Genomic DNA, 115,343 nt, shown 5'->3' with positions numbered 1-115,343 from the left:
CTGTGTCTGAGCATAGGCTTTGTCACGTTCACGTAGACTGATATTGTTACTAAGCTGCTGTTTTAATAAGGCTTGCTCATGAGTCACTAAGATTCGACATTGCTCATGAGCCGACTTAAGTCGCCTAACGATAGCAACATAATCAGGGTGCGACTGTTCAACCTCTAGCAGCACCTTTTTCACCAACAGATTAAGCTTCACGATCTCAGCAAATTTTTTGCGATTTGCTGCGTCCTCTAACTTACTAACAAGACGTTCTACCTGTTTAGGATTGGGCTTCATCAAGCCACTCCATTGCGCCTTCCCATCCCTCTTTCAGATCGGTCACGACACCAATCAAATTAACGATAAGTTCGGTATTCATCTCTTTCGACGCCTCAAATACAGTCGCAATGGCGTGCTCATACAAGGCGTGTATGTTTTGGATAAGCTCTTCCCCAGTCGATAAATCCAGAGATGCATCGAGCCCAACTAAGATATCAATCGATTTTTGCGTTGCGTTAGATTTGAGCTCCAAGTCTTTGGTTTCAATTGAAAATTTGACACTTTCTAACTCTTGGATCAGTCGCTCGTGTAACATACAAATCAATTCAAAGCTCGACGACACTGAAGCATTAGCCGTCACTTGAACATTGGCATAGTTGGCTTGCTGCTGTTTCCCTAAAAGCATGTGTTGCTCCTTAGATCGTGAAAAGTCCAGATACCGAATCCAATTGACTACTGAGTGAGTTCAGTTGAGTAAACTGAGACAGGTAGCGGTTGTAGTAAGTCTCATAGCGAGTGTCGAGCGCCGCTAAGGCGTCATTAATGCGGCTCTTTTCATTATCGAGCGTATCTATTCGTCGACTCAGGGAGCCGTTAGAGAAGTCGATATAGGTTTCAAGTTTGCTTTCAAAAGCTTCAAAGACTCCACCGCTTCCAGTGAATAGTGTTTCAAAATCGACCGTCGTTGCCGCACTTTCAAATTTGCTGGAGTCGAGGCTAAGCTTGCCATCGCGGTCGATTTCGAGCCCTAACTCAAACAAACGAGTACCGTTGTAGTCATCACGTATAACGCTAGCCAGTTGGTTTTTGATGCTGCGCACTGCGCTATCCGAAGCCAATACGCCCCTTGTCTCATCTTCATTACCAGAAGCGGTTAGGTTAGTGATCTCAGTAACAGCGCTGTTATAGGCATCAACAAATTCTTGTAAGGAAGCGACCGTGGCGGAAAGATCATCGCCAATTTCAATCTTTGTTGCTGAATCTCCGCTGTTGTTCGATTTAGTCACCGTAAGGTCAACGCCATCAATGAGTGATTCAAAGGTATTACTTGAATTAGTAAGTTGAGTGCCAAACTCGCCACCGAGTGCGATCACCGCATCTTGGGCTGTTTGCATTGGTGCGGCGCTAGCTGCTGCCACCACCGTATCCCAACCGCTGGCGGCATCTGCAGACAAAGTAAAAGCAGCGTCAGCGCCTTCATTTTCAGAACCAAACAGCACTTTCATCGACCCTTGCGACTTAACGAGAGTGGCTTGAATAGAACCGTCAAATTGATCATTGAAGTAACTTACAAACTCGCTGTACGTAACATCACCACTTACGTCAGTGTCTGCATCCATAATGTTGATGTCTGTAGTAACGCCGCCTTGAGTGGCAGAAAACACGCCTCCCGACGCCATAACATCATTTGAATCGACCGAGTTGGCATCAAAAACTACTTGATGATTGGAAGCCATCTGTTGCACAAAAACATCTAAGTTGATGTCATTCACATCAGAGTCGACGGAGAGAGAGAAATAGTCATCACTCGATGTCGAGGTTGACGTTTGATTTAGGCTGGACCCAGATTGAGTAAACTCGTAAATTTTATCTTCAAGCGACTGAAGGGCCGTTTTAACTTTACCAATCGCAGAGGTCTTTGAGGTAATCGTTGACAACTTTTGGGTATAGCGCAACTCAAAAGGCTGCACATCTAGACTGGCAAAATTGCTAGCTAACTGAACCGCATCAACGTTCATAACCCTTCCCCTTAACTCGCATAGGAGGTACAGCTCTACCCTCCTGCTATTCGGCTATATGTATAGCCGCTACTGAGTAAATAATTGCTACTCAAACTAGCCCAATAGGCTCATCGCTAATTGAGGCACCATCTTCGATGCACTCAGCATAGAAGCACCCGATTGCATGAGCATTTGCTGCTTGCTCATCATTCCAGACTCAGAGGCAAAATCGGTATCCATGATTCGACCTTTAGAAGACTCTAAGTTTTCCGTCATATTGCCAAGGTTGGTAATAGTGTGTTCAAGACGGTTAATATTCGCACCGAACTCTGCTCGCGCAGTACCCAACAGCTCAATAAGACCACCTGTACCAGATAGAGCATCAATATTAGATGCTGCACTTAAAGCACCGCCACCAGCAGCTAGTGCGTGACCTGTCACCGCACCGACTTCAGTTGATGCATCAACCGATAAGGTTTCCGTTGATGAGGTACCTATCTGAAACACAACCGCACCGGCACCAAAGCTACCTGTAGTGAGCAAATTGGTACCACCAAAATTTGTATTCGACGCTATGTTAGCTAACTCATCACTGAGCGCATTAAACTCAACATCAATCGCAGTTTGGTCTGCTGTAGAATTAGTCCCATTTGCATACTGAACGGCTAGGTCGTTCATTCGATAAGCAATATTGGTCATCTCGTCAAAGGCCCCCTCTGCAGTTTGCATCATAGAAATCGCATCCTGAGAATTACGCATTGCTACATTCATCCCGCGTGATTGAGCTTCCAAGCGGTTAGCAATTTGTAGGCCTGCCGCATCATCGGCAGCTGAGTTAATTCGAAAGCCGGTAGACAGTTTTTCCATGGATTTGGTTAATGCACTGTTGGTCGACTGCAATGTATTTTGAGTCACTAAGCTTGCGTAATTTGTATGTACTGATATAGCCATCTGATGTTCCCCATCTGTGTTTGCTGTTCACTAACTGTTAACGACAGAGGAAAAATTTCATTTCATATTTTTCGGAAAAAAGATCACTAAATTTAAAAATAGCAAGACTCAAAAATGAGAAGTGCGTAAAAGTATCCTAGTATATTAATCAACAATATTCATAATAATGGTTGTTATGAGACACGTATTAAATGCAATAGCTGCTCGGCTAACAATTCCAATTGTGTTACTCATGATCTTGGCGATGGTGATTCTGCCGCTGCCACCAATTTTATTGGATACGTTTTTTACCTTTAATATCATGCTTGCCATCGTCGTCTTGCTGGTCAGCAGTACCGTTTCACGAGTGCTTGATTTCTCTATATTTCCCTCGCTATTACTTGTCGCTACCCTGCTTCGATTAACCCTCAATGTAGCCTCTACCCGTATCGTTCTACTCGAAGGTCACAATGGCGGAGACGCCGCTGGTAAGGTGATTCAGTCTTTTGGTGAAGTGGTTATCGGCGGGAGCTATGTTGTCGGTATCGTGGTGTTCGTGATCTTGATGATCATTAACTTTGTGGTCATCACCAAAGGGGGCGAAAGGATCTCCGAAGTATCAGCGCGCTTTACTCTGGACGCCCTACCAGGGAAACAGATGGCCATTGATGCAGACTTAAATGCAGGCGCTATCGATCAGAAAGAAGCCAAAACTCGACGTTTAGAAGTAGGAGAAGAAGCGGAGTTCTACGGCGCAATGGACGGTGCCAGTAAGTTCGTTCGTGGTGATGCGATTGCTGGGCTATTAATCCTGTTCATCAACTTAATCGGTGGGGTTCTAATAGGAATATTTGAGCACAACCTAACCGCAGAAGCAGCTTTCCAAACCTATGCCCTACTGACCATTGGTGATGGTCTAGTTGCACAAATTCCATCGCTGTTACTGGCCACATCCGCCGCTATCATCGTGACACGAATTAGTGATAACGATAACGACATGGCACAAACGGTAAAAAGGCAGTTACTTGCGTCACCGAACAACTTATACATGGCTGCGGGAGTCATGTTTGTTATTGGTAGCGTACCAAACATGCCGCACTTAGCCTTTTATACCTTTACCGTATTGTTGGCGTTTGTCGGTTGGAGACAATCTAAATTTCAGCATGTTACGCCCGATACAAGCCCCGATTTAGATACGCTTCCTCAGCCTCATCAAGAAAATACGATTGATTGGAGCATTATTCCCAACGTGGATGTGATTGCCCTGTCGTTAGGCTTCAAGTTGGTTCCTTTAGCAAGCTCTCAAAAGGGCGGTAACCTGATTAAGAGTATTCGTGGCAGCCGAAAAACACTCAGTGAACAAATAGGCTTTGTGATGCCAGAGGTGGTGATAACCGACAACCTCTCACTCAAGCCTTCCGAATACGCCATTAGCATTGATGGCGATGAGATTGAGCGTGGCGAGGTTTATGCCGATAAAGCGATGGCAGTAGGCAACCATATTGAGCATCCAGATCTCGATGGCATTGTTGGCATCGACCCAGCCTATCAGCTTCCAGCGCTATGGATTAAAAAAGGGGATAAAACCAAGGCGATCAATCATGGCTTTCAAGTTATTGAGGTGCATGATGTCATCGCCACTCACGTCAGTAAAGTGTGCAGCGAACACCTAGACAACATATTCAATTATGATGACGTGAAAGCCCTCAACCAACGACTTGCTATGCAGCATCCTGAGCTTGCAGAGAACCTAGCAAGCGTTATTAGTCCGAACCTACAAATGCAGGTCATACGTCAATTGCTGGCTCAACAAGTGCCTATCATCAACGTGAGAACCATAGCCAACACCTTTATTGAAAGTGTCGACACCATAAAAGACCCAATCTTGCTGTCTTCTAATATCCGGGTCGCGTTAAAACGAACCATCGTCAATTTGATCTCGCCAAACAGCAAGACCATCCATGCTTTCATTATCGGGGCAACCTTAGAAGGAGAGTTAAAGGGGGCGATCTCTTTGAGTCAGCAAAGCGACCCCAATATTCCTCTGGACTCGATTCCCGTTGAGCCGACGATCTTGCAGAAATTCCAAAATCGCATGCCGACCATAGTACAAACCATGCAGAGCCAAAACCTACCACCGGTCATCGTAGTGCCTCCCACCACACGCCCTATGATAGCCAAGTTAGCCAAGGCCTTTGCCAAAGAGCTGATTGTGCTGAGTTACAATGAGATCCCAAATGAGTATGGATTAAATGTGTTAGGGGATGTGGAGTAAATAATAATTCGCTCATTGAATCTGATTTTAGAACACACGAACTCTGTTTTTTTCAATGACTACGCCGCGTAGTAACTTTCCAGACTGTCGATTCTTAACAGAGACTGTGTCACCTATCAGCCCACTTTCCAACGCCATTCCTAACGTTTCTAAACGTATACGATTCGATTGAAAAACCACATCCACAGAGTGCCCCTTTTCAACGTCATAATCCAAATACATCGAGGAAGTGGTCAACAAGCCTCCCTTGTTCACTGAGCGCTTAATTTTGCTGCCAACGATTTCGCTGGCCTTGAAGAACACCTTTTGGTCTTTGTAGAGTTTGATCGGTTCAATCGTAATATCGTCATGCGTTAGCCGTTGGCCTTTCTTAAGTGCTTTATTAGCTGTCGCAGTCCAGACGGTTATTGTCGACGTTGAGGTCGCAGAAAGGGTCCATCTCTCAGGCGCACAGCGCACATTCCACTTTTGTTTGCCAAGCTTGATCTTGCTTCTATGGGTCACTTCAACAGACTCAGTACACGGCGGTAACTGATGAATAGCCCGAGAAAAACGCAGCTGAACATCGAGTTGGTACTGTTGGGGATAGCGGTAGCGAATGGTTTGCTCAATGAGCGAATGGATTTGAGTGGAGAGTTGCTGTTCAAGTGCAATGCTATCTGATTCTGCATTCACCTTGGTCACACAACCATAGACGAGCAGCAATGTACCAGCTAGCTTTAATAACCTAACCATACACCGCCTCAGCCTAAACATTGACTCTTAATTGATGCTTACCAAGCGCCTCTTCCATTGCTTGATGCTGCATCACCATGACACTGCCTTGGCGCGCCAACTTGGTTTTACACTGGCTTATCGACTGCTCAATTTCCGCATCCAACGTTTGAACGCGTTGCAGTGCCTTTCCTTTAAGCCGAGCCTGCATGTTTTTTGCGTACTGTCGCTCTTTACAACCGAGCCGTTTGGCCAGAGCAAATCGCTTGGCGTCAGCGTCAGCTAGCCGTTGAGTCAGTGATGTGACCGCTTGATTGAGGGATTCCAGCTTCTGATACTCACGACTCAATATCGCAGCACGAATATCATCTAAACGTGCAGATAACTCGCCCGACAAAGCCAGCACATGCTGACCATAGGTAATATAACCAATCAGGTCACTTCTACGTTCCATGATCCAGTCTCGTAATGACTTTCGCTAACTCATCCATATCAAACACTAACTCTCCCGCGGAAATTTGCGCTTTTATCTGCTCGACTTTAGCCGTATCGATATCGTCTACACCGTCAAAAAGACTCTTGGTATTATCGAGTAACTCCACTTCATGCTGAGAGAGGTTAATCGGCTTCACCTTCGCTTTTTGATCGGGCTCGGTTTTTTTGTTTTGAACCACATCTACCTGAGTATGAGGCACAACGTGTTTCACATTGTCGACCTTAATTTGACTCATCTCTGCCTACCCATTTTGCTGCACTACTAATTAACTATAACGGCAGTATTTCGTCTCTGTTTCACCTTTTTCTTAATAGTTTGATTACATTGTCTCTGGTTGGCCCACTAAAGCCGCGATGAATTGACCTAAGCGACAGCTCTGGGTTACTCACTAACTGATGCTTAAAGCTGCCTAATTTTTGCAACTCGGGGTGTGAACAAAACGCGATAAGCTGATCAGCTTTTTGCCTTTTCATCTTCAACATTTTCGATAATGCCAAATACAGTTTATTAACCCGTTCAAGCAAGGCGTCGATTTGTTGATTTGAGCCCGGCTCATTGACCAACAAGCGACTGATGTCGTCCAACACGGGATAGCGAGCTTGAGCCGGCACCGCAATCGGAGGCCCTTCAGCATACCGACCACCTTGGCCTGAAACGAAAACCTGCCCATCCCACAAACGCCATTGTTGGTCCCGAATACCGATCACAAACTCTTGTTGTTTATTAATTCTGAGCTGCAAGTGCGCATAAGCAAACATCATCTTGAATTGTTCTAGCAATACCTCTCTGTCTTCTGAACGTTCAAACGCCAACGGTATCAAACGGTTATTGATGTACAGAGAAACAACCTCATCACGAAACCGTTCTCGCTGTAAGTCGAGTCCCGGAATCGTAAATTCGATAAAAGGGTTGTCGCCTTGAATCGGTGCAAAACTTGAGTCCACGACGTAGTCACCAAACAATCTTTTCTGACTCCAAAACACCAATTTTTTCTTAATGACATCGATGTGGTTGGCTTGCTCAGGGCTGTATTGATTCAATTCTGCTAACTGGCGCAGCTTAATCAATTCGCTCGCCACAGTTCGTAGCACTTCCCCCGCCATCATAAGCCTGCTGTACATTTTGTGAGAATCGGCAACCTCAGCAATCAGCTTAGGTCTTTCTTGCAAGTTCATTTGCACCATTTGCTGCCTAACGAGTGCATTGTTCGGCTTATTACTGGTTAGCTTTTCCGGCTTTTTAATTTTTCCCGTCGTTGTCGGATTCACCTGATTTTTGCGCTGCGTAATACCCGTGAGTCTCATACCACATCTCCGATTAGGTCAACCTTGGCTCGTTAGCAAAGTTCAGCTTGATGATCTCTTCCGATTGCATTTGTTTGACGATATCAATGATATCTTTACGTGCTTGCTCAACCTGACTGACCGGCACAGCACCAATGCGTACCAGGTTTTCTTTGAGCTCTGTCGATACCCGTTGTGGCATAGAGTTGATGATGTAAAGGCGACAATCTTTATTGGTACCTTTGAGTGCATATGCCCATTGCTCCAGGCTGACTCTTTCGTTAATCAGGTTGATGGTTTCTAGGTCTTGATTAAATAGGGTGAAGAAATCAAACATCGCCTCTTCCACCAGCTCTGCGGCTTCAGCGTCTTGATCATGAAGGAATTGGAATAAATTGCTTTTGTCACCGGAATAACGGTTGATAAGGTTCGCGACCACTTTCGAACCTTGCAGGCTGGCAGACCCGCCGCTGTGATAATTGACTTTGCAGCGATCGATAAGGTCTTTTAGTGTTTCCATCAGACCAGAGGTTAACACTTGTGTCTTAGAGATTTGCAGGATTAACGCATGGCACTCTTGTTCCTCATATTCCTCCATAACACGACCGCTGTATTCCAAAGGGAGGTGGGCAATCAATAGCGCTTGCAGGTTAATGTGCTCTTTCTTGAGATCATTGACCAAAAGCTCCGGAGGAATCCATGCCAGCTTTTCAGCATGTGAGCGGATCTCATCACCATAAATCTCCGACACAAGATCTCTCGCCAAATTGCCGTTTAACGTCTTTTCCAGCACATTGGTGATGTATTGTCGTGTCCCGCCGAGAATCCCGGAGTGCTTACGAAAATCATCAAAAAAGCCCGACAAAGAGACCAGCGCATCTTTGGCTTTGATGTCCTTCATTTTACTCATGGCATGCGTGATCTGTTTGATCTCTTCATGGGTGAAGCCTTTGAGTACTTCAGAACCGATGTCCTCTCCCATCGTCAACACCAACATCGCTACGCCGTCCACTGATTGATAGGTTTGTTTGCCATCCATGCACCTTCTCCCTACTGACTTTTATTTGGTTCGTTATGCTTGTATCCAAGTGCGTAAAATCTCAGCCACCCTATTCGGGTCTTCTTTTGCGATTAATTTGAGATGTTTAATTTGAACTTCGAGTGGGCTATCCGCAGATGGCAAATTGTCATCAAGCGCCTTAATACCGGTTGCATCAATACCTAACGATTCCAGTTTGGATTGTAAGGCTGCATCAGCGGCACGCTCTTCTTTGGTAATGACGTCATCGTATTCCATGCTTTCCGCTTCCAGCTCTTCTTGCTCCGCTGACTTAGTAAGGTATTGTGCTAGAGGTCGCAGCACCACCATGATCATCAAGCCACTGAGCATCACTCCAAGTAGATATTTAAGAGGCTGCATAATATGCGTGTTCTCAAACCAAGCAATCGGGGCTTGCTCTGGAATACTGGCAATCACAAAAGGGAAGTGAGTGATGTGAATGCTGTCGCCGCGCTCGGTATTGAACCCTATTGCCGAACGAACCACATTCTCAACATTAGTAAGCTCTTCAGGTGTCCAAGTTTGATTGGGGTTCGCTAAGTCGTTCACCACAATAGAGACCGAGAGGTTCTGCAATACACCTTGCTGATGCTGAGTATGGCGAACCTTGCCACTCACCGCATAATCACGCGATGTTTCACTTCGATTGACCTTGGCGTTGGGTTCGGGTTGAGGCTCTCCATCGGTCACTGGTGGTGTGTTGCTCAATGCCCCCGGAATCCCGAGCGCCATCGACGACTCGTTCATGTCACTCAATAAGGTCTCTTTTCGGACCACAGGATCAGCGTAGATTTCTTCTGTTTCTTCAACCTTAGAAAAATTAATATCACTGGCAATTTGAACTCGAAAGTTGGCTGCACCGAGAATTGGGGTCAGCATGTCAGTCGCTTGAGCGACCAAGTTTTTTTCAAGGTTACGCTTGTAATCGGATTGCTTGCCAGTCGTCACGGTAATGTCCCCAACCGTCGCATCATTTGATAACAAACGACCATGTTGATCGACCACTCGCACATGTTCCGATTTAAGTCCAATAACCGCACCAGATACTAAGTTAATGATGGACTCAACCTGAGTCGGCTTAAGATCCATTCCATTGATAATATGCACAATCACCGAGGCTCTCGGCTGCTCAGCGTCATCACGCATAAACAAACTTTCCTTCGGTATGGCCAAATGAACACGAGCCAAGCTCACTGCACTCATGGTGGTGATACTGCGTGCTAACTCGCCCTCTAGAGCATGGCGATAGCGAGCATTCTCCATAAACTGACTCTCGCCGAGGCTCTTTGAGCTATCTAGCGAATCAAAGCCACTCGGCAATTGTTCTTTTAAGCCTTTAGACGCCAATATCATGCGGATTTTGGCGACGTCACCTTCGGGAACCAGTATTTGTCCATCGTCCTGACTCAACTGGTAACGTATTGATTCCTCATCCAACATTTGCAGTACTTGGCTAGAGTCGAAGTTCGCTGATTTGCTATAGAGAGGTCTAAACCGTTCTGATGACGTCCACAACATAATCACGATGATCGCCGCAGTAATCGTCGCAAAAATAGTGATGATAATGACGTTGCGTTGTGAACTCTGCCAAAACCTCGTGAGCCAACTAGAGGCCTCAGTGAGCTTCTCTTTGGCTACTCCCATATTATTGGTCAACGCGGGTTGAGTTTCTGCTTCTGCTGCCATCGCTAATCCCTAGCCTAAATTGGCATTTTTATGATGTCTTGAAAGTTGGACACCATCTTGTTGCGCACTTGCATCAATGCATTAAATGAGAGCTGAGCTTTCTGTGATGCGACCGTCGCTCCCAATAAATCATCGCTTTTACCTAACTCAACGGCGGTGATTTTTTCCGAAGCATGAGATTGGTATCTATCTACGGTATCGAGCACACTTTTCAAGGTGTTGCTGAACGCCAGTGAATTATCGGATACCGGGTTAACCGTGTGATTGTCATGCGTGATGCCTCTCACCATCGCTCCCGTGACAGCCTGGTTAGAGAACGGATTACTGGCAACCTCTTGCTGCTGCTCTATCTTCCCTAACATTGCTTGTTGCATTTGGACTGCAGTCATCTTTTCCATTGTTTACCCTCGCGGTTGCATCACTTGCGCACTAACCGAATCTCTACGCGACGATTCTTATCCCGGCCTTGCTGAGTCGTGTTGTCATACTTAGGATAACGATCACCGTGGCCACGTATCTCAATCATTTTCTTTGACACGCCATTGCCCATAAACCACTGCGCAACGTCGGATCCTCTCTGCTTTGAAAGTTGTAAATTAGCGACGGAATCACCGGAATTATCGGTGTAACCATCAATCAAGATTCTAATGATTCTCGAGTCTCGTTTGACCAAGGTGCTGATGTCATTAATGGTGCGTTTCTGCCCTTCGGTGAGTGACACCGCCCCTTGCTGAAAGCGCAATTCGACTCGACGCGCATGCTGGAAGTTGACCGGCGGCAAGCCATAACGGCACTCATTAAATTGATCTAAAGCTGGCTTAAAGTTGGTGGTTGGGAAATAGACATCAAAATCCATCGCATTAACGTTAAACCAAGCGCCACTTGCCATATCATCCAACATCAAGGTTGCGCCATCGTCTGTCACCAAAGCGGCCCCTTGCTTGTTTACTCTTTCGATGGTGGTTGTGGTGTAAGACTGGGACGTTCCCCAAACAGGCTCTGTAGTATTGAATGACGTTGATGTCGGAAGTGAACGCACACCACGCTTTTCCACTCTGACCTCCATCGGGCTTGCCGCCAACAAAATGAATTGCACAGAAAAGCCGGTGTGGGGATCGAAAGAGTTCAATTCACACTGATCGACAGACTCTGTGAATCGCCACTCGACACTATCGAACGGAACAATGTAGCGCTGCGCCAAAACCAGAGTCGACAGCATCACTCCCCAGCCTATTAGCAATGCGCTCAGCATCTTGCCAAGGGCACGGCGAAAGACAGAGAAAGTGCCCAAGCTAACGGTTGCCCAAAAGTATTTATTCATAGCAAATCAAACAGTGAAATTCCGGCAACACGCGCAAAGGTTTTTTGCGTAGCTTCTAGCGCGATCATACCTTGGTTAAGTTCAACGGATGCCTCTGCATAATCGAGTTCCTCTAGCTCAGAACGAACGGTTTCTGCAAAGAACACCATATCGATACTGGTCTCTTTCAACCTGTCTAAGGCGTTGTATTGACTCCCAATATCAGTTAATGAAACCAACAAGCTTTGATGAAGCGCTTGGTTGGTATTGAGCGCGTTATCTAAAGCAGCAGTAAATCCCCCAGTTGGAAGCTCCAGTTCTGCTATCGCATTGTCTAAATCAGTAAAAATTGCACTACTACCTATGGTATCGGTGATGGTTAAGTTACTTGGCACGTATTGATTATCACCGACTTTAGTTTCACGATAATCTGAGTTGGGATTTAAGGCATAAGGCGGTGTTGTAGCGATCGCTGGCGTGCTGATATCCGTTCCTGAAAAGAGATAACTGCCGTCATTGGCTTGGTTCAATGTGTTCAACATTTCCGTTTTGAGGGACTTAAGTTCTAGCACTATCCCCGCTCTACTCTGTGAATCAAGCGTACCGTTTTTCCCTTGTAGGAGCAGTTCGTTCACTTGTTGAGAGAGCTCCTCAAGCGTGTTGACGTTAGTTTCGTAGCGCGTCAGCTGTGACTGCACGTTTTCGATATTGCGTTGGTACTGCTGATTGTCAGAGACGGTTTTTTTGAGCCCTTCAAGGCGCACAGCGGCAATCGGGTCATCGGATAAATGATTGATCTTCAGCCCGGTCGACATTTGCTCAAAAACTTTGTTCAAGCGGATATTGTTGTCCATTAATGAACGCTGCATCACCGCGTTAAATTGGGAGTCCGTTACACGCATCACTTTTCTCCTAGAATGCTCTTAGCAAGGTCTGAAACATCTGATTCGCCGTACTAATAATTTTCATGTTGGCCTCATAAGCGTTGAGGTACAGCAGCATGTTGGCGGCCTCTTCATCGGAATTAACCGCACTGACACTGTCTCTCGCCACTTGTGCGTCTTCCATGCTGACTTGAGCTGCCGTTGCCTCGCTCTGCGCCTGTCGAGTGAAAATACCGATATCACCGAGTAACCCTGAATAGGCGCTGTAGGGTGTTTCTCCCACCACAGAGCCATTGGTTAGTGGTGTTTGTGACAACATCGATAGGTCTTTCAACACATCGCCGTTTCCGGCAAGGGTCGCACTCGATGAAAAGGCTAAGTCTTGTGCAGTGAGGTTAGGATCAATCGCCAAAGATAAGGCTTCACTGCCTGGGGTGTAGGTAAACAAGTTCTGACCAGCTACACCATTAAGATCAAACCCTGAATTCAATGCCGTATTCACTCCATCAGCCAAGCCTTTGGCAAGATCTGCTAGCAGCGTTTGGATGGGATCGTATTGGTTCGTTTTTAGCGCTTCGAGCGCCCCTAACTCTCCACCTAACGAAGCATCAACAGGCGTCGTCACCGACTGAAAGGTAATGTTCAGTTCTATGCTGTAAGGATCTCCACTGGATAGGTCTCGCTCAAGCGATGCGGCATAACCACCAATTACTAAAGGCTGACCGTTTGGTGTCGAGAGTTCGACGCCGCCATTGGTATAGATCACCTGAACATCGAGAGACTTAGAGAGTTCATTGAGGTGTTTATCCATCGCATCTTGTAAGCCACCAACACTCTTGCCGAGCAGCGCATCTTCTTGCAGTTTTTGGTTTAGGGAAGCGATGCTTTCTAATTGGCTATTCACATGGGTAACCAGTGCGCCATAACGCTCACTTTGCGCGGCTTCTTGCTGACTCAGCTGCGCGGATACGGCGTTAAACTGTTGCGCTAAAGCATCAGCATTTGTCAGTACTTGCTGACGGAAAGCGACGCTTTCAGGTGTCACACTGGCCTCATCAATGGCAGCAAAAAATCCGTTCATTCCCTGTGTAAGACTAAGCCCATCAGCTCCTAACAAGTTCTCCAAATTGGACAAACCATTAAAATAGCTTTGACTATATTGGGCAGATTCCGTCGCTTCTCTTAGTCGATTAATAGACGATTGATCGGCAATCCGCAGGATATCGCTAACCTCAACGCCAGAGCCTAAGTTAATACCATTCACGGCATTGCCAGATAAACTGGCTTCCATCGTCACGATTTGACGGCTATACCCTGGGGTATTCACATTAGCGGTATTTTGCGCCGTTGTATTGAGAGCTACGCGGTTGGCGAGTGCACCACTTAATCCAATGTTGGTCATTCCCATTACTGATTCTCCTTATCAAAAGGGCGGCCGATAACTTGTGATGACAACTGTTTAAAGATCATCTCGGCTAACCCAAACGACGATTGACGACTGATTCGTTGTGCAAGCTGAGCATCTAGCATGCCCTGAAACATATCATCTGATTTCATCGACAACGGGTTATCTTTGTCACTAAGCGCTTGGCTGGCAGAACGCATTCGGGTCAGCATTTGTTGTAAAAACAACGCCTCAAACTGTTGTGAAGCCGCTAATAATCCTGAGGCAGAATTGTCATGCTTCAATTTAGCAAGTGCGTTGTTGTCTAAGTAAAAGTTGGTCTTAGCTTGGCTTGAACCTGCGCTGGCTTTCGCCATGTGCACCGTTTCAGGCGCTCTATTCATCATTAATCTTGCAAATGGCAGCGGATGATCAGCATGTTTAACCGACGCTGCCATTTTTGAGTTGTCCAGTATTGGCGTCGCTTGGTTACTCGATATCGGTTCAAGCGCCACGTGAGTCAAAGCCGTTAGATTCGTCATTAGATCACCACCAAATCACCGTTGATGGCACCTATCTCATCGAGTGCCTGCAAAATTTGCATAAGCGCCTCTGGTGTCGCACCAATGTTGTTAATAGCATCAACGATCTCCTGCAGATTGGTCCCTTTCGGCCAAACCATAGTGGTCCCATCTTCCTCATCAACACTCACTTGAGAGTTCTGAATAATCGCGGTTTCTCCAGCAGTATTGAAAGCACCACCAGGCTGAGAAACAGATTGAGATTCCAATATCGTCACGGTAATCCCGCCTTGGCTGACCGCCGCTTCAGACACCGTCACGTTCTGGCTGATCACCACAGTTCCGGTGCGAGAGTTGAACACGACCTTAGGCAGTCGTCGCCCCTCATCAACCTCAAGCTCTTGAATCATGGCAATAAACATCACTCGGTCTTCGCTATCAATCGGTGCAGAGACTTGGATCTGACCTTTATTGAGCGCTTTGGCTACCTGCCCGCCGAACATCTTATTAATGGCTTTGGAAACATTGAGCGCGGTTTCGTAATTCGGTTGTTTGAGTTGCAAGCGTATCGTTGGCTCTAAATCAGTACCGGTCGATACCTCACGCTCCAAGGTCGCGCCATTGGGAATACGCCCGACGGTCGGTGTGTTCCTTGTAATGCTGGTTCCGTTTTCACCGGTAGCATTGAAGCCACCAACAACCAGACTGCCTTGTGCTATTGCGTAAACTTCGCCATCGATACCTCGTAATGGAGTCAGCAATAAGGTGCCGCCGCGTAAGCTTTTTGCGTCCCCCAATGAAGACACCGTCACCGTCAGGGTTTGACCTGCCCCTTGGTGAGGTTCCACCATGGCTGTGACACTAACGGCGGCGACATTTTTCAATTTAGGGTTGGTGGAATCATCCAGTTGCACCCCAAATTGTTTGATCATGTTAACCACCGACTGTTGTGTGAACTTCACTTGCGATTTATCGCCAGACCCGTCCAAGCCGACAACTAATCCATAGCCAATAAGTTGGTTTTGTCTGTCTCCATACACCTCTGCGACTTCAGCAATCGGCCGCGCTGCATCGACCACCGAAGTAAAACAGAGCAAGCACCAAGGCAACGCCAACGAGGTTAAGTAGAAGCGAATTAGGGAACTCATTAGAATGGCATCCATGGCGAATTGAAGAACTGGGTCAACCAACCTGCAGTATTGGTATCAGCAAACGAGCCGCGGCCAGCATAGGTGATTCTTGCATCAGCGATTCGCTGGGAGGAGAGGGTATTGTCTGCCTGAATATCATCGACCCTGACATTGCCGGTCAGACGAATATATTCGTCCCCTTGGTTTAGCTTGAGCCACTTTTCACCTCTTACCCTAAGCACACCATTGGGCAAGACGTTGTAAACGGTGACAGTAATAGAGCCTGACAAGCTGTTGCCTTGCTTTGAGGCAGCAGCACCATCAAAATCACGGGTGGCATCAACGGAAGCGCTCACGTCATCAAACGTCTTGTTGCCCAATGTGGGTGCGGTGATGTTGGCACTGGAATCTTTGCCATATTGAGTTGAGGCACTCTTATCTGACTCTGTCTTTTCATCCAACAACACCGTTAAAATATCGCCCACACGGTACGCTCTTCGATCTTGAAACAGGGTCATCGAGGTGGTGCCTGTATAAAGGCTGCCTTTGCTGACTCTTGTCACTTGATAGTCCAGCTCTGGCGGTGCATACGCTTCATCATTCGGCGATGGTGGAATAAAATCGTCTTGGCGACCAGCACAGCCGGCAACCATCACCACCAGCAAGGTAACTACGGTGAGGTAATAAATCACACAGATTGCATGCGCCTTACCCAACCCTGGTTTAATTGACTTTTCCATGTCAGAACTCCCTAACGACCATCGCTATTCGCTCGTTAAAGCGAAAGCTATGATTGTTGCGCGATGTACTGCAGCATCTCATCGGCTGCGCTGACCATCTTGGCGCTCATCTCATAAGCGCGTTGGGTGGCGATCATATCGACCATCTCTTCCACCACCTGTACGTTCGACCCTTCAAGTGCTCCTTGTTTTAATTGGCCTGAACCTTCTGTTCCGGCGACGAGTTCGACCGCTTCACCTGAACCTTCAGTTTCAATAAATAAGTTTCCCCCTTGAGCAGAAAGCCCCGCAGGATTCATGAATTTAACGATAGTAATTTGCCCTAGGTCTTCAGGGTTAACTTGGCCCGGTATCGTGGCGCTGACCACACCATCAGCAGTAATGCTGACTAGGGTCGCTTCTGGAGGAATGACAACTTCAGGAATCAAAGGATAGCCTTGCGTGTTGACTAGCTGCCCATCAGAGTTAGTTTGAAATTGCCCATTTCGGGTATAAAGCAGTTCTCCTTCTGAGTTCTCTATCTGGAAAAAACCATCACCCAAAATAGCTAAATCAAACTGTTGATTCGTATTCTGAATATTCCCTTGGGTAAACACTTTCTCGGTGCCGACTACTCGAACACCATTACCAAGCTGAATACCTGTAGGATGTTCATTGAGCTCTGTGGTTTCGGTACCCGCTTGTTTATCGACGCTATAAAAAAGATCTTCGAACACCACGCGGTCACGCTTGAAACCCACCGTATTGATATTGGCAAGGTTGTTCGAAATAGCCGTCATTTTTGCATCTTGTGCGGCCATCCCTGTTTTGGATATCCATAAGGCACTGTGCATAATTCCCTTCCTTAAGCTTTGAGAAGCTTATTGCCTATCTGAGCGATTTCATCTGCAGATGCCATCACTTCAATTTGCATTTCGTATTGTCGAGTCAGCGACATAATGCTGACCAACTCTTCTAAACTGGAGACATTACTCGCTTCTAAATAACCAGAACGAACCTGAACGGTAAAATCTTCAGCCAATGCTTGCCCGCCTTTCGGAACAAAATGACCACTGGCATGCATGGTCATTTGCTCATTCTCAGGCTTAACCAGCTTAAGGGCGCCAACCTCTAGCGACGCCTCACCACCAATTGGGGTAATAGACACCAACCCATTCGAGCTCACCGACACAAACTCAAAGTCGGGTAACACCATTGGACCTTCTGTCGACATCACCCGACGCTCACCAAGATAGAGTTGCCCATTACCATCCAATCGAAAATTACCCGCCCGAGTAAAGAGCTGAGCAGGTTCATCTTCTAGCCCTTCGAGCGTAATAAAACCATCACCATTGATCGCAATATCCAATGGTCGCTCTGTACGTATATCTTCACCCTGAGCAAAGTTATTAATCGATGAGTTGGTTCTGGAAGTAACGGAAGTCAGAAAGCCTGAGCCCTCAAGGCGCATCGGTGTTGAGTGCTCCATTAAGGCTTTAAAACCTACGGTGTCCGCATGTGACAGATTATTTGCGCGAACGTGCTGAGCGAGCATGGTTCGCTCTGCACCTTTCGCTGCACTGAATAGAATAGGATTCATAGCGCTACACCACGTTGAACAAGGCTTGCGTCAATTGATCCGATGTCGATATCGACTTGGTATTGGCTTGATAGTTACGCTGAGCCGTCATTAAGGCCACCAATTCAGACGTCAGATCGACGTTAGAACCTTCGAGCGCACCAGAAGTCAAATCACCGAATACCCCACTGCCCGCGGTGCCAAGAACTGGCGTACCGGAGCTGAAGCTTTGCAACCAAGCTGTATCACTGGTTTTGATCATGTTTTGAGGAGAAGCAAAGTCGGCAAGCACCACCTGACCTTGCAATTGAGATTGGCCGTTGGTGTAGGTCGCAAATATACGGCCATCGTTTTCCATACGAACACTGGCATAGTCACCAGAGGTATAACCATTCGGGCTATTTTTGGAGACAACGAAGTCACTACCAAATTGAGTGACCGCAGCAAGGTCAATATTAACCGTAACACTGTTCGCCCCATTCGCAGGGTCAAAACTGACTGAATAATTTCCCCCAGACGAAATGGTGCCATCGGCATTAAAAGTAAAGTTTGCTGTGTCTGTTGCAGTTGGTGACGCGGCAGGTATCAAGGCATCAGCGCCATCAATCGCTTTACCATCGACCAAAACATGGACATCCCAATCATTGGATGCACCTTTTACAAAGTACTGACTCACCGTATGTGGGTTACCCAGAGAGTCATAAACTGGAGTGGTATAGGAATGGTTGTAGGTGGATGAATCACTGTAATCAAATGCGGTGGCGGGAACTTGCTCTCTGGCATCTAAATTGGCAACAAACTCAATGGCATCGGTTTCCCTAGCCTGCAAGGATGCAGTACTGATCTGCACGGTGCCTACCGACCCCAACAGCAGGTTATTATTGCCATCAACCGAGTAACCTTGCAGAGCCGCACCACTATTTGCCGTGATCACGCCATCGGCATTCATGTTGAAAATACCAGAACGGGTATAGAGGGTTTGCCCTTTACTGTCTTCAAGCACAAAGAAGCCATTACCACTCAATGCCATATCCAGAGATCGCCCTGTACCTGTAACCGTTCCACTTTTTTCAAAGTTTTGCGAAACCCCAACCACTTCAACGCCACCAGCTTCACTGCCGCTATAAACGGAAGCAAACTCGGTTCTCGACTCTTTAAAACCTGTCGTAGAAACATTAGCAATATTATTCGAAATGGTGTTCAGCTCTGAGTTCGAGGCATTAAGCCCGCTCAGTGCAATACTAAAACTCATAATGTCTTCCTCTTCACGCTAAAGAGGCTATCTCCGCAGGTTTACTTAGCTAGCGAAGAACGACAGCCGCCATCTTACTTACTTTAAAAAAACAAACTAAAACCGGCAAAAGCCGAAAAATATAGCGAAAATCTTTTAACCTATTTCAAACTTTACTCATTTGAGAAGGCAGCAACGTCATAAAACGCCACCATGCCAACTCCCTTTACCTGCAAGTGACTGGTACCACCGATTAGAGGTGTCGTCACATGTTCCACTTGGCCATGCTGATAAATCGATGGCTGATAGTCTTGTCCACTGTCCAATTTGATACGCATTTGGTACTCACCCGTCAGCCCCATGGCTTGCGCATCCAATGTGTAATCCACTCGCCCTGCACTGTTCGGACCAAGGTTCATCGACTTAACGTTGCCAAGTGAGTCAACTAACTCCAGTATCACGGTATTCGATGGCGCCTGTAACTCAACGTATCCCGCATGCTGATCAACACCCGATGCAGACAAGCGATCACTTTTTACCGTCACTGTTTTATCAATCAGCGCGGCGGTGCTAAGCACTTGTAAGTTATCGAGCATTGTCGAGTTGTTTTGCGTCAGCTGAACAAGGTTTTCTGTACTTTCAACCTGAGAGAACTGCGCCAACTGTGCGACATATTCCGTGCCGTCAGTTGGGTTGAGTGGATCTTGATTTTCAATCTGAGCCACCATTAAAGTAATGAACTCATTCTTTAATGCACTCGCACTATTCGGATTATCTTGAGGGGTGATCGTTGACGCAGACTCAATATTATTGACCTGCGCCGCACCGGATATCGTCGTCATGGTGTAATTCCTCTGGCGTCATTGGCAGCAGTTACATTAACTACGCCAAAGCCCCATCAGTGATTGTTGCATCGACTTTACGTTGCCGAGCACTTCTACGCTGGCTTCAAAACTACGAGTAGCCGATATCATGTCAGCCATTTCGTTAACGACATTAATGCCAGAGTAATAAACATACCCTTCGTCATTGGAAAGAGGATTGTTGGGCTCATAACGGCCTTCCATCATTGAAGAGACTTCAACAACATCGGCAATGCGAATCGGCACCACACCTTGCTGTTGAGTTTGCTGTGCATTGAAGTGGTTATAGACTGCTGAGAAAATCGGTTTCAGCGGTTTATAGACTTTTGATGGGTCACCAGATACTGAATCGGCATTCGCCAAATTACTGGAGATAGTATTAAGCCTGACGGTCTGTGCACTCATCGCTGAGCCTGCCGTCTCGTAGATACCTAAGAAAGCCATGATGTCCCTACCTAATTCACTTATTGTCCCTTGATGGCAGACTTTATCCCGTTGATCTTAGACTGCAAAAACGCAAGGCTCTGATGATAATCCATCACATTTTTTGCGAACCTAGCTTGCTCATTTTCTAGCTCAACAGTGTTGCCATCTCGTGTTCTTTGCACAGGAATCCGATATTGAGCCGTCGTACCTATGTACCAGTCTTTTGAGTGACCAATACCACTGAGTACCGCCTCGAATCTTAGATCCATCGCTTTGTAATTAGGCGTGTCCACGTTAGCAATATTGGAGCTCAATACTGCCGCTCTGTCCAAACGAAACTGCACCATTTTTGGGTGTACCCCAAGCGCATCGTCTAAGTGAATCATTGCCCTAGCCTCGTCGTTGTTTGGCCTTAATCCTTTAAAGAAGTAGGCCTTTAACTTTTTATATTTTCTCTCACAACCAAAGTTGAAATGAGATTGCTTTAACCTATAGTTAGGATTAATTAGCGTGTCAAATTTGAGAATGACCGCAAAAACCAACAATTGGTACTTGACATGAAGAAGTTATCATTGACTGAATTCGGAAATCCGAGCATAAAAATGCGTAAGTTTCTGTTAAGACACTCAAGCCATTTCTCTACAGAAATTATTGATATTTTTAAATTTAACTTTGCGGGCCGTCACGTAAAAGCCACGTTTTCAGAAGCTCGTCGACCTCCAGCAAATAGCATCAAAACCGTTCTTCATATTGAGGAATTTGGGCATGTTTTTTTCTTTATTGCACCTCAAGCTGCCGATATTCTGCTACACAAGCACCTCAACAACCCGTTACCACTCAAGAAATCAAAGCGTAGCAATAACGACATTGCGTTAACCCAAACCCACCTAAGGCTTTTTCAAAAATTCGCCATGGCGATAACCAACGCGCTGACTGCCGATGCCAATCACTACGCCATTGAGCACACCGACCATCAGCCCTCTGACATTGGTGTCACCATTACGTTTGAGTTCGACGACCAACAGCTCGATCTGACCTTCATGATCGACAACAAATACGTGAAAAAGCTGCGCGACATGATGGAAAGTAACGAAACCTTTGATCGGGAAGAGATACTCGACAACTTACGCTATCAGCCCGTTGAGCTAGGGTGCGTCATGCTTCACCGGCAGTGCACACTCCATGAGCTTTCTCAGCTAAAACCCGGGGATTTTATGCCCATGACCTTGTGCAAAAACCTCACGGTCAAGGTCAACGGACACCCTACTTTTTTTGGCAAACTTCAATCCATAAACTCTGAACTGGGAGTCGAAATCGATGGCTAACGACAAAGAGACACACAACATTGACAGCTCAATGAGCGACTTAAACCTTCATGATGAATTACCAGATCTTGATGACTTAGATTTGGATGATCTTACCGACGACTTGGACTTGGGGGACGACAAAGAGCATATGAGTAACATCTCTCTGCTCAAGAGCATCCCTGTCGACATAACCGTTGAGGTTGCACGTAAGACATTGATATTAGATGAGCTACTAAATTTAAAAGCAGGCAGTGTCGTGATGCTGGAAAAACATGAAGGCGATCCCGTCGATATCAAGATCAATGGCACCGCGTTTGGCACAGGGGAGATAGTATCCAAGAATGGTCAGTATGGCGTTAGATTACTGAGCATCATCAAGAAACCAAGTAAGTAGCTCCTTTGAATAACGCAAAGAGTACGATGCCAAAACGAATATTCTTCACGCTAGCTTTTGCGTTATTCGCGAGTACATCGCACGCAGAAGGGCTGACGATTCTCAGTGAAACAACCACATCTGACGGAACTGAATACAGCATTAAATTGCAGATTCTAATCCTGATGACATTACTGAGCTTCGTTCCAGCTTTCGTGATCATGTGCACCAGCTTCACTCGAATCGTCATTGTCTTGGCCATTTTAAGGCAAGCGCTCGGTCTGCAACAAACGCCGCCAAATCAGGTACTTGTGGGGATTGCACTCATTTTTACTTTGCTGATCATGAGGCCAGTCTGGACCAAGATTTACGATACCGCTTACATTCCATACTCGAACGATGAAGTGTCCTTGATGGAAGCGTTAGCGACAGCAGAAAAGCCGCTGCGTCGATACATGCTGGACCAAACACAACGTAAGGCACTTGAACAAGTCTCCAAAATAGCAGGCGAAACCTCCATAAAGTCCGATCAGGATATTCCCTTCTTAGTATTACTGCCGGCTTACCTACTGAGCGAGCTCAAGGCCGCCTTTCAAATTGGCTTCATGTTGTTCTTGCCCTTTCTTGTCATCGACTTAGTGGTGGCTTCTGTTCTGATGTCGATGGGGATGATGATGTTGTCGCCCTTGATTGTCTCTCTGCCTTTTAAACTGCTGGTATTTGTCATCGTCGATGGCTGGGGCTTACTCATGGGGAGTTTAGCCAACAGTTTTTGGATAAGTGGATGAGTCCGGAAGAAGCTGTCACTCTGGTAAGCCAAGCAATCTGGCTGATCATTCTTATGGTATCGGTTCTTATTGTGCCTAGCCTTGTCGTGGGTTTGGTCGTAGCAATTTTCCAAGCGGTAACTCAAGTCAATGAACAAACCCTTAGCTTCCTTCCTAGGCTATTAGTAACTCTGTTATGCATCATTCTTTCAGGCCACTGGTTATTACAAGAGATCAACGACCTATTCTTGTTTATCTTCAATACAATACCAAGCAAGGTTGGCTAGCCCTGATGCAAATAAACTTTACTGATATCACCCAATGGCTAGGGATACTCTGGTGGCCATTTGTCCGATTTACTGGGCTTTTTCTTATCGCACCATTTTTTGGTGATAACGCGATACCGGTAAGAGTTAAGTTGCTGTTTGCTTTTATTTTTTCTTTGCTTCTCGCCCCCTTAGTGAAGGAGGTTCCTCCATTTAACCCTTTCAGCATCGACACTCTACTGTTCTCTTTTTACCAGCTCATATTTGGGTTTTTAATTGGCTTTGCGGTGATGATATTTTTCACTATTTTTTCAATTGCGGGGCAGGCGATTTCCATGCAAATGGGGTTAGCCATGGCAATAATGAATGACCCTGCCAACGGCGTTAGTATCGCCATCATTGGCAGAATCATGTTCATCACCTCTATGTTGCTTTTCCTCTCTTTAGATGGACACCTAGTGATGCTGCTTGTGTTTAAAGAAAGCTTTGAATATTGGCCTCTCAATTCAGCCTTCCCTTTCAACAGCATTGAATACGTATTAAAAATGGTGTCTTGGATGTTTGCGACCGGCTTGCTGGTTGCGGTGCCTGCTATTGTCGTGATGCTATTGAGCAACATCACGTTTGGTCTAATGAACAAAGCGGCACCGTCTCTTAATGTCTTTGCACTTGGTTTCCCAATGACCATGCTACTTGGCTTATTCGCATTAATGGCCTCCCTAACCGGTATTGGCGATCACTATTTTGATCTGGTATTAGAGTTGAACCAGCATCTGCACTATATGTTGAGGCTGCCTAATGTCTGATCATCAAGATTCCGGAGATAAGAGCGAGCAACCCAGTCAACATAAGCTCGCCAAAGCTAGGCGAGAAGGGCAAGTACCGCGCGCTAAAGAGTTCGTTTCTTCAATAACCCTTGTCAGCGTCGTTGCTTACTACGTATTGAATGTAGACATGATTAAACAGACCTTCATTGAACTGTTTCTTGTGAGCTTTCAGTTTGATAGCCAAACGGTCAGCCAGCCAATGGCTATCGTTGAGTTAGTAGGCACCGCGCTTTTTTCGATGATCACGCTATTTTTCCCGCTACTGATTTATCAAATGATTGCCGCGATCGTCGGCTCAACGCTACTTGGTGGGTGGATATTCAGCCCATCTTTATTGATCCCCAAGTGGGAAAAGATAAGCCCACTCAAAGGACTGAAACGCATATTTTCCTCTCAATCGATCGTCGAACTGTTTAAGAACGTCATTAAGGTCTCTCTGTTCTTTACCCTACTGTATTGGGTAATATCGAGCTACATCTCGGTGATCACCAACCTAGTCAGTGCCCACTTTGATACCGTCGTACTTTCCGTAGCAACCATTACCATTGAGTACTTAGGCTACCTTCTTTTAATCGTCTTACTGTTTGGCTTATTTGATTTCCCTTATCAGCGGCATGAATTTACAAAACAGATGAAAATGACCAAGCAAGAGGTCAAAGATGAGCACAAAGACCAAGAAGGTAGGCCCGAGGTTAAAGCTCGAATCCGTCAGATACAGACTCAAAATGCCAAGAGAAGTGCCAATGAGCGCGTGCCTAAAGCGAGCGTTGTGTTAACCAACCCGACCCGTTACGCCATTGCCCTAATTTATGATTTAAGCCAAGCAGAGGCACCGTTTGTTGTCGCGAAAGGGCAAGATGATGTGGCGCTTTACATTAGAGAACTTGCGACTAAAAACGAGGTTGAAGTCGTCGAGAGCCCTGCACTCGCTAGGGCGATTTACAATACCACTCAAATCGATCAAATGGTTCCAAACCAACTCTTTGTCGCGATAGCGCACATCCTAACTTATGTGAATCAGCTAAAAGCATGGCGCAAAGGCGAAAGAAACAAACCCACCAACTTGCCCCACTTCAACATTCCTAAATCATGGTCCGATCCAAACGATTAGGCCGCTACTCCACTAGTGAAACACATAAAACTGTCGTTTTTATTCAATACCTTCTTAAAGCAGTCGCCTACACTTGCAGCTATTGAAACAACAGGAATTAACGCGATGTTAGACATCAAAAAAATCTCAGTACTTAGCGTCTTGAGTGAACTTAAAACGGCTTACTTTGCTGAGTCAACAGCACCTCTTGATGGCATGTGGCACTTCGGCTTTGTACCTATGTCTGACCATTACGGCTTTTACGAAGGTGGCAAACTTGTCGGTTATAGCGTATTGAATGGTGAAGGCTACTTACTTCAATTCTATCTAGCACCAACCGCCAACACCAATATTGCAGACTTGTTCACCTTAATCGTAGAAAACAACAGCTCTGTGGTTGGTGAGGTGAAAGGCGCATTCGTGAGCACGGCTGAACCACAATATCTGTCACTATGCTTGGACAATACTGAGTCCTTCAAAGTCAACGCACTAATGTTTCGCCAGCGCCCAACAGCCGTCGAAAACAGCATTGAAAACATCGAGATGACTCTCGCGACGGAAGAGCAACTCGATCAACTAGTCGAATTTGCTTCATCAGCAATTGGCGCACCAAAAGAGTGGCTGACCGGTTACTACAGCAACTTAATTGCTCAACAAGAGCTATGGGGCTACTGGGAAAATAACAATGTTCTCGCAACAGGAGAATGTCGGAAATTTGATGAACACCAAACGCAGTTTGCCGACCTAGGCATGATTGTCGCTGAGCAAGAACGCGGTAAAGGCTTAGCAACGCGTGTTCTTTACTTTCTAAAGCAGCACGCTAACCAGCAAGGTTTGGACGTTATTTGCTCGACAGAAAGCAGCAACATTGGCGCACAAAAGGCCATCACACGCGCTGGGTTATCTTCAAAACATCGTATCTTGCAGTTTGATTTTAGTTAATTAAAGGAAACTGATTAGCCTTGATTCGGATTACCAAGCATCAAGACTAAGCTCTAACAATAGATACAGATAAAAACTGTCACCGATAACGATATCCACATATAGTTGGAGGTGACAATCATCTGAAATAGAAGGTCTAATGATCAATTGGTTACAGTCTCCAAAATCTCCTGAAGTTGCTCAGTTTATTGATTGCTACTGGCTGATCGAAAAGACACCCGACGCTCAAACTCATCAATTTCCGATACTCAATCCCGATCCATCGGCTCACCTGATCCTATCGCCAAGCGAGCAGGCATATCACTACACGATTGAGCAACAAATCGATCAAGGCGTTGGCTGCCACTTGCTGTTACCACACCATAAAGCCATCGAATTGGATCACTCAAAGCCCTTTGTTCACTTAGGTATTAAATTCCATGTCGGAGCCTTGTACACGTTAGATATTCCAGACTGTCCGCCCCCCAGCCTAGACAGTGTTAACCCTATCGATCTCGCGAGTTTGTTAGATAATCCTAATGCCGAAGCAATGTCGCTGATCAAGCTCGCTCAAACCGATGCTGAGGCCTGCTGTCAGCAGTTAGATGATTTGCTGCTTCCTTGGTTATCGACAGCTAAAACGGATAGGCACAGCGAACTCACACGTAAGGTGTTGGTTGTGCTTGGTTCGACACCGATTGCAGAGCTTGGCGACAAGCTGTTTTGCTCGCAAAGAACATTGGAAAGAAGCTTCAACAAGGTAACAGGGCTGACATTAAAACAATGCCAATCGATGAACAAACTCGAAGAGATGTTGGAATACTTGTATAAGCGAAATTTGGATGACATCGACTGGATGGACGTCGCCTTTCAATTTGGGTTTAGCGACCAACCGCACCTGATTCGTTACCTAAGGAAAACCATCGGTCTAACACCTAATACTTACGCTAAACAAGGCGGATTAACCATAGATGTTTATGGTGGAGTGAGATCGGACTAACCCACCCTTTCTCTATAACGAACGCTCCGTTTATAACGTACACCTCTGTCTTTTGTGTCCCATTAGTAGCAAGTTTTATTGAGTTTAGATTTGCGACTAAATATACTGGAGACATCATCAGACGGAGGACAAAAATGAATAATAAAAACAAACATATAGTTTTAATTCATGGTCTATATATGCCTGCGTTGATCATGCAATATCTGGATAGAAACTTCAAAAAACGCGGCTTTACAACGCACAAGTTTGCCTACAACTCGCTGCGTTTCCCTTCTGCAGCCAAACGCCTCAATCGCTTCGTGAATGCTCGTTTTAATGAGTACGATGAGGTCTATTTCTTCGGTCACTCACTCGGTGGCTTGCTGATTCGCCACTACTTTAAGTTCTACCAACCCGACTTTGCAGACACCTGCATTATTACCGCAGGCACGCCGCACAATGGGGCAACCATAGCCAAAACACTGTCTAATCATGGGCTTGGATTTATATTTGGTTCGAGCAAAATGATCTTAAGCGATGGCTTGGGTGACTACGATATTGATGTGCCGATTGGCGTGATTACAGGTACCTACGACGCCGGAGTAGGACGTATTGTGCTTGGAAGAAATCCGGGCGATGGCACAGTCACACTCGAAGACGCCAACCTAAGAGGAGCAACGGATACTTACGCCCTCAAACTCAACCACACGGCGCTTGTCTACTCCAAGGAAGTCGTGGCACTGTCGGCTCAGTTCATTGAACACAGAGCTTTTAAGAACGCTTCATAGCTTTTTCCGTTAGCTTTTGCACGTTGACTCCTGTATCGAGCTCTGTTCTCTTATTTGTGATAGATAAAAACAAAAATACCACTCTGCGATAAGAGTGGTATTCAAAAATTCATTGCTAACGTGAGTACTTGTTACAGACGATTCACTCGCGTTGGTAGGAACACCTCACCCAACATGCATCGCACCGAACCACCACCAATATCTTCGATCGTTTTCACGTTAAATGGTAGCAGCTTGCCATGTGTCGAAAGCTGAGCTAACTGGGCTGGAGAAAACGCATCGTAAGCCGATTGAGACATCGCGATCACCTTGTCGCCATTCACTGTCTCCAGTTGCAGAATATTACCGCAGAATCGGTTCATCTGATCAATTGAGATAGAGATAACTTGCTTGTCTTTAGCAAGCGACTTCACCACAAAGCGGCGTTCAAATTCAGGAATCACTTCATCACAGATCACGCAGAAGTTATCGCCAATCGCCATCATCACATTGGTATGGTAAATCGGTTGGCCAGACGGTAATGCCGTTTGGAACGAGACCACGCGAGAATAGCCTATGCGCTTTGCGTAATCTTCCAATACTTCGCGGTCACAACGTTGAGAAAGCGCGGCATAGATAGTCTTGTTGATATGGTCGATAACCATCACGCCCGTACTCTCTAGATAAGAACCTTGCGCAATATAAGACTCTAGAGACTCGCTGTGGTTAACAATACGACCCGACGCTTCTAACGCTTCAATAAGAGCATTTGGCTTAACTTCATTTTGACGGTTTTCACACGCCATAGGGAAAGTAAATAAGCTTCCATCACTGCAGGTACTGAACCAGTTGTTAGGGAAAACAGCATCCGGAGTTTCAACGCCCAATTCAGGGTAATCAAACTCTACAACTTGCACACCTTCTTTACGCAACGAAGCGACCATGGCCTTAAATTCGGCCATCGTTTCTACCTTCACCTCAGCTTCGGTCAGATTCACTCTGTGCTGAAATTCGTTATCACGTGCTGTTTCTTCGTTAAATTTAAACTCTTTTGGCGGCACCATAACAACGCAATTGGCGTTTTGAACATTAGTAATATGAAGTGATTTTTTGTGTAGGTTTAACATTTCAACCGTCCCTATCTTTTATTTACTTCAGAATTGTAAACAACTTGTTACGACAAGATTCACTGAAAAGAATATTGATTTGAATATTTATCCCAAACAATTACTGCAGATCTTAGATTAATCGGTAATTTTTACTGCAAGATAACAGCACATCAGAAAGAACCAACTGTATGCATATTCGTTAAGTCACTTTATGGATAAATATTCTGATTCCATTTTCTCGCCTATTACGAGTTTTGATTACAATTTAATCCATTTAACGTTAGGATTATCACCGTTGCATAACAATCAATTACGTTTGAAATAAGCTTAACTTTTCCTGTCTAATTCAATCTAAAATAAGCGTCATGAAAGACATTCTTTGGACCTTTCCTGCATCGCTTAGACAAAGTTTTAGTGTTTTAAAGCCAAGTGCCTAAATAAGCGCTAGAACAGAATCCATCGAATGACTTAATACTGATAAGAACCCATGGGCGCTTATATAATTTCAAACTAAGACAGTTAAATTTCAAATCAAGACCATAAAAACAAAGCTGCACCAACGATGCAGTCGCTTATAGATGCACTAGTTTATAAAGGGAAATCTATGTACAAGAAATTTGAAGGCTTTACTGAAGCCTTTCCAAAGGGAGAGCCGATACAACCTCCTACTGGCATACTGGCATTCTGCCGCCATTACACTCGAGGTTTCGAAAAACCGTTGATCTTACTCGGGTTGATGAGCATGACCATCGCGATAATCGAAGTCGCGCTGTTCGGTTACATGGGGCAGTTGGTCGACTGGCTATCAACAAGCAACCCAGACACTTTCTTAGCAGACAACGAATCAACATTGATGGGGCTCGGTATTCTGCTGTTGGTTGTGATGCCAATCTTGATCAGTGTTTACTCGCTATTGCTTCACCAAACTTTGCTGGGCAACTACCCAATGTCGATTCGTTGGTTAGCGCACCGCTACCTTTTGAAGCAAAGCCTGTCCTTTTATCAAGATGACTTCGCCGGACGTGTCGCGACCAAAGTGATGCAAACCTCGCTCGCGGTGCGTGAAACCGTGACCAAAATGGTCGATGTGTTTGTCTACGTAACGGTTTATTTCACGGCGATGCTGTTCATGCTTGCTGAATCAGATTGGCGCTTGATGGCTCCGATGCTGATTTGGCTATTCGTTTACATCGGCATTCAACTGCACTTCGTGCCAAAGCTAAAAGACGTGTCTTCCGAACAAGCGGATGCTCGTTCATTGATGACGGGTCGTATTGTTGATAGCTACACCAACATCGCAACGGTAAAACTATTCTCACACAGCAAAAGAGAAACAGAATACGCCGAAGAAGGCATGGAAGGCTTTTTAGATACGGTTCATCGCCAAATGCGCTTGGTTACTGGCTTCAACATCTGCGTTGAATTCGCTAACTATCTATTGGTATTCAGCATTGCGGGTATCTCTATCTACCTATGGTTAGACAACGCGATCACCGTGGGTGCGATTGCGATTGCGGTCAGCTTGGCTCTGCGTATTAACGGCATGTCGAAATGGATCATGTGGGAAATCGGTGGTCTGTTTGAAAACCTAGGTACCGTGATTGATGGCATTAAAACCCTATCTAAACCTATCGCTATCGAAGACAAGAAAGACGCGAAGCCTCTGGACGTTCCACAAGGCGGTATCAACTTCGATAACGTGAGCTTTAACTACGGTGAGAATAAGGGGGTGATCAACAACCTAAACCTCAACATCAAACCGGGTGAAAAAGTGGGCTTGGTTGGCCGTTCGGGTGCAGGTAAGTCGACCCTAGTTAACTTACTGCTGCGTTTCCACGATGTAGAAAGTGGTCGCATCCTGATTGATGACCAAGAGATCTCGAGCGTTACTCAAGATTCTCTGCGTAGCAACATCGGCATGGTGACCCAAGATACCTCACTGCTGCACCGTTCGATCAAAGACAACATTCTTTACGGTCGACCAGAGGCATCAGACGAAGAAGTATACGCCGCAACCAAACAAGCGCACGCGCATGAGTTTATCGAAACGCTAACCGACCCGTTTGGCAACGTTGGTTACGATGCTCAAGTGGGTGAACGTGGCGTTAAGCTTTCGGGTGGTCAGCGTCAACGTGTGGCTATCTCGCGTGTTCTTTTGAAAAATGCTCCCTTACTTGTTCTCGATGAAGCAACTTCTGCACTCGATTCTGAGGTAGAAGCCGCGATTCAAGAGAGCTTGATTGAGCTAATGGAAGGCAAAACGGTTATTGCGATTGCACACCGCCTGTCGACCATTGCAGCGATGGATCGCCTGATCGTGCTTGATGCCGGCAATATCGTAGAAGAAGGCACGCACCAAGAGCTGATTAACCAGAATGGTATTTATGCGCAGCTATGGAATCACCAGACCGGTGGCTTCATTGCCGATGATCTTGAGCAAGCCACGAGCGCTTAATTTTTGTGCTATTTTAAAAGTGCGGCGTGATTCACACCAATTTGTTTATTAGCGGTAAATTACACGTGGCAGAATGTTATGTCGTAATTATATAATGACATTAACACCAAAGACGCCTCGCTTGCGCGTTCTGGAATAAGGCTAGACTTCGGGGGGAGGCTAGCCTTTTTTATGCCTGCTATTTGTTGCTCTTTGCTACCTGTCCAATAAACTTCATCGATCCTTTTGTTTTTTTCTTGGCGTTTTTTTCTTAAAATGCGCGCAATATTCTTTCTAGAGATCAACCATGAACAAAAGTGTCTTAACTAACGTTATTGCGTTAGCACTGCTTGCTGGCGGCTATGCGACAGCAAACCAATACTTGCTTTACGCAGGCCTATTCGCCTTTTCTGGTGCCATCACCAACTGGCTTGCGATTCACATGTTGTTCGAGAAAGTACCCGGCCTATACGGTTCTGGCGTTATTCCAGCGCGCTTTGAAGAGTTCAAGGCAGCCATCAAGCAACTGATGATGGAGCAATTCTTTACAGAAAATAACATCGATCGCTTCCTAAGCAGCGAGATGACAGGAAAGTCGCTCAATCTAGAGCCTGTGATTCAGAAGATCGACTTTAACCCTGCATTCGACTCACTGGTGCATGTTATCGAGAACTCTCAGTTTGGCGGTATGTTGGCAATGTTTGGTGGCACAGAAGCGCTAGAGCCAATGAAAGCGCCGTTTGTTGAGAAGATGCAAGAATCAGTGATTGAAATCAGCAAGAGTGACTCTGTAAAAAATGCCATCAAAGACGAGCTAGAATCGCCTGCGATGATGGATGAAATTAAAGAGAACATTGAGGCGATCATCGATCAGCGCTTGAATGAACTAACACCTAAGCTGGTTAAAGAGATGGTTCAGACCATGATCAAGAAACATCTTGGCTGGCTTGTGGTTTGGGGCGGTGTCTTCGGTGGTGTGATTGGCTTAATCTCTGCGGCCATTACGCTGTAAGCCGAACACGTTTATCGGATTGCTCTTTATCTGACGCTCAACAAAAAATGGAAGCTTATTAGCTTCCATTTTTTATATCCAAATCACCTTGGTAAGGCGAAAGCAGGCCACTATTTTAGAGTTGCCAACAACTCAGGGTTCACACCAAAGCCCTTTTTGTGCTCTTCAATCACCACTTCACTGCGTGTCTGAATCACACCAGGTAGAGTACCCAACTTCGTTGCCATAAACGCTTGATACGCCTTCATGTCTTTCACTCGAACCTTGATCATGGTGTCAAAGTCACCCGACAGTGAGTAGCACTCTTCCACCTCAGGCATCATCTCTACCGCTTGGGCAAATTTGTCGAAGATCGAAAAGCTAGTCTGATCGAGACGAATATGGATAAAGACTTGAACATCGAGTCCCAGCTTTTCTGAACAAAGCTCAGCATGATAGCCCGTGATGTAGCCCTCTTTCTCCAATCGCTTGAGTCTATCAGAGCAAGGTGACGTCGTAAGGTTGACCTGTTTTGCCAGTTCAACCACAGGTAAACGCCCTTTCATATGCAGAATTCTTAGTATCTCTTTATCGATACGATCGAGCTGATGCTGAGACATAACATTCCTTAAACATTCTAAATTCCGCTCAGTATATTCCATACCAAGAGCAATCGAAGAAAACCTCGCTCACACATTTAAAAACTAAATGTACAGATGACATTCACACCAAATATAAATGCATACGGATAGATAACAACCCTTATAAATCAAACTCTGGTTATTAACAAATTATTATAGAAATGACCCGATTAACAAATAAGTTGAGCCGGAAACGAAAGAAAGCATATAGGCCAAAGTGAATAATAGAATTATCAAAGAGAAAGGATGACTCTATTATGAAAACGCAAGAACTCGCATATAAACCTTACGGTATTGGTTCATGGACACACGTAACGGTATCAAAAGATGTTGCTCAGGCACTAGCAAATGAGTACTCAAACTACGGTTGGGATGTGAAGATTGATGGCGACGCCATTGATGCTGAGCTAGCACTCAAAGCCGCATAGAAACGCAAAAACCTCCTAAAACGGAGGTTTTTTGATCTAAGTTAGTGAGCGCTTACTGTAAGTTAAGCTAAACCAACTTGGGGCACAGTACTTCCTGTTTCGCAACGGCAGTTACACGTGCGGCAGAAGTGCTGAGTTTCCATATCGTAATACAGATTTCCACTAAATAGCTTTGATGTCCATTGCATCATACGGCCAGAAGTTGTCTCGGGCTCTGACTCACAACGTTTCATTATAGACTTATGTAGTGTTGTTTTTTTACATCCTTTGCAATAGAGATCAGGCATACCTTTGTCCTATAGGTCTTTAGTGGTTACTGACAATTGACACATCATGTCCAATTCAGTTCAACAATTCACCGAGCTAATCACAAAAGTGAGCGCTAAGTTCAAAAAATCGCCATTTTTCTGTTTCATTTTTTGACGTCCAACGCCATTAATATGATTGATCTTTCATTTATCGAGCCAGATCCTACGCTTTCAATTTACATTGTAAACCCCCTTCAAACCGTCTCCTCAACGCGATCTTCCATCAAATACACCAACAAAAAAACGGCACTCCCATTATGAAAGTGCCGATTTGTAAAATCATTTTAGATTCAATATGACTCCAATTTAGAAGCCAAATTTACCATTTTCATTTTTCCACTCTGAACGCGCTGGAATGGTTTCGATGGTATCCCAGTGCTCAACGATCTTGCCGTTATCAACACGGAACAGATCATAAAAAGCGACGTGGTTATTCATGAACTGGCCTTCACTGATCGACAACACAAAGTTACCTTGGCCCAAAATCTTGTGGTTAGCGGTATAAACCATTGGCATGCCCGCTTCCGCTAACGCCCCCAAAGCTTCGCCCAAACCGCTTAGGCCATCGGCTACACCTGGGTTGTGCTGTAAGTAAGCACTGTCTTCATTATCGATATAGTTATTAATCTTCGCCATATCACCGCTGATCAGGATGTCTTTAACGAAGCCATCGACAAGCTGTTTATTTTGATCCGTTTTCTCTAGGTCTACGACTTTAGTCGCACCATCTAATTGAGTTCGTCCACTTGCGTTTGGCTTGGCAATTTCTTGCAGGTTGTCCCAATGCTCAACTATCTGTCCCTCTTCAAAACGGAACACGTCAAAGCCGGCTTTAGGGCCAAAGAAGTTGTATTCAGTGTGTGTTACTACGAAATCACCGTCTTGAAATGAGCGCTTCACTTGTGCTTTCGCTGAACCTTCTGGAAGCATTTGTAATACTTCACCAAAGCCCGCTAAGCCATCACCTACCGCTAGGTTATGTTGAATGTACTTTTCAGGGTTAATGTAGCTCACCGCTTTTGCGTCGCCCGTTTCAATGCTCGAAATGACCGCTACCGCTTTTTCTTGAATAGACAGCTCTTGTGCTGCAACCGTGCCGGTAATCATAGAGGCTGCGAGTACGCTTGCCGTCAGTAGTGTTGATTTGAGTTTCGTCGCTTTAGATTCAGCTGCTTTGAATGTTGCTGTTGGGAATACGTTGGCTATTGTTTTCATTATTGAGTCCTCTCGTTGGCTTGGAAACTATATTAGTCAACGAAAGAGGCTCACGGCAGAGTGGATTTAGGCAGAAAAATGGTAGATATCGAACCTTAGATGATTCGTGTCGACCTGCTAACTATTCAGAGAGTGAAGGCTTGGAATACTTCTTTTGAAACTCACCCGGCGTCATTTGAGTATGATTCTTAAAGTACTTAACGAAATTACTGGCGTCTTCAAACCCAAAATCCGATGCCATTTTCTGAGACGTAATATTGGTTACCACCAGCTGACGCTTCATTTCTAAAACGGTAAAAGAATCGATGATCTGCTTGGCAGTTAACCCCGTTGCGACTTTGCACACTTGGTTCAACGTCTTGTAGGTGGTGTTAATTTGATTGGCGTACCAGTTTGCATCACGCACGCGCAGGTAGTTGTTTTGAAGAAGCTCAAAGTAGCGGGCAAACTTAATGTTCTGCTGCAAGCTCAAAGCGTCTTGCTTCACTTCTGGTCGCAGGCGATGAAGAATCAGGGCTAGTGCTGAGAACAGATACATCACAATCAAGGGATCGGATTCTGGCTGATCCAGTTCCGTCATAATTTGCTGAATAATACTTTGCGTCCGCTCTTGGTGGGACTCGTCTAGTGACAACAGTGCCGAGTGCGCCTTGTTCAAATGAGTAGGTGTGTAGTTCGGCAACTTCATATTAGCGTGAACGCTGTCTAAGAACGCTTGAGTAAACAAAACCGCAGTGCCTTGTGGCTTGTTACTAAAATCAAAGGCGTGCACCTGCTCTCTTTGAATGAACAACACGCTCCCTTGGTTAAAAGAGTAGTCCTCAAAATCGACCATGTGCGTACCTGAGCCTTGCTCGATAAACAGAATCAGGAAGAAGCTGACACGATGTGGCAATTGAGGATCGTGGTTAATATTGCTCTCGGAATAGAGCCGAGACAAGGGCACCAACTCCAGCTCAGCTTGCGCCGTTTTCTCATGGTTAAAGCCAATATTCGGGATTACTTGAGGCACTATTAACTTCCTATTCATTTACTCAACGGCTCTTAGCAAGAGTAATGTATCGCAATGGGAACGGAAATGCTCTGAGCCTAGAAGTATGACTTAGCCAGCGTCACCAACAAGGTAAACATGCTCAATACACTCAACTTGCCAGGCGCAACAAAAGGTCAAAACGTCAAAGCATTTAGATATAGGCAAAAAAATAGAGCCACCGAAGTGACTCTATTATTTTTAGCTCATGTTCTTTGCTAATTCACATCTGTTTTACAATGTAAATTAGTCTAGTTCAACGAGGTTCTTCTCGAACTCAGCGTGTTGCTTCTTAACTTCGTCTTCAGGCTCGCCCGTAATTAGACTCACGATAACGATAGAAAGAGTCGATAGGATGATTCCCGGTACGATTTCGTACACATCGAACCAACCGCCCGTGAACTGTTTCCAAAGTACAATCGTCACACCACCAACCACGATACCCGCTAGAGCGCCGTTACGGTTCATACGAGACCAGTACAGGCTCAATACGATAGCTGGGCCGAATGCAGCACCAAAACCAGCCCATGCGTAAGACACAAGGCCAAGTACTGAACTGTCTGGCGTCATCGCTAGTACAAGTGCAATCAGAGAGATTAGGATAACCGCGAAACGGCCTACACGAACAATCTCTTCTGACGTAGCGTCTTTCTTCAAAACTTGCTTATACAAATCTTCTGCCATTGCAGATGAAGAAACAAGAAGTTGTGAATCCGCAGTACTCATGATTGCCGCTAGGATTGCCGCCAGTAGAATACCTGCAATTACTGGGTGGAACATCGCGTTCACAAGAAGCATGAAGATCTTCTCGCCATCGTCTAGCTTAGGCGCGCCAGAGTTCGTCACGTAGATAAGACCAACCAGACCAACCAGCATTGCACCAATCATAGACAGTGCAGTCCATACCACGGCGATACGACGCGCGGTTGTTAGGTCTTTATTGCTACGCGTTGCTTTAAAACGAGCAAGGATGTGTGGCTGACCGAAGTAACCTAGACCCCATGCTGCTAGCGAGATGATCGCGATAGCAGAAAGAGGCTCACCTTTCGCATCATTCCATAGCGTGAGTAGCTCTGGGTTGATGTTATGAAGGTCAGTAGATAACTGGCCAAGGCCGCCGTTCATTGCTGCGATTGGTACAATCAATAGCGCAGCAGACATTAGTAGGCCTTGAACCAAGTCAGTCCAAGATACCGCTAGGAAACCACCAAACAGGGTGTACGAAACCACACATACGGTACCGATAATTACCGCCGTTGTATAATCTAGGCCGAATACCGTTTCAAACAATTTACCACCTGCTACCAAGCCTGAGCTTGTGTAGAAAAGGAAGAATAAAAGGATAAAGAAAGCAGAAATTGTTTGGATCAGCTTAGAGTTATCGTTGAAGCGACGAGATAGGAACTCAGGCAGCGTCAGTGATTCAGTTGTAATACTGTAAGTACGTAGGCGTTTAGCACTGATTAACCAGTTTGCCCAAGTACCAACCAGTAGGCCACCAGCAAGCCAGAATGCCTCAAAGCCAGCAGCGTAAGCGTAACCAGGCAGGCCAAGTAGCAACCAACCACTCATGTCTGATGCACCAGCAGAAAGTGCAGCAGGCCATGGGCCTAACGAACGACCACCTAGGAAGTAGTCAGTTGAGTTAGATGTACGTTTGTAAGCAATAACACCGATCGCTAGCATCATAATTAGATACGCAATGAACGTCGTCGTTATTGCAAAACTGTTTTCTATCATTTGATAGTCCTCATTTTGTAGAAAGCCTTCCATGCCTAATTCAATGCAAGGCACTCACCGTAAGGCAAGCAAATGCATTGAGTTAGGTATTCAGGCTCTAAAGCACGATGGGTTAAATCCAAAAATGGAAAAAACCAACAATGGAGAAACCAAAAGTGCTTAGAGCCAATTTTACTGAAGGTTAGTGAGCTTCGCTTCCAAGTTCGAGCAAGGTCGCGTTACCGCCCACGGCTGTTATATTTATAGTTCGCGTACGCTCGGTAATGAAGCGCAGCGATAGGTGTGGATCATTAGCAACATTCATTGTCGCCAGATCCGTTTCAGCCACTAAACCGACGATTGCACCGTCACGCTTAGCAAGCTGTAAATTGATAGCTTGTGCCGTTTGTGAATTACCCACATAACCTGCACTTCGTACATCGCAAGACAGCAGCTGTTGAGCAGCGTCGTACGATGAAACCTGTACTAAGTTAGTTGGTAGATTCGCTTGTTTTGCAGCATCAGCAATTAAGGTGTTGAACTGCACGTCATCACTGCAGAATTGAACGCTGTTTCCTGCCAATAATGCTGCAGTAATCATTGCTGTTGCGGTTTGCAGTGCCGGCAGCTTCTCTTCGCAATCATCAACAATCACCAAAGCCACACCGCGGCCAGCGGCATACAACTCGTTGGTTTCGCCCGTAGGACCCGCCATTAGATGATGCTCAGAAAGCAGCGCAGACGCTTGCTCTAGGTGATAAGTCGCCACTGCAGCCAAAGGCGCAGATTGGCTTTCGATCTCTGATTTAAATGAAAGTACCTGAGCACTCTTATGATCAAAGTCGGTAAGATTCCATTGTTCCCACGCTAACAAAGCATCAGAAAAACCTGTCACTTGATGAACCATGATACTGCTCCTTATGCCTTGTCTTGTGATTGAGAAAAATGAACATCAGTAAAGCGGTATAGGTAGTGAGGACCACCCGCTTTAGGGCCAGTACCCGACAAACCTTGACCGCCGAATGGTTGAACACCAACAACAGCGCCCACTTGGTCACGGTTGATGTAGCAGTTACCCACACGAATGTGTTTCTCGATCCAACGGTAAGTTGTTTCGTTACGGCTGTGGATACCCATAGTTAGGCCAAAACCGGTTTGGTTAATTTGGTCTACTACTTGTGTCAACTCACTCGCTTTGAAGCGAACGATGTGCAGCACAGGGCCAAACTGTTCTTCTTTCAAGCAACTGATGTCATCGATTTCAAACGCACTTGGTGGAACAAAGTCACCATGTTCACAATCCGTACCTAGAGAAAGTTGAGCCACCTTCTTCTGGGTATTGGTCATGTTTTCTAAGTGTGCCATTAGCTTCTGTTTCGCGTTTTGGTCGATAACAGGGCCGACATCGGTTTTATGAAGATGTGGAATGCCAACACTCAGCTCGTCCATTGCACCGTGAATCAATGCAATCACACGGTCTGCGATGTCTTCTTGGATGTAAAGCACACGCAGTGCAGAACAACGTTGACCTGCAGAAGCGAATGCCGAACGAATAACATCACGGACTACCTGTTCAGGCAGTGCAGTACTGTCGACGATCATCGCATTCTGACCACCGGTTTCCGCGATAAACGGAACAGGCTTAGCGTTACGACTCGCCAATGACACGTTGATACGTTGTGCTGTTGGTGTTGAACCCGTAAAGGCAACGCCCGCAATCGCATCATGACTGGTTAGCGCACTGCCGATCTCAGCGCCACGACCCGGTAGTAACTGAATCGTGCCAGCAGGGAAACCCGCTTCATTCATCAGTTCGACTGCGCGAGCTGCAATTAAGCTTGTTTGCTCGGCAGGCTTAGCCACAACCGTGTTACCTGCAACCAAAGCTGCTGTAATTTGGCCAAGGAAGATGGCTAATGGGAAGTTCCAAGGGCTGATACAAACGAACACGCCACGACCTTGTCGAGAAGCGATTCGTGTTTGGCCATCAAAACCTTTTAGTTCGAAACCTTGTAGGTTGTCCGCTTGTTTAGCGTAGTAACGACAGAAGTCGACTGCTTCACGTACTTCATCAACACTATCGTGAATCGTCTTACCCGCTTCTTGATGACAAATGGCCACCAGCTCAGCTAGGTTGTCTTCCATCAAGTCAGCTAACTTATCAAGCGCCGCCGCTTTGGTTTCAACCGAAGTTGCGTTCCAATCAGCGAATGCAGCATCTGCGCCAGTGATCGCTACGGAAACATGATCAAGGTTAGCAAAAGCCACCTGACCCACATGAATACGACGATCATAAGGTGCAGTCACTTGTTCAACGTTCTGATCAGCCTTGATCATGCTTTCGGCAAGAGATTCACCGTTGATCACAGGGCCAGCAGTCCATTGATTGTTTAAGAAGCCTTTTACTTGCTCTTCAAACTGATGCGCTTCGCTTTCGATATCAATGTTCACACCGTATGAGTTCTTACGCTCAGGGAATACCGCTGGAGGCAGAGGAATCTTAGTGTTGTTCAATGTATCGAATGCCAGAAGCATATCGACAGGGTGTTGAGTCAGCTCTGCCACTGGACAACGTGCATCAACTAGACGGTGTACAAACGAGCTGTTTGCGCCGTTTTCTAGCAAGCGACGTACTAGGTATGGCAGTAAGTCTTTATGGCTGCCAACTGGTGCGTAGATACGTACCGACTGTTGGTAAGCTTCCATCGCATGGTTGTAAAGAGAATCACCCATGCCGTGTAAGCGTTGGAATTCAAAGTCTTTATGTTCGGTCATTACTGCAATAGCAGAAACGGTGTGAGCATTGTGGCTCGCAAACTGCGGGAAGATATTGCCACGAACACTTGGGCTCAACAGGTAACGTGCACACGCAAGGTAAGCTAGGTCTGTCGCTTCTTTACGTGTGTAAACTGGGTAATCAGTAAAGCCCGCTTGTTGCGACCATTTGATTTCGCTGTCCCAGTACGCGCCTTTCACCAAGCGAAGCGGGATTAAATCACCCTGCTCTTTCGCTAGGCGGTTTAGCCAAACCAGAACAGGAAGTGCACGTTTTGAGTAAGCTTGAATAACCAGACCAAATTTCCCCCAACCTTTTACTAGGTCAGTGCGGTACAGTTTTTCGAATAATTTAAGAGAAAGCTCTAGGCGATCCGCTTCTTCAGCATCAATCGTAATTGCAACATCAAGCTCTACTGCGCGGCGCAATAGCTGTTCTAACGTATCGCAAAGTTCCGTCAATACGCGGTCTTCGTTCGCCACTTCATAACGTGGGTGAAGCGCAGAAAGCTTGATAGATACCGATGGTGCTGGGCTCGATTTTGAAGAGACATACGTATCTCGACCTACGGCTTCGATCGCCATTAAGTAATCTTTGAAGTATTTGTTTGCATCAGCAGTGGTCAGTGCCGCTTCACCTAGCATGTCGTATGAGTAGGTAAAACCTTTATCACGCATAGACTTACCGTTCTTTTGCGCTTCAGCAATGCTGCGGCCAAGAACGAATTGGTGACCCATGACCTTCATTGCTTGGTGCATCGCTTTACGAATTACCGGCTCAGAAAGCTTGTTCACTAAGCGGTTAACCGCTTGACCTGCACTCTGCTCTTTAGATGAAAGCCCAACTACCTTACCCGTTAGCATTAATCCCCAAGTGGATGCATTCACAAACACTGAATCAGAATTCTTTAGGTGAGATTTCCAATCCGCAACGCTGAGTTTGTCGCGAATCAATGCATCAGCCGTTGCTGAATCAGGAATACGCATCAAGGCTTCCGCCAGACACATCAGCAAGATGCCCTCTTGAGTATCTAAGCTGTATTCAAGCAACAGTGCATCGATCATCTGGATAGAAGTCTTATCCGCACGGATAGCTTCGATCAATGAGGTCGTTTTCTCTGAAATTTGCTGCTTTTCTGACTCAGAAGGGGTAGCTAGCGGCAGAAGTTGCTCTAGCCATTGGGTTTCATCCACCATATATAATGGTGAGATAAGCGACCATAGATCAGTAAGCGACTGCTCATTGAATTCTGGCTTTAACACATCAGTAGCTGTAAACATGCGTTTTCCTTAATCTCACACCCGGAATTAGCCCGGGATCTCTACAATGGCTGCAGTGTATTTAGAGTATATAAGGATTACTTGTCAAAAACTCCGAGTTTTTTGCTAAAAACTCGCTTTATTAACAAAACAAACACAACGTCACATATGAAACTTTAAAATAATATGCCGTTTTGTTTCACTATTTAACAGAAATTTTCTTTTTGTATTGGGATGGAGACATGCCTTGAAGGCGTGAAAAGGTGTGAGTAAAAGAGGATTGACCGGAGAAACCCGCCAGCTCAGCGACCTGGCCAAGGCTAAGATTACCTTGTTCAATTAAACGGCGAGAACGGTCGATACGCTTACCAAGAACATATTGGTGAGGGGTAATGCCCATTTGCTCTTTGAACAGCATATGGAACTGGCTTTCGCCCAAGAATACGCTGCCCGCAAGCTGAGCGACAGAGATCTTATTCGCGAGGTGTTGTTCGATGTAGCGATCCAGTGCTTCAAGATCAAAACGCGAGTCTTTAATTGAGGTTTCAAATGCCGAGATGTGCCTTTGCATCAGAGCGATCACCGTGTCATTACAGGCACGGCTTAACAATAGATCATCCGGGCTCGCCTGCATTTCTTGCACCAACATATGGATAAGCTTTTGAATTTGCGCGTCTAATTGAAAGTAGACGTTCGATGATTCTAACTGGTTAATCTTCTCTAACATCAGAGGGTCATCATCGGTTGGCACTGGCATGTTGAGCACTAGGATATCCGACTGACCGACCACCCCACCGAAAGCATGATCAGAGCTCGCTGTTACCACACAACCTTGACCCGGCCCGATAAGGTTACCTTTACCGCAAACTTCAAATTCCGCCTGACCATTTAAACCAATCACGACCTGCGAATAGTGGTGATCGTGACAATCCATATGCGAAGGCAAAGTAATGATCTCCGCAGGGCGAGGGCCAGTAAGGCCTAGCGGGGACAAGTCTAGGTTTGGAAAGGGTAAAGGTTTTGGCATGACAGCAAAATACTCAGATCGACATAGTAAGAATAATACTCTGAAATCTGCATAAGATGAATTTGTAAATGATCATGAGAGTCATTTCCTCGCCTTAAACAGAAGATCATTACCGCGATCGTCTTGATCATGTCTCCGGAAAGATGATCAAGAGTGTACAAACTACGGGCATTGTAAAACCAATCGTTCCGGCGAGTTTAGGGACTTCACCAGCAATCACACAAGCACGAAAAACCGCGTGGTCAATAAATGCTTCTTCACGCCAACATAATGAATAAATTTTCTTATATAGCTCAAATAATTGGCTCTAAACCTGTAAAAAGTGTATCCGAAGTACCGAAACTTGGCTTTTGAGTAGATTGGATAGCAATAAAACGGTATAAAGACGGGTACTGTGTTAATTGCTAATAACTAGTGACTCACAACTAGGAAGTAGACACTTTATTAACGAGCCAATTTTCAATCTACAAGTTGCAGGGACCTATGACTAACTTTCGAATTTCAGCGCTTTTACTTGCGCTATCCCCACTTTGGGTATCTGCATCGGTATCCGCTGAAGAACTGAATCAAGTCGATCCCGTTTCAGCTATCGATGCAAAGCTAACAGAGAAAAACTCAGATATTGAGCGTATTTCAGCAACCAAAGTATCGGCGACTGAAAACCTAAAACAACTTCAAAACAAGAACAGCAAGTTGTTGCGCGAAGGTGAAGAACTTAAGGCAAAACGTAACAGAGCCAAGTCTGTACTCGACAAACAGTACAGTCGCTTGCTTGAAGATCCAGAAACGGATTTAGTCTCTTTCCAGAAAAGTTACCAAGACGCTTGGGCTGCGGTTAAAGAGAACCAATCATCTCAACTAGATAACGAACAAGCGATCAACGAGAGCGAAATTCACCTTTCTCAAATCAAGCAAAAGCAAGCTCGACTGAATAATGAGCTGGCAAACTTGAGAGAGTCAAAAGTTGAAGCTCGCGTAAAACGTATCGCAACAGAACTGCGTGAAAGTGCGGTTCTTGAAACCAGCTACACCACCACATGTTCATCAACAATGACACTGGGTGAGTGTACTGCACAGGGTAAACACCTGACCAATCAAAAAGCTGTGCAAACGTTCAAGAGTCAATTACTTGAGCAGCTCACAGAAAGCACACTTGCGAAGCAAAACTTACAAGGTGTTCAGCTGAATATCCATGTTCAAGACAGCCAAGCGATCAAGAGCGGCTTCTCTGGTAACAACTCTTACTTCATGCAGATGCAAGCTCAACTTCAAGCAAAACCTGAAGCAGTTGCAGCGTGTAACCTATTGAATGTTTCGACTCGCTACTGTTTAACAGGCAGTGACGCAGCAGTCGTTAAGAAGAGTGACAAACAGTGGGCTAACGTGACGGTACGTTCTGATCAGTACAACGACTCAGTAACCATCAACGGCATTAAGTATGGCAGCACCCCTCTTGAGGTTGCGCTACCAAGTGGTCGTCACCAAGTAACCATTTCAAAACAAGGTTACGAGTCTTATAACCGCACAGTTACCATCAACGGCAGCGACACGATTTGGGTTAAGCTTCTTCCTAGCAAAGAAAGCTAAACACCCTTTCTACATAGAGCTGAGCCAATTCAAAACGCTTAGCTCTATATCAGATAGCCGTGCCTATTTCACAAAGCTGAATGAACACTCGCCATTTTGTTGATAGTTATAAACTGTATGATCGTTACAAACTTGTATGGTCGTTATAACCTTGTTTTATCGTTATAAACAATAGCTGCAGACGAAATGGCGTTCTCGTTTAGAATATTCGATTAACCTAATTACGATTGAAGTAGCCCATCATGCGCCAAGGTCTTCCTACTCTATTATTTGCACTTGCTCCCTGCTTAATGACGCCAGCTGTTTTTGCTGAGGCAACACCACCAGCGATCGCGTCATCTGTCACCGACATTGAAAGCTCACTTTTCGAAAAGCATACCGACTTAACGGCTGTTGAGAAAAAATTGGCCGACAAACAAAACGAAGTCGACAATCAGGCGCAGCAAACGGCACGTCTAGCTGAGTTATCGGCTCAAGCAGAGCAAACACTCGCAAAGGCAAAAGCCAGCCTAGAGCAAGATTACACGCGCATGATTGATGAGCCCGATTTCGATATCTCGCAGGCTCAAAACCGCTTCCAAGACGCTTGGAAAACCGTAAAAGAAGGCAAACTTGCGATTTCAGACTCAGAGCAAAAGCAGCAAGGCTTGGTGATGGAGCTTGAGGCTATTCAAGCTGAGAAAGCCGCGGCAGAAGCTTCAATCGCAAACCTGAACCAAGACAAGCTAAGAGCAAGAGCTGAGCGACTAAGAAACGAGATCACTCAGACGGAAGAGCAAACCGTTAGCTTTACCAACCGTTGCAGCAGCGATATGACACTGGCGCAATGTTCAGACCAAACGGTGACATTGGCACTTCAAAAAGCGGTAAAACAGTTCCAGCATAGCCTAGTGGACAACGCGACTGAATCGAAAACAGTGAAAGAGCACCTTGCGTCTGCTTCGCTGAACATTCACGTTCTGCAACACAAAGTGAAATCCTCTGGCTTCTCTGAAGATAACCGTTACCGAGCGGTGATTGCGGCGAACCTAGAAACTCGCCCAGATAAGAACACTCCTTGTCGCCTACTTGGTATTCAGTCATCAAACTGTTTCGCGCAAAGCGAGCAACAAGCCAACGACCAGCAAAAAGAAGTCGCTTGGGTTAACTTGGTGGTGCGTTCAAATCAATACAACGACAATGTTTCTATCAACGGCGTGAACTATGGCAGCACACCGGTTGAAGTGATGTTACCGACAGGCCAACACATGGTCACGATCGAAAAAGAAGGCTACCTTTCTTTCCACCAAGAATTGAAGATAGCCCGCGATCACAACCTACGAGCCGTATTGCAAGCGAAACAGAATTCATTAAATGTCGGCACCAAGTTTGCCGATCCAATGGGTAACGACATTCAGAGCCCTGAAATGATTGTTGTCGGCTCGGGTCGCTACCTACTGGGTGAAAATAACGCACAACAAGTGACGATCAAACATCCGTTTGCATTAGCAGCAACACCAACCCGTGTTCAAGACTTCAAAGCATTCGTAAAAAGTACAGGCTATCAGACAGACGCTGAGCTGATGAACACCTGCGATACGTTCGTCAATGCAGAGATCACAACCGTTTCAGACAAAGACTGGCAGAACCCAGGCTTTAAGCAAGCTGATAACTCACCAGTAGTTTGTGTTAGCCAAAACGATGCCAAAGCGTATACACGTTGGTTATCTAAAAACACTGGCTTCACTTACCGCTTGCCAACACCACAAGAGTGGGAAGCTGCAGCAAGAGCTGGCCAAGACACCAACTTTTGGTGGGGCAATGAATTCCGTTCAGGCAAAGCTAACACAGGCTGGGCGGGTACACCTTGGTCAAACGTTAGCACATCTCCAGTTAAGTCATTCCTACCAACGCCAACAGGCTTCTACGACATGGTGGGTAATGTATGGGAATGGACAACCGTTCAGAAAGGCCTAGCGAAAGGTGGCGCGTGGAGCTTCTCTCCTGAAGAGGCAAAGGTGTTTAACGAACTGTACGTACCGCCTTCAACGGCAGCGAACTATCTAGGATTCCGAGTAGTACGAGAGCTGTAGGCTCTCAATCACAGGCTCAGAATCCCAAATATTTACTCTAGGTTCTCAATTATCACATTGAGCAGCATTTATAGGGGAATTCCCCCCTTATGCATAAGCACTCCTAGGAGTAGATTCGTCGATAGAGTAGTAAGTCACTCTGGGTATCAAATTGATGCCTCAGTTTAATTTACCTGACCCTCGTAAATTAGACTGAAAATCTTCTACATGTCGACAAGGCATATCTTGTCTTTAGCCAGCCCCTCTTCAGGCTGGCTTTTTTTTGCCTGATTATCACCCTTTATGCCCATCGATTCTCCGTGACTGACACAGTTAAACAGCAGTCCGTTTAACTGTCAGTCACCCCTTATTTTTCGTACTCTAATTGCCATTGCAGCGCTATAAGAAACTGATATCATTGCCATACCTCAGCTTACGAGATAAAACCTTGCCAGATCCACTCAACTCCATACATCGTTCTTTATTCGAACAACTTCCAGGCTGCTGGGGCTGCAAAGATACTGACTCGGTCTTCGTGTACGCCAACCTTGCTTACAACCAATTGATTGGCTTAAAACCCAATGAGACTTGCACTGGCTTGACCGACTTCGACATGCCCAGTCAAACCACGGAGTGCGCACAAGATTTCAGGGCTCAAGACAAACATGTGATGGATACACGCAGTACCCTTAAGATCCTCGATATTCACCCTTATCCAGACGGACGCTGGCACGCCCATATCTTTACCAAAACCCCTTGGCTTGATGATGACGACAAAGTCCAAGGCACCATCTTCTATGGCCAAGAGCTTACCGATACCGCGATCTTAGAGGTTGGTCATTGGGTTTGTCAGGCCACAGGGACAAAAGGCGATCAGGCATCGCTTGCGGGGTCAGAGCCGCGCGTGTCTAAGCTGCAAAAGCGGCTGACTTCGAGAGAATCAGAGGTGCTGTTCTTACTGCTTTTCGGCAAGAAACCACAGTACATCGCGTCGACGTTAAACATTTCAATCAAAACAGTCGAAGGTCATGTCGCCAGATTGAAACAGAAGTTTGATGCACGCAGTAAAAGCCAATTGATTGAGTATGCGTTGGATTCAGGATTAGGCTCAGTGATCCCAGAAACTCTGCTCAAAAAACAGATCTCCGTTGTTCTGCACAGTGACTGATTGACTGTTCAACTGAAAATGCAGACAAAAAATGCCGTTGATTTGATAAGTCTAATCAACGGCATTTTTGGATTTGTTAAGCAGCTAAGCGATCAAGCAGCCTAAGGTGCTAGGCGATCAATATCCCAACTGTTGTCTTGGCGAGAAAACAAAAAACGATCGTGCAAGCGGTGTTCACCACCCTGCCAAAACTCAATGCTATCCACACGAACTCGGAAACCACCCCAGAAAGAAGGCACGGGAATCTCGCCTTTGGCAAACTTCTGTTTAAGCTCTAGATACTTACCTTCTAAAATCCCACGAGCTGAGATGCGGCTACTCTGCTTACTTGCAATCGCGGCCAATTGGCTCTCTTTTGGACGTGACGAGAAGTATTTCATATTTTCCATAGCGGTCAGCTTTTCAGCCGTGCCCGTAATATGAACTTGTCGCTCAAGTGGATGCCAAGGGAAGTGCAAACTGATTTTGCTGTTATGCTCAAGCTGGTGCGCTTTACGGCTACCTAAGTTGGTGTAAAAAACGAACCCGTCTTTATCAACATTCTTCAGCAGAACAATGCGTTGGAATGGCTGACCATTTTCATCAACCGTAGCAACTGTCATGGCAGTAGGGTCCGTCAACTTCGCTTCAATGGCTTGCTCTAGCCATAGATTGAATTGCTCAATCGGGTCTGCGGCCAAGTCTTTACGTCTCAATCCACCCTTAGCGTATTCGCGACGAATATCTGTCAGTTCCATTTGGTTGCTCCTTTTAATTTTTTTGTAATTTTGCGCCGTAATCCTTTGAAACACAAGTCTAAGCCATGGTTTTGTCTCACAGAAGGTGCTCTGTGTTAACAAGATCTCGGTACTCTCTCCATCATATTGATAATCTTTATACAAACCGATGACAAGCAGAGATCCGAGTGACCAAAATACTGCCTAACCTAATGACGCCCTTTGTTTTATTCTCATTGTTATTGGGAGCAGCAGGGCTGACTGCAACCCACTTTATGGCAGTGCAATTCCAAGAAAAAATCGTCACTCAGCAACTCGATGAAGCGGCGAATAAAGCCAATCTACAAATCGATTCTGAACTGGATAAATTCAAACAAATCCCAGATTTGCTCAGCCATGACCCGCGCTTGCTCTCTTATTTTGACTCATCACAACGCGCAGACAAGATTTCCGCTGCGCAGCTCAATCAATTGCTGTTTGAATGGTCGAATCAAAGCCAAGCCGACACCATCTATATTCACGACCCGAGCGGTACTGTGGTCGCTTCCAGTAATTACCAAAAGCCTCGTACCTTTGTCGGTGAGAACTTCTCGTTTCGTCCCTACTTTGCTTCTGCCATTCAAGGTAACAACACACAATATGTTGCGCTAGGCGCTCGCTCGAACGTACGAGGTTATTTTCTATCTTCACCTCTGTATATCGACAAGGAAATTGTAGGCGTTATCACGGTAAAAGTGAGTTTAGAGAACCTCGAAAACATTCTGACCAGCGACGACTTTGAGATCGTAGTACTCGACTCTAACCAAGTGGTCTTTCTATCAAGCCAAGCTCCATGGCTTTATCATTCATTGTTGCCATTAACGCAGCAACAACAAACGGATATCGCACTTCAACGCCAATACGGTCAAAGCGAAATTTCGATCATCGAAGCCTTTCGCTCTTCAAGCTCTCAGTCAGAAGCGAGCAACGCCAATCAATCTAGCAACCTTCAATCCAATGAAATCCGAAAAGAGCTCACCGCCAACCAATTATTCAAGCTTGGTGCTTTTAATCTTTACCCTGCAACGGTCAGCAACAACCAGTACCAAGTTGTCGCACTAAAAGAGACCAGAGCTGAGCTGATTAAAATCTTGCAGATCGATGTCATCTTCGTGGTGATTTACAGCTTGGTGGTGCTCATCGCTTGGTCGTGGCGCCAGACTTATCTCGCGAAAGTGGCGTTGACCCAGCTCAACCAAAACCTAGAGCAAACCGTTGATAAACGTACCCACTACTTGAAGCAATCCAATCAACAGCTGCAACAAACCCTTTTTCAATACCAAGAGTCGCAGTCCAAATTGAAGCAGACAGAACAAGAGCTGACACAAACCGCGAAATTAGCGGTACTCGGCGAGCTGTCAGCCAGCATTAACCACGAAATCAACCAACCACTTGCAGCATTGCGAACCTACAGTGAAAACAGCTTAAAGCTGCTTGAAATGGAACGAACCGATTTAGTGAAGAGCAATCTTGAGAAAATGATTGTCCTCAACAACACCATCACCGACATCATCGCGCGACTCAAAGTCTTTACTCGCAAGGTCACTAAACAAGAGCATCATGTGGCGAACCTGCACCAAGCGGTCAACAACGCGACCAGTATTCTCAGTGCGCTGATGATCAAGCAAGGCATTACGCTAAGGCTAAGCACGGTGCCAGGTGACATCAATATTGCGATTCATCCAACCGAACTCGAGCAAGTACTGGTGAATCTGATTCACAACGCGACTCAAGCGCTGCAACAACAAGTTCTTGAACAGAAAATCTTGCAGGAGCAACAAAACCTGGAAAGCGTTGACCAACAGGCTAGCCCACAGATAGGCATCGAATGGCAACTGCATCATGACGCTTGTCAGCTGATCATTTGGGATAACGGAATTGGCATGCAGGATGACAAACTAGAACAGCTGTTCGACCCGTTTTTTACCACCAAACCGGAAGGCTTAGGGCTAGGGCTTTCAATATCGAAACGGATTATTGAAGCGTATCACGGCACGATCAGCGCGAACCGGTTAGAGCCTTCAGGCATGGTATTCTCGCTAAGCATCCCGTTATATAACGATAAAGGCTAACACGCCGTTGTTATCGCTGATTAGAAAACGAATTCCACATACTGCTAATTTCACCTACAGCTAAGGACTCGACTTTTGCACTCTATGCCTAAACTCTATTTTGTCGACGATGAACCCGCCATTCGAGACTCCGTAGAACAAGCCATGCTCATTGAAGGCATCGATATCGTCTGCTTTCCCAATGCTATTGAGGCATTAAAGAAAATAGATACCACGCAAGCCGGAATTGTCATCACCGATATTCACATGCCGGTAATGGATGGCATTCAATTAACGCAAAAATTACTGAGCCAAAACCCTCATTTTCAGGTCATCGTGCTTACCGGGCATGGTGATGTGCAAACCGCGGTATCCGCAATGAAAGCCGGCGCTTACGATTTTCTGGAAAAGCCATTTGTGGTCGATGCCCTACTCACTGCCGTTAAAAAAGCCGCAGATAAACTAGCACTGGTTGAAGAGAACAACCTATTGCGCAAAGAGTTGGCAATGCAAAATCAGGTTGGCCCAAAACTGATTGGTCAATCTCCATCGATGCAGGCATTGCGCCGAGAATTGATCACCCTAGATACCAAAACCAACCCACTTCTATTGTTTGTTGGTGATTTAGGGACGGGGAAAAGGGTCACTGCACAATACACCCATGATTTACACAGTCATCAAACCGCAGAGCTTTGCCCTGTCGCAGCATTTAATTTGCCACGCAGTGACGAAGCGACATTCCATCAGTTTATTTTGCAACTGTTCTTGAAGCATCAGGGTGGAACACTCTATATCCATGAAACAGAAGCATTAACTCAAGATCAATGGCAGTGGTTAGCGAACTTAAAACCCACCCTACTTCGTGAAAACTCATGCAAGACCAATGCAACTTGTATCATTATCGCAACTACAGTAGTTCCTACTACAATTACAGGTGAACTGCGCCGATTTAATTTACTACCCTTGGCGCAAAGAACGGAAGATATTGGCTCTTTGTTTAAACACTTTGCTCGCGGTGCAGCCAGTCGCTATCAGTTGCCGCCACCCGCCATTACAGAAAAAGAGATTCAGCGACTCATTGCAACGCATTGGACGGAGAACATTCGTCAGCTTCGCCAACATGCCGAACTCAGAGTGCTGACTCAAATTAAGCAGCCGTCGCTCGACAGCGATACTAATGAGCAAAATGAACTCGATATGAGCATTGAAGAGCAACAACGGTCGTTAAACCAACGCACCGATAGCTTTGAACAAATTATCTTGATTGAGGCGCTACATCGCCACCAGGGCCGTTTAAAAGAGGTACAACAAGAGCTGCAGGTATCGCGAAAAACACTGTATGACAAACTAAGAAAGCACCAACTCGATAAAACGGATTTCAAGAACCGATAGGTCTTAAAAAATATATAAATTCAAAGATTTAAAGGAACAAAATCTTAACATTTATCAGAAGTAAGAATACACTCAATAGGCTTGCACTTTTATTTAGCGAACAAGGACTGTTATGAGTCAGAAAAATTTCAGCAAATTGAACGAGACCGAGCTTGAGTATGTCGATGATAAAACAGCGGCACTGCTCCTCAATACACCCACCAGTGCGCGTATTATGTTGTGGGTGATCGTTCTGTTTTTTATTGCTGCTATTGGGTGGTCTGCCTGGGCAGAGATCGACAAAGTTACCGTTGGCCAAGGCAAAGTCATCCCTTCCTCTCAGATCCAAGTGGTGCAAAACCTTGAGGGTGGCTTGGTTAAAGAGATCTTAGTTAGAGAAGGCCAAAGCGTTCAAAAAGGTCAACAACTACTATTGATCGATGACACTCGCTTCCGCTCAGACTTCCGCGAACGTGAACAACAAGTTGCCAATTTAACCGCCAATGTATTGATGCTTTCAGCCTCATTAACCAGTGTTGTTATCGACGAAGAGTTTTCTGTAGAAGAGTGGAAAAAAAGTGTGTTGCTTGATTACGGCAAGCTCGCCTTCCCACCTAAGTTCTACGAACTGCAACCTCAACTGGTTAATCGCCAAAAAGCAGAATATCGTCAAGATCTCAATAACCTAAAAAACCAACTTTCCGTTTTCGATCAACAAGTTGAACAAAAACAACAAGACCTTATCGAAATTAAAGCGCGTGTCGATAACTTAAGACAGAGTTACCGATTCGCCCGCCAAGAACTGGATATCACCAAGCCGCTTGCCGATGAAGGGGTGGTACCACGAATTGAATTACTTAAACTGCAAAGACAAGTGAACGACACTCGCCGAGAAATGACCTCAAGCGAGCTAAAAATCCCTCTTCTACGTTCAGCCATCAAAGAAGCGATGCTCAGCCGTATTGATGCCGCACTGAACTTCCGCTCCGAACAACAAGAAAAACTCAATCAAGCGCAAGATAAGCTCTCTGCAATGACCGAATCGGCTGTTGGCCTTGAAGACCGAGTAAACCGTACCGTGGTGGTTTCTCCGGTAACTGGCACCGTTAAAACATTGGGTATTAATACTGTCGGCGGGGTTATCCAACCGGGTATGGACATCGTTGAGATTGTACCGACAGAAGACTCGCTATTGGTTGAAGCGAAAATCGCCCCGCAAGATATCGCGTTCCTACGCCCAGAATTGACTGCCATCGTTAAATTCAGTGCCTATGACTTCACTAAATACGGTGGTCTAGAAGGCGTGCTAGAGCACATCAGTGCCGATACCACTCAAGATGAAGAAGGCAATAGCTTCTACATCGTGCGCGTGCGCACCGAAAAACACAATTTTGGACAGAACGAAGAGTTGCCAATCATTCCAGGTATGACTGCCTCTGTCGATATCATCACGGGTAAAAGAACCGTGCTTGAGTACATGTTGAAGCCACTATTAAGCGCTCAAAACAATGCACTAAAAGAGTAAGGACGTTTGATGTTTGATAACGCCTTTCAATACACAGCAAATAAACAAGAGCAGAGGCTATGAAGTCTCGGATTTCGCTATTGCTGCTGGTCCTCACCTCTTTTACCTCTGTGGCGCTCAACAAGAGCGACCAACGGTGGATAGATGCGGTGACCAAAACCTACGGCGATAGAGCCGGAAAGCGAGTGGCAACGTGGCGTTCAAATATGACGTCATACGACGGATTAAGTGAAAAAGAGAAGCTCAGGTCGGTGAACCAGTTCTTCAACCAGATGTACTTTGTCGATGACAACATACTGTGGGGAAAGAATGACTACTGGGCAACACCACTGGAATTTTTAGGCAGCAACGCCGGTGATTGTGAAGACTTCACTATCGCAAAATATTTCTCTTTGCTTGAACTGGGCGTCCCAGATAAGAAATTACGATTAGTGTACGTAAAAGCACTGGAACTAAACCAGTTCCACATGGTGTTAGCTTACTACTCAACACCGAGTGCAGAGCCACTAATTTTGGACAACTTAAACCCTGAAATTAAACGTGGTTCCAAACGCCCAGATCTACGACCAATTTACAGTTTCAACGGTAAAAACCTTTGGTTGATTAAGTCGGCAGCAGGCAGCGGCAAGTTGGCAGGGAAATCTTCAAGATTGAGCTTATGGAACGACTTACGTTCACGTGAGCGCTCTCTAAAATTAAACAAACCCATTATCAATTACGATGAGTAGGTACAATGACTTTATATAAACAGCTTGTGGTCGGGATGGTTGCAGTGTTCATACTGCTGATGACGTCAGTTTTTATGATCGAATTCAATACCACCCGTGGATACTTAGAGGAGCAGCAACGCTCTGAGGTAAGTAATACCATTAATACTGTTGGACTGGCTCTCGCCCCTTACCTAGAAGAAAAGGACAAGGTGGCAGTGGAGTCTGTTATCAACGCCCTGTTTGATGGCAGTTCTTATTCCGTCGTTCGATTGATATTTCTCGACAGCGGTGAAGACATTCTCCGCTCATACCCTGTAAAGCCAACTGGCGTACCAGAGTGGTTTACCAACCTAAACCTGTTCGAACCAGTTCATGACCGTCGCGTAATCACAAGTGGCTGGATGCAATTGGCAGAAGTCGAGATCGTAAGTCATCCAGGCCCTGCCTACGATCAACTTTGGCAAGCATTCATCCGCTTACTGAGCATCTTTGGCACGATCTTCTTGCTCGGTTTAGTGTCTATCTCTTGGATCCTTAAGCGTGCTTTACGCCCGCTGTCGTTGATCATTACGAAGATGGATCAGATCGCTAAGAATCAGTTTGGCGAACCACTGGCTCGTCCAAAGACAAAAGATCTGACCTTGGTTGTCGATGGTATCAACCACATGTCGACTCAAGTTGAACTGGCATTTAAAAACCAAGCGAAAGAAGCTCAGAAGTTACGTGAAAGAGCGTATATCGACCCTGTATCTCAGCTAGGTAACCGTGCTTACTACATGTCTCAGTTAACTCAATGGTTAGAAGAGTCGAGTTTAGGTGGTTTAGCGGTACTTAAAGCGGAATTTATTAGTGAAGAGTACGATGAAAAGGGCTATCAAGAAGGTGATGCCTTGGTTCATCAACTGGCTGAACAGCTGCAAGCTTCAATCTCATCACCAGACATCACCATCGCTCGTATTTCTAGTGACGAGTTCGGTTTCATCATGCCAAACATTGATGAGAGCGAACTGAAACTTGTCGCGAGCAGCATCGTAAACTGTATCCAGAGCCTAGGTTCAGACCCAACAGGCACTGCGAACCCACATATTGCTCTTGGTGTGACATACAGCAACAAGCGTAAAACCAGTACTGAAATCATGTCGCTGGTGGATAACGCACTCTCAAGTGCCAAGGCGAATCGAGAGCTTGCTTACGGCTACGTAACCGCAGACGATCACGGCGCTGTGATGGGCAAACAACAATGGCGCATGTTGGTCGAAGAAGCGATCATCAACGACCTCATTACCTTCCGTCTGCAGGCTGCAAACAATGCCTTTGGTAAAACGTATCACCAAGAAGTATTCTCTGCGATTGAAAAAGATGGCGTGCGTTACGGTGCTAACCAGTACTTATACGCGCTAGAACAGCTTGAAATGAGCCACATTCTCGACCAATACGTTATCGAGAAGATGATTGAAAAGCTCAATGCAAAAGAAGTAACCAGCCCTGTCGCTATTAATATTTCACCAAGCAGTATTTCTCAACCAAGCTTCATCCGTTGGATCGGTAAGACGCTTGAACAGAATGCTTCAATCGCCCACCTGTTGCACTTTGAGATTCCAGAAAATTGCTTCATCAACGTTCCGCACTACACGGCACTATTATGTAACACCATTCGCAACGCTGAAGCGGTGTTTGGTGTCGATAACTACGGACGTAACTTCCAATCACTGGATTACATCAACGAATACCGTCCAAGCTATGTGAAGCTAGATTACCTGTTCACACATAACCTTGATGACGAAAAACAGAAGTTCACCTTAACGTCGATCTCTAGAACCGCTCACAACCTAGGCGTCACCACCATCGCGTCTCGAATAGAAACTCAGACTCAGCTAGATATCCTGTCTGATAACTACGTAGAAGTGTTCCAAGGCTTCATTGTTGATAAATAGTTGTAAGGGTTATATCACATGCAAGATCCACTATTGAACTCACTGATCTACGTTAGCCGGTATTACGGGTTAGCTAACTCGCCCGAAGCGTTGATCAATGGGCTACCACTATCCGATGGAAAGCTAACCCCTTTCCTATTCCCTCGTTCTGCTGAGCGAGCAGGGTTAGTGGCGAAAGAAAACCGTTCCGACTTAGAAAAGATCCCTCACCTGATTCTGCCTGCAGTTTTACTGCTTAAACAAGGCGAAGCGTGCGTTCTCAACAGCATTGATTTAGAGAAGCAAGAAGCGGAAATCATTACAGCGGAAAGCGGAATGGTGCCGATCATCATTCCTGTCGAAGAGCTGAAAGAACAATTCATCGGCCGCTACTTCTTGGTAAAGAAACAGTTTCGCTATGATGAACGTTCACCAGAGGTTCTAAAAACTCGTAAAGGGCATTGGTTTTGGAGCACGATTTGGGAATCTAAAAACATCTACCGAGATGTGTTGATAGCCTCCATTCTGATCAACATCTTCGCGATAGCCGCGCCCATGTTCACACGCTTGGTGTACGACAAAGTAGTCCCTAACCTTGCCTTTGAGACTTTGTGGGTGCTAGCGAGTGGTATCTTTGTCGTATTCCTATTCGATTTGCTGCTCAAATTGATGCGCAGCTACTTCATTGATGTTGCAGGTAAGAAATCCGATATTCTCATTTCCTCCAAGCTGTTCAGTAAAGTACTGGGGATTCGTATGGAAGCGAAGCCTGCTTCTGTCGGTGCTTTCGCTAAAAACTTGCAAGAGTTCGAATCCATTCGTGAATTCTTTACCTCTGCAACCATTGGCTCGCTCATCGACCTCCCCTTCGCACTGATGTTCTTAGCGCTCATTTGGTTAATGGCTGGAAACCTTGTGTTTGTTCCCGTTGCTGGCGTGGTCATTTTGATCGTCTATGCATTGCTAATCCAAGGCCCACTGCGCCGCACCATTGAAGAAGGCTCTCGTCTTGCTTCGCAGAAGTACGCGAACTTAATCGAGAGTTTGGCAGGGTTAGAGACGGTTAAGCTGTTCAGTGCGCAAAGCCAATTCCAATTCCGTTGGGAAGAAGCCGTTGCTCACATGGCGAATTGGAATATCAAAAGCCGACGCATCACTGACAGCATCCAAAACACCGCCGGATTTGTTCAGCAAAGTACTAACGTAGGTATGATCATCTTCGGCGTGTACCTGATTGCGGAAGGTGAGCTTACGATGGGTGGCTTGATCGCTGCGACCATGTTGAGCGGCCGAGCGATTGGTCCTCTTGTTCAGTTATCTTTGCTTTCGACTCGTTACAACCAAGCGAAGTCATCAATGACTTTGATTGAGCAAGTGATGTCGATGCCTGATGAACAAGAAGAAGGTAAACGCTACATCCACCGTCCGATTATTCAGGGCCATATCGCACTAGATAAGGTGACGTTCCACTACCCAGATTCACCAGTGGCTTCTATCAGAGACTTAACCCTCAATATTAGCCCAGGCGAGAAAGTGGCGATCATTGGTCGTATTGGTTCAGGTAAAACCACACTAGAACGTCTGATTATGGGCCTCTACAAGCCCACAGAAGGCCATGTACGCATTGATGACACCGATATGGAACAACTGCATCATGTCGACGTACGACGCAATATAGGTTGTGTGCCGCAAGACAGTAACCTGTTCTACGGTTCAGTAAGAGACAACATTACTTTAGGTCGCCCTTTGGTGGATGACCGTGACGTGATGGATGCGGCAAACCGTGCAGGCGTAACCGCGTTTACTCAGCAAGATCCTGCAGGTTTAGAACGCCAGGTGGGTGAAGGTGGTGCTTTACTGTCTGGTGGTCAACGTCAGTCAATTGCCATTGCTAGAGCCTTCTTGGGCCGTCCGCCAGTGTTGTTGATGGATGAGCCGACCAGTGCTATGGATAACCGTTCTGAAATGCACATCAAGCACCAACTTAACCAATTGCTACCAAGCGAGACGTTAATTCTGATTACACACAAAACGTCGATGTTGGACATTGTCGATCGAGTGATCGTAATGGAGAAAGGCTGCATCATTGCAGATGGTCCTAAAGCACAGGTTCTTTCAGACCTTAAACAAGGCCGAGTGAGAGCCGTTAGTTAGAGCGCTCAAGCCACCTAAATAAATCATTATCAGTAGAAACCAAAAGGGGAGCATCAGCTCCCCTTTTTTATGCTCTTACAAAGCGACAAAAGAGGAACAAAGTCGCTGAACATTTTCTTATTTTCTTGTAGCCAAGTTGAGTAAAATACCAGGCTATCTATTAACAAAGGACTATTGGTGTCTAATCTCAACCTGCTTAGGTATTACCAGCGACTCATCCCTATTGGTGTCGGCAGCGAAATAAAGACCACAGTTCAAGAAGTGGCTGATTTTTTGTGCACATCACCTCGACATGCCCGTAATCTTTTATCGAAAATGCAGGAGCTAGTATGGTTGACTTGGCAGCTCAAAGCCGGTCGAAATCAACGCTCGACTCTACTATTGAACATAGAACTAAGCACCCTAAAAGAGAGCTTAACGCTAGAACGAATCCAACAAGGTAAATATGAGAAAGCATTAGCCATTCTCGATGAAGATGAAGCGATATTTGGCAGCCTACTGAAAACAACCTCCGGGACATCTGTTCAAGAAGGCCGAGTGAATATTCAACTGACATACAAACGAATGTTTGAGCGCATTGTCCCCCACCAATTACAACGCTGTAGTGAGCGTTTCTTTTTGCGTCAAGTTTATTGCTGCTTGGTATCCAGTCATGACAATGGCGTTGTCAGGCCTGAGCTCGCTCATCATTGGCGATATGACGAAGATAGCTGTCAATGGACGTTCCACCTTCGTCCCGGGCTCACATTCCACAACGGTGAACCAATAGACGCAGATACGATTGTGAGTCTCTTTGCCAAGCTCAGCACCCTTCACTATTATCAAAAAGAGCTAGCGCATGTCACCAATATCGTGGCGCCACATCCCTTAAAGATTGTATTTACATTGAGCAAACCTGATCAAGGGTTCGCTGGGCTTATTTCAGGCGTCAAATACGGCATTCAGCCAGCGAGCCAAGTGAATATTGCAAACAACAATTCGGTGATTGGAAGTGGGCCATTCTCGGTTGTCGAGCACGATAAAAATAAACTAAAGCTGCAAGCGTTCGATGGCTACTATTCGTGTCGTGTGTTAGTCGATTTAGTGACGATTTGGATCGTCAATGATGAGAAGATGGAGAACCCATCGCTATCAAGAAATTCACCTATACAAGTATCTGAAACCACGAGCGGTATTGAGGTTTCAATACAAACGCCTAATGCCTCTCACTCGACTCAACACAGTCGAACTGAAGACGGTTGCTTATTCGCTCTATTCAACCAGCATACGAAACATCCATTAACACGCGCCCAACGTCGTTACATCACGGAGCTAATTCACCCCCAGCGACTGCTCGAACTGTTTCGTAAAGAGAAAACGCATTATGGCAGCGTACTAGCCAACAACTTATTACCCATTTGGAGCCCCGTATTGCGCCCGTTTGGTGAAGTCAGCGCGTTACCAAAATCTATCACCATCGCAGGTTACAACTACACAGCATTGCGTCGATGCGCTCGCGCTATCTCTTCTGTACTTATCGATCACGGCTGTAAGGTTGAAATAGTAATGTATTCCTATAGAGAGTTGAGTAAAAAAGCAGAGAACGGTACGCTCAATGAAACTCTGATCTTAACGAATACCAATTTGGATGATAACCGTCATGCTTCAGCGTTTTCTAACTTCTACAGCAATAACGTTTTGTACCATACTTTGGGAGAGGTAAATGCAAGATGGCTTGATGAACAATTAGAAGACGTTGCACTCACTAATTGGGGATGGCCAAATATTCGCTCGGTGTGGTCTTCTGATTAATGAGGTATCGTGAGTGACAGCAAGTACATATTCTATCTAATAACCTCAAAGGCGGCTCAATAGCATTTCCGAGAAGGATATTCTTGATAACAAAAGAGTTGGCGCCCTCTAGAGTACCTATTATAAAGCAATATCCTCTTGCTCCATCTTGAATGAACATTGGATCTCGTATTGGTTGAATGAGAAAACACTTCCGCCGTGGGTTCGCTTGGTTGTGACTGTCTCATCACCAAATTGAATCGTCACTCGGGTATACACTTTTTCGTGTACCTCTACAGTGCATTCAGCAAGGTTGGTTTCAAACTCCGCTTCGAGTGTATCTAACTGCGATTTTGTATTTTCAATTGCGAGGTTGTTCTTCTCTCGTTGCTGCTCAATTTCTAGAGCTTGCTCTTCGCTTCTCTCGGCTTTCGGGCGCTTCTTAAATTCTAACTCTTGGCGAATCACACCCATGGTTTGCTCTTGAGTGTGTTTATAAGTTTCCTTCAACTCGGCTATCTTTTGGCGGTAGCCATCGTAGCGTGCAAAACCATGTACCTTGGTTGCGGTATCTCCCTCAACGCCTAAGAAGACACATTCTACTTTCCCGCCGACTTTAGCTTCACCACCGCTGAGCGTGCCATGCTTTTTCAAACTGTCCATCACGATAAGGTTGTTACCACAGCGAATGTCATTACTCATACTGTGCACACCAAGTCGAAGGTCGTTGGCCGTTTGCAGCTCGGCATTCTGTGCGTAGCTTGCTGTGATAGAGCCTTTACTGAATACCCTACAACTTTTTGGTGCACCCTCTTTGGTCGTGTGGCCGATAATGCCTTTCGCGACTTTGATATCCCCCTGGGCTTGAACTTCGGCCGATTCGATAAAGCCACCCACCGTAACACTTCCGGTCGCCTTGACGATCATACCCGGCTCGATGTTGCCAGAGACAAAGACATTACCTTTAAATTTAACGTGCCCAGTTGAGACATCGACGTTGCTGACACATAAGGCGTCATCCACTTCGATGGTTCGATCTTTAATGATGGGCAATCCAGGGTGTGAGGCGAGTAGTAAATTGGGATCTTCAGGGGAGATGTAGGTGCCCTTTCCAGGCTTGATTAAACTGTCTTGTCCAGGAAGCGGTGGGATAATTCGGCCTTGAACGGTAAAGCCAGCGACACCTTTGGTAGCGGGGGTACGCTTCATTAAGTGATCATTTTGACCAACGGTAATGGTTTGTCCCAAGTCTCGCATATCAATCTTGCCTTCGTCTTTGCTGCGAGGCTTCAAGACTTGGCGAGTAATATCTTCAACCAAAGCGGCAAACTTAGCGTCTTTACCTTTTACTGGTTGTGTCCCTTTAGCGACGGGCTGAGTAAACTTTTCACCGGGCTTAAGTTTGCTGCTCATCATCAGAACTTTTCTGAGCGCTAACTTATTTATTCCTTTTGTTATTTGAGCTTGAGATAAACAATGGATGATGTCGCTGCCACGCAGTGGGTGTCCATTATATGGACCAGTAACTACAAGACTCGCCAACATCTCATCATCAGACAGTTCGACCGCAACAGTGGCATTTCGAGCTTCAGCAATCAAGATTCCTTCATAAGCTTCACCCTTACCTTCTTTAGCAAGAGTAACGAAACGCAAAACCTCTTCTTCGAAAAGAAAATAGTTTGATGCATTCAAAGCTTCCAAGGTTGGTGGCAGCGTCTTGTTATCAAAGCTTGCGTCAACCACAGTCCCGGTTGGCAGACATGCCATCACTTGTTGCTTGTCTTCCGACAATGTAACGATGTTATCCCACATTCGAATTGAGTATCCCTAATGACTCAGTTGTTATTCAGTCTATATAATTCATTCTGCGCTGAGTATCACATTATTAGAATAATCAGCGTCACATCACTTACTTTCGATTCTGCAAACATGACTCATAAATAAGACTTACACATTTTATGATCTGCTTCGCCTTTACAAATACATAGGAAAATTTTTTCAGAATATTTCGTGTGATTGAATGTCGATTCGATATTGGTGCAAGATAGTAAAGGCGAATAGCTTTAAAAGATTAAAGGCTGTCATGGAGAGATGAAACAGAAGTGATGTAACAGATAACCAGGGTAAAAACGGATTTCAATATGGAGCTTCAGTTTACAGTGTAAATCCAATATTCTAATTTACACTGTAAATCTAATTTATAGCGGTCGGTCTATTTTATTGATGGCCTGTCTATTTACAGTGTAAATTTGCTAGCAATGCATCGACATCTTTACGAAACTGAATCTCTGCTTGTTTGCGACCAACAAGATTAAACTGTTCGACACAAGTCCCCCACTCTTTCTGCTGAACAACCTTTGCGATGAGTAAATCAGAAATACCTATGTTTCGATCGTTACTGAGTAGAATCAAGTTCAGTACGCTGAAGCTGATCGCATCATAACTGTTGCCACCGTTCACGTAATTTCTAACTAACTGAGTTTCAAACTCGCTAACGGTGTGGGCACTCTTTGGCAGCAGTGCGCGCACCATATCGGTTTCAAGTGAAACCAAAGAACCTGAAACAAGAAAACAGTAGCTACACTCGAAGTGATTTTGAACTAAGTTAATCCAGCTTTGAGAGTTTGATTTAAGCGCCTTAACCATCAGAACCGAGTGACAGCCGCTGGCCTGATCTCGCTGGTGGCCGATGTGTACAGCTTCGAATTCACTACCACGCCAAAAAGAAATCAATTCGCTGGTCGCGCCAAAGCTTGTCGCCAGATAATCTGCTTGGCTGGTTTGCTGTGATAACTGAGCCAACATCCAACGGCCAATACCCAAACCTTGATGACGCGCTGAAACAGCAATGCGCATAACTCGAAGGCAACGACTGCTCGCCGCCTGAGTACAACCAAGTTGGTTTGCCAGTAATACAGGAGCAAGGTGACCTTGAGGCCTGCGTTTTCCAAGTTGAATTTGAGCAATCAACTCGCTGTCCAAACCTCCCTCTTCCGTCACCAACATACACCCTAAACATTCATCTTTCTTCCAAGCGGCGTATAAACGGATTGCTGGATTGTTGAGAAACTGCATTAAGTCATTAGGCGAGGTCTGATAGTGCGCATCCACAAGAAGAGAAAAACATTGTTGTAGCTGCTCAGGATTAGCCAAGCATTCTGCTTTTGATAACTCGACTAGGTCTAATTGATTGATTGCCTCGGTAGAAAAGCCATCGAGTTCATCAACCGCCGATTCAGTGAGTGATGCGTCATTACCAAGTAAGAAGCAATCAAACAACCAAGCTTCTAGCGGATCGTTGTTGTTCCAACGAATCGGTTGTTCGAGCTTAAAGCCTTTCCACCCCGGACGATACTCAGAAAGCCAAGATTCAAACTTAATTCCGAAGCCTCGTCCACTGCCTTCGTAACCATGTACCGTGGTTGAAAAGATCATACGGTGATAGATGTCGACCATGGATTTAAGCATTGGGATTGGAATGGCAGCTGCTTCATCAACCAATAACAGATCGCAATCAGGCTTAGATTTAAGTAATTCATCTGCTGCGACGAATCTTAAACTGCCACCTTGATGACGAATGTGAGTAGCGTTTACCACTTCGCAAGATTCTAACCCTTGGCTAGCATGAGAAAATACCGGCTCTACCGCTTTCACTGAAGGCGCGGTAACAATAATATTAAACCCGTGACGCTCAACTAACAGCTGCGCTGCGGCAATACCCAGTGTCGAGCTTTTACCACGCCCTCTATCCGCAGTGAGAATCAAAGGACGTTTACGATGTCCAGACACTACTTTTTTCACTAATTCAACAGCCGTGTTTTGCTGTTCAAATTTATCCAATCCGTTTTGGGCGCTTTGCATCTGAGGAAGAGCGTGAGTTGCTTGAACTACATCGCCGGCTTCATTGTGTTGTGAAACAGAAATCAGTTTTTCGAAATGACGTTTTAACCAACTTTGACCAAAGCTCTCACTATCTTCAGAGGCATCAACTTGTGGCGGTAACACCAACAACAGCCCACCACCAACTAACGAACCCAGCGCAGCACTAAAACCATTCGCATCAAACTGCTCTCTAAAGTCACAAACAAGAACTTGGCACTCACGACCAAGCAGTTGTTGGCCTTTTTTTACTGGAGCATTAATCACACCTTCAAATGGCGTACCGCCAATCTGGAAGATGCTCGGAGTGTGTGAGTCTTGAAGGAAGGTAAAAACAGCTGAGTTTTGCCAATCAAAATCGCCATCAAAGACCACGCCGTAACGGTGATCGTTATGTTGAGCGATATTAGAAAGTGTATGCAGAAAAGTGTTGGTTGGGTTTGTCATAGTTAGCGTCCAGATTCATCTAAACACAGTTTATCACAGCCAAATAAAAAGCCGCATTAAGCGGCTTTAGAGGAGTAATGAAAAGTCGTCGACTTAGTCGAGCTTCGATTGAACGAAGGCGAGGATTTCTTCCATTGTTGCATCATCAACTTTCTTAAGGTTCAACGCCAAGTTTGAACCCTTACGGCTGTATGATGCGCGACCCTTAATAAGCTCAAATTTTGGAGAAGCTTTCTTCGCTGGCGCTGGCGCCAATTCAAGAATCCAACCTTCCAAAGTTTCTGTCACGTCTTTGGTTAGACGAGTTACGCCTTGAGCTTCGCTACGCTGCCATACGAAACCTTCAGAAGCATCACACTTAGTCAGCAGTGTTTGCTGCTGTTCACTCGTCAATCCACCAAACTGCTTGTGTAGCTTAACAATAGTTGGACGACCAAGGTCGCTCACATTTGGGTAAGCTTGTAGCAATTCAAGTGGTAGAGCAGCTGCTTTCAATGCACCACTCACCAAAGCTTCGCTGCACTGGAACATTTTCGCCAGTGCTTTCTGGTCTTCAGCTTCGCCTTTATCCAGCTTCGCTTGCATCTCTTTGCCCTTCTCGTAAAGAGAAAGCGGTTTATGAGCGTTAGCTACGTCTGATAGGAACTTAGCGTGTTCGCCGTTAATGTTTTCAGCAACATAGATTAAGAACTCTTTGTCAGCCAAAATACATGACATACGACGACGGCTACCATCAAGAACTTCAATCTTACCGTCTTTGTTCTTACGACCAACCGCTGGGTATTGCTGACCACGTTCTTTCAATGTTGTAAGAACATCAGAAAGCGCATGCTCGTTTAAGAAAGATTGCTCACGAGCATTATCTTCAAAAACAACCGTTCGAGTTGCCACTTCAGCCGCAGGAATTCGAACCAATTCAAATGAAACCAAATCTTCGCCAGCAACAGAAAGCTCAATCACTTGAGCCTGTTCTTTTGCCGCTGTTTGCGCTTCTTGTGGTGTTGCTACGCGACGTTTGTTTGCTTTACCAAATAGCTTTGCATTTAAGTCAGATGTTTTAATTGCCATTGTTGTTATCCCTGATTAAGTGAAGGCCAGTTGCTATGTAATACGCGCTCTAATTCTAAAGCACTTTTTTGTACTGCGTCTTGAGCAACAGCTAGAGTTTTCTTACCGCCCTCAAAGTCGCTCACCGTTAGATCGAAAACCGTGCTGTAAGTGTCGGCACAGGTTTCAAAAGCACGGCTTCTTGGAATGGTTGCCATCATTACTTGGTCATTCAACAGGTAGTTCATTTCAGTCAGAACTGACACTTGTTTCTTGTTGTCGTCTTCAAACATGGTTGGCATTAGACGAACAAATTCGAGTCCTTTCCAGTCATCCGGGAACATTTCGTAAACCGTTGGTAAGTGCTGGAAGAAGTTAACCGTTGAAGCCCAATCCAAACGCTTAGCTGCACATGGAATCAGAAGTGCGTTCGACGCATACATTGCATTCCATACTAGAGGGTCAACGTGCGGGCCGGTATCAATCATAATCACATCGAAATCATCGGCGATTTTGTCGATAAGCTTCTCTTTTAATAGACGAACAATATCAAGTGACTGATCTTGTGAAAGGCTTTGCCACGCTTCAGCGTTAAACATCGCATCTTCTGGGAATGCAGAAATTGTCTTCAGGTTTGGATACTGAGTTGGCAATAGTACGTTCTTACGAAGAAACTCTAGATCGACGTCTTGGCCTTCAGGCACGTTGTCCAACATGATATCGACAGCAGAATAGATGCTGTCGTGCTCTGCCCCACTAATTTGTGGATTTAGGAACAGACGTAAAGAGCCCTGTGGATCCAAGTCAATCAGACAGATACGGTAGCGCTTATCTAGATTCAGAGACAAACAAGCGGCTAAGTGAACCGCTGTCATTGATTTACCCGTACCACCCTTCTGGTTTTGTACGTTGATAATCCATGGTTTATTGTCAGCGTGCTGCTTACGTTCATGGAACTTCGGCACTTCTGCCGCGTCCATCAACATGTGAGCTTCTGTCAATGAAATCGAGTAATGATTGGCGTTGTTCTTTGTAAACTGATGGCCATCAGCTTCAAGTTTAGTGATCGCTTCATCGAGTTTACGACGCGTTAAACCAGAACGAGTCTCCATCATAGCTTTAGACATTGGAGGGAAATGTTCATCACTTCGCTCTTCCAAAATAATCTCAATTCGGTCAGCCTGAACTTGTTGAGTTTGTTCGGCTAGCTGATAGAGCTTATCAATCGTTTGTTCTCTTTTCATTGCCAGTTTCCGTAATGATTAACTAAGTACAAATTGTACAGCGATTAACAACAAACACAACAAAAACATGAACATACATTTATGAGTAAAATCACATAAAATAGACCGCGTTTTTACAATTTGATGAAACATCGCCTTATACAAACACAAAAAAATCACCGTTTTTATCATGCATAACCATGTTATTTCCACCCTACATTTAAAATGTTACAGCATCACTTATTTACAATGTAAATGGAATTTCAGAGAAAAACCTTCGGAACGATTGAAATACAACCGTAGATTACGGTTGGTGTGATTTGCATTCGAATTTATAGATTTTCAATACAATAAAAATAAAAAAACGCTCAATGAACAAAAAGATTCAAAACAGAAGAGAAGATGGGGTGTCAAAAACAGCAGAGGATTGAAGCCTAACCGGAAGAATGATCATGGAACACATCCAGTGTAAGATAATTAATAACGCCAAATTATGAAGCATGATCAAGGCGTAAACTGAGCAATATTGATCCGAGCAACTGCACATTGGAAATGATCAACTTCCGGAAAAATGATCAAGTAAACATAGTTCCGGAAGCATGTAATTTATGAGCTAAGTTACGGACAAATGCTTTTGGAATGGGGATTCAACGCCTATAAGGGCTCAATGATTGAAAATTCAATCGACACAGACCGAGAATACATAAACATGAAAATTTCATGATCATGCTTCCTAGTTAAGACCCACCAGCGCTAAATACATCAAAGCAATCCATTTCCAGCGAATACAGACTAAATTTTGCACTCAATAGGGTAGGAACGATAAAAAGTATGCTCTCTTGATCATTGTTCCGATAGATTGGCCACCACAAGTGTCCACATAGACAAGTCAAAAGCGACTTAGAAACCGGTGTTGAATTCCGATCTGTGGATAAGCTGTATAAGTATAATGATCATGCTTTCGAACCAATAATGATCATGCTTACAATGACTTAATGATCATCGTTCTGATGTTCTGTGATCATGCTTTCTTAAGTTTAATGATCATAGTTTCGGAAGCTTTATGATCATGCTTTCCAAGGCGATTTATTTTAATACTTTAAATTCAGCCACTTAAAAGCAAAGTTACGTCCAGATCATTAGATCACTTAATCATTTAAGATCATATTAATCAAAAAGATCAGTTATTTAAAAGCCAATAAATTCTCTTTATTTATGATCATTCTTTCTTTATCATTCAGGAACTATAGTGAAATTACGGTTAGTGTGATACGGATCAAAAATGAAACCAGAAGAGAAATTGTTAATTAAGGCACGAAGCCACAAAGATGGTCATTTATTTGAGGTATCTGAAACAGCCGTTGAATGGATAGAACAATATCAACACTTCAAAGGTGTCACCAAAAGCATCGTTGAGCTTCTTAACCTAATTTCACTTCGTGGGTTTAGCAGCAAAGACGGGTACGTTTCCACCACTGAAATTATTGAATCAACCGATGGTCAAGTCACTCGCGCGGCCTTACAGCAAAGGCTGAGAGCAGCAGTCAATATCGGATTGTTCAAACAAATCCCCGTTCGCTTTGAAGAAGGCCTTGCTGGTAAAACCATGTTGCATCGCTTTGTGAACCCAAACCAATTGATATCGGTACTGGGTGCCACCAGCTTAGTAACAGAAAGCGTGAAGCAAAATGAAAAGCAAAAGCGCTCTAAAGCCTTAGCTCAAACCAAAGTAAACAAGCGCTTATTGAATGAACATGGGTTGAATACCCCACCAACGATGAAAGATGAAGCGGATCAATTCATTGTTTCGCCAACCAATTGGGCGGGGATTATTGATCAAGCGTTAGCGCCACCTAGAACTCGTAAGAGCTACCAGAAATCCATGGTTTCGATCTCTGGCACTCGCGCTGTGATCGAGACACGATCTTCTAAAAATATCATGACCGTTGACGATCTGATGACGCTATTCGCGTTATTCACGCTCACCGTTCAATATCATGATCATCACCAAGATGATTACCATCTAGACGCGAAACACACGCCGAACAAAACACCACTCTACATCACTGATATTTTGTCTTTACGTGGCAAGAAAGACAGCGGCCCTGCACGAGATTCAATCCGCGATAGTATTGATCGTATCGAATTCACGGATTTCCAACTGCACGAGCTTACAGGCCGTTGGCTTAGTGAGAACATGCCAGAAGGCTTTAAGAGTGATCGTTTCCGATTCTTAGCTAGAACCATTACCGCATCGGAAGAAGCGCCTACAGAGGGCTCTGACGGCGAAATTCGCATTAAACCGAACCTATACATCCTGATTTGGGAACCTTCGTTCTACGAAGAGCTGCTGACGCGTGACTATTTCTTCCTATTTCCGCCAGAAATCCTGAAGCAACATACCTTGGTCTTCCAAATGTATTCGTACTTTAGAAGCCGCATGGCACGTCGCCATTCAGATAGCATGTTGCTCAGTGAGCTCAACCAGAAATTGGCGCGTAACATCGATTGGCGTCGTTTCTCGATGGATCTGATCCGCGAGCTTAGAAAGCTGGGTGAAGTCGGTGATCAAGAAGATACCTTCCTGGTTAACCTTTGGGGTTATCACTTGACGATCACCGCGTTGATCGAAAAAGGGAAAACAACCGATTATCAGGTAGATATCAAATGTAATGTGGAAGAAGTCTTACGTTACTCAAGAGCGCGTACCACTAACGCAGGTAAGCGTAATATGGCACCAACGCTGCCGAACCCACTTCGTAACGAGATGGTGTCTAAGCAGAAGCTGGAAGAGCTGTCTGAGATTATCGACGGTGAGTTTGAGCCAATTCAGCGTAAAGCACCGTCGCCAAGAGGCAAATTGGGACGTCGAGTTAAGCAGCGCAAACACTCCGTTGAGATCAACGCTGACGAGATCATGATTACTCTCTCTAAATATACCTCTGCAGAGGCTCTAGAACGCAGCATAACGGCTTTATCCGCTATGACAGGGCACTCACATGCCTCAATCAAAGAAGAGTGCTCAGAGCTCATTGAGAAGCTTGATTGGTTGAGAGTAGGGGAGGACGTTATCCCATACGAAACACTGAGTCGCTTAATTGAGCTTTACAACGACCGTGACAGCACCAGCAATCGACATCTGTCCATTGAACGTTTGATCTCTGGCTTAGCGGTGCGTCGTAAAGTGTGTAAACAAGTTCATGAAGGTCATTTAGACGAAAACGTGTTCCTTGCGCTCGATGAAATGGCGATTGGCCACTAGTCATTATCCTATCGCGATAAGCCTGTTTTACCGTCGCTGAATGGATAGTTTTGAACACATTAGGTGCTGATTAAAATCGCACCTAACGCTGACAAAGTGATGACAATGTAACGCATCTAGTTGATTATTATTTATCCCGAATAGACAACCTTTGTCCTTTCTTATGATTAATAGATTGGCTCATATTTTGTTACATCATACTGAATAGATTTTTGCGAGTTCCTAAGGGACTCGCTTTTTTTTGCCTGAAATTCAGTCAATCATTAAAATTCAATAACTTAAAGAATCAAATGCCGAAGCATGATCAAGGCTCGATCATGCTTTCTACGGATCTAGCTCTGATTAGATTCTGATTTGATGTTTGATCGAGAAGGGTTTGGATCAGTGGAGATGGCGTTGAATAATACCTTGATCATCGTTTCGGGGATGGGTTGCCATAAAGCGTACATGCGATTCGATCAATTTTTCTGATTCTGCTTTCCAGCGTGGTTCTTGCTGTTGGTTCGTAAACTCCAAAGCCAATACACACAAGTGTTGTAGCCGCTGTGTACACCACTCTTGCAAGCCAGCTTCTGATTTTGGGTCACATGACACCGCTTGCAGCTTACTGTAGGCAAACATCAGGTATTGATAGGCTTTATCTTGATGGCTTGAGCTGCTGGCCTCCTGCGAAGCCAACTCCGGATTCGATGAATCCGCGAGGTGGCGATAGAAAGTAAAGATTCTCAGGCACCCGTCTAGCCAACATGCGATGCCTTTACTCTGCTCATCTGTGATCAATGGCCCCCAGAGTGCATCTGGAGGCGTTAAGATCAAAGGTTCTAACCGGTCCACTTGATCATGCTTTCGGTCTTTGTACCAATCTCCGATCCGCTCTAACCAAGTGTCTAGTTCATTCATGCAACGTTATCCCACTGTTTTACAAAGTGATTATCAGCAACTTGTTTGATTTTATGCTGTATTTCACTGCTCTGCTCTCGAATACGATCAGCGTCTATTGAATAGTTTGGCTCATTTTTAACGAGTTCGCCAAATGGCAGATCGGGATCAGGGACGGCAGAGATCAACAACTTAGTGTACGGGTGTTGTGGATTGGTTAAGATCGACTGGGTTGATCCCCATTCTACGATCTGCCCTTTGTACATCACCGCTGTCTCTTCTGCGATGTAATGTGCCGTGGCAAGATCGTGGGTTATGTACAAAAAGCCAATCCCCAACTCTTTTTTCATTTTTTGCATTAGGTTCAACACGCCAAGTCGAATCGAAACGTCCAACATCGAGGTGGGTTCGTCAGCAAGAATAACCTCTGCGCCAACGGCCAGTGCTCTGGCTAGGTTAACCCTCTGTCTTTGGCCTCCACTGAGCTCGTGCGGGTATTTGGCGAGCGTTTCGATGGGTAACTCCACCAGCGTTAACAACTCTTTGAGGCGCTCTGTGAGAGCCTGTTTAGTGGTTACCTGCTTATGGATCTTAAGTGGGCGCGTTAAATGGTGCTCAATGGTGTGAGTGGGGTTGAGTGAACCAAAGGGGTCTTGAAAAACCATTTGCACACGGCTGCGATAGTCCAAGATATCTTTACGGCTTTTGAGCGTAGAGATGTCTCTGCCTTTGAACAGTATCTCTCCCTCTGTCGCAGGGTAAACCTTGGTCATCAATCGTGCGCAGGTGCTTTTACCGCAGCCAGATTCGCCAACCAGTGCCAGTGTTTTGCCTGCATGTAAGTCAAAACTCACACCATGCAGTGCTCTAAAGATCTCTTCTTTGCCAAATCCACCACCAACAGTGAATTCTTTAACGAGGCTTTTTACTTGAAAAATAGGTTGTGACATAGAGCTCTCCTAGCACGCCGTCGCGTGAGCATGTTCATGAATATTAGGGAAAGAACTCCATAGCTTTTGGGTGTAGGAGTGTTGTGGGTTGTTACGAATCTCATGGGCTTTATTGACCTCAACTATCTTGCCGTGGCGCATGATGGCAATGCGATCGCACAGTTGGCTCATTAGTGCGAGGTCATGGGTGATGAAGAGTATCGAGAAACCAAACTCCTCTCTGAGTTGGTGTATCTGCTGCAATATTTCGCGCTGTACAACCACATCCAGTGCTGTGGTTGGCTCGTCCATGATGATGAGCTTTGGGTTAAGTGCGAGAGCAATCGCAATCACCAAACGTTGACGCATGCCGCCACTGAACTGATGCGGGTACTCTGTTAGGCGATGACGTGGAATATTGACAAGGTCGAGCAGTTTCTCGGCGCGATCTTTGGCCTGTTCATTGGTCATGCCTTTATGGTGACGCAGCACATCAGCAAACTGCTCTTCGATGGTTAATACTGGATTGAGTGAATTCATGGCGCTTTGGAACACCATCGCGATCTCACTCCAACGCAAGGTATTCAAATGGCTGTCCGATAAGCTCAGTAGGTCTTGTCCACCAAACAGTATCTGGCCTTCTGAGATGAAAGCTGGCGGCTTATGCAGGCGGTTAATGGCAAATGCGATGGTGCTTTTGCCACAACCGGATTCTCCGGCTAAGCCGAAAATCTCGCCTTGGCCTATGTTAAAGCTAACGGATTTGACTGCATTGAAATCACCGTCATCGGTGATGTAGTCGACACATAGATTCTTCACTTCGAGAAGTGGTTTACCTGAATTTCCCACAGACATGATAAATACTCAGTTATGATATTGATAACTATTATCATTAACATGTGTTCGATTTAGTGGAAGCGACGAGCACGAAAAGAATGAAGTGCCTCGAAATTTATCTTGGGTTATTTCACGAATTTTCAGCAGAAGAGAGGCATTGAAAGCGGGGAAAATGAGAGTTGGATCAAACCACATTTCTTATGGGGAATCTTTTAAATGTAATTGCAGAAAATGGCTTTGGCAAAGTTTAAATGAGGCATTTATTAATTAGCTTTGTGAAGCGTCGGAATCATCACACTTCAGTACAGAATTTCTTAACAAGCGAAAAAGCATTTGCTACAGATTACCTGTCCATTACATGGTGCTTTTCGGAGGAAAACATGTCCATTAATTCTATCAACCATGATGAAATGACAAATATTGCAAACAAGTGGGATGCTGAAGAAGAAGTATCTTTCAAACCAGAAAAGAAAATGAAGTCTGCTGAAGCTCGTCGTCGTATCGAGACTCTAAGAGAAATTAGAGAAAGCGGTTTGAGTCTGGAAGAAGCGAGGGAGCTAGGTCTTATTCACTAATAATCCCCATTGCATTTAGAAGGGTGGCACAACGCCACCCTTTGATTTATAAGTAATTTTTAATAGTTCCTATCCAGATTGAATCAACCTCTTGATTCTTGAGCACACTGTTTCGTTTAGCCTATCCCTTTTGACATTACGCTTTTGAGATGAAAAACACGTACATGGCATACTCTTGAACTAAGTTGTTTGACAGTAATATTCAACGCCACTAATTTTAAAGTTAAAGCAAAAATATGCGATGTCGTTGGTAAGGAGAAGGCTATGTCTAATTCTGTGGCTCAAGCTAAAGAAGTGCTGTTTTACGAACCCGAAGATCCGAACGGATACCTGTCAAATTTTGCCGCTTGTCCTATCAAGGTAGGTGAGCAAGTTTGGGCAACCAGCGAACATTATTATCAAGCGATGAAGTTTGCGTCCGAAGCGCTACGCAATACCATTTTGGAAGCCAGTACACCTGCCGAAGCGTTCTCTTTAAGTCGTGACTATGAAGACCAAGTTCGCGAAGATTGGTATGACATTCGTGTTGAAGTGATGCAGTTCATTGTGACTGAGAAGTTCAGACAGAATCCACAGTTTGCGCTGTTTCTTACCAACACCGGAGATTCGGTGATCAAAGAACATTCGCACAAAGACCACTTCTGGGGCGATGGCGGCGATGGAACCGGCGAGAACCATTTGGGTAAGATTCTGATGGCAGTCCGTCACCAGCTTCGCACTCAGCAACTGCATTTGATTGCTTCGCACTGATTCGTCGATTCAGATAGCGGTATGCTTATGATTACCCCTTAGACGCATTTAAAAGGCCGCCCTGCAATCTAGTATCAAGCAGGGCGGCCTTTTATGTTTTAGAGAGTCAGGCATCAACGATAGTTAAAGTGTGTAACCAAGCTATCCGTTGCTAAGTTCGACGTTACGCTGGTGCTACAAGTAACTCTGTACGATGTCGTCGAGCTGTCCATCGTCTTTCATTGTGTCTAGCCGTTGGTTGATGAAGCTTTGAAGCTTAGGATCCATCTCAGGGTCAAACGCCAAATGAATAGGGTAGTTATTGATTACAGAACCAAACTCTTGCATCTGGTAATCATCAATACTCAGTTTTTGCTCGTTTAGGTTGTATTTGATTCGTGATTCCATTTCTACAAACACGGTATCGCCAGGTGCTCGGTTCAGGACACGAAACGCAGCAGTGTAATCTTTTACTCGAATCTCGTTGAGCTTGCCCTGTTGGATATAAGGTTCCAAGTTCGGATACTCAAATCCCACCAGCAATACCACGGCTTTCCCGTCTAGATCATCGATTGTGTTGAACTCAAATGGCTTTTTACCACTACTCAGTAACACGTGTTTTACATTGTAAATCGGATCTTCAGATAGGTTCACAGATTGGATATTTCCCCAACTAGGGCTGCCATAGGTAACCCAGTTTGGGTTCTCTCTCGCATCGAGCTTGTCGATCATTCGATTAAAAGGGTAGGTGTGGTAGTTGATCTCATATTGGCTGTCATCAAACACGGCTTCCACAATATCTGAAACGATTCCTCTGTGAGATGACCCGTCAGTTTCGATCTGAAAAGGTTGCGCTTGGCTCGCAATAATGTAGTAGTGAAGAGGTTCGCTTGCAGAAGCATAACTGCTTGAAAACAAACTGACTATGGATGCAACGATAAGATGTTTTTTCATAACCTTCCCTAGTTATTTGATGAATGACTACTATTATACTAGTTGAGTAATTGTAGTTTGCTAGGATAACAATAATGGTAATTTGTGTATGGTGACAAAAGGAAAACGCTACGTTGGACTCTCCCGACAGTTGATCGGGATGATAATAGCGATCAGTACCTTATTCACAGTTATAGTGACAGGTCTCGGGTTGTATGTAGAGTACCAAAGTCGAGTTTCTTTTATCAGCTCTCAGGTCGAGCAGGTCAAGGCTGGTTACCTTTCTGGTTTAACGTCCAGTTTGTGGGTGGAAGATCGAGATCAATTGTTTGTGCAAGCCGAAGGCATCACTCGCCTCCCTTCGGTCAGTTACCTTCTTATCGAAAGTCCCGATGAAAAAATTCTAGAGTTAGGTCAAAAGACCGAAGGCCAATCTTATTCTCAGTCTTGGGAAATGGTGCACCAGATGGGCGGCACAGACTTCCCGTTGGCGACGCTCACAGTGCAATCAGACTTGAGCATGATCCTAGATGACTTTGAAGAACGAGTGTTACTGTTGCTCGCCTTCGAAGCCGTTAAAATCTTCTTGTTGTCTCTTGTATGTTTAACCATAGTCTATCGCCTTGTCGTAAAACGTTTGATGACCATGTCTTCTCAGATCAACCTGCAACAGGTCGAAGACAACAAACCGCGCTTCTTAACGCCGACTGACTCTACTTACAAAGATGAGATCTCGACACTCGAGAGCAGTTATAACCAGTCTATTGAACGTATTCGTCAACAGTACAAAGAGCTGGAAAAAGCCAAAGACGTTGCTGAGGTGGCCAACCGTAATAAAAGTGAATTCCTTGCCAATATGAGTCACGAAATCCGTACCCCAATGAATGGGATTATCGGGTTGTCGTCTTTGCTCTCTGAAATGGATATGCCGAAAGAGCAAAAAGAGTACATCAACATGCTCAACACCTCTTCGCTTACTTTGCTCGACTTAATCAATGACATTCTTGATTACTCGAAGATCGAAGCGGGGCGACTAGAGCTTCAGCAAGAGCCGATGAAAATGATGGGCATTGCGGCCGACGTTGAATCAACCTTCCGAGTGAAAGCGGAGCAGAAAGGGCTTCGATTCCAATTAGCGATCGACCCTAAGATCCCAACCATGGTGATTGGCGACGGTACTCAACTAAGACAAGTCCTAAATAACTTAGTAGGCAACGCGATTAAATTTACCGAGCACGGCCACGTTACGCTCTCACTTCGTTTGGAAGAGGTGGTTGAGCCTGAGCAAAAACTCAGAGTGAAATTCGAGGTTGTCGACAGCGGTATCGGTATTGCAGAAGACAAACAGAAATCGGTGTTCGATAAGTTTCAACAAGCCGACGGCAGTACCACTCGTATTTACGGAGGCACAGGGCTAGGTCTAACAATATGCGAGAAGATCGTGACATTGATGGGCAGCAAGCTTGAACTCACCAGTGTTGAAGGTCAGGGCAGTACCTTCTATTTTACGGCTGACTTTGACCCGTGCTTAGAAGCCGACGAAAGCAATATCGATTTCAATCAGGTTTCGGTTTTGCTCGTGGATGATAGCCAGCTGAACATGCGTATAACGTCTACACAGCTTCAATCTTTCGGTGTTAAGTCTGAGTGCTGTGAAACGGCAAACCAAGCGTTAGAGTTGGTTTCAGAGTCTGTGGCTAAGTCATCACCTTATGATCTGGTGCTGATAGACAAAGTGATGCCGTCCGTTGATGGCTTTCAACTGGCAAGAAGCTTAGTTGAACGCTTTGGTAGCGAGTGTCCTAAGTTAGTGATGATCTCTGCTGACCCTAGAAAGCAAGATGAAGCTCGTGCTAAACAAGTCGGTTTTGTTGCCTACATTGCGCGCCCTTACCAAGATAATCAGCTTAAATGGACCATCAGTGAGGTACTCGCGAGAGCCGCCGATACTTCAGTCTTTACTTATCCGAACAGAGGCGAGGTTGCGTTTAAAGACAATGAACCAGTGTCGTTAACCAAACCTGCGGCGGTTGTTAAAGAGGCACCCTCTGTTTCTGTAAACGCCTCACAAGCCGATAAACAAGCTCCAATTGAAGCAGAGTCAAAACCTGTCGCGGCTGCCGGAGAATTTAGTGGTACGGTTTTGGTCGTTGAAGACTCGCGAGTAAACCAGCAAGTTGCCAAGATGATGCTCAAGAAACTTGGCTTTGAGGTTGATATTGCTGACAACGGTGAAATTGGTGTTGATAAATTCAAGACTAACGAATACGAGATGATCTTTATGGATTGTCAGATGCCAGTTCTCGATGGCTTCGAAGCGACCAAGCAGATCCGAGCGCTCGAAGAAGGGTCTGCAAAGCACATTCCAATCGTTGCGCTGACAGCCAACGTCGTGCAGCGAGACAAGCATTTGTGTTTCGATGTAGGCATGGATGAGTTTTTACCAAAACCTGTTAACCAAGGGAAACTGAGAGAGATCGTAGCCAGTTTCTTGTCGAAAGAGACCGAATCAAGCAAGGAACACGAGCAGAAAATCGTTTAGCTGAGTATCTCTAAGCTTACTTTCGTTAAAAGAGTAGTGGGTGAGACACCGTCTTTTATGCCGTCGGTTATGTCTTAAGTATCGTGTGAAATAAATGATAAAGGTGGTCTGAAAAGACCACCTTTTTTGTTTGTGTGGGTTTGAACTTAGTCTCTATCGATTGCGAACGCAGACCACGCTTGACGGGTCGGCATCACTTCGACTCGGTTTATGTTGATGTGCTCTGGTAAGGTTGCGATATAAAACATCTGCTCGGCAATATCCTCTGCTGACAACGGTGTGGTGCCTTGGTAAAGATTGTCTGAAGCCGTTTGGTTACCTTTGGTTCTTACTAGAGTAAATTCCGTTTCTGCGATGCCTGGGGAAAGGTCAGTCACTCGTACCCCAGTGCCTTGTAGGTCGCAACGTAGGTTGTAACTGAACTGCTTTACGAATGCTTTGCTGGCACCATACACATGGCTTCCTGGGTAAGGCCATTGTCCGGCGATTGATCCAACATTGATGATCGAGCTTCCTGCGCCACTCTTAATTAACGTTGGCAACAATGCATGAGTGACATTGACCAAGCCAGTGACATTGGTATCGATCATTGTGTGCCAGTCTTTCAGGTCTACATCGGGCGCGCCTTCTGGTGCTAAAGCTAACCCAGCATTATTAACCAATGCGGTAATCGATGAGAATTCAGCAGGTAGTGAATCAATGGCTTGTTTTACGGCGTCTGCGTCTCGAACGTCGAGTTGAATTACATGCACAGGCACCGTTAATTCTTCCTTTAGGTCGAGTAGCCTTTCGATTCGACGACCAGACAACACTAACGACCAGTTATCTTCTGCAAAACGTTTTGCTGCCGCTTTGCCGAAACCAGAGGTTGCCCCTGTAATGAACGCTATCTTATCCATAAATACATCCTTCTAATTTGAAATTAACATAAGTAGTGCCATGCCGATCAAAATCGGCGCGGTCGTTGTTTTTGCAGACAAGTTCGGTACTGATAGATACAGTTTTTGCCCCAATACATTGCCAATCAAAGCTGCCGGAAATAGCCATAAACCTGTGATGAACGACCCTTGGTTAAATGCGCCAATCCATATGAAGCCAACCAGTGAAATTGCTGAACTCAGCAGAAAAAACACAATCGCGGTGGCTCTCTGTTCACTGGTTTTAATGGTTAGGTTCATCAAATACGTCACTAATGGCGGCCCTCCTGAAGAAGCCGTGGTCATGCTAAACCCCGAAATGGCTCCTGCCCAAAACGCGTGTCGTTGGTGTAGCCAAGTGAGGCGTAAGTCCAAAATAATCAGCGTGCCAGCAACCAAAGACATCATCGCGATAAAGGCCTTCAAGCCTGATTCCGATATCGTGCTAATGAAATACAGCGAGAAAGGCACCGCAACCAACATGCCAATACACAGTGGTGCAATAAGCCGGATATTGATGGTGGTTTTACTTCGGTTGAGCAGAGGAAAAGTGCTTAGAAAATCCAATAGGATAGCGATGGTTACCGCTTGCAATGGTGGAACAATAAAGCTGAGAGATAGCGCTGCGATAATCGCAAAACCAAACCCTGAATAGCCTCGAACTACCCCTGCAAACAGAATCAATGTCATCGCCAACCCTAATTCCACTCTTGCTCACCTCTTTGCTTTTGATATTGCTGCTGCGTTAATTAGCGTTTGATGAGACTTGTCTCGTCTGCCTTTCAATCTATTCACACCTAAGAATTTTGAATAGAGCCAGATCGACGATTGGATTGGGTCAGGCTGTTGGTTGGATCGGGGAGGAGGTTTGGGCTGATCCACTGGCCCACGATTTTGTTGAAACTGACACTATGACCTCCGCCCTGTTTGGGATGAAGATTATTCCATCCGATAGCGCAGCCTTTTCAATGTCGTGTTTTGTGTCTTTCGTTCTCGAAGACGAGTCAAGCACGAGCGGCTGTGAATCTAGTGTTGTTAATGGAGACGATGAAATGGAAGTATCAACAGAACAGCTTGTGAACCAAGATATTATCGACCTCGACAAGAGCGTATTTCATTCTTGGTCGATTCAAGAAGCAGCGGAGCCTATCGCCATTGCGGGTGGGCAAGGATGCAAGATGTGGGACTACGAAGGTAAAGAGTACCTTGATTTTAGTAGCCAACTGGTTAATACCAACATTGGTCATCAACATCCACAGGTGATCAAAGCGATTAAAGATCAAGCGGATTCCCTGGTGACGGTTGCCCCTGCGACCGCCAACCTCACTCGCGGTTTGGCGGCCAAGCGCATCTTGTCGAAAGCGCCAAGCACGTTTAAGAAGGTGTTCTTTACCAATGCCGGCGCAGACGCTAACGAAAATGCAATTCGCATGGCGCGACAATTCACAGGGCGCGATAAGGTGCTATCTGCTTACCGTTCTTACCATGGCAATACAGGCACTGCTATTGCTGCGACGGGGGACTTTCGTCGAATTCCAAACGAGTATAGCCGTGGGCACGTTCACTTCTTCAATCCATTTCTCTATCGAAGCGAGTTCAATGCGGCGACTGAGGCAGAAGAGAGTGAGCGTGCCCTGCAGCATTTAGAGCGAGTGATTGAATGCGAAGGGCCAACAGCGATTGCGGCGATTATTCTAGAGACCATTCCGGGAACAGCTGGCTTTCTCATTCCGCCCAAAGACTACCTTGTTGGTGTGCGTGAGCTTGCAACTAAATACGGCATTCAGTTGATATTCGATGAAGTCATGGTCGGCTTTGGCCGCACGGGTAAGTGGTTTGCGTTTGAGCACTTTAATGTAGTGCCAGATCTGATTACTTTTGCGAAAGGGGTGAACTCAGGTTACGTGCCGGCTGGTGGCGTGGTGGTCAGCGAACCGATCGTTGAGCACTTTAAGTCCAACTTCTTTATGGGTGGCTTAACGTATTCTGGTCACCCTTTGGCGATGGCTTCTATCGTTGCAACACTCGATGTGATGGAGCAAGAGGGCATTGTCACGCATGCTGATAACGTCGGTAACAGCGTTCTAGGGCCGCTCCTACTGAGCCTTCAAGAGTTGCACCCTATGATTGGTGATGTGCGCGGTAAAGGGATGTTCTGGGCAGTAGAGCTGGTGGAAGATCGTGAAAGTAAAACACCTTTAAGCAATGAAAAAATGGGGCAATTGAAAGCGCAATTGACCAAGCGAGGCCTGTTGACCTTCATTGTGAATAACCGCATTCACGTTGCGCCACCTTTGGTTATTCAGCCAAGCGAGATTAAGAAAGGCGTTAAGATCATTGATGAAGTGTTGTTTGAACTCGCTTCTTAATTCTTCAATAAGATAGCCAGCACAGCATTAAAGGCACTTTGGCAAAGAATTCCCCGCTCTTTTCAACGTGCCAAACCTAACCTTCAGAAACGACAAAAGAGCATCGATTGATGCTCTTTTTACGTTTATTCACTAAATCACTCTGCTCAAACCGCTCTTCAATGATGCTAGATCTTCATCACCTCTGACAGCTCTTTGATCCCGGGTGCGATCAGATCTTTGTCGATGGCGTGAAAGCCCAATCGAAAATAGGAGTTGGGGTCATATTCTGACAATGCTTCACAGCCCGATTCCGTCTCGGTATTAGTCATGAAGTGTGAATACCCGGTTTCAATCAGTATTCCTTTCTGTGCGGCTCGTGATGCTAAACGTTGGCTATTGATGTGGCTGGGCGTTTGTAGCCACAGAGAGTTGGCTTGTTCACTCTGAGCCAGTCGCTTGCAGTCAGGTAAGTATTTCAAGACGGCATCGTTGATAAGCTTCCAGCGCTGGCGCGTGTTTTCTCTAAAGCGCCTTACAAAGCTGTCGTAGTAGCCTTGTTCAATAAAGTGCGCCACTTCCATCTGGACACGGCTTGGCGCGTGTCGATACATCAAGCGACGCAGTATTCTAAGGTCGTAGATCAACTCTTCAGGTGCCACGATGTAGCCTAATCTTAAGCCGGGTGCTAATAGCTTAGAGAAGCTGCTGACGTAGATGACGCGTCCTTCCTTGTCACTGGCTTTCAGCGCGGGTTTAGGATTCCACTCCACGTTGCACTCGGCGTCATAGTCATCTTCGATAATCACCGCATCATTGGTTTTGGCCATTTCCAGTAACTGAGCTCGACGCTTGTCACTCATGGTGACGCCCGTTGGGGCTTGGTGGCTAGGTGTGACATAGAAGTGATCACACAGTGAAGAGTGCTCATTGAATCTCAATCCTTGTTCATCCACTTGATGCGGGTGTAACTGCGCGCCAGAGAGATTAAAAATGTGATTCGCTTCTTTGTAGCCGGGGTTCTCGACTCCGACTCGGCTCTGATGGTTCATGAGCAAAGTCGAAATCAAAAACAGCGCATTCTGCGAACCTAAGGTTATGAGGATCTCATCACTTTGGGCATGAATACCGCGCTGAGGAAGCACCCTTGTGCGTATCTGTTCGACCAGCATGTCGACGTCTTTATCGACCTTGTCACACAGCCAGCGATGGTCATGTGGATCTGAAGTGACTTTTCTTGTGGCTTCTCGCCATTGCGCTAATGGAAAGTCATTGATAGAGGGTTGGCCAAAAATAAAGGGGTACTGATAGCAGCTCCAATGCGAGGGTTTAACGATGCGAGGGTATTGGCTCAATTGCAGTTTTACTCGCTTGCTCCAATCCGGTGCATTGTCGTTGTCTGTTGATTCAAAATGATCCAAGTTCGCATCGATTTCTTCGCTCGGATTTTGATACTTTTCTGACAGGTAATAACCACTGCGAGGCTTGCTGATGAGATAACCATCATCGAGCAAACTGTCGTACACCAACGAGACCGTATTGCGTGAGACGCCCAATTGGCTAGAGAGCTTGCGACAAGACGGAAGCGCTTGTTCCGCAGGAAAAATACCATTCAATATCGCCGTCACCAAATAGCTACGTACTTGTTCTTGTAGGCTTCTTTTGGAATCAAACTCGATGAAACAATTGTGATTTATCGCCATGAGATACAGTCCTTATTCTCAGTAAACCTCGGTCCTATTTGTATAAAAGAGCAAGAAGTGAGCCAGAGTTCATATGGATGTTTTAAGGACTGGCTTTTGAACGGTATCTAATGTGAAAGATGCCCTGTCCCAAACCCGAAAGTTACTTTGTCCCAAACTAGAAAATTGCTCTGTCCCAACCTGAAAATTAAATTGGCTCTACGTCTTCGAGGCATTCCGTTCATAAAGTAAAGGCAGGCAAATAATCTCGATAAGGAAAGCGTATGAAACAGGGAATGACGATGAAGGCATGGGTTTCAACAGCGGCAGCAACAGTTGTACTGGGTTGTTTTGGTATCGCACAAGCATCCGAGCTTGCAGCCATCGAAAAGCAAGGTTTTATGAAAGTGGCGACAGAAGATAACTATTCGCCATTCAACTACATCGATCGTGGTAATCCGGCTGGGATTAATAAAGATCTGCTTGATGAACTGCGTGAATATTCGAAGTTCGATATTGAACAAGAGATCTTACCTTGGACAGGGTTACTCGCGTCAGTATCCGCAGGCCAATACGATGTGGCGTTAACCGGAGCGATCATTACCGACGCCCGCTTAAAGGCCTTTGACTTTACTCCACCGATTGCTTCAGCACAGCACTACTTCTTAACCCGAGCGGGTGATGACGACATCAATACTGTCGCGGATCTAGACGGCAAAACGGTGGGGCTACAAGCGGGTAGTGCCTTGCTAGAGCGACTTCCTGAGCTGGAAGAGATGCTAGAAGCACAAGGTAAGTCCTTAGGGAAAGTGGTTCAGTATCAATCTTATCCAGAAGCGTATTCCGACTTGGCAATTGGCCGTATCGACTATGTGATCAACAGTGTGGTTTCGGTTAACGAGGTGGTGAAGTCCAAGTCAAAGGTATTCAAAAAAGGCGAAGCAGTCTCTGGCCCAGGTTTCGTGAGCTGGCCAGTTCCTAAAGATAATCCTGAGCTTTTGGCTTACCTAACGGAATTCTTCCTACACCTTGAGCAAACAGGAAAAATGGCAGAGCTGCAGAAGAAGTGGTTCGGTGAATCGTTCGACCAACTGCCTTCAGAAGCCATTACTTCGGTTGAGCAGTATCGCAAGCTAACAGCCGTTCAATAGATGAATAAGCATGCGCCGACACAAACAGTTAGCGACTGTTTGTGTCCATGCCAATGGGTTCAAAGCGGTTTAACCCATGAGTCATTGGCGCACAATCTATCGAAAGAAGTCGCTGATCAAAGAGGTCGTTTATGGATTATTACGCTTGGGAACAGTTGCTACAGGGCGCGTGGGCAACGGCATGGATATCGGCAGTATCGATTGTATTAGGTGTCGTCATCGGCTTAATGATTGCCTTGGTTAGAATGATGAAAATCCCGTTTGTGGATCAAATGTTGGGCATTTACGTTAGTTGGGCGCGAGCAACGCCTTTGGTGACTCTGGCTCTATTTATTTTCCTTTCTTTTCCCTCATTTGGCATCAATTTAGATAAGCACGTTTCTGCCATTTTAGCTCTGACACTCAATACATCGGCATTCAATGCAGAGATTTGGCGCAACGCCTTTCTTAATTTTTCAAAAGGGCAAATGGAAGCAGCAGAAGCCATTGGTATGAGACGCATCACTTACTTTCGCCGCATCATGTTCCCGCAAATGGTGATCATGAGCCTACCTGCGCTAGTGAATGAGATGTCGTTCTTAATCAAAGGCAGCCCAGCGATTGCGGTGATCGGTATCGTCGACTTAACCCGTGTCACCAATCGAATCTCTGCGGTTACTTATGAACCACTTGGGCCGATTCTATGTGCCGGTGCCATATACATGTTGATTATTGGCGTGTTGGTGAAGTTGCAAGCGGTGGCTGAAAACCGAGCTACTTATCTGCAGCAGTAAGTGTGGCTAGCAGTAATCTACCTCAGTCACAGCTATCAACAACAGCCACAGTTTAGCCGTCATGGCTACTTGGTCAGAAACACCATTTACCTGCTTGTGATGCGTTATTGAGCGGGTAAGTTTAAGGAGTAAATATGGAAGAATGGAATATTATCTGGCAACAAAAAGAGCTGTTTGTTTCAGGGTTTGTGACCACCTTTTATCTTTTTGTTTCGTCTTCAATCTTGAGTTTCATCATTGGCATCGGTTTGTTGTATTGCCTAGAAAACTCAAAACTTGGTGTGAAGTACACCATCAATAGTTTGATAGGTATGATGCGCACCTTGCCGTTTCTTATCTTAGCGTATCTGCTCTATTACGGGCTGCCGCAAGTGGGGATTCGACTTGATGCGATTACAGCGGGAATCATCGCGCTAAGTCTCTATCACGGTACCTATTTTTGTGAGATTTTTCGAGGTGTTCGTAAGGGGCTAGAGCCAGGTTATATCGAAGCGGCGCACGCTTATGGCTTCTCTAAATTAAAAACTTTTACCCGAGTCATCACCCCTAACGTGTTGTTTAAGTCGGTTCGGTTGATCACTAACCAACTCATCATCTGCTTAAAAGACACTGCGTTTCTTAGCATCATCACTGTCGCAGAAATTACCGCGGCCGCCAACAGCATTCAATCAACGTACTTCATCCCATTGAATGCGTTCATCATTGCTATCGCGCTCTACTGGGCTGTGAGTATTGCACTTGAAACCATCACCAAACGAATCCAAACCAAAGTTGAACTTAGAGGGCTTAGCCATGCTTAAACAATCAGAGATTATTGAAACGGAAGCACCGATTAACCCTTCTTCGAGCGTGAGTTTGGAAGTGATTGAGTGCGAGCCACTATTGGAAGAAAGAGAGACGATCATCAAGGTTGAAAACCTGTCGAAACAGTTTGATGGCATCGAAGTACTGCGAGACATCAACCTCAACATCAACAAAGGCGATGTGGTGAGTATTCTCGGCTCGTCAGGTTCGGGGAAATCGACGCTACTGCGTTGCATGAATTGGCTAGAGCAGCCAGAGCGCGGCACGATCTTCATGGGGGATGAACGCATTGGTATCAACTCTGAAACGGGTAAACCACTCAAATATAAAGAGCTGGCGAAACTCAGAGAGCGCCTTGGTATGGTTTTCCAAAGCTTCAACTTGTGGCCGCATTTAACCGTGTTGCAAAACGTTATGGAAGCGCTCGTTCACGTTAAGAAGATAGCGAAATCAGACGCCGAAGAGATGGCTCGTAAGCAACTTGATAAGGTTGGGATGTCGCACAAACTAGAGAACTACCCAAGCATGTTATCGGGTGGGCAAAAGCAACGTGTCGCTATTGCCAGAGCTCTCGCGATGGAGCCGGATGTGTTGCTGTTTGATGAGCCAACGTCAGCACTCGATCCTGAATTGGTCGAAGAGGTGTTATTGGTGATGAAGAAACTGTCGCAAGAGGGCTACACCATGGTGGTGGTGACGCATGAGATGGAGTTTGCGCGTCAGGTGTCGGATCAGGTGGTGTTTCTTGAGAAGGGCATATTGATTGAAAAATCCAACCCAGAGAAGTTTTTCACTAACCCAGATTCATCAAGGGTAAGACAGTTCCTTAAGCTTGATTCATGAGCTAGATGGCTTGCATTACTTTAAGGTTCGATCTTTAAAAAACTCCGACTGAATCCGTCGGAGTTTTTGTATGTTAGCTTTTTCTTCCCAAACCTAAACCTATACAAATGGCCATGTGGCGCTAACCAATACTGTCAATATGAATCACCACAGAGTCCGGTCGCCAGTACTCCAATTCGCAGTCCATCAACTCGCCATCTTGCTTGTAGTTCACTCGGCAGATCTTAAGAACAGGCTGGCCCTCTGCTAAATTCAACGCCTTGGCAACATGTGCAGGGGCAGAAGTGGGAATCACATCAAAGCGCGAGCGTTGGGTCTCGTAGCCGTATTTTTCTCGGTAGATGTCTGTTAATGACATGGTGAGGTTTTCCGACAAGACACCATCAAACAAGGGCGCTTTCAGTACATTTTCAACAAACAGCACTGCTCTTCCATCAATAAAACGCAAGCGCTCAATCACGTGTATTGGCGTTATCTGCTCTATCTCTAATGCTTTGGCGTAATCGCCAGCCGCCATCTCTGTGCGGGTGCTGAGCAGTCTGGTTTCTGCTATGCGGTGTTGTTCACGAATCATTTGATGAAAGTGAGAACGTGACAATGGGTTATAGCGAACACGTTCGGGTGACACATACCAACCTCGACGCTCTTCTCGATATATCAAACCTTCGGTTTCTAATGAGACCAACGCATCTTTGAGCGTAATTCGAGTGGTTGAAAACAGCTCGCTGAGCTCTCTTTCGGAAGGCAGTTTTTGCCCTTCGGTGAAGATGCCTGATTGAAGCTGTTCTCTAATGCTCGCCTTAATTCTGCCTAGCTGTGTCCCTGATTGCCCTGTAGCCAATGTTCTCATTACTGATCTAGTCCATAAGTTCGTGTGCTCAATAAGGTAAACCACGGAGTTAACAGGAATGTGACAGTAAACAAAGGCTTGCTGTCATATGGGTGAAATATAACTGCCACGGAAATGCATCCTAACTGTCAAATAACTTGCGCGAAAGCGTCACACTCCGGCGATAGCATACAAAACGAACTTACTGACCTAGTCCAGAGGGATAGAGACAATGAAAACTTTTCTTAGCCGTTCAACTGTATCGCCAGCCAAACTGATTGGTTCACCTGCAAAATTAATCGGCGCAACGCTAATAACGGCAACACTTTCAATGCCAGCGATGGCGAAGGATGCTGATCTTGAGTCACTGATTGAAGCCGCTCAAAAAGAGGGTGCGGTTTACAGTGTGGGTATGCCAGACAGTTGGGCAAACTGGAAAGGCACATGGGCTGATCTGAAAGCGAACTACGGTTTGAAGCATCAAGATACAGACATGAGCTCGGCCCAAGAGATCTCAAAATTTGAAGCAGAGAAAAGAAACGCAACCGCAGATATCGGTGACGTCGGTTTCGCCTTTGCACGTGTCGCTGTGCAGAAAGACGTAACGCAGCCATACAAGCCAACGACTTGGGATGACATTCCAGATTGGGCGAAAGACAAAGATGGTCACTGGGCTCTGGCTTACACAGGTACTATCTCGTTCATTTCAAACAACAACCTTGTTGAAGATGCACCAAAATCTTGGAGTGACCTGCTAGAAGGTGACTACAAAGTCACAGTCGGTGATGTAGGCGTAGCCGCGCAAGCAAACAACGCAATTCTAGCGGCTGCATTTGCTAACGGTGGTGACGAGTCGAACCTAAAACCAGCGATTAAATTCTTTGGTGAGCTAGCGAAGCAAGGCCGCCTGTCTTACACAGATCCAAGCATCGCGAACCTTGAAAAAGGCGAAGTGGAAGTGGCAATCATGTGGGATTTCAACGCACTGAACTACCGCGACAAGATCGACCGTGAGCGCTTTACAGTAAGCATTCCACAAGATGGTTCAGTGATCTCTGGTTACACCACCATCATCAACAAATACGCGAAAAACCCGAACGCGGCGAAGTTGGCTCGTGAATACATCTTCAGTGACCAAGGCCAAATCAACCTAGCAGAAGGTTACGCGCGCCCAATCCGTAGCAGCGTTACGCTACCTCAATCAGTACAAGACAAGCTGATCTCGAACGATGAATACAGCAACGTGCACCCAGTATCTGACTTCTCAGCATGGGAAAAATCAGCACGTCGTCTGCCACGTCAATGGCAAGAAAGCGTATTGATTCACCAGCAATAACCCCGCTTAACACGCCACCTGTAACGGGTGGCTTATAGAAACAAGCAATAGAGAATAGACCATGAGCAATAAGGTTATCCTTGTTGTTCTAGATGGACTGAACTATCAGGTAGCCCGTGATTGCATGGGCTACCTGAACGGTCTTCTAGAGCAAAGTGATATGTATGAGAAACCGGGCGATTTGCAGACAAAACAGGGCGATTCGTACAGTAAACAGGGCACTTCGCAGAGCACGCAAAAAAACAAGCTGCGCGCCACGCTTTACCCTGTGCAATGTGAACTGCCATCTATGTCACGCCCACTGTATGAGTGCATTTTAACTGGGGTTCGCCCTGTCGAGAGTGGCATCGTTAACAACCAAATCGTACGTCTGTCGAATCACGAGTCGATCTTTAGCTTGGCGAAATCGCAGGGCAAAGTGACGGCTGCAGCGGCATATCATTGGGTGAGTGAGCTTTATAACCGAGCGCCATTTGATGCTGTACGCGACCGTTTCACTAACGATGAGACCATGAACATCCAACACGGCTGTTTCTACCACTGGGATCACTACCCAGATGAAGCCTTGTTCTTGGATGCTGAGCACCTGCGTGTCACTCATCAGCCTGATTTTTTGTTGATTCACCCAATGAACATTGACGACATAGGGCACAAGCACGGGTTGGACTCTCGCCAATACCGCAACAGTGCACGTGGCGCGGATATTTACTTATCAAACTATCTTGAGAAATGGGTAGACGATGGTTATCAAGTGATCATCACCAGTGACCATGGCATGAACAATGACTTGTCTCACGGTGGCATTCTGCCTGAAGAGCGTGAAGTGCCATTCTTTGTGATTGGCGATAAGTTCACACACCAAGAATGTTCAGTGAAACAGACCGACATCTGCGGCAGCGTCTGTCAGTTACTCAACCTTGAACACGATAAATCTTACACTCAGGAATTGTTGGCCTTATGAGCAGTTCTGTAATCACGCAGAACGATGGCTCTGCGCTTAAACCTCAAACCAAATCTTTGTTTCAACGCTTCAAGCCCGCTTTGTGGCTTGCGCCTTTCGCACTGTTTTTCTATCTGTTCCAACTGGCACCTATGGTTTGGGTGCTGATCAACAGCTTCTTCTACGATGATGAGCTCTCTCTCGAAAACTACTCTGAGATATTCGATTCTGCCTTCATGATGCAGGCCTTCGGTAACAGTTTATGGCTGTCGATTTGGTCGAGCATTGTTGGCTTAGCGATTGCGACTCTGCTCGTCTCATCATTGCGCCGCGTTGATTCTAAAATCCGCGATGCGGTGATTGCCTTCACCAATATGAGCAGCAACTTCTCTGGTGTGCCTCTGTCGTTCGCCTTCATCATCATCTTGGGCACCAATGGTGCGATCACCTTATTGCTCAAGCAGTATGGATTACTGGGTGATTTTGACTTGTACGGCAAGTGGGGTTTGCTAGCGATTTACATCTACTTCCAGATCCCATTGGCGGTTTTATTGCTGTATCCAGCGTTTGATGCCTTGAGTGACGACTGGCAAGCAGCTTCGGCATTGCTTGGCGCGAAAACTTGGCAGTATTGGACCAAAATCGCGCTGCCTGTGTTATCTCCTGCCTTGTTCGGCACCTTCATCATCTTGATTGCAAATGCGATTGGCGCCTACGCGAGCGTGTATGCGTTGACCTCGGGCAACTACAACGTGATTACGATTCGAATCGCGAGCTTGGTATCGGGCGACTTGTTCTTAGAACCAAACCTAGCTGCTGCAATTTCTGTGATTCTGATGGCGATGCTAGCCTTCATCACCGTGATTAACCAATGGCTGATCAGCAAAAGCTACGCAGGGAAGAGAAAGTAATGAACACCGTCAATACTCGCTTTCATAAAACGGTTGTCTATTCGATTGTCGGTATCATGATGATCCCGATCTTAGCGACTTTTATCTACTCGATCTCTTCTCGTTGGGGCGCAACGATCCTGCCGGATGGTTTCACGTTAGATTGGTACATCAACCTGTTGACGGATCCTCGCTTCTTACAAGCCTTTTGCCGTTCACTGTTTATCTGTGTGGCTGCGCTGTCATTGAGTGTGGTGTTGGTTCTGCCTGCGATTTTCGTGGTGTTTTACTATTTCCCGAAGCTCGACAAGGTGATGAATATCTTGATCTTATTGCCATTCGCTGTGCCACCCGTGGTGTCGTCGGTTGGCTTGCTTCAGCTGTATGCTGATAGCGAAATCTCCTTGATAGGCACACCATGGATCCTGATTGGTACTTACTTCACTATCGCGCTGCCATTCATGTACCGCGCGATTGCCAACAGCTTCGAAGCGATCAATCTGCACGACTTGATGGATGCAGTACATCTGCTCGGTGCAAGTACCACCAAGGCGTTCTTGTTGATTATTCTGCCAAACCTTAAGAAAGGCTTAATGGCGTCATTGTTCTTGTCGTTCTCGTTCCTATTAGGCGAGTTCGTGTTCGCCAACATCTTGGTGGGTACACGCTACGAGACACTGCAAATCTACCTATACAACATGCGTCAAACCAGCGGCCACTTCACGTCAGCCCTTGTGATGACGTACTTCCTGTTTATTTTCTTACTGACTTGGTTGGCAAGTCGTTTCAGCCAGGGAACAAAATAATGAGCTATGTAAATGCAAAAAACCTCACCAAGAGCTTTGGTGACAACACGGTGTTTGAAGATATTGAATTTTCCATCGAGAAGGGCGAATTCATTACTCTGCTTGGCCCAAGTGGCTGTGGTAAATCGACTCTATTACGCAGCTTGGCAGGCCTGAATCCTGTTGATGGTGGCGAGATCTGGGTGAACGGTGAAGAGATTACTCACCAAGTGCCGCAACAGCGTGGCATCGGCATGGTGTTTCAATCTTATGCGCTGTTCCCGAACATGACGGTTGAAGGCAACATTGCGTTTGGCCTGAAGATGAAAAAGCTTGCTGCTAACGAGATTAAGCGCGAAGTCGCGAAAGTGATTGGGCTGGTGGACTTAACGGGCAAAGAAAAGTTCTACCCGCATCAGTTATCGGGCGGTCAGCGTCAGCGTGTGGCCTTGGCAAGAGCCTTGGTGGTCAAGCCGCGCATTCTATTGCTCGATGAACCGCTTTCAGCGCTGGATGCGAAGATCCGTAAACACCTACGCCAACAGATCCGAGATATTCAAAAAGAGATGAACCTGACCACGATCTTCGTGACCCACGATCAAGAAGAAGCGATGATCATGTCTGACCGCATCTTTTTGATGAATAAAGGTGAGATCGTACAAGCAGGCACACCCGAAGAGATCTACACTCAACCTGCCAATGAGTTTGTTGCTGGGTTCATGGGGCACTACAATCTGGTGCAAGCGAACAAAGCCAAGCAACTTTTCAACATTGAAACCGAGTGGAAGGTGGCGATTCGCCCTGAATCTATCTACGTTAAAGAGCAAGGTCGAAAGTATGGCGAGCATATCTCCGCGCCGAAAACGGGTATCATTCGTAACCACCAGCTCTTGGGTAACGTGATTCGCTACCAAGTGGATGTCGATGAATGTGAATTAACGGTCGATCTATTGAACCGTTCCTCTGAGCGACTGTTGGCAAACGGCAGCCAACTTGAACTCCTGTTTAACCTAAACGAAATTCAACCTGTGAGAGCCTAAGATGTTCAAACCTTTGTATGTATTTGATATGGACGAAACGCTGATCAATGCTGATGCAGCGATGCTCTGGAATGAGTTCTTGGTTGAAAAGGGCATTGCCACTGCGCCCAACTTTATTGAAGAAGATAAGCGCTTAATGGGCCTGTATTCGGAAGGCAAACTGAACATGGAAGATTACCTCACGTTTTCCATGCAGCCTTTAGCCGATATGCCAACAGAGCAAGTGACGGCACTGGTGGAAGAGTGTGTTGAACAGCATATTTTGCCTAGACAGTTCAAGCAGTCGAAACCTTTGATTGAGCAGTTAGAGCGTGACGATATCGACATGTTGATCATCTCTGCCAGCGTGACTTTCTTAGTGGAAGCGGTCGGCCGTAAGATTGGTATCGAGAACGCACTCGGTATTGATTTGATTGAAAACCAAGGCCGTTTTACTTCTCAAATATCAGGTGTGCCAAGCTACCGTGAAGGTAAAGTGACGCGTTTAAAAGAGTGGTTAGACAATCAAGAAACCAACTACTCAGACATTCACTTTTATACGGATTCAATCAACGACTTACCTTTGTGTGAACACGCTGACTTTGCCTATCTGGTGAACCCATGTCCGCGTTTGAAAGCGTTAGCCGATCAACCGAATTGGTCGATTCTCAACTGGGATTAACGCGATTCTGATATTTGAATTAGGTTCGTTCTAGAACTCATCAAGCCGCTGACTACAGCGGCTTTTTTGCATCATCAATCTAATGTTCGATTTATCACCTTAACTGATAAAATTGCGCATGTAACAATTCGATAACATCTCTTGCTCTGCTGTAAATCAAACCACCATCTTTCAATCCCTTGATAGTACTAACTTTGTTGTTGTGAGGTTTTGCGTGTAACAAATATTTTACAATTTGACGGGTTTTTAGCGTTATTGTCCATTTCCTTCTATCCATTCCAATCTTTCCGCTTGTGGGCCAGATTTAATTAAGGACAAAAACCACGTAATACAAAACCAATAGGTACAAGGAGAAAGTTCATGGTGGATACATACAACCCGCTTGGTACGGATGGATTCGAGTTTGTTGAATACACGGCCGTTGACCACAAGGGAATTGAGCAACTTAAAGCGCTGTTTGTGTCACTTGGTTTTGCTGAGATCGCCAAGCATCGTTCAAAAGAGGCTTGGCTGTATCGACAAGGTGACATCAACTTTATCGTTAATGAACAACCACACAGCCAAGCGGAAGCGTTCGCCAAGGTACATGGACCATCGGTGTGCGGCATGGCTTTTCGTGTTAACGAAGCAACGGCTGCAATGGAACAAGCGTTTAAGGGCGGTGGTGAAGAGTACAAAACAGAAATAGGGCCGATGGAGCTGAGCATTCCTGCCATTTACGGCATCGGTGAAAGCCTGCTCTATTTTGTGGATCGCTATGGCAAGCAGAGCATCTATGACGTCGATTTCCGATTCTATGACGATGCGGAACAGCGCATGGCCGAAGCCAATGTTGGCTTGTATGAAATCGACCATCTCACGCACAACGTGAAGCAAGGCAATATGGACGTGTGGTCTGGGTTTTATGAGCGTATCGGCAACTTCCGAGAGATTCGCTACTTTGATATCGAAGGTAAGCTGACAGGCCTTGTGAGCCGCGCCATGACCTCACCGTGTGGCAAGATCCGAATTCCAATCAATGAGTCTTCAGATGACAAATCACAAATCGAAGAGTTCATTCGCGAATACAACGGCGAAGGCATCCAACACATCGCGCTCGCCACCGATGACATCTACAAAACGGTGAAAATCCTGCGTGATCGCGGCATGGATTTTATGCCAACTCCAGATACCTATTACGAGAAAGTCGACGAGCGTGTGAAAGGCCACGGTGAAGACACCGATTTGCTGCGTGACTTACGCGTTCTGATTGATGGCGCACCGACCAAAGACGGCATCTTGCTGCAAATTTTCACGCAGACAGTAATCGGGCCTGTGTTCTTTGAAATCATTCAGCGTAAAGGCAACGAAGGCTTTGGTGAAGGTAACTTCAAGGCGCTATTTGAATCGATTGAAGAGGACCAGATTCGTCGAGGAGTATTAGACGATGCATAAATGGATTTCGTTTCCTCATCGGGAGGGTGTGTGCTCGAAACAAGCGCATGCCGACTTCCCCGAAGAGGCCATCTATGAGCGAGAGGCGGGCCGAAGTGGATTCTTCGGCCCTGCCGCTCACTTTCATCACCAACATGCCCCAACTGGTTGGTCTGAGTGGGAGGGCGATCTGCGTCCTCGCGCTTTTGATTTTACGCTGGTGGAGAAAGCCAGCCAGATAACCCCTTGGGCTGTGCCTCATCTTTTGCACAATGCGGACTGCAAAATCCGCGTGTGGCGCATGGATGAGAAGATGGATTTCTTGGTGCGTAACTCTGACGGTGATGAGCTGCTGTTCATTCACCAAGGCAGCGCCGATCTCTATTGTGATTATGGTCATTTAGAGGTGAGTGAAGGGGATTACGTGATGATCCCGCGCTCAACCAACTGGCGTTTAGAGCCAAGCGAGCCGATGTTTATCTTGATGATAGAAAACACCGACGCGGCTTACTCCCTGCCAGAGAAAGGCATGGTCGGCAATCACGCGGTGTTTGATCCTGCGGTTCTTGAGATTCCTTCGATCAATGACCAATTCCGCGCTCAGTATTCAGAAGATCAAACCCAGGTTCAGGTGAAGCGCCACGACAAAGTCAGTGTCATCACCTATCCGTTCAATCCATTGGATGCAATTGGCTGGCATGGCGACTTAGCCGTGGTAAAAGTGAATTGGCGTGATATCAGACCACTGATGTCACATCGTTACCACTTGCCACCTTCTGCGCACACGACGTTTGTTGGTGCGGGCTTTGTGGTGTGTACCTTTGTGCCACGCCCAATTGAGAGCGATCCTGGAGCATTGAAAGTGCCGTTTTACCATAACAATGACGACTATGACGAAGTACTCTTCTATCACGCTGGTGACTTTTTTAGCCGCGACAACATTGAAGCGGGCATGGTGACTTTCCACCCTGCGGGTTTCACTCATGGGCCTCACCCTAAAGCCTTTAAGGCAGGTCTGGCGCACAAGAAGAAGTTTACCGATGAAGTCGCGGTGATGATCGATACTCGCCATGCGCTGCAGTTTTCTGATGAACTCGATAGCGTTGAGAACAAAGAATATGTCTACAGTTGGCAAGACTCTGGTTTGAAAGAAATGGCTGACGATAAGAAATAAGGGACAAGGATGAAATTAGCAACCAAGAAAAATGGTACTCGCGATGGTCTATTGATGGTCGTGAGTAAAGATCTTAAACAATGTGTAGCTGCCACTGAAATCTTCCATGCGATGCACCTTGCCCCCACCATGCAGGTTGCGTTGGATAACTGGGACAGCGTTGTTTCTCAATTAGAAGAGTTATACACCTCGTTAAACAACGGGCATGTGACAGGCAGTGAAGTGTTTGCTTCTCAATATTGTGAATCGCCTCTGCCACGCGCTTATCAATGGGCTGATGGCAGCGCTTATGTAAACCACGTTGAGCTGGTGCGTAAAGCGCGTGGTGCTGAAATGCCAGAAAGCTTCTGGGTCGATCCACTCATGTATCAAGGTGGCTCAGATGCCTTTATTGGCCCTCGTGACAACATCGAATTTGCCAGTGACGAGTGGGGCATCGATTTCGAAGGTGAGGTCGCGATTGTCACCGGTGATGTGCCTATGGGTGCCAGTGCTAAGCAGGCGCACGATTCGATTCGCTTGCTGATGCTGGTGAACGATGTGTCGCTGCGCGGCTTGATTCCGGCAGAGCTTGCTAAGGGCTTTGGCTTCTTCCAGTCTAAACCGTCTTCGGCGTTCTCCCCCGTCGCCGTTACACCTGATGAGCTTGGTGAACAGTGGAAAGGCAGCAAGGTGCATTTACCGTTGATATCGACCTACAACGACCAGCCTTTTGGTTGTCCGAATGCAGGCGTCGATATGACTTTCAATTTTGCCGAACTAGTTGTGCATGCAGCGAAAACTCGCCCACTGTCGGCAGGTGCGATTATCGGTTCAGGCACGGTATCGAATAAGCAAGGCACTGACCACGGCACCTCAATCGCCGAGGGCGGTGTGGGTTATTCATGCATTGCCGAGGTGCGCATGATAGAGACCATCCGTGATGGTAAGCCTTCGACTCAATTCATGTCGTTTGGTGACTCGATTCGCCTAGAGATGTTTGATGCGGCTGGTGACTCCATTTTTGGTGCGATTGACCAAAAAGTTAACCAATATCGAGCGTTATAGCCCATATTATAAAGATTCAGCTCGAGCGAGATCATTGTATGAATCAGAACATGACACTTTACGGTTACTGGCGCTCTTCGGCCGCCTATCGGGTGCGTATTGGATTGAACCTAAAGCAACTCAACTATGAGTCTAAATCGGTGCATTTGGTGCGAAATGGCGGCGAGCAGCATGATCCACAATATCGCGAACTCAATGCCAGTGAGTTAGTGCCTGTGCTGGTGGATGGCGACGTTCAACTCAATCAGTCGCTGACTATTTTGCAATACTTGGACGAAAACTATTTGTGTGAGAGCTGCCCAGACTCCTTGTTGATTCCAGAGCAAACACCATTGCGCTATCAAGCGTTGGCAATGGCTCAAGATATTGCAATAGAAATTCACCCTCTTAATAACCTGCGTGTGCTGCAGTATTTGGAGCGAGAGTTGTCGTGTGAGCAAGAGGCGAAAATAGACTGGCTTCACTATTGGATGAGCCAAGGTTTTTCGGCGTTAGAAGAGAAGCTTTCTAAGCATCGTCAAAAACACGGTGATTCAGTTTATAGCCTCACCGATTCACCATGCATTGTCGATATCTGCTTGGTGCCACAGGTGTATAACGCGTTGCGTTTTGGCGTTGATATGTCGCCGTTTCCGCTGATTAACTCAATTGTCGAAGCGTGTAACCAGTTGCCTGCTTTTATCGATGCGATGCCAGAGAATCAAGCGGATGCGAACGAGTCCATGTAGATTCACTGATGTAAACGCAAACACTCGCCGCTTGCGCTACCAAAACCGTTTCTTGAAAGAAGCGGTTTCCAAAATTAAATATATTAAATTCAGTAAGCGTATGAATATTTATCCCGTTTAGCACTAATATGGACCTAATAAAAAAGCCTCGTTATTAAATAAGAGGCTTTAACCCAAGGTTTTATATTAGTGGTGATTATCATTCGATAATATTAATAATAAACAATACCTTCGCCTTTCGTAATCAGAGTACCAGCTTCATTGGTAATTATTTTATCTAAATCAAATAATGAACCAATCGCCGCATTACCCAATCCAGCTTCAACGAATTTACAAACGGCATCAATTTTTGGCCCCATAGAACCAGCAGGGAATGAAAATTCTGCTAAACCAGCAGGCGTTGCTTGCTTCATTTCTGCTTGGTCTTCTTTACCATAGTTACGGAAAATCGAACCATCGGTTAAGATAATAAATAAGTCGGCATGGATTTTTTCAGCCAGTAATTCAGCCGTAAGATCTTTGTCAATTACACACTCTACGCCAGTACTCTTACCATGCTCAATACTCACGGGAACACCACCGCCGCCACAAGCGATAACAAGGTTTTCTGTATCTAGAAGAGTTTCAATTTGCTGAATTTCAACAATGCTTTTTGGCATAGGAGAAGGCACAACGCGACGGTAGTACTCGCCATCAGCTTTAAACTGCATTGTGCTTTGAGCCATTAACTCTTTAGCTCGTTGCTCTGTATATACAGGGCCAACAAATTTAGTCGGGTTAGCAAACGCAGGGTCTTTTTTGCATACTTCAGTTTGCGTGACTAGCGTCGCTACGTCTAATTCAGGGTCAATGTTTCTTAGTTCTTGCTGTAACATGTAGCCCACCATGCCACAGGTTTGAGAGCCTAGTACATCCATTGGATACGGGGTCGTCTCTGGTGAATATTCGTTGTAAGCTGCGTTTTGTTCCATCAACAAACCTACTTGTGGGCCATTACCATGAACGATAACAATCTCATGCTCGCGTGCGATTGCAGCAATACTCGCCGCTGATTTGATTATATTTTCACGTTGGTTCTCAGCCGTTAATGCTTGGCCTCTTGCTAAAAGAGCGTTACCGCCTAAAGCTAATACTATGCGCATGATAATGTCTCCGATCATTTAATAATGATTTTATTTTACGTAGGGATTAACCGCTTGTTTCCTATTAAATTCAAGCTTATTAATAACAGTGAATAAGTTTTTAATTACTCTTAAGTAATTAACATGCCGAGATAGTATGGGAAAATAACCGTCCTAAATGTGATAGCTATCAAATTATTATTTCACTAGAAATGGAGCTGTGGAAACGGGAGTTATTGCAATTCGATTAAATATCCATAAGCTTGGATACAATCTAGCGGTGGAGCCTTTTTTGGTATAAATGATTCGTGTTTAGTGAATATTATCTCAGGCTATAAAATGATTAATTTTCTATTTTTGTTTTAAATATGATGAGCAGATCTCATTAAGAGCTTTAGAAAAAGTACGGGGCTATACTGAGGCGAGGGTTCACAAGCTTAAATAGAAGTTTAGATTCGGTTTTCAATCGGCTGCCTTTACTCTAGGTGTTATCTGACAGCCAAATGAAAATCGGAGATAGTTAGTCACTTTCTAAGGTTCAACACTAAAGCGAAACAACACTCTTTATCTCTTCCAAAACCTCGGCGTTAGCGATAGCCCCAAGGTTTTCTACACTCTTGCCATTGATCACCTGTTTCACAGCCAACTCCACTAGTTTGCCAGAGCGTGTTTTTGGCACGTCGCTGATCGCAAATATCTGGCTTGGCACGTGCCTTGGCGAGCAGGATGATTTGAGTTTGCTTTTGATGGTTGTCAGTAACTCATCATCCAGAACCACACCTTGTTGTAACTGAACAAACAGCCATATCTGCTCGTTGCGGTCGATGTCTTTACCGACTGCTATCGAATCGATGATGCCGTCAATGGTGTTCACTTGCTGATAGATCTCGGCTGTACCAATTCGCACGCCACCGGGGTTGAGTGTGGTGTCGCCTCGCCCATAGAACAGGTAGCCGCCATGTTCGCTCTGTGCGACTTCATCACCGTGATGCCACACATTATCGAACCTATCCCAATAGGTGCTGTGGTAGCGCTCTCCGGTGTCATTCCAAAAGCCTGCGGGGAAGTTGGGTAGGGAGTTGGTGCATACTAGCTCGCCTCGTTCTTGATTGACCTTTTGACCAGACGAATTGTACACCTTGATGTCGACGCCGAGCCCGGCCTGTTGGCACTCGCCGCGATACACTGGCGAGATAGGACTACCCAACACAAAGCAGCCACAAATATCCGTGCCGCCAGAAATGGACGCTAAATGCAGGTCTTGCTTGATGTGCTTGTAAACGTAATCGAACTGCTCTGGGTAAAGCACAGAACCTGTTGAGCACAGTGTTCTTAAGTGAGGAAGAGAATGGCTGTCGATAGGTGAGAGCTCTGCCTTCTCGATCGCTTCTAGATACTTGGCTGAGGTGCCAAATGCCGATACGTCAGCTCGCTGCGCTAAATCCCACAGAACGTTGGGTTGCGGGTAAACCGGGCTACCATCAAAGATAACTAAACAAGCACCGCTCGCGAGCGCAGAGACGTGCCAGTTCCACATCATCCAACCACAAGTGGTGTAGTAGAACACGCGATCTCTCGGTTTAATATCGCAATGAAGTTGATGCTCTTTTAGGTGGTTGATGGTGGTGCCACCAACCGAGTGAATAATACACTTTGGTTTGCCTGTCGTACCGGAAGAGTAGAGTACAAACAGTGGTTCATTGAAGTTCACACGAGTAAATCGAAGAGATTTTGGCTGATAGTGATGAATGATGCTGTGCCAGCTTTGGGGTGACACATCATGTTTAACGTTGTTCTTCTCTAAATCGCTCTTCTCTAAGTCATTACTCGGTTTCAAATAGCCGATCTCACACACCTGTTTTAATTCGTTTAAGTGTTCGATGATTTCACGGTTCTTGTCCGTCATATCGAACGTTTTGCCATTGAAGGTGTAACCGTCACAGGTGAACAGCACCTTAGGCTTCACCTGTCCGAATCGCTCAATCACACTCTCTACGCCAAAATCAGGCGAGGTTGATGTCCAAATCGCGCCTAAGCTGGTGGTCGCTAGCATCGCAATCACGGTTTGCGGCAGATAAGGGGTATAAGCGGCGACCACGTCGCCTTGTTGCACGCCACAATCCACGAGCCATTGTTGACCGCTAGATACTTTCTCACACAAGGTTTGCCATGTGTAGCTTTGCTGTTCGCCACGTTCGTTCTCAAACCAAATCGCAAGCTCATCAGGCATGGTGTGTGCCAAATGCAGCAAGTTTTCGGCGTAGTTCACTTGAACATTCGGAAACCAGACTGCATCGCGATTTGATTTTGGTTGCTGCCAGCGACTTTCACCTTGAGTTTTGATGTGCTCGCTTTCTGCCTTATTAATACAGTCTTGCGAACCCACCATTCCACAAAACTGCCACACGTTCTGCCAAAACGACTCCGGCTGCTCCACAGACCACTGATGAAGCTCCGTGTAGTTTTGTAATTCCCGATCGAGCATGCCCTGTTGATCAAGGCTATCCATAAATCGGGTTACGTTGGCGTGTGCGATGTGTTGGTCACTGGGTTGCCAAATTGGCTTATTGCTCTCGTGCATTCCTTTACCTTTAACAAAAAGTTAACGATTTCAGTCTGGTATTTAGGTTTTACAAAGTCAAAAGATCAGCAAAATAAGGGGTCGTCGGAATTGTGTAAATAAAATGTTACACGATCATCCGTTTCGAAAAATCGTGCAAATTGGCGGATATAAGGAGTGGAGATAGGCTTAAAGTGAGACATTCGAAAGGAGGTGTGTAATGACTCAATATCATTCTAAGCCCGTGAGCCAAGAGGGATGGGTTGAGTGGAGCCTCGAAGAAGACGCCATTTGGCACGACTTAGTGAAAAGGCAACTGGACGTCATTAATGACCGCGCATGCGATGCTTATTTGCATGGTTTGACCCTGCTGGATCTGCCATTAGACAGAGTTCCCCAGCTGCCAGAGATAAACAAAGTGCTAATGGAAACAACAGGTTGGCAAGTCCAGCCTGTGCCTGCATTGATCGACTTCGACCGTTTCTTTGATTTGCTCGCCAATAAGAAATTCCCAGTGGCGACATTTTTGAGAACGCGAGACGAGTTCGATTACTTACAAGAACCTGATTTCTTTCATGAAATTTTCGGCCACTGTGCCATGCTCACTAATGCTGATTTCGCAGCATTCACTGAGCATTATGGAAAACTAGGCCAAGCCGCTACATCCAAACAGCGTGCTTATCTGGCCCGTTTGTATTGGTTTACGGTCGAGTTCGGTTTAGTAAAAGAAGGCCAACAATTGAAAATCTATGGCGGTGGCATTCTCTCCTCTCCGGCGGAAACCATGTACGCATTGGGCGGTGACTTGGCGGTTCGTGAGCGGTTCGATCTGCAAACGGTGTTAAGAACCCCTTACCGCATCGACATCATGCAGCCGAAATATTACGTGATCGACGAGCTATCTGAGCTCTTCAAAATCAGTCAGGAAAACCTATTACAGCAAGCTGATCTCGCCATCGACGCGGGGTTACTACCACCACTTTTTGAACCTAAGGAACCCACACATGTTGAATGAACAAAAATGCGAAGCCTGCAGTATCGACGCGATTGCCCTAAGTAAAGATGAACAACAATCTTTACTGTTGGAGTTGTCAGACTGGCAGGTCATCGAAAGAGACGGCATCCCGCAGCTTGAGAAGGTGTTCAAGTTTAAGAACTACAAACAAGCATGGGCATTCAGCAACAAAGTGTCAGAATTGGCAGAAGAAGAGTTCCACCACCCTTCGATCTTATTGGAGTGGGGCAAAGTCACCGTCACTTGGTGGAGCCACTCAATCAAAGGCCTCCACAAGAATGACTTCATTTGCGCCTCACGTTGCGATGTGTTCGCGGTGAGTGAGTAGTCTTTTGGGTTTCGAGGAGCTGTCTTTCTTATCTCTGTGATGCGATTATCTGATTATTCAGCTCATAATGTGAGTTGAATAATTGCCTTAAACAGCTCATAGTATGAGTTGAATTAGTGATACTTTCGCATCATGGGGCGTAATATGTGGATTTGGCAGCAAGATAATTGGCCAAACTTTGTTTGGGATAATCAGAAAATAGGCGTGAGGTTAAGAGAAGTACGGCTTAATCAGGGCATTCTATTGGGCAAGATTACCTCACAGTCGGCAGATCAATCCCAAACTATGCTCGACACCTTATTAGCGAACATAGTCCATTCCAGTGCGATTGAGGGAGAAAAGCTGAATGCCTTCTCTGTTCGTTCTTCTTTAGCCAACAAACTCGGTGTCAGTGAAGAGCGACCTTTTCCTACGACAGAACAAACCGATGGCCTGGCTGAAATTATGTTGGATGCGGTGCAGAACCTAACTGAGCCACTAGCGCTTGATCGGATCTTACATTGGCACGATAGACTGTTTCCTCAAGGTTACACCATGTTTAACCCTGTAGTCGGAGGTCAGCTACGAGGTGACGCTCCGATGCAAGTGGTATCAGGAAGAATTGACCGTCCAACCGTGCACTTTGAAGCACCTAGCCGAGACATTCTTGATGCTGAGTTAGATGTGTTTATCACATGGTTTAATGATTCACTTACCGACGCCACGCTCGATCCTCTATTGCGAGCAGCAATCACTCATCTTTGGTTTATTACCTTACACCCGTTAGATGACGGTAATGGTCGTATTACTCGATTGTTGACCGACTTGGCGTTAGCACAGGCCGAGCAGCAGTCGGTACGCTTCTATGCGATGTCGGTGGGAATTCTCGCAAACCGCAAACATTATTACGAGATATTGGAGCGAACCCAGAAAGGGGGACTCGATATTAGCGAATGGTTGATGTGGTTCTTAGATACGTTAGACGAGACGTTTACAGGCGTTTTCTCTGAAGTCGATCAAACCGTTTATAAGACCAACTATTGGCGCAGCATCGACCAAACAAAGCTTACGGCAGAACAAGTAAAAGTGCTGAACAGGATGCTCGATGGTGATTTTTCTGAAGGTATCAATGCCAGCCAATATCAGAAAGTAGCAAAGGTGAGCAGTGCCACAGCAACACGTCATTTGAACGCTTTGATTGAGCATGGCTGCTTAGTTAAATCTGGTTCTGGAGGCAGAAGCACGCGCTATCTGTTGCCGAAGTAGGTATACACCCACATTCATTTCTATACTTAAAAGCTGCTAACGTTCAGAGTGAATGTTGGCAGCTTTTTGTTTTCTTAATTCATTCAATATTCTCAATGAAAAATAAACAAACTTCTCGATTTTTTCCAACAATATTAATTTAAATCAGAAGCTTAAACTGATTTTACTTAATGGTTTTTATTTAGTTCGTTCAAATATCTGTGTTTGCTCACGATACAGGCATAGAGCCCCATATAGAATTCAGTTATTCAATCAATGGCTTATTGGTTATTGATGCTCCGCGACGTGCGGTAATATAGGGTTTAACATAAAATGAAGATTAACTTTTTTGCAGTAAACAATTTTAGAGGCATTTCTGGAGGGTTGGAGAACAATAAAATTATTTTCGAAGACACCAATACACTTTTCATATATGGAAAAAACAATGTAGGTAAATCTACATACTTAAAGGCATATGAGCATTTTTATAGGGACTCTAAGCCGATTCTCTCAGATTTTTGTGATAGTAATCAGAAAAATTCAATTGAGTTTGAAATAGAAGTAAAGTTACAAGAGCTTGATAAACAAAGAATAGAAGCTAAAGCACCTAAACAAAAAGATTCTTACAAGCAGTACCTTTCAAATGACACATTGAGAGTTAAAAGAACTTGGGAACTAGATGGTAAACAAACATTAAAACCCAAGAATCATACCTATAACTATACAACTTCTTCGTATGAAGATATTAGTTATGCGAGTATTGGCCTTCATACTATTTTTCAATCTTGTATGCCAAAGCCTATTTTTATTAAGGCTATGCCTACCGAAGATGAAGCTAAAGACATCCTCAATGACATCCTTAAAAGTATGGCAGAGAACACACTAAAAACTGAGGATCTAGTTATTCTTGAAGCTGCTAAGGCCAAGATTCAAGAGTTACAAGAAAAAATGTACAACCCTGAATTGGTTGCTATTTATCAAGACTCAGTTAACTCATATTTCTCGCAAATATTTTCAGATACACAGCTAACTTTTAAAGAAGTGAAAGATCGTCTCGTGTGGAGTGAGAATAAGTTAGGCAAAGACTTCAACATAGATTTCGTCAAAACTAATCCTGATGGGACTCCAAACCTAAACATACCATCGTCAGCTGGTAATGTTGGACATGGTACAATTAGAACTGCAATTTTTACTCTGCTCTTAATGAAAGATGTAGCAGAAAAATTTGAGCGCCAAGTTGGGCGCAAAGACTACATTGTTCTATTCGAAGAGCCCGAATTATTCTTGTATCCCAAAATTGTTAGGGAGTTAAGGGAGCTAATTTATAAAGTAAGTGAAGATGATCTGCCTTATCAGGTGCTATGTGCGTCTCACTCACCATCAATGATTGATATATCCAAACCCAAATCTTCGATCATCAGGTTAACTAAAAATGAGGCTGGTACAAAGATTCATCAAATTAATGATGAGTTTTTAAAGAATGCTAAAGAGGTTGTGACTAATGAACAGTTGAAACAAGAAATGAATGAGATTCTTCGGTTTAACCCTTATATCTGCGAGTCATTCTATGCTGATGAAGTTTTGCTTATTGAAGGTCCCACTGAAGAGATTTTAGCTAGAGCTTATCTGCAAGAAATCGAAGTGGATAAAGATCTTTTCATTCTCAACACTGGAACAGTAAACAACATCCCTTTCTATCAAAAAATATTCTCAAAATTCAATATTAAATATCATGCGGTCTTCGACACGGATGATACTGAAATCCTAGAAACTGACGCGAATGGCAACCCTTTGTTCGCTAAAAACATCCAACGTTCTATATCTGATCAATTCAAAAAAGATGAGTTAATTGGTGATGTGGGGTTATTGAGAGTTCACCACACAACTTTCGAGCCAGCTCATATGTCTCAAGAATTACCAGAAGAACTTCGCTATAGCGAAAATTTACCTCGTGGAGGTAAGCCTCATAATGCAAATATGTATTGGAAAAATACACTCAAGCCAAATATGGATCATGACAAGTTTGGTGAAGTACCATTTATCAAGTATTTAAACGAAATTATAGCTCATTGATATTCGCAACGTTAGCTTGAAATTTAGAAACGCCGAGCCCATTTTTGATGGGGTCGGTTTGTTCATTAAGATACCGAAAGTTGGTGTGAACAACTAAACTGGAGCCATATTTCAAACGCACTTTCCCAAACTAGCTTGACCTGCATCAGCGACTTGCTTGGTTTCTTGTCTCATAAACCCTTTCTGTTACTCATAGTATTGGTTTTATGAGGCTGCTCTATGATATATTTCTCGGCCAAGTGTATTACAGACGAAGGCTAATAATGTCTATCAACCTTTCACTCCTTCCACCCAGCGAGAAAAATAAAATCGAACTGGATAAGCAAGCATCGTTTCTTGTATGGAAACTGAAGCAAGCGAAATGTGGCCCTGAAGCCATTGTTGAAGAAGCAATGAAGCTAGGTGACCCAGAAGAAAAGGCTTGGTTTGATCAGTCTGTAGAAAAATACAAACGGGTAATGGGTGTCGCATAAACGCAGACAAACCTTGCCCAGCAGTGCTGTAGAATTGAAATGACACAGTAATTTGCTAGAATTTGCACCGTTAATTGAATCAGAGAGAAGATCCCGATGGGAAGAAGTTTTGAAGTGCGCAAGGCCTCAATGGCGAAAACTGCAGGCGCAAAAATTAAAGTTTATTCTAAATACGGTAAAGAGATTTACGTACTGGCTAAGAACGGCAGCTCTGACCCAGACATGAACCTACCTCTTAAGCACCTGATTGCTAAAGCGAAGAAAGACCAAGTACCAGCTCACGTTATCGACAAAGCGATCGATAAAGCGAACGGCGGCGGCGGTGAAGACTTCCAACCAGCTCGTTACGAAGGTTTTGGCCCAGGTGGCACAAGCGTAATCGTTGACTGTCTAACTGACAACGGCAACCGTACTTTCCAAGACGTTCGCCAATGTTTCGTTAAGACTGGTGCGAAAATCGGTGTTGAAGGTACTGTTTCTCACATGTTCGCTCACCAAGCTGTATTCCAGTTCAAAGGCGAAGACGACGAGATCATCCTAGAAACGCTAATGATGGAAGACGTAGACGTGACTGACGTTGAGCTAGAAGACGGTGTTATCACTGTATTCGCTCCAACGACTGAGTTCTTCAAAACGAAGACTGCACTAAACACTGCGTTCCCAGAGCTAACGCTAGACGTTGAGGAAATCACTTTCGTTCCTCAAACAACTACGCCAGTAGCTGAAGAAGATTCTGAGAAATTCCAGAAGTTCTTAGACATGCTTGACGACTGTGATGATGTTCAGCAGGTTTACCACAACGCTGAGCTGTAATCTTTACAGTAACAACAGTTATTAAAAAACCGAGCCTAGTGCTCGGTTTTTTTATGGGCGTAATTCAGGCGTTTATCCATGAACAGAGTTTTTTGATCGAGCTCTTTGGTGGCAGAACCTAGGTTATAGCGCCTTGGTCATAAGTCCTTGATCATCGTTCCGTGATTTCAGGTTCGCAAAGCGTTCTCGGACGACAAATCCATGCTGATAGTTTTCTGATCAAAGGGAGCACGGTGAGGTTGAGCACGATGGCACACGGCCAAGCGATGAAAAAGCTTTGCATCCAGATTGGCGGCCATTCGTGGCTAAATCCCATTTTGTAGCCAGAAATTAACCCAGACATGATGGTCGCCATGGTCAGTGAAGATAAAATCGCGGTTACCCAAAATTGTTTGTTGTTCATACTGTGTTTCTCCCGTGATTTTCTGATGTTGATGAGATAAGGTTATATTTATCCATTAATGAGAAAAATAGGTACATGTAGAAGTATGAATTCCATATTTGGAAACATTGATGATCTGTTCTTATTCTGTGCAGTGGTTGAAGAGGGCTCTTTGCTATCGGCCTCGAAACGGCTGCAACTGCCTGTGTCGACTATGTCGCGTCGGTTAACCGCATTGGAAGATCGCCTCAATATCCGACTTTTAGAAAAGAAAGGTCGTGAGCTGGTGGCCACCAAAGATGGTGAAGCGGCCTTTGCTGCACTGAGCAGCGGCATGGAGTCGATTCATCACGGTTTTAATAGCTTGCTGGAAGAGCGTGACGCTATCCAAGGCAAGATAAAGCTTGCCGTGCCTCATAACTTCTACAGTGGCTTTCTACGGTCGACGGTAGAGCAATTCCTCACTCAATATCCAAACGTTAAGCTCGACCTTACCTTGAGCCAGCAGCAGCTCATTCCACAGACCGACCGTGACTTACTGATCACGTTTAAGATCTCGGACATGGAAGGCATGATTGCTCGACCGCTGTTTAAAGCCAAACACGGGTTTTATGCAAGCCCAGAATACTTAGATTCGCGTGCAGCAATAGAAAAGCCGGACGACCTGGAGCTACAAGATTGGATTAACGTCGATGATGTGTTTGATATGCCGCTCTACAAATCCGACCGCTTAGAGCAAATGATCACGATTAAACCTAAGTTCATCGTTAACGATATTCATGCGGTGGCGGCCGCAGCGCAAAAAGGCCTAGGGCTCGCGTCATTGCCTTTTCGTCATGTATCCCCAGAGATGAATCTGATTCAAGTGCTCCCTGAGTATCATCGGGGTGATCGCCAAGCGTATTTAGTGTACAAAGAAAGAAAATATCAGCCAAAGGCTTTGACCCTGCTTATTGATGCATTGATTGAGAGTGTTCGATCTTTTCATAGCGATGGTTTGGTCAAATAAAAGGAGAAAGAAATGAAAGTAAGTTTTATCGGGCTAGGCGTTATGGGTTTCCCAATGGCTGGCCACCTAGTCAAAGCCGGTTTTGAAGTAACGGTATTTAACCGCACTCACAGCAAAGCGCTAGACTGGGCTGATAAACACCAAGGTAAAGCGGCAGAATCTGTGGCTGAATGTGTAGCGGAAGCTGACGTGGTATTGGTTTGTGTTGGCAACGATGATGACGTACGCAGCATGACAACCAGCGAAACAGGCGCATTGGCAGCAATGAAGCCAAACGCGATTCTTGTCGACCACACTACAACGTCTGCAGTTCTGTCTGAAGAGCTTGAAGTAGCTGCGAAGCAAGCCGGTATTCGCTTTATGGATGCACCTGTGTCTGGTGGTCAAGCGGGCGCAGAAAATGGCGTGCTAACCATCATGTGTGGCGGTGAACAAGCGCTTTTCAACGACCTTCAACCTGTGTTCGAAGCTTACGGTAAGTCGTCAGTTCTGATGGGTAAAGTCGGCCAAGGCCAACGCGCGAAAATGGTTAACCAGATCTGCATTGCAGGTGTATTGAATGGTCTTTCTGAAGGTTTAGTTCTTGCTGAAAAATCAGGTTTGGATATCCCAACTCTGGTTGATTGCCTTAAAAACGGCGCTGCTGGATCATGGCAGATGGAAAACCGTGCTACCACAATGGCACAAGATAAGTTCGATTTCGGCTTTGCAATTGATTGGATGATCAAAGACTTAGGTTTCTGCCTAGATGAAGCTGAGCGCCAAGGCATCCAGCTTCCACTAACTGAAAAGACCAACAACGCATACAAGGCATTGTCTGCCGAAGGACAAGGCCGCATGGATACATCAGTATTGATGAAAGCTGTGGTTGAAGAGACAAAGAAGTAGTCGCATCGAAGAAGCAGTAAAAGCTCCGTTTGATAATTAAAAATAGCCGCTGATTAGCGGCTATTTTTGTTTGGTTTGAGCTCTGCCGAGTGCGTTAATCCAAAAAAATAAATCCCCTCCTAGCCTCCCCTTGATTCATATGTAGATCCCTCGCTGATCGTGGAAAGGGGAGGAATAGAACATCGATCGTTAAAAGTGTCGATGTATGTTCAGTGCTAAAGAAAGTTCTCCCCCTCTGCTACAGATCTAGAGATATTGATGAACCCAGATTGAGGGGGAGGTAACTATGGCTAATTATGCGAATCGTGTTCGTCTAGTTCCTATAAGGTTGAGACTCCACTCACGCCCCAACTCAACCATTCACTCCTCATTATTACCATTCGTCGCATTGATAAAACGGCATGACAAATTCTAGTTAACCTTTCAACGTCAACATTTGAAAGGGATTAGAAATCATGACTACTTCACACTCATTTAATTCAGGCTCTACCACTTCTCTGCTTAAGCGTTCATTACTGGTTGCTCTTGTTTCGTTTGCACCGTCGTTAGCTTTGGCGAACCCAAGTTCAGACGTGCTCGATATCTACAACCAAGCGGCGCAAGGCAATGAAGATTTGGTTGAGGTGGCGTATGAACGCCTGAATGACACGCTGCAACAAGACGGTGCGACACCACTGACCTTGGTTTACCTCGGAAGCACAGAGACCTTGATGGGGCGTGATGCGTTCTTGCCTTGGAACAAGATGAAGTATGTGGAGAAAGGCTTATCAACCATTGATAAATCACTGGTGCTGCTGAAAGACGAAGACCAACCGATTCATGAGCAACCTCGTGTTCAAGGGCTGCCAGATTCTTACCTAACTCGCGCAATGGCCGCCGTTACTTACACCTCTCTGCCAGACATGTTTAACCATTTTGATCGTGGTTATGACCTCTTCCTCTCGTTACTCGCTGAAGAAGATTTCCAACAACAGCATTTCGCTGCGACCTCATGGATTTACCGTTACGCCATTACCGCATCGATTCGTGCTGAAGACTTCGAGCAAGCACAGGTGTGGCTTGAAAAGATGGAAAACACCGATGCTGGCAACATCGAGACAATGACGGCTAAAGCCCTAATAGCGAAAGCCAAATAGCGGTTTACTAAAGCTCATTAACAACTGCGAACGCTTAAAAATTATGGGTCAGCGGAGGACAAAGGAATGATTGAATTTAAAGATATCGGCAAAGCATATGTCACGGGCGGTCAACGTGTTGATGCATTAAACGGGGTCGATGGACACATCCAACGTGGTGAAATGGTGGCGTTATGTGGGCCATCAGGTTCTGGAAAAAGCACACTTTTGAATATTCTTGGTTTGTTGGATATGGATTACCGAGGCGAGATCAATATTGATGGCCAACCGTATCCGACAGAGCAAATCGCCGCTGCACGCTTTCGTCGTCAATCGTTGGGTTTTGTGTTTCAGCGCTTCAATCTGGTTCCTGTGATGACCGCGCTTGAGAACGTCGCTTATCCATTGATGTTGAACCAATGCTCAAAACAAGAACAACAGACCAGAGCGCAAGACATGTTAGAGCGTGTTGGGCTAGGCGAATATGTACATCATCGCCCAGACAATCTTTCAGGCGGCCAGCAGCAACGTGTCGCAATAGCCAGAGCGCTAATCCACAACCCAAGCTTAGTGATTGCCGATGAGCCGACTGCTAGCTTAGACAGCCACACCGCCAACCTAGTGATCGACATTATGAAAGATCTCGGACACGAAATGGACACGACTTTTATCGTCGCAACGCACGACCCAAGAATGGCGCAGCGTTGCGACCGAGTGATTGAACTTATCGACGGCCAACTGGCTCCACAAGCTGTAACTACGGAGGCGATCTCATGGGCAAGTTAACACAAAGAATGAGCACGTTTTTACTTCCAACTTCGGTGCGTTTGGCGTGGCTTAATCTATTAAGAAATGGTCGACGTAGTATGCTTTCGGTGTTGATCATCGCGATTGCGGTATTTGCGCTGACCTCGGCTGGAGGCTACGGGCTTTATACCTATGAATCTCTGCGTGAATCGACCGCGCGCGATACTGGTCATCTTACTTTGAGTACGCCGGGATATTTTGAACAAGACGAAGACATGCCGCTGAGCAATGGTCTCGATAATGTTCAAACGCTAACCCAGAGCATCATTGGCGACAGCGACGTGCGTGGTGTGCAGCCGCGAGTCTACTTCAGCGGTTTGGTGTCTAACGGCAGTAAGTCGACCATCTTTATGGGAACGGGCGTCAATGAACGTGAGTTCGACATGAAAGGGCCATTCCTTGATGTGCGCAGTGGTCAAACTCTCTCAGATGTGAAATCACTAAGATACGACAGCCAAGAGCCACAAGTGATGCTGGGAACTGACCTTGCTCGTAACCTCAAAGTTACGGTTGGTGATTGGGTGACACTGCTCGCCACCACCAGTGACGGTGCTTTGAATGCTTTTGATTTTAAGGTACAAGGCATCTACTCGACAGGGGTGCCAGAGCTGGATAAGCGTCAACTGTATGTTCATATCACGACCGCTCAAGAGCTTTTGGCCTCAGAAAAAGTCAGCACGTTATCGGTATTCCTTTTCGAAACCAGCAAGACCTCGACCGTACAACAACGCATTCAAGCGACTTTAGATCGAAATAGCGCGAGCCAAAGCGATCAAGGCACAGAGATCGAGATTACCCCGTGGCAAGATCGCGCGTTTTTCTACACCAAGGTTAAAGATCTTTACGACCGGATCTTCGGCATCATGGGCGCGGTGATGGCATTGGTGGTGTTTGTGTCGTTGTTTAACACCATGACCATGTCAGTGACCGAGCGCACTCGTGAGATTGGCACCTTGTCGGCACTCGGCAGTTACCCGTCTGAAATCGTGGCAGGCTTCTTAAAAGAGGCGGGATTGCTGGCACTGATTGGCAGCGCGATTGGCGCGTTAGTGAGTGGCTTAGTATCGGTGTTATTGCTGGTGGTTGATATCCAAATGCCACCACCTCCCGGCAGAACCGAGGGTTACCCACTCAACATTTACTTCTCATTGGAACTAGTTGGTTACGCCACTTTAGGTGTGCTGACGATATGTTTGCTAGCTGCTTATTTCTCTGCTCGCAAAGGCGTGAATAAGCCAATCACGGAGGCGCTGGTTTATGTATAAATTTATTCGTTCACTCACTGTTTTAGGTTCTGTATTGGTTTTGGTTCTAGCATCGACACCAAGCTGGGCAGTCGATTCACAACAAGTCACAGAGATGATCGCCAAGGCGGATAGTTACCGATTGAACAGCGCACAAGCGTCCAAGGTGGTTTCTTTAGTCGCGCTATATCAAGACGACCAACTGGACAAAACCCGTGAATACAACGTCTACACAAGGCCAAACCGAGAGTCATTAGTGGTCTTTAAATCAGCCGTTGAGGCAGGTCAAAAGATGCTGATGATTGAAGATAACTATTGGTTGTTGATGCCGAAATCTCGTCGTCCAATTCGTATCACACCGATGCAAAAACTATTGGGTGAAGCTTCGGTGGGGGATATCTCGACGCTCACTTGGAGCGAAGATTACCAAGGTGAGTGGGTTGCCGAGCGACAGGTTGAGATGCCGACTGGCGAGACACTCGATACCCATCACCTAAAGCTCGCGGCGAAAACCAAGGGTGCCAGCTATCAATCGATTGATCTGTGGTTAACGGCAGACCGAGCGTTTCCAGTCAAAGCGGATCTGTATCTGCGTTCAGGAAAACTGGCGAAACAAGCTTGGTTTGCTGAAGGCGTGCGTGATGGATTACCCACAGTGATGTCGATGACCCTGCTCGATAAGATTCAACCAAGCAAGAAAACCGTGATTGAGTACCGCGAGGTGAGTGAACAAAGCTTAGCGGATAAATACTACAACCCTGCTTACTTATCGCGTAACAGCGTATCTGGTCTGTAGGTGGACGTCATGAAAGCTTCCAATTGCAGATTCCACATCAAGTCTTCAATCGCTACTTTGTTTGCCTTGTCTTGTGTGAGTAACACGATTCAAGCGGACGATCTGAGCTTAGCGTGGGATTGGCAACTCAGTACTGAAGCGATTGAATCGCGAGAGTCACCATTTAGCCCATTCCCCTCTGATAATCGTCAGTCTTTAAATGGCTTGCTGGATCTTGAGGTTGGATATGGCAATTGGCTTGGTCTGCTTGCAGTGAAAGCCAACGATATTTTGAGCAACAACCCTCAAGGGCAAGAGGCGAGCTTTGAATCGGAATTCATCGTGCGCGAGCTGTTTTGGCAAGGTGGTGTCGAGCTGTCGAATTCAGTCATTGGTGACTACTATCTTGATATCACGCTTGGCAAGGTTCGCCTAGATTGGGGTGTCGGTTATGGCTACCGACCTTTAGACATCATCAAGCCTTATCGACAAAATCCGGTGGGCATTGTCGCAGAAGAGGGCGCAGGTATTGCCTCGGCATCACTGTTCGATATGACGGGCGAATGGACACTGCTTTACAGTGACTCGTCATGGACTTCCCAAGATGTGAATGAATTCGAAAAGCAGAATCAGCAGCAAGGCTTTGGGGTACGTCGTTACAATTTAGTGGGCGATCACGAATATCAATGGGTCGCCTATTATGACGATGTGCGCCACGGCTTACTTGGGGCGAGTTTGGTTTCGGTGTTGAATCTCGCTTGGGAGTTTCATGGCTCGGTGGTCTATCAACGACAAAGCCTTGGCTACAGCCAGCCTGATTCAATGCTTAAACCTGTGTATCTCGAAGAGCAGGGCGAAGCTTATCAAGCGTTAGCAGGATTAACATGGGCCAATGACACGGGCCATAATGTGGTGTTGGAATATTGGTTTGATAGCCGAGCGTGGAGTCATTCTGAGTGGCAAAGCGCAATAGGAAGTGCCGAGTCTTTGTCAGTTAACCCGATGACATCTTCATTGGCAGGTTCTTATGCGCAAGGTTATCAGCACGCCAATTTGGTTCAACACAACATCATGTTTCACTGGTCTCTGGATTCGACACATGGCTGGCTCGAAGATATCACGCCAACATTTGATGTGATGTTGTCTCCTCAAGATGGCGGTTTTATTGCGACTCAGTGGCTTAATTATCAAGCATTAGATAATGGCGATTCATCGTTGGAATTGGAACTTGCTGCACGCTTTCTAGGTGGTAAAAGTGATTCTGCTTACGCCAACTTACCCGATAGTCATATGATTCTCTTAAATATCAAAGGACGATTTTAATGGACACTTCTTCAAACAGTCGGTTTTCATGGATTAAAAGCTTCGCGTTCACCACGCTATTTTGTGTTCTTATTGCGATTACAACCCATACGATTTGGGGCGGCGGTTTAACGGTTAACTTGGCAATCAGTTTTGGCTTTGGTTACAGCGCCGTGGGTTCTTCTTTCATCTTGGTTAAGTTGTTTAAGAGGACATCCCGAACGCTTGAAGTGGGTATCTCAATGCTGTTCGCGATGACCTTTGGTACCTTGAACGCGCACTATTGGTTGAACGGGTATTTCGGGGCCAATATCTCGGACCTTAAATCCGTAGTCTTGCTCGGTGTGATCTTCTGTTCGGTTTGCTATTACTATTTCTACACACGAGAGCAGCAGTTACGTGCCGATAACGAATTGGAAGTGGCCAAGCGTCGTCAGGCCGACCAAGAAAAGGTGGTGGTGCTAAGCCAGCTTAAGCAACTGCAAAGCCAAATTGAACCGCACTTTTTGTTCAACACGCTTGCGACCATCAATGTATTGATTGAGAGTGACAGCGCGAAAGCCAAGTTGATGCTCGAAAAACTGACTGACTTGTTGCGTGTGACTTTGAAAAACAGCCGCACCGAGCAATCGACCATCGCACAAGAGGTCGACTTGTTAGACGCTTATCTTAATATCCAAAAGATACGTTTGGGTGAGCGCTTAGCGTTCTCGATTGAAACACACGAGATTAGCGATTTGCAGGTGATTCCACCGTTCTTGATTCAACCCTTGGTCGAGAATGCACTCACGCATGGCATCGAGCCCAAAGCCGTTGGTGGCCAAGTGAATATTCGTATTACTCAACAAGCACTGCAGCTAAAAATTGAAGTGGCTGATAATGGCGCTGGGTTGAAAACGCCTTCTGCGAATACGGGGCACGGTGTTGGGTTGAGCAATATTCGTCAAAGAATCGAAACCCTGTATGGTGATAAGGCGAGCCTAACGATTACTGAACACGTTGAAGGCGGGGTCGTCTCGACGATCTTGTTACCGCTGACTGACGCAGCTGCCTAAAATTACAGACCAGAAAACACAGAGCAGTGACGAAAAATAGACGATTTACAGTGTGAATTTAAAGGACTAACCATGAACAACTCAGCAGTACAGCCGAGCGTAACGGCGATAATCGCAGACGATGAAGCACTGTTAAGGCACCACTTAGACAAGAGCCTTGCTGAGGTTTGGCCGGAGCTAGAGATCGTCGGCAAGGCACAAAACGGGCTAGAGGCGATGCAGAGTATTCAGCAGCTTAAGCCCGACGTGGCTTTTCTCGATATTCGTATGCCGGAGCTGGATGGTATCTCGCTGGCGAAACAATTGAACAAGCTAGATTCGCCGCCATTGATTGTGTTCATTACGGCTTATGACGAATACGCGGTCAAAGCTTTTGAGCACAATGCGATGGACTACCTGCTGAAACCCATCAACGAAGAGCGCTTACTAGCGACATGTCACAAGGTGCAAGCGCGTCTGTCGAGCAATCAAACACAAACAGGTAGTACTCCGGAACAGCCCGATATCACAGCGTTAATGGCTCAGCTTCAACAACTATCCCAATCGACGTCACAGCAAACGCAGCCTCCTTATCTATCGCAGAAAAAGTATCTCACGTGGCTTAAAGCCAGTGTCGGAGAAGACATTCATCTTATCGCTGTCGATGATGTGGCTTACTTCAAAGCAGAAGACAAGTACGTGTCGATATTCAAAAAAGGCCAAGGCGGTTTGCTAGAAGAGTTTATTCTCCGCGTATCTTTAAAAGAGCTGATTGCGCAGCT

General features: G+C 45.6%; 105 protein-coding genes (2 of these 105 only partly in view). 57 read left to right on the top strand and 48 right to left on the bottom strand.

Annotated elements, in window-relative coordinates; translation table 11 throughout:
• From AB4484_RS05740 to lafA, 4 genes are all read right to left on the bottom strand, one after another.
• Window positions 1–282 carry the 5' portion of a hypothetical protein gene (locus AB4484_RS05740; protein ID WP_059017864.1) on the bottom strand. The gene continues 18 nt to the left of window position 1, outside the view, so the window shows 282 of its 300 coding nt (coding positions 1–282); it begins with the start codon at window positions 280–282; its stop codon lies beyond the left edge, outside the window.
• Entirely contained in the window at window positions 266–670 is a 405-nt protein-coding gene (gene fliS, locus AB4484_RS05735) for a flagellar export chaperone FliS (protein ID WP_372076871.1), read from the bottom strand. The genes AB4484_RS05740 and fliS overlap by 17 nt, the downstream gene beginning before the upstream one ends.
• Before the next feature lie 10 nt (window positions 671–680).
• The gene (gene fliD, locus AB4484_RS05730) at window positions 681–2,003 is read right to left on the bottom strand and encodes a flagellar filament capping protein FliD (RefSeq protein ID WP_372076869.1); all 1,323 of its coding nucleotides are present in this window, start codon (window positions 2,001–2,003) and stop codon (window positions 681–683) included.
• Window positions 2,004–2,099: 96 nt separating this feature from the next.
• Window positions 2,100–2,936 (bottom strand): lateral flagellin LafA, encoded by an 837-nt coding sequence (gene lafA, locus AB4484_RS05725; protein ID WP_048610097.1) that lies wholly within the window; start codon window positions 2,934–2,936, stop codon window positions 2,100–2,102.
• A gap of 166 nt (window positions 2,937–3,102) precedes the next feature.
• On the opposite strand from lafA, the gene AB4484_RS05720 reads away from it, so the two are divergent.
• Window positions 3,103–5,190, top strand: coding sequence for a flagellar biosynthesis protein FlhA (locus tag AB4484_RS05720; protein WP_372076867.1), 2,088 nt, complete (start codon window positions 3,103–3,105; stop codon window positions 5,188–5,190).
• Window positions 5,191–5,217: 27 nt separating this feature from the next.
• Here the strand turns inward: AB4484_RS05720 and flgA are convergent, their stop codons facing one another.
• The 19 genes from flgA to AB4484_RS05625 all read right to left on the bottom strand — a co-directional run bounded on the left by flgA (window position 5,218) and on the right by AB4484_RS05625 (window position 20,852).
• Window positions 5,218–5,925 (bottom strand): flagellar basal body P-ring formation chaperone FlgA, encoded by a 708-nt coding sequence (flgA, locus tag AB4484_RS05715; RefSeq protein ID WP_048610364.1) that lies wholly within the window; start codon window positions 5,923–5,925, stop codon window positions 5,218–5,220.
• A gap of 13 nt (window positions 5,926–5,938) precedes the next feature.
• A complete protein-coding gene (locus AB4484_RS05710; RefSeq protein WP_061037799.1) occupies window positions 5,939–6,358 on the bottom strand; it encodes a hypothetical protein in 420 nt (139 codons plus the stop codon).
• Window positions 6,348–6,635 (bottom strand): flagellar biosynthesis anti-sigma factor FlgM, encoded by a 288-nt coding sequence (locus tag AB4484_RS05705; RefSeq protein ID WP_061031954.1) that lies wholly within the window; start codon window positions 6,633–6,635, stop codon window positions 6,348–6,350. The genes AB4484_RS05710 and AB4484_RS05705 overlap by 11 nt, the downstream gene beginning before the upstream one ends.
• A gap of 61 nt (window positions 6,636–6,696) precedes the next feature.
• The gene (locus AB4484_RS05700; protein WP_372076864.1) at window positions 6,697–7,704 is read right to left on the bottom strand and encodes a hypothetical protein; all 1,008 of its coding nucleotides are present in this window, start codon (window positions 7,702–7,704) and stop codon (window positions 6,697–6,699) included.
• Window positions 7,705–7,717: 13 nt separating this feature from the next.
• Window positions 7,718–8,722, bottom strand: a complete 1,005-nt coding sequence (locus AB4484_RS05695; protein ID WP_048610108.1) for a FliG C-terminal domain-containing protein — start codon at window positions 8,720–8,722, stop codon at window positions 7,718–7,720.
• 33 nt (window positions 8,723–8,755) lie between these two features.
• Window positions 8,756–10,429, bottom strand: coding sequence for a flagellar basal-body MS-ring/collar protein FliF (fliF, locus tag AB4484_RS05690; protein WP_050651144.1), 1,674 nt, complete (start codon window positions 10,427–10,429; stop codon window positions 8,756–8,758).
• 14 nt (window positions 10,430–10,443) lie between these two features.
• A complete protein-coding gene (locus tag AB4484_RS05685) occupies window positions 10,444–10,818 on the bottom strand; it encodes a flagellar hook-basal body complex protein FliE (RefSeq protein WP_086968991.1) in 375 nt (124 codons plus the stop codon).
• Window positions 10,819–10,847: 29 nt separating this feature from the next.
• A complete protein-coding gene (locus AB4484_RS05680) occupies window positions 10,848–11,750 on the bottom strand; it encodes an OmpA family protein (protein ID WP_372076862.1) in 903 nt (300 codons plus the stop codon).
• Window positions 11,747–12,631 carry a flagellar hook-associated protein FlgL gene (flgL, locus tag AB4484_RS05675; protein ID WP_050643539.1) on the bottom strand — a complete coding sequence of 295 codons (885 nt, stop codon included), beginning with the start codon at window positions 12,629–12,631 and terminating at the stop codon, window positions 11,747–11,749. Before flgL ends, AB4484_RS05680 begins: the two co-directional genes overlap by 4 nt.
• 10 nt (window positions 12,632–12,641) lie before the next feature.
• Window positions 12,642–14,021: a flagellar hook-associated protein FlgK gene (gene flgK, locus AB4484_RS05670; RefSeq protein WP_372076859.1), complete on the bottom strand. Its 1,380-nt coding sequence runs from the start codon at window positions 14,019–14,021 to the stop codon at window positions 12,642–12,644.
• Window positions 14,021–14,539, bottom strand: a complete 519-nt coding sequence (locus tag AB4484_RS05665) for a rod-binding protein (protein WP_372076857.1) — start codon at window positions 14,537–14,539, stop codon at window positions 14,021–14,023. Before AB4484_RS05665 ends, flgK begins: the two co-directional genes overlap by 1 nt.
• Window positions 14,539–15,666, bottom strand: coding sequence for a flagellar basal body P-ring protein FlgI (locus AB4484_RS05660; protein WP_372076854.1), 1,128 nt, complete (start codon window positions 15,664–15,666; stop codon window positions 14,539–14,541). The genes AB4484_RS05665 and AB4484_RS05660 overlap by 1 nt, the downstream gene beginning before the upstream one ends.
• Window positions 15,666–16,301, bottom strand: coding sequence for a flagellar basal body L-ring protein FlgH (gene flgH, locus AB4484_RS05655; RefSeq protein ID WP_048610372.1), 636 nt, complete (start codon window positions 16,299–16,301; stop codon window positions 15,666–15,668). The genes AB4484_RS05660 and flgH overlap by 1 nt, the downstream gene beginning before the upstream one ends.
• A gap of 134 nt (window positions 16,302–16,435) precedes the next feature.
• Window positions 16,436–17,221, bottom strand: a complete 786-nt coding sequence (flgG, locus tag AB4484_RS05650; RefSeq protein WP_048610117.1) for a flagellar basal-body rod protein FlgG — start codon at window positions 17,219–17,221, stop codon at window positions 16,436–16,438.
• 11 nt (window positions 17,222–17,232) lie between these two features.
• Window positions 17,233–17,967: a flagellar hook-basal body complex protein gene (locus AB4484_RS05645; RefSeq protein ID WP_048610119.1), complete on the bottom strand. Its 735-nt coding sequence runs from the start codon at window positions 17,965–17,967 to the stop codon at window positions 17,233–17,235.
• Window positions 17,968–17,971: 4 nt separating this feature from the next.
• Window positions 17,972–19,198 (bottom strand): flagellar hook protein FlgE, encoded by a 1,227-nt coding sequence (flgE, locus tag AB4484_RS05640; RefSeq protein WP_048610121.1) that lies wholly within the window; start codon window positions 19,196–19,198, stop codon window positions 17,972–17,974.
• A gap of 152 nt (window positions 19,199–19,350) precedes the next feature.
• Window positions 19,351–20,019 (bottom strand): flagellar hook capping FlgD N-terminal domain-containing protein, encoded by a 669-nt coding sequence (locus AB4484_RS05635; RefSeq protein WP_050643541.1) that lies wholly within the window; start codon window positions 20,017–20,019, stop codon window positions 19,351–19,353.
• A 36-nt stretch (window positions 20,020–20,055) separates the two neighbouring features.
• Entirely contained in the window at window positions 20,056–20,484 is a 429-nt protein-coding gene (gene flgC / locus AB4484_RS05630) for a flagellar basal body rod protein FlgC (protein WP_048610123.1), read from the bottom strand.
• 20 nt (window positions 20,485–20,504) lie between these two features.
• Complete coding sequence (locus tag AB4484_RS05625; protein ID WP_048610376.1) at window positions 20,505–20,852, bottom strand: flagellar basal body protein; 348 nt, start codon at window positions 20,850–20,852, stop codon at window positions 20,505–20,507.
• 171 nt (window positions 20,853–21,023) lie between these two features.
• Here AB4484_RS05625 and AB4484_RS05620 point away from each other — a divergent pair, with 171 nt between their 5' ends.
• The 9 genes from AB4484_RS05620 (at window position 21,024) to AB4484_RS05580 (ending at window position 27,784) form a co-directional block, all read left to right on the top strand.
• The gene (locus tag AB4484_RS05620; RefSeq protein ID WP_048610125.1) at window positions 21,024–21,791 is read left to right on the top strand and encodes a FliM/FliN family flagellar motor switch protein; all 768 of its coding nucleotides are present in this window, start codon (window positions 21,024–21,026) and stop codon (window positions 21,789–21,791) included.
• A complete protein-coding gene (locus AB4484_RS05615; RefSeq protein WP_048610127.1) occupies window positions 21,784–22,167 on the top strand; it encodes a FliM/FliN family flagellar motor switch protein in 384 nt (127 codons plus the stop codon). The genes AB4484_RS05620 and AB4484_RS05615 overlap by 8 nt, the downstream gene beginning before the upstream one ends.
• A 26-nt stretch (window positions 22,168–22,193) precedes the next feature.
• On the top strand, window positions 22,194–22,934 hold the full coding sequence (fliP, locus tag AB4484_RS05610) for a flagellar type III secretion system pore protein FliP (RefSeq protein ID WP_372076850.1): 741 nt from the start codon (window positions 22,194–22,196) through the stop codon (window positions 22,932–22,934).
• A complete protein-coding gene (gene fliQ, locus AB4484_RS05605; protein ID WP_048610132.1) occupies window positions 22,931–23,200 on the top strand; it encodes a flagellar biosynthesis protein FliQ in 270 nt (89 codons plus the stop codon). Before fliP ends, fliQ begins: the two co-directional genes overlap by 4 nt.
• A 5-nt stretch (window positions 23,201–23,205) precedes the next feature.
• A complete protein-coding gene (gene fliR / locus AB4484_RS05600; protein WP_372076848.1) occupies window positions 23,206–23,985 on the top strand; it encodes a flagellar biosynthetic protein FliR in 780 nt (259 codons plus the stop codon).
• Window positions 23,978–25,117: a flagellar biosynthesis protein FlhB gene (gene flhB / locus AB4484_RS05595; protein ID WP_061037790.1), complete on the top strand. Its 1,140-nt coding sequence runs from the start codon at window positions 23,978–23,980 to the stop codon at window positions 25,115–25,117. The genes fliR and flhB overlap by 8 nt, the downstream gene beginning before the upstream one ends.
• Window positions 25,118–25,222: 105 nt before the next feature.
• Window positions 25,223–26,038, top strand: coding sequence for a GNAT family N-acetyltransferase (locus AB4484_RS05590; protein ID WP_372076846.1), 816 nt, complete (start codon window positions 25,223–25,225; stop codon window positions 26,036–26,038).
• Between the two features lie 139 nt (window positions 26,039–26,177).
• A complete protein-coding gene (locus AB4484_RS05585; protein WP_372076844.1) occupies window positions 26,178–27,017 on the top strand; it encodes a helix-turn-helix domain-containing protein in 840 nt (279 codons plus the stop codon).
• Window positions 27,018–27,151: 134 nt separating this feature from the next.
• The gene (locus AB4484_RS05580) at window positions 27,152–27,784 is read left to right on the top strand and encodes a triacylglycerol lipase (protein WP_050052627.1); all 633 of its coding nucleotides are present in this window, start codon (window positions 27,152–27,154) and stop codon (window positions 27,782–27,784) included.
• 131 nt (window positions 27,785–27,915) lie between these two features.
• Here AB4484_RS05580 and AB4484_RS05575 read toward each other — a convergent pair whose 3' ends face one another.
• On the bottom strand, window positions 27,916–28,890 hold the full coding sequence (locus AB4484_RS05575; RefSeq protein ID WP_017061193.1) for an arginine deiminase-related protein: 975 nt from the start codon (window positions 28,888–28,890) through the stop codon (window positions 27,916–27,918).
• 586 nt (window positions 28,891–29,476) lie between these two features.
• On the opposite strand from AB4484_RS05575, the gene AB4484_RS05570 reads away from it, so the two are divergent.
• Together AB4484_RS05570 and AB4484_RS05565 are read left to right on the top strand one after the other, a co-directional pair.
• Window positions 29,477–31,327 carry an ABC transporter ATP-binding protein gene (locus AB4484_RS05570; RefSeq protein WP_048610210.1) on the top strand — a complete coding sequence of 617 codons (1,851 nt, stop codon included), beginning with the start codon at window positions 29,477–29,479 and terminating at the stop codon, window positions 31,325–31,327.
• Window positions 31,328–31,613: 286 nt separating this feature from the next.
• Complete coding sequence (locus tag AB4484_RS05565) at window positions 31,614–32,318, top strand: hypothetical protein (RefSeq protein ID WP_048610208.1); 705 nt, start codon at window positions 31,614–31,616, stop codon at window positions 32,316–32,318.
• A 110-nt stretch (window positions 32,319–32,428) separates the two neighbouring features.
• On the opposite strand, the gene AB4484_RS05560 is transcribed toward AB4484_RS05565, so the two are convergent.
• Entirely contained in the window at window positions 32,429–32,917 is a 489-nt protein-coding gene (locus AB4484_RS05560) for an Lrp/AsnC family transcriptional regulator (protein ID WP_004732526.1), read from the bottom strand.
• A 278-nt stretch (window positions 32,918–33,195) separates the two neighbouring features.
• Between AB4484_RS05560 and AB4484_RS05555 the strand changes: the two genes are divergently transcribed.
• On the top strand, window positions 33,196–33,366 hold the full coding sequence (locus AB4484_RS05555; RefSeq protein WP_019823299.1) for a hypothetical protein: 171 nt from the start codon (window positions 33,196–33,198) through the stop codon (window positions 33,364–33,366).
• A gap of 614 nt (window positions 33,367–33,980) precedes the next feature.
• On the opposite strand, the gene AB4484_RS05550 is transcribed toward AB4484_RS05555, so the two are convergent.
• The 6 genes from AB4484_RS05550 to AB4484_RS05525 all read right to left on the bottom strand — a co-directional run bounded on the left by AB4484_RS05550 (window position 33,981) and on the right by AB4484_RS05525 (window position 42,700).
• Window positions 33,981–34,889: a hypothetical protein gene (locus AB4484_RS05550; protein ID WP_372076842.1), complete on the bottom strand. Its 909-nt coding sequence runs from the start codon at window positions 34,887–34,889 to the stop codon at window positions 33,981–33,983.
• Window positions 34,890–35,010: 121 nt separating this feature from the next.
• Window positions 35,011–35,901, bottom strand: coding sequence for a helix-turn-helix domain-containing protein (locus AB4484_RS05545; protein ID WP_372076840.1), 891 nt, complete (start codon window positions 35,899–35,901; stop codon window positions 35,011–35,013).
• Between the two features lie 264 nt (window positions 35,902–36,165).
• The gene (putP, locus tag AB4484_RS05540) at window positions 36,166–37,692 is read right to left on the bottom strand and encodes a sodium/proline symporter PutP (protein ID WP_170930181.1); all 1,527 of its coding nucleotides are present in this window, start codon (window positions 37,690–37,692) and stop codon (window positions 36,166–36,168) included.
• A gap of 148 nt (window positions 37,693–37,840) precedes the next feature.
• Entirely contained in the window at window positions 37,841–38,545 is a 705-nt protein-coding gene (locus tag AB4484_RS05535; RefSeq protein WP_372076839.1) for a 1-pyrroline-5-carboxylate dehydrogenase, read from the bottom strand.
• Window positions 38,546–38,556: 11 nt separating this feature from the next.
• A complete protein-coding gene (gene putA, locus AB4484_RS05530) occupies window positions 38,557–41,694 on the bottom strand; it encodes a bifunctional proline dehydrogenase/L-glutamate gamma-semialdehyde dehydrogenase PutA (RefSeq protein ID WP_372076837.1) in 3,138 nt (1,045 codons plus the stop codon).
• Window positions 41,695–41,875: 181 nt separating this feature from the next.
• On the bottom strand, window positions 41,876–42,700 hold the full coding sequence (locus AB4484_RS05525; protein WP_017061200.1) for an AraC family transcriptional regulator: 825 nt from the start codon (window positions 42,698–42,700) through the stop codon (window positions 41,876–41,878).
• Window positions 42,701–43,183: 483 nt separating this feature from the next.
• On the opposite strand from AB4484_RS05525, the gene AB4484_RS05520 reads away from it, so the two are divergent.
• The 3 genes from AB4484_RS05520 to AB4484_RS05510 all read left to right on the top strand — a co-directional run bounded on the left by AB4484_RS05520 (window position 43,184) and on the right by AB4484_RS05510 (window position 47,506).
• Window positions 43,184–44,287, top strand: a complete 1,104-nt coding sequence (locus AB4484_RS05520) for a PEGA domain-containing protein (protein WP_017065149.1) — start codon at window positions 43,184–43,186, stop codon at window positions 44,285–44,287.
• Window positions 44,288–44,529: 242 nt separating this feature from the next.
• The gene (locus AB4484_RS05515) at window positions 44,530–46,359 is read left to right on the top strand and encodes an SUMF1/EgtB/PvdO family nonheme iron enzyme (RefSeq protein ID WP_372076835.1); all 1,830 of its coding nucleotides are present in this window, start codon (window positions 44,530–44,532) and stop codon (window positions 46,357–46,359) included.
• Window positions 46,360–46,723: 364 nt separating this feature from the next.
• On the top strand, window positions 46,724–47,506 hold the full coding sequence (locus AB4484_RS05510; RefSeq protein WP_372076834.1) for a PAS domain-containing protein: 783 nt from the start codon (window positions 46,724–46,726) through the stop codon (window positions 47,504–47,506).
• 101 nt (window positions 47,507–47,607) lie between these two features.
• On the opposite strand, the gene pdxH is transcribed toward AB4484_RS05510, so the two are convergent.
• Window positions 47,608–48,243, bottom strand: coding sequence for a pyridoxamine 5'-phosphate oxidase (gene pdxH, locus AB4484_RS05505; protein ID WP_017061203.1), 636 nt, complete (start codon window positions 48,241–48,243; stop codon window positions 47,608–47,610).
• Window positions 48,244–48,410: 167 nt separating this feature from the next.
• Here pdxH and AB4484_RS05500 point away from each other — a divergent pair, with 167 nt between their 5' ends.
• From AB4484_RS05500 to AB4484_RS05470, 7 genes are all read left to right on the top strand, one after another.
• Window positions 48,411–50,333 carry an ATP-binding protein gene (locus tag AB4484_RS05500; RefSeq protein ID WP_372076832.1) on the top strand — a complete coding sequence of 641 codons (1,923 nt, stop codon included), beginning with the start codon at window positions 48,411–48,413 and terminating at the stop codon, window positions 50,331–50,333.
• A gap of 84 nt (window positions 50,334–50,417) precedes the next feature.
• A complete protein-coding gene (locus AB4484_RS05495) occupies window positions 50,418–51,704 on the top strand; it encodes a sigma-54-dependent transcriptional regulator (RefSeq protein ID WP_372076989.1) in 1,287 nt (428 codons plus the stop codon).
• Between the two features lie 112 nt (window positions 51,705–51,816).
• Window positions 51,817–53,208 carry an HlyD family type I secretion periplasmic adaptor subunit gene (locus AB4484_RS05490; protein WP_048610191.1) on the top strand — a complete coding sequence of 464 codons (1,392 nt, stop codon included), beginning with the start codon at window positions 51,817–51,819 and terminating at the stop codon, window positions 53,206–53,208.
• 59 nt (window positions 53,209–53,267) lie between these two features.
• Complete coding sequence (locus AB4484_RS05485; RefSeq protein WP_019823329.1) at window positions 53,268–53,936, top strand: transglutaminase-like cysteine peptidase; 669 nt, start codon at window positions 53,268–53,270, stop codon at window positions 53,934–53,936.
• A 5-nt stretch (window positions 53,937–53,941) separates the two neighbouring features.
• Window positions 53,942–55,852: a LapD/MoxY N-terminal periplasmic domain-containing protein gene (locus AB4484_RS05480; RefSeq protein ID WP_048610189.1), complete on the top strand. Its 1,911-nt coding sequence runs from the start codon at window positions 53,942–53,944 to the stop codon at window positions 55,850–55,852.
• An 18-nt stretch (window positions 55,853–55,870) separates the two neighbouring features.
• Window positions 55,871–57,985 (top strand): type I secretion system permease/ATPase, encoded by a 2,115-nt coding sequence (locus AB4484_RS05475; RefSeq protein WP_017061209.1) that lies wholly within the window; start codon window positions 55,871–55,873, stop codon window positions 57,983–57,985.
• Window positions 57,986–58,162: 177 nt separating this feature from the next.
• Entirely contained in the window at window positions 58,163–59,776 is a 1,614-nt protein-coding gene (locus AB4484_RS05470; protein ID WP_372076829.1) for an ABC transporter substrate-binding protein, read from the top strand.
• A 120-nt stretch (window positions 59,777–59,896) separates the two neighbouring features.
• On the opposite strand, the gene AB4484_RS05465 is transcribed toward AB4484_RS05470, so the two are convergent.
• The 4 genes from AB4484_RS05465 to AB4484_RS05450 form a co-directional block, all read right to left on the bottom strand.
• On the bottom strand, window positions 59,897–61,567 hold the full coding sequence (locus AB4484_RS05465; protein ID WP_372076827.1) for a FapA family protein: 1,671 nt from the start codon (window positions 61,565–61,567) through the stop codon (window positions 59,897–59,899).
• Between the two features lie 420 nt (window positions 61,568–61,987).
• Entirely contained in the window at window positions 61,988–64,081 is a 2,094-nt protein-coding gene (locus tag AB4484_RS05460) for a GNAT family N-acetyltransferase (RefSeq protein WP_372076825.1), read from the bottom strand.
• A 93-nt stretch (window positions 64,082–64,174) separates the two neighbouring features.
• Window positions 64,175–65,149: a ParB/RepB/Spo0J family partition protein gene (locus AB4484_RS05455; RefSeq protein WP_372076822.1), complete on the bottom strand. Its 975-nt coding sequence runs from the start codon at window positions 65,147–65,149 to the stop codon at window positions 64,175–64,177.
• 5 nt (window positions 65,150–65,154) lie between these two features.
• The gene (locus AB4484_RS05450) at window positions 65,155–66,372 is read right to left on the bottom strand and encodes a ParA family protein (RefSeq protein ID WP_017061213.1); all 1,218 of its coding nucleotides are present in this window, start codon (window positions 66,370–66,372) and stop codon (window positions 65,155–65,157) included.
• Window positions 66,373–67,633: 1,261 nt separating this feature from the next.
• On the opposite strand from AB4484_RS05450, the gene AB4484_RS05445 reads away from it, so the two are divergent.
• Complete coding sequence (locus AB4484_RS05445; protein ID WP_372076819.1) at window positions 67,634–69,613, top strand: replication initiator protein RctB domain-containing protein; 1,980 nt, start codon at window positions 67,634–67,636, stop codon at window positions 69,611–69,613.
• Window positions 69,614–69,994: 381 nt separating this feature from the next.
• Here the strand turns inward: AB4484_RS05445 and AB4484_RS05440 are convergent, their stop codons facing one another.
• Genes AB4484_RS05440 through AB4484_RS05430 form a run of 3 tightly spaced genes read right to left on the bottom strand, consistent with a single transcriptional unit; the run spans window position 69,995 to window position 72,276 of the window.
• Window positions 69,995–70,513 (bottom strand): hypothetical protein, encoded by a 519-nt coding sequence (locus AB4484_RS05440; RefSeq protein ID WP_017061216.1) that lies wholly within the window; start codon window positions 70,511–70,513, stop codon window positions 69,995–69,997.
• Window positions 70,510–71,442: an ATP-binding cassette domain-containing protein gene (locus tag AB4484_RS05435; protein WP_372076816.1), complete on the bottom strand. Its 933-nt coding sequence runs from the start codon at window positions 71,440–71,442 to the stop codon at window positions 70,510–70,512. The genes AB4484_RS05440 and AB4484_RS05435 overlap by 4 nt, the downstream gene beginning before the upstream one ends.
• 9 nt (window positions 71,443–71,451) lie before the next feature.
• Complete coding sequence (locus AB4484_RS05430; RefSeq protein WP_372076813.1) at window positions 71,452–72,276, bottom strand: ABC transporter ATP-binding protein; 825 nt, start codon at window positions 72,274–72,276, stop codon at window positions 71,452–71,454.
• A gap of 362 nt (window positions 72,277–72,638) precedes the next feature.
• Here AB4484_RS05430 and AB4484_RS05425 point away from each other — a divergent pair, with 362 nt between their 5' ends.
• Together AB4484_RS05425 and AB4484_RS05420 are read left to right on the top strand one after the other, a co-directional pair.
• Window positions 72,639–72,833, top strand: a complete 195-nt coding sequence (locus AB4484_RS05425) for a hypothetical protein (RefSeq protein ID WP_017061218.1) — start codon at window positions 72,639–72,641, stop codon at window positions 72,831–72,833.
• 189 nt (window positions 72,834–73,022) lie between these two features.
• Window positions 73,023–73,583 (top strand): NADAR family protein, encoded by a 561-nt coding sequence (locus AB4484_RS05420; RefSeq protein ID WP_372076810.1) that lies wholly within the window; start codon window positions 73,023–73,025, stop codon window positions 73,581–73,583.
• A gap of 174 nt (window positions 73,584–73,757) precedes the next feature.
• Here the strand turns inward: AB4484_RS05420 and AB4484_RS05415 are convergent, their stop codons facing one another.
• Window positions 73,758–74,516 carry an ABC transporter substrate-binding protein gene (locus AB4484_RS05415; RefSeq protein WP_050632634.1) on the bottom strand — a complete coding sequence of 253 codons (759 nt, stop codon included), beginning with the start codon at window positions 74,514–74,516 and terminating at the stop codon, window positions 73,758–73,760.
• 88 nt (window positions 74,517–74,604) lie between these two features.
• On the opposite strand from AB4484_RS05415, the gene AB4484_RS05410 reads away from it, so the two are divergent.
• Entirely contained in the window at window positions 74,605–77,037 is a 2,433-nt protein-coding gene (locus AB4484_RS05410) for a response regulator (protein WP_372076807.1), read from the top strand.
• A gap of 146 nt (window positions 77,038–77,183) precedes the next feature.
• Here the strand turns inward: AB4484_RS05410 and AB4484_RS05405 are convergent, their stop codons facing one another.
• Together AB4484_RS05405 and AB4484_RS05400 are read right to left on the bottom strand one after the other, a co-directional pair.
• Window positions 77,184–77,936, bottom strand: coding sequence for an SDR family NAD(P)-dependent oxidoreductase (locus AB4484_RS05405; RefSeq protein ID WP_050647591.1), 753 nt, complete (start codon window positions 77,934–77,936; stop codon window positions 77,184–77,186).
• A gap of 12 nt (window positions 77,937–77,948) precedes the next feature.
• Window positions 77,949–78,644, bottom strand: coding sequence for a sulfite exporter TauE/SafE family protein (locus AB4484_RS05400; protein WP_372076987.1), 696 nt, complete (start codon window positions 78,642–78,644; stop codon window positions 77,949–77,951).
• A 362-nt stretch (window positions 78,645–79,006) separates the two neighbouring features.
• Between AB4484_RS05400 and AB4484_RS05395 the strand changes: the two genes are divergently transcribed.
• A complete protein-coding gene (locus AB4484_RS05395; RefSeq protein ID WP_372076985.1) occupies window positions 79,007–80,323 on the top strand; it encodes an aspartate aminotransferase family protein in 1,317 nt (438 codons plus the stop codon).
• A gap of 167 nt (window positions 80,324–80,490) precedes the next feature.
• Here the strand turns inward: AB4484_RS05395 and AB4484_RS05390 are convergent, their stop codons facing one another.
• Window positions 80,491–82,005, bottom strand: a complete 1,515-nt coding sequence (locus AB4484_RS05390) for a PLP-dependent aminotransferase family protein (RefSeq protein ID WP_372076804.1) — start codon at window positions 82,003–82,005, stop codon at window positions 80,491–80,493.
• Window positions 82,006–82,268: 263 nt separating this feature from the next.
• Between AB4484_RS05390 and AB4484_RS05385 the strand changes: the two genes are divergently transcribed.
• The 4 genes from AB4484_RS05385 to AB4484_RS05370 all read left to right on the top strand — a co-directional run bounded on the left by AB4484_RS05385 (window position 82,269) and on the right by AB4484_RS05370 (window position 85,555).
• Window positions 82,269–83,135: a transporter substrate-binding domain-containing protein gene (locus AB4484_RS05385; RefSeq protein WP_048614201.1), complete on the top strand. Its 867-nt coding sequence runs from the start codon at window positions 82,269–82,271 to the stop codon at window positions 83,133–83,135.
• A gap of 131 nt (window positions 83,136–83,266) precedes the next feature.
• Entirely contained in the window at window positions 83,267–83,908 is a 642-nt protein-coding gene (locus AB4484_RS05380; RefSeq protein WP_017066356.1) for an amino acid ABC transporter permease, read from the top strand.
• Window positions 83,909–84,042: 134 nt separating this feature from the next.
• Window positions 84,043–84,708: an amino acid ABC transporter permease gene (locus tag AB4484_RS05375; RefSeq protein WP_372076800.1), complete on the top strand. Its 666-nt coding sequence runs from the start codon at window positions 84,043–84,045 to the stop codon at window positions 84,706–84,708.
• Window positions 84,701–85,555 carry an amino acid ABC transporter ATP-binding protein gene (locus AB4484_RS05370; RefSeq protein ID WP_061037768.1) on the top strand — a complete coding sequence of 285 codons (855 nt, stop codon included), beginning with the start codon at window positions 84,701–84,703 and terminating at the stop codon, window positions 85,553–85,555. The genes AB4484_RS05375 and AB4484_RS05370 overlap by 8 nt, the downstream gene beginning before the upstream one ends.
• A 121-nt stretch (window positions 85,556–85,676) precedes the next feature.
• Here the strand turns inward: AB4484_RS05370 and AB4484_RS05365 are convergent, their stop codons facing one another.
• Window positions 85,677–86,405: a UTRA domain-containing protein gene (locus AB4484_RS05365; protein WP_372076797.1), complete on the bottom strand. Its 729-nt coding sequence runs from the start codon at window positions 86,403–86,405 to the stop codon at window positions 85,677–85,679.
• Between the two features lie 211 nt (window positions 86,406–86,616).
• On the opposite strand from AB4484_RS05365, the gene AB4484_RS05360 reads away from it, so the two are divergent.
• The 6 genes from AB4484_RS05360 (at window position 86,617) to AB4484_RS05335 (ending at window position 92,036) form a co-directional block, all read left to right on the top strand.
• Window positions 86,617–87,720 carry an ABC transporter substrate-binding protein gene (locus AB4484_RS05360; RefSeq protein ID WP_372076795.1) on the top strand — a complete coding sequence of 368 codons (1,104 nt, stop codon included), beginning with the start codon at window positions 86,617–86,619 and terminating at the stop codon, window positions 87,718–87,720.
• Window positions 87,721–87,781: 61 nt separating this feature from the next.
• Window positions 87,782–88,681 carry an alkaline phosphatase family protein gene (locus tag AB4484_RS05355; protein ID WP_372076793.1) on the top strand — a complete coding sequence of 300 codons (900 nt, stop codon included), beginning with the start codon at window positions 87,782–87,784 and terminating at the stop codon, window positions 88,679–88,681.
• Complete coding sequence (locus AB4484_RS05350; protein WP_050651180.1) at window positions 88,678–89,571, top strand: ABC transporter permease subunit; 894 nt, start codon at window positions 88,678–88,680, stop codon at window positions 89,569–89,571. Before AB4484_RS05355 ends, AB4484_RS05350 begins: the two co-directional genes overlap by 4 nt.
• Window positions 89,571–90,356, top strand: a complete 786-nt coding sequence (locus AB4484_RS05345; RefSeq protein WP_372076791.1) for an ABC transporter permease — start codon at window positions 89,571–89,573, stop codon at window positions 90,354–90,356. Before AB4484_RS05350 ends, AB4484_RS05345 begins: the two co-directional genes overlap by 1 nt.
• Window positions 90,356–91,375, top strand: coding sequence for an ABC transporter ATP-binding protein (locus tag AB4484_RS05340; protein WP_372076789.1), 1,020 nt, complete (start codon window positions 90,356–90,358; stop codon window positions 91,373–91,375). The genes AB4484_RS05345 and AB4484_RS05340 overlap by 1 nt, the downstream gene beginning before the upstream one ends.
• A 1-nt stretch (window position 91,376) precedes the next feature.
• A complete protein-coding gene (locus tag AB4484_RS05335) occupies window positions 91,377–92,036 on the top strand; it encodes an HAD family hydrolase (protein WP_280543788.1) in 660 nt (219 codons plus the stop codon).
• Between the two features lie 94 nt (window positions 92,037–92,130).
• Here AB4484_RS05335 and AB4484_RS05330 read toward each other — a convergent pair whose 3' ends face one another.
• A complete protein-coding gene (locus AB4484_RS05330; protein WP_372076787.1) occupies window positions 92,131–92,313 on the bottom strand; it encodes a hypothetical protein in 183 nt (60 codons plus the stop codon).
• An 83-nt stretch (window positions 92,314–92,396) separates the two neighbouring features.
• Here AB4484_RS05330 and hppD point away from each other — a divergent pair, with 83 nt between their 5' ends.
• From hppD to maiA, 4 genes are read left to right on the top strand one after another with little or no spacing between them, the layout of a single operon-like run.
• The gene (gene hppD / locus AB4484_RS05325) at window positions 92,397–93,470 is read left to right on the top strand and encodes a 4-hydroxyphenylpyruvate dioxygenase (protein WP_372076785.1); all 1,074 of its coding nucleotides are present in this window, start codon (window positions 92,397–92,399) and stop codon (window positions 93,468–93,470) included.
• Window positions 93,463–94,623 carry a homogentisate 1,2-dioxygenase gene (locus AB4484_RS05320; protein WP_372076783.1) on the top strand — a complete coding sequence of 387 codons (1,161 nt, stop codon included), beginning with the start codon at window positions 93,463–93,465 and terminating at the stop codon, window positions 94,621–94,623. The genes hppD and AB4484_RS05320 overlap by 8 nt, the downstream gene beginning before the upstream one ends.
• A 9-nt stretch (window positions 94,624–94,632) precedes the next feature.
• Window positions 94,633–95,670, top strand: a complete 1,038-nt coding sequence (locus AB4484_RS05315) for a fumarylacetoacetate hydrolase family protein (RefSeq protein WP_372076781.1) — start codon at window positions 94,633–94,635, stop codon at window positions 95,668–95,670.
• 38 nt (window positions 95,671–95,708) lie between these two features.
• On the top strand, window positions 95,709–96,398 hold the full coding sequence (gene maiA / locus AB4484_RS05310) for a maleylacetoacetate isomerase (protein WP_372076778.1): 690 nt from the start codon (window positions 95,709–95,711) through the stop codon (window positions 96,396–96,398).
• A 212-nt stretch (window positions 96,399–96,610) separates the two neighbouring features.
• Here the strand turns inward: maiA and AB4484_RS05305 are convergent, their stop codons facing one another.
• Window positions 96,611–97,540: a carbamate kinase gene (locus AB4484_RS05305; protein WP_248336324.1), complete on the bottom strand. Its 930-nt coding sequence runs from the start codon at window positions 97,538–97,540 to the stop codon at window positions 96,611–96,613.
• 523 nt (window positions 97,541–98,063) lie between these two features.
• Window positions 98,064–100,100: an acetoacetate--CoA ligase gene (locus tag AB4484_RS05300; protein WP_372076776.1), complete on the bottom strand. Its 2,037-nt coding sequence runs from the start codon at window positions 100,098–100,100 to the stop codon at window positions 98,064–98,066.
• A 199-nt stretch (window positions 100,101–100,299) separates the two neighbouring features.
• Between AB4484_RS05300 and phhA the strand changes: the two genes are divergently transcribed.
• The 6 genes from phhA to AB4484_RS05270 all read left to right on the top strand — a co-directional run bounded on the left by phhA (window position 100,300) and on the right by AB4484_RS05270 (window position 106,005).
• The gene (gene phhA / locus AB4484_RS05295) at window positions 100,300–101,094 is read left to right on the top strand and encodes a phenylalanine 4-monooxygenase (RefSeq protein ID WP_017065113.1); all 795 of its coding nucleotides are present in this window, start codon (window positions 100,300–100,302) and stop codon (window positions 101,092–101,094) included.
• Complete coding sequence (locus AB4484_RS05290; RefSeq protein WP_050653115.1) at window positions 101,084–101,422, top strand: 4a-hydroxytetrahydrobiopterin dehydratase; 339 nt, start codon at window positions 101,084–101,086, stop codon at window positions 101,420–101,422. The genes phhA and AB4484_RS05290 overlap by 11 nt, the downstream gene beginning before the upstream one ends.
• A gap of 144 nt (window positions 101,423–101,566) precedes the next feature.
• Entirely contained in the window at window positions 101,567–102,667 is a 1,101-nt protein-coding gene (locus AB4484_RS05285; RefSeq protein WP_372076774.1) for a Fic family protein, read from the top strand.
• A gap of 312 nt (window positions 102,668–102,979) precedes the next feature.
• Window positions 102,980–104,719 carry an ATP-dependent endonuclease gene (locus AB4484_RS05280; RefSeq protein ID WP_372076771.1) on the top strand — a complete coding sequence of 580 codons (1,740 nt, stop codon included), beginning with the start codon at window positions 102,980–102,982 and terminating at the stop codon, window positions 104,717–104,719.
• A gap of 263 nt (window positions 104,720–104,982) precedes the next feature.
• A complete protein-coding gene (locus tag AB4484_RS05275) occupies window positions 104,983–105,192 on the top strand; it encodes a DUF3283 family protein (protein WP_004732615.1) in 210 nt (69 codons plus the stop codon).
• Window positions 105,193–105,288: 96 nt separating this feature from the next.
• Window positions 105,289–106,005: a YebC/PmpR family DNA-binding transcriptional regulator gene (locus AB4484_RS05270; protein ID WP_017057670.1), complete on the top strand. Its 717-nt coding sequence runs from the start codon at window positions 105,289–105,291 to the stop codon at window positions 106,003–106,005.
• Between the two features lie 151 nt (window positions 106,006–106,156).
• Here AB4484_RS05270 and AB4484_RS05265 read toward each other — a convergent pair whose 3' ends face one another.
• Window positions 106,157–106,408 carry a DUF2798 domain-containing protein gene (locus AB4484_RS05265; RefSeq protein WP_057622702.1) on the bottom strand — a complete coding sequence of 84 codons (252 nt, stop codon included), beginning with the start codon at window positions 106,406–106,408 and terminating at the stop codon, window positions 106,157–106,159.
• Window positions 106,409–106,493: 85 nt separating this feature from the next.
• On the opposite strand from AB4484_RS05265, the gene AB4484_RS05260 reads away from it, so the two are divergent.
• The 9 genes from AB4484_RS05260 to AB4484_RS05220 all read left to right on the top strand — a co-directional run.
• Entirely contained in the window at window positions 106,494–107,396 is a 903-nt protein-coding gene (locus tag AB4484_RS05260; protein WP_248366025.1) for a LysR family transcriptional regulator, read from the top strand.
• Between the two features lie 12 nt (window positions 107,397–107,408).
• A complete protein-coding gene (locus AB4484_RS05255) occupies window positions 107,409–108,284 on the top strand; it encodes an NAD(P)-dependent oxidoreductase (protein WP_017070192.1) in 876 nt (291 codons plus the stop codon).
• Window positions 108,285–108,739: 455 nt separating this feature from the next.
• Window positions 108,740–109,420, top strand: a complete 681-nt coding sequence (locus AB4484_RS05250; protein WP_050651190.1) for a hypothetical protein — start codon at window positions 108,740–108,742, stop codon at window positions 109,418–109,420.
• A 66-nt stretch (window positions 109,421–109,486) separates the two neighbouring features.
• On the top strand, window positions 109,487–110,185 hold the full coding sequence (locus tag AB4484_RS05245) for an ABC transporter ATP-binding protein (RefSeq protein WP_372076768.1): 699 nt from the start codon (window positions 109,487–109,489) through the stop codon (window positions 110,183–110,185).
• On the top strand, window positions 110,173–111,471 hold the full coding sequence (locus tag AB4484_RS05240; protein WP_372076766.1) for an ABC transporter permease: 1,299 nt from the start codon (window positions 110,173–110,175) through the stop codon (window positions 111,469–111,471). Before AB4484_RS05245 ends, AB4484_RS05240 begins: the two co-directional genes overlap by 13 nt.
• Window positions 111,464–112,246, top strand: a complete 783-nt coding sequence (locus AB4484_RS05235; RefSeq protein ID WP_372076764.1) for an outer membrane lipoprotein-sorting protein — start codon at window positions 111,464–111,466, stop codon at window positions 112,244–112,246. Before AB4484_RS05240 ends, AB4484_RS05235 begins: the two co-directional genes overlap by 8 nt.
• A gap of 9 nt (window positions 112,247–112,255) precedes the next feature.
• Window positions 112,256–113,548, top strand: a complete 1,293-nt coding sequence (locus tag AB4484_RS05230) for a hypothetical protein (protein WP_372076762.1) — start codon at window positions 112,256–112,258, stop codon at window positions 113,546–113,548.
• On the top strand, window positions 113,548–114,582 hold the full coding sequence (locus tag AB4484_RS05225; RefSeq protein WP_372076760.1) for a sensor histidine kinase: 1,035 nt from the start codon (window positions 113,548–113,550) through the stop codon (window positions 114,580–114,582). Before AB4484_RS05230 ends, AB4484_RS05225 begins: the two co-directional genes overlap by 1 nt.
• Window positions 114,583–114,654: 72 nt before the next feature.
• Window positions 114,655–115,343 carry the 5' portion of a LytR/AlgR family response regulator transcription factor gene (locus AB4484_RS05220; protein ID WP_372076758.1) on the top strand. The gene runs 160 nt beyond the window's last position, so only the first 689 of its 849 coding nucleotides appear in the window; its start codon is at window positions 114,655–114,657; its stop codon lies beyond the right edge, outside the window.

The organism is Vibrio sp. 10N.261.46.A3, assembly GCF_041472995.1.
Taxonomy (GTDB): Bacteria; Pseudomonadota; Gammaproteobacteria; order Enterobacterales; family Vibrionaceae; genus Vibrio; species Vibrio coralliirubri.
The sequence above is the reverse complement of the archived record's forward strand: the minus strand, read 5'-3'. Positions and strand labels throughout refer to the sequence as shown.

Bases quoted from the DNA above. Each gene is read 5' to 3' on its own strand.
- fliS (WP_372076871.1), bottom strand. From the start codon at position 670: ATGCTTTTAGGGAAACAGCAGCAAGCCAACTATGCCAATGTTCAAGTG.
- fliD (WP_372076869.1), bottom strand. From the start codon at position 2,003: ATGAACGTTGATGCGGTTCAGTTAGCTAGCAATTTTGCCAGTCTAGAT.
- lafA (WP_048610097.1), bottom strand. From the start codon at position 2,936: ATGGCTATATCAGTACATACAAATTACGCAAGCTTAGTGACTCAAAAT.
- AB4484_RS05720 (WP_372076867.1), top strand. From the start codon at position 3,103: ATGGTTGTTATGAGACACGTATTAAATGCAATAGCTGCTCGGCTAACA.
- flgA (WP_048610364.1), bottom strand. From the start codon at position 5,925: ATGGTTAGGTTATTAAAGCTAGCTGGTACATTGCTGCTCGTCTATGGT.
- AB4484_RS05710 (WP_061037799.1), bottom strand. From the start codon at position 6,358: ATGGAACGTAGAAGTGACCTGATTGGTTATATTACCTATGGTCAGCAT.
- AB4484_RS05705 (WP_061031954.1), bottom strand. From the start codon at position 6,635: ATGAGTCAAATTAAGGTCGACAATGTGAAACACGTTGTGCCTCATACT.
- AB4484_RS05700 (WP_372076864.1), bottom strand. From the start codon at position 7,704: ATGAGACTCACGGGTATTACGCAGCGCAAAAATCAGGTGAATCCGACA.
- AB4484_RS05695 (WP_048610108.1), bottom strand. From the start codon at position 8,722: ATGGATGGCAAACAAACCTATCAATCAGTGGACGGCGTAGCGATGTTG.
- fliF (WP_050651144.1), bottom strand. From the start codon at position 10,429: ATGGCAGCAGAAGCAGAAACTCAACCCGCGTTGACCAATAATATGGGA.
- AB4484_RS05685 (WP_086968991.1), bottom strand. From the start codon at position 10,818: ATGACTGCAGTCCAAATGCAACAAGCAATGTTAGGGAAGATAGAGCAG.
- AB4484_RS05680 (WP_372076862.1), bottom strand. From the start codon at position 11,750: ATGAATAAATACTTTTGGGCAACCGTTAGCTTGGGCACTTTCTCTGTC.
- flgL (WP_050643539.1), bottom strand. From the start codon at position 12,631: ATGCGTGTAACGGACTCCCAATTTAACGCGGTGATGCAGCGTTCATTA.
- flgK (WP_372076859.1), bottom strand. From the start codon at position 14,021: ATGGGAATGACCAACATTGGATTAAGTGGTGCACTCGCCAACCGCGTA.
- AB4484_RS05665 (WP_372076857.1), bottom strand. From the start codon at position 14,539: ATGACGAATCTAACGGCTTTGACTCACGTGGCGCTTGAACCGATATCG.
- AB4484_RS05660 (WP_372076854.1), bottom strand. From the start codon at position 15,666: ATGAGTTCCCTAATTCGCTTCTACTTAACCTCGTTGGCGTTGCCTTGG.
- flgH (WP_048610372.1), bottom strand. From the start codon at position 16,301: ATGGTTGCCGGCTGTGCTGGTCGCCAAGACGATTTTATTCCACCATCG.
- flgG (WP_048610117.1), bottom strand. From the start codon at position 17,221: ATGCACAGTGCCTTATGGATATCCAAAACAGGGATGGCCGCACAAGAT.
- AB4484_RS05645 (WP_048610119.1), bottom strand. From the start codon at position 17,967: ATGAATCCTATTCTATTCAGTGCAGCGAAAGGTGCAGAGCGAACCATG.
- flgE (WP_048610121.1), bottom strand. From the start codon at position 19,198: ATGAGTTTTAGTATTGCACTGAGCGGGCTTAATGCCTCGAACTCAGAG.
- AB4484_RS05635 (WP_050643541.1), bottom strand. From the start codon at position 20,019: ATGACGACGATATCCGGTGCGGCGCAGGTCAATAATATTGAGTCTGCG.
- flgC (WP_048610123.1), bottom strand. From the start codon at position 20,484: ATGGCTTTCTTAGGTATCTACGAGACGGCAGGCTCAGCGATGAGTGCA.
- AB4484_RS05625 (WP_048610376.1), bottom strand. From the start codon at position 20,852: ATGATTCACTTAGACGATGCGCTTGGGGTACACCCAAAAATGGTGCAG.
- AB4484_RS05620 (WP_048610125.1), top strand. From the start codon at position 21,024: ATGAAGAAGTTATCATTGACTGAATTCGGAAATCCGAGCATAAAAATG.
- AB4484_RS05615 (WP_048610127.1), top strand. From the start codon at position 21,784: ATGGCTAACGACAAAGAGACACACAACATTGACAGCTCAATGAGCGAC.
- fliP (WP_372076850.1), top strand. From the start codon at position 22,194: ATGCCAAAACGAATATTCTTCACGCTAGCTTTTGCGTTATTCGCGAGT.
- fliQ (WP_048610132.1), top strand. From the start codon at position 22,931: ATGAGTCCGGAAGAAGCTGTCACTCTGGTAAGCCAAGCAATCTGGCTG.
- fliR (WP_372076848.1), top strand. From the start codon at position 23,206: ATGCAAATAAACTTTACTGATATCACCCAATGGCTAGGGATACTCTGG.
- flhB (WP_061037790.1), top strand. From the start codon at position 23,978: ATGTCTGATCATCAAGATTCCGGAGATAAGAGCGAGCAACCCAGTCAA.
- AB4484_RS05590 (WP_372076846.1), top strand. From the start codon at position 25,223: ATGTTAGACATCAAAAAAATCTCAGTACTTAGCGTCTTGAGTGAACTT.
- AB4484_RS05585 (WP_372076844.1), top strand. From the start codon at position 26,178: ATGATCAATTGGTTACAGTCTCCAAAATCTCCTGAAGTTGCTCAGTTT.
- AB4484_RS05580 (WP_050052627.1), top strand. From the start codon at position 27,152: ATGAATAATAAAAACAAACATATAGTTTTAATTCATGGTCTATATATG.
- AB4484_RS05575 (WP_017061193.1), bottom strand. From the start codon at position 28,890: ATGTTAAACCTACACAAAAAATCACTTCATATTACTAATGTTCAAAAC.
- AB4484_RS05570 (WP_048610210.1), top strand. From the start codon at position 29,477: ATGTACAAGAAATTTGAAGGCTTTACTGAAGCCTTTCCAAAGGGAGAG.
- AB4484_RS05565 (WP_048610208.1), top strand. From the start codon at position 31,614: ATGAACAAAAGTGTCTTAACTAACGTTATTGCGTTAGCACTGCTTGCT.
- AB4484_RS05560 (WP_004732526.1), bottom strand. From the start codon at position 32,917: ATGTCTCAGCATCAGCTCGATCGTATCGATAAAGAGATACTAAGAATT.
- AB4484_RS05555 (WP_019823299.1), top strand. From the start codon at position 33,196: ATGAAAACGCAAGAACTCGCATATAAACCTTACGGTATTGGTTCATGG.
- AB4484_RS05550 (WP_372076842.1), bottom strand. From the start codon at position 34,889: ATGAAAACAATAGCCAACGTATTCCCAACAGCAACATTCAAAGCAGCT.
- putP (WP_170930181.1), bottom strand. From the start codon at position 37,692: ATGGAAGGCTTTCTACAAAATGAGGACTATCAAATGATAGAAAACAGT.
- AB4484_RS05535 (WP_372076839.1), bottom strand. From the start codon at position 38,545: ATGGTTCATCAAGTGACAGGTTTTTCTGATGCTTTGTTAGCGTGGGAA.
- putA (WP_372076837.1), bottom strand. From the start codon at position 41,694: ATGTTTACAGCTACTGATGTGTTAAAGCCAGAATTCAATGAGCAGTCG.
- AB4484_RS05525 (WP_017061200.1), bottom strand. From the start codon at position 42,700: ATGCCAAAACCTTTACCCTTTCCAAACCTAGACTTGTCCCCGCTAGGC.
- AB4484_RS05520 (WP_017065149.1), top strand. From the start codon at position 43,184: ATGACTAACTTTCGAATTTCAGCGCTTTTACTTGCGCTATCCCCACTT.
- AB4484_RS05515 (WP_372076835.1), top strand. From the start codon at position 44,530: ATGCGCCAAGGTCTTCCTACTCTATTATTTGCACTTGCTCCCTGCTTA.
- pdxH (WP_017061203.1), bottom strand. From the start codon at position 48,243: ATGGAACTGACAGATATTCGTCGCGAATACGCTAAGGGTGGATTGAGA.
- AB4484_RS05495 (WP_372076989.1), top strand. From the start codon at position 50,418: ATGCCTAAACTCTATTTTGTCGACGATGAACCCGCCATTCGAGACTCC.
- AB4484_RS05490 (WP_048610191.1), top strand. From the start codon at position 51,817: ATGAGTCAGAAAAATTTCAGCAAATTGAACGAGACCGAGCTTGAGTAT.
- AB4484_RS05485 (WP_019823329.1), top strand. From the start codon at position 53,268: ATGAAGTCTCGGATTTCGCTATTGCTGCTGGTCCTCACCTCTTTTACC.
- AB4484_RS05480 (WP_048610189.1), top strand. From the start codon at position 53,942: ATGACTTTATATAAACAGCTTGTGGTCGGGATGGTTGCAGTGTTCATA.
- AB4484_RS05475 (WP_017061209.1), top strand. From the start codon at position 55,871: ATGCAAGATCCACTATTGAACTCACTGATCTACGTTAGCCGGTATTAC.
- AB4484_RS05465 (WP_372076827.1), bottom strand. From the start codon at position 61,567: ATGTGGGATAACATCGTTACATTGTCGGAAGACAAGCAACAAGTGATG.
- AB4484_RS05460 (WP_372076825.1), bottom strand. From the start codon at position 64,081: ATGACAAACCCAACCAACACTTTTCTGCATACACTTTCTAATATCGCT.
- AB4484_RS05455 (WP_372076822.1), bottom strand. From the start codon at position 65,149: ATGGCAATTAAAACATCTGACTTAAATGCAAAGCTATTTGGTAAAGCA.
- AB4484_RS05450 (WP_017061213.1), bottom strand. From the start codon at position 66,372: ATGAAAAGAGAACAAACGATTGATAAGCTCTATCAGCTAGCCGAACAA.
- AB4484_RS05445 (WP_372076819.1), top strand. From the start codon at position 67,634: ATGAAACCAGAAGAGAAATTGTTAATTAAGGCACGAAGCCACAAAGAT.
- AB4484_RS05440 (WP_017061216.1), bottom strand. From the start codon at position 70,513: ATGAATGAACTAGACACTTGGTTAGAGCGGATCGGAGATTGGTACAAA.
- AB4484_RS05435 (WP_372076816.1), bottom strand. From the start codon at position 71,442: ATGTCACAACCTATTTTTCAAGTAAAAAGCCTCGTTAAAGAATTCACT.
- AB4484_RS05430 (WP_372076813.1), bottom strand. From the start codon at position 72,276: ATGTCTGTGGGAAATTCAGGTAAACCACTTCTCGAAGTGAAGAATCTA.
- AB4484_RS05425 (WP_017061218.1), top strand. From the start codon at position 72,639: ATGTCCATTAATTCTATCAACCATGATGAAATGACAAATATTGCAAAC.
- AB4484_RS05415 (WP_050632634.1), bottom strand. From the start codon at position 74,516: ATGAAAAAACATCTTATCGTTGCATCCATAGTCAGTTTGTTTTCAAGC.
- AB4484_RS05410 (WP_372076807.1), top strand. From the start codon at position 74,605: ATGGTGACAAAAGGAAAACGCTACGTTGGACTCTCCCGACAGTTGATC.
- AB4484_RS05405 (WP_050647591.1), bottom strand. From the start codon at position 77,936: ATGGATAAGATAGCGTTCATTACAGGGGCAACCTCTGGTTTCGGCAAA.
- AB4484_RS05400 (WP_372076987.1), bottom strand. From the start codon at position 78,644: ATGACATTGATTCTGTTTGCAGGGGTAGTTCGAGGCTATTCAGGGTTT.
- AB4484_RS05395 (WP_372076985.1), top strand. From the start codon at position 79,007: ATGGAAGTATCAACAGAACAGCTTGTGAACCAAGATATTATCGACCTC.
- AB4484_RS05390 (WP_372076804.1), bottom strand. From the start codon at position 82,005: ATGGCGATAAATCACAATTGTTTCATCGAGTTTGATTCCAAAAGAAGC.
- AB4484_RS05385 (WP_048614201.1), top strand. From the start codon at position 82,269: ATGAAACAGGGAATGACGATGAAGGCATGGGTTTCAACAGCGGCAGCA.
- AB4484_RS05380 (WP_017066356.1), top strand. From the start codon at position 83,267: ATGGATTATTACGCTTGGGAACAGTTGCTACAGGGCGCGTGGGCAACG.
- AB4484_RS05375 (WP_372076800.1), top strand. From the start codon at position 84,043: ATGGAAGAATGGAATATTATCTGGCAACAAAAAGAGCTGTTTGTTTCA.
- AB4484_RS05370 (WP_061037768.1), top strand. From the start codon at position 84,701: ATGCTTAAACAATCAGAGATTATTGAAACGGAAGCACCGATTAACCCT.
- AB4484_RS05365 (WP_372076797.1), bottom strand. From the start codon at position 86,405: ATGAGAACATTGGCTACAGGGCAATCAGGGACACAGCTAGGCAGAATT.
- AB4484_RS05360 (WP_372076795.1), top strand. From the start codon at position 86,617: ATGAAAACTTTTCTTAGCCGTTCAACTGTATCGCCAGCCAAACTGATT.
- AB4484_RS05355 (WP_372076793.1), top strand. From the start codon at position 87,782: ATGAGCAATAAGGTTATCCTTGTTGTTCTAGATGGACTGAACTATCAG.
- AB4484_RS05350 (WP_050651180.1), top strand. From the start codon at position 88,678: ATGAGCAGTTCTGTAATCACGCAGAACGATGGCTCTGCGCTTAAACCT.
- AB4484_RS05345 (WP_372076791.1), top strand. From the start codon at position 89,571: ATGAACACCGTCAATACTCGCTTTCATAAAACGGTTGTCTATTCGATT.
- AB4484_RS05340 (WP_372076789.1), top strand. From the start codon at position 90,356: ATGAGCTATGTAAATGCAAAAAACCTCACCAAGAGCTTTGGTGACAAC.
- AB4484_RS05335 (WP_280543788.1), top strand. From the start codon at position 91,377: ATGTTCAAACCTTTGTATGTATTTGATATGGACGAAACGCTGATCAAT.
- AB4484_RS05330 (WP_372076787.1), bottom strand. From the start codon at position 92,313: ATGGATAGAAGGAAATGGACAATAACGCTAAAAACCCGTCAAATTGTA.
- hppD (WP_372076785.1), top strand. From the start codon at position 92,397: ATGGTGGATACATACAACCCGCTTGGTACGGATGGATTCGAGTTTGTT.
- AB4484_RS05320 (WP_372076783.1), top strand. From the start codon at position 93,463: ATGCATAAATGGATTTCGTTTCCTCATCGGGAGGGTGTGTGCTCGAAA.
- AB4484_RS05315 (WP_372076781.1), top strand. From the start codon at position 94,633: ATGAAATTAGCAACCAAGAAAAATGGTACTCGCGATGGTCTATTGATG.
- maiA (WP_372076778.1), top strand. From the start codon at position 95,709: ATGAATCAGAACATGACACTTTACGGTTACTGGCGCTCTTCGGCCGCC.
- AB4484_RS05305 (WP_248336324.1), bottom strand. From the start codon at position 97,540: ATGCGCATAGTATTAGCTTTAGGCGGTAACGCTCTTTTAGCAAGAGGC.
- AB4484_RS05300 (WP_372076776.1), bottom strand. From the start codon at position 100,100: ATGCACGAGAGCAATAAGCCAATTTGGCAACCCAGTGACCAACACATC.
- phhA (WP_017065113.1), top strand. From the start codon at position 100,300: ATGACTCAATATCATTCTAAGCCCGTGAGCCAAGAGGGATGGGTTGAG.
- AB4484_RS05290 (WP_050653115.1), top strand. From the start codon at position 101,084: ATGTTGAATGAACAAAAATGCGAAGCCTGCAGTATCGACGCGATTGCC.
- AB4484_RS05285 (WP_372076774.1), top strand. From the start codon at position 101,567: ATGTGGATTTGGCAGCAAGATAATTGGCCAAACTTTGTTTGGGATAAT.
- AB4484_RS05280 (WP_372076771.1), top strand. From the start codon at position 102,980: ATGAAGATTAACTTTTTTGCAGTAAACAATTTTAGAGGCATTTCTGGA.
- AB4484_RS05275 (WP_004732615.1), top strand. From the start codon at position 104,983: ATGTCTATCAACCTTTCACTCCTTCCACCCAGCGAGAAAAATAAAATC.
- AB4484_RS05270 (WP_017057670.1), top strand. From the start codon at position 105,289: ATGGGAAGAAGTTTTGAAGTGCGCAAGGCCTCAATGGCGAAAACTGCA.
- AB4484_RS05265 (WP_057622702.1), bottom strand. From the start codon at position 106,408: ATGAACAACAAACAATTTTGGGTAACCGCGATTTTATCTTCACTGACC.
- AB4484_RS05260 (WP_248366025.1), top strand. From the start codon at position 106,494: ATGAATTCCATATTTGGAAACATTGATGATCTGTTCTTATTCTGTGCA.
- AB4484_RS05255 (WP_017070192.1), top strand. From the start codon at position 107,409: ATGAAAGTAAGTTTTATCGGGCTAGGCGTTATGGGTTTCCCAATGGCT.
- AB4484_RS05250 (WP_050651190.1), top strand. From the start codon at position 108,740: ATGACTACTTCACACTCATTTAATTCAGGCTCTACCACTTCTCTGCTT.
- AB4484_RS05245 (WP_372076768.1), top strand. From the start codon at position 109,487: ATGATTGAATTTAAAGATATCGGCAAAGCATATGTCACGGGCGGTCAA.
- AB4484_RS05240 (WP_372076766.1), top strand. From the start codon at position 110,173: ATGGGCAAGTTAACACAAAGAATGAGCACGTTTTTACTTCCAACTTCG.
- AB4484_RS05235 (WP_372076764.1), top strand. From the start codon at position 111,464: ATGTATAAATTTATTCGTTCACTCACTGTTTTAGGTTCTGTATTGGTT.
- AB4484_RS05230 (WP_372076762.1), top strand. From the start codon at position 112,256: ATGAAAGCTTCCAATTGCAGATTCCACATCAAGTCTTCAATCGCTACT.
- AB4484_RS05225 (WP_372076760.1), top strand. From the start codon at position 113,548: ATGGACACTTCTTCAAACAGTCGGTTTTCATGGATTAAAAGCTTCGCG.